Here is a 106,222-nt window from a genome sequence, read left to right as displayed (position 1 = left end):
GGTGGTGGTGGCTGATGGGGTGGGGGTGGGGGTCGTTTATTTGGGGGAAGCATCCACCGGGGGTTCGGGGGGGGCCTTTGGCCCGGCGGGGCGCCCGTCTGTGAAGCTGGGGGAATGTACGCACACGGGGGACGCCGCAAGGTCCAACAGGACGCGGCGACGGTGGAGATCGGCTACGCGCTGGTGAGCGCCGCCTTCGCGGCGGCGGTGCTGTTCGGGGCCGTGGCCGGGCCGGCACTGCTCTTCGAGCTGCCGCCGCTGCTGTCCAAGGTCCTGCTGCGGCTCGGCATGACGGTCGCACCGGTCGTGTTCGCGGCCCGGGTGGTGAGCGTGCTGGTGCGCTTCCGGCAGGCGGCTCAGCCCAGCCAGCCGGGCCGTACCAATCCCGACTCGTAGGCCAGGACCACGAGTTGGGCGCGGTCTCGCGCGCCCAGCTTCACCATCGTGCGGCTCACATGGGTCTTGGCGGTGAGCGGACTGACCACCAGCCGGCGGGCGATCTCCTCGTTGGACAGGCCGATGCCGACCAGCGCCATCACCTCCCGCTCGCGCTCGGTGAGCCGGCCGAGGGCGTCCGCCGCCGCGGGTTCCTTGGAGCGGGCCGCGAACTCCGCGATCAGCCGGCGAGTGACGCCCGGCGACAGCAGCGCGTCGCCCTGGACCACCGCCCGTACCGCGCGCAGGAGTTCTTCCGGTTCGGTGTCCTTGACCAGGAAACCGGAGGCGCCGGAGCGGATCGCCTCGAAGACGTACTCGTCCAGCTCGAAGGTGGTGAGCATGACCACCTTCACGTCCTTCAGCTCCGCGTCGCCGGTGATGCGCCGGGTCGCGGCGAGACCGTCCATCAGGGGCATGCGGACGTCCATCAGGACGACGTCCGGCCGCAGTTCGCGCACCTGGCGCAGCGCCTCCTCGCCGTCGGACGCCTCCCCGGCCACCTCGATGTCCGGCTGGGCGTCCAGCAACGCCCTGAAACCGGCCCGCACGAGCGACTGGTCGTCGGCGAGCAGTACCCGGATCACTGGTCCTCCCTGGGGTGCGACGGCAGTACGGCGAGCACCCGGAAGCCGCCGTCGGGGCGCGGGCCCGCCTCGATGGTGCCACCCAGCGCGGCCGCCCGTTCCCGCATGCCGGCCAGCCCCTTCCCGCTGCCCCCGGCGTCGTCGCCGGTGGCCGGACCGTCGTCGTCGATGCGCAGCCGCAGCGCGTCGCCGTCGTGGGCGAACCGCACGCGCGCGTGCCGCGATCCGGAGTGCCGTACGACGTTGGTCAGCGCCTCCTGGACGATACGGAAGGCGGCGAGGTCGGCACCGGGCGGCAGCTGCGGCGACTCGCCCTCGATCTCCACGGTCAGCCCGGCCGCGGCCGCCTGCTCCACCAGCTCCGGCAACCGGCCCAGGCCGGGAGCGGGGGCGCGCGGCGCGGCGCCGGGGGCGCGCAGGGTGTCGAGCACCTGGCGCACTTCGCCGAGGGCCTCCTTGCTGGCGGCCTTGATGGTGGTGAGCGCGGTCCGCGCCTGCTCGGGGTCGCTGTCGAGCAGCGCGAGCCCCATGCCGGCCTGGACGTTGATGACGGAGATGCTGTGCGCGAGGACGTCGTGCAACTCGCGGGCGATCCGCAGCCGTTCCTCATCCGCGCGGCGCCGCGCCGCCTGAGCCCGGTCGGCGCGCTCCCGCGCCCACTGCTCGCGCCGCACCCGGACCAGTTCCGCCAGGGCTATGACGGCCAGTACCCAGGCGCCGATGCCGATCTCCTGGTAGACACTCGCCCCCTTGTCGCCCGAGGGCGGGAGCCAGCGGTAGAGCCAGAGGGCGACCAGGGCGTGCCCCACCCACAGCAGGCCGACGGCCCCCCAGGCCGCCCGCCGGTGCCCGGCGACGACCGCGCTGAAGCAGCCGACGGCGACGGTCAGGAAGACCGGTCCGTAGGGGTAGCCCGCGGCGAGGTAGACGAGGGTCGCGGCCGCAGTGCCGTAGGCCACGGCCACCGGGTGCCGGTGCCGCCACAGCAGCAGGACCGGGGCGACGAGCAGCAGCACGCGCGCGTAGCCGTCCAGGGGCAGGCGGTGGGGCTGGCTGTGGGCCGCGAAGTGGCTGCCGATCAGGACGAACGCGGTGAGCAGCACGGTGCTGCGCCAGGGCCGGTGGGCCCGGGGCGGCTCCGTCTCGTCGGGCGCTCCCCGCCACGGCGGCCCGTGCCGCCACCACTGACCTGGGGCGCGCTGCTCTTCCATGCAGGCCACGGTAGACGCCGCCGGGCGGCACGGACGTCAGCCGGACGAGGTGATCACGCGTACTCCCGGCGAAGTACGGCCGCCCGTCCGCTCACTCTCCGTCCGCCAGGGCATTCACCTCGGCGGTGAAGAGCATCTCCGGGTCGAAGCCCATGCCCGTGAAGTGGCCGGCGAGTTCCAGGGAGAGGACCCCGTGCAGGCGGGTCCAGAACGCCAGGGCCCGGCGCAGCACGGGCGGCGGGGCGGGGTGGTCGCCCGCCCAGCCGTGATGGTCCGCGAGGTGACTCTCGAGCGCGTCGGGCGACGCGGCCCGGGGCTCTTCGGCCGCGCAGGCGTCCAGCAGGACGGCCATGATCTCCCGGGCGGTCCCGGTGGTGTCGTCCGGCGCCCGGTAGCCGGGGACCGGTGTGCCGTAGACGAGGAAATAGCGCTGGGGATCCTCCTGCGCCCAGCGGCGCATCGCCCGGGCCAGACCGGACAGCCCCGAGCCTGCGTCGGCCGCGGCGCGGAACGTGTCCGCGAGGCTGCGGTAGGCGTCTCGGACCAGCTCGGTGATCAGGTCGTCCCGGCCGCCGAAGTACCGGTAGAGCGCAGGGCCGCTCATGCCCAGCTCCTTGGCAATGGCGTTGAGGGACAGCCCCGACGCGCCCGAGGTGGCGATCTGATCCCAGGCCTTCGACTTGATCTCCGCCCGCACCTGGCTCCGGTACCGCTCCCGGGGACTCGCCGCGCCTGCCGCCATCGCCTTCGCCCTCCTCGCCGTTTGTTTCAGGCTATCACTGCAGGAAGAGGTCGTAACGGATTCCACGGCGAAGCATTGACACCAGGGCTAGGAGAAGTCATTTTGGTTATAGCTTCTAACTCAAGCGAAGCAATCTAGCGATGGGTGGTGCACCAGCCACCCCTCTCCGACCCGGAGGTCGTCATGGAAAGCAAGAAACTCGTCGAGGTCGTCCTGCCGGGCACGGTCGAGCCGGAGGAGTTGCTGCTCCGACACCGGGACGTTCCGCTGCCCGGGGCCGGGCGGATCGTGGTGCAGGTGGAGGCCACCGGGGTGTCCTTCGCCGAGCAGCAGATGCGCCGGGGCCGCTACTACGACCAGCCGCCGTTCCCGTTCGTGCCCGGCTACGACCTGGTCGGCACGGTTCTCACGACCGGTACCGGCGTCACACCGGGCCTCGTCGGCAAGCGGGTGGCGGCGCTGGTCAAGGTCGGCGGCTGGGCGAGCCATGCGGTGCTCGACGCGGCCGACGCCGTCGAGGTGCCCGCCGGGATCGGGGCGGCGGAGGCGGAGACACTGGTCGTCAACGGGATCACCGCGTGGCAGATGCTGCATCGCAAGGCCCGGGTGCGCAGCGGCGGAACGGTCCTGGTGCACGGCGCCAACGGCGGAGTCGGCACAGTCCTGGTCCAGCTCGCCCGTGCGGCCGGCCTGAAGGTGATCGGCACGGCGTCCGCGCGCCACCACGCGGCCCTGCGCGAACTGGGCGTCACCCCCGTCGACTACCGCACCGAGAACGTCCCGGCCCGGGTCCGGGAACTCGCCCCCGACGGGGTCGACGCCGTCTTCGACCACCTCGGCGGGCGCAGCGTCACCGACTCCTGGCGGCTGCTCGCCCCCGGCGGAACCCTCGTCGCCTACGGCAGCGCCACCACCCGGGACGACTCGGGCTCCAAGCAGTGGCCCGTTTTGAAGATCCTCGGCCGGGTGTGGTGGTGGAACACGCTGCCCAACGGCCGCCGCGCTCACTTCTTCAACGTCTGGGCGGGTCGCGCCCTGGCCAAGGACCGCTTCCGGAGTCGGCTGCGCGCCGACCTCACCCAGGTGTTCCACGCCCTGGAACGCGGCGAGGTCACCGCACGGATCGCCGCCCGGCTGCCGCTCACCGAGGTCGCGGAGGCGATGCGGTTGGCGGAGTCCGGCACGGTGACCGGGAAGGTCGTCCTGATTCCCGGTGCATAGGCAGGAGCCGGGCCCGGCCTCCGGGCGTCACGGGCCGACCAGCCCCACGCCCCGGGCGAGCCGTGCCGCCGCATGCCGGAAGAAGGCGTCCCGGTCCTCCACCACTCGGTGGAACTGCCCGAACAGCTCGAATCCGACCAGCCCGAACAGCTGGGACCAGGCCGCGACCAGCGCCACGGCCGCCTCGGGGGGCAGGTCGGGCGCGAGGTCCGCCGTCATACGCTCGGCCTCGGGACGCAGCTCGGCGGGAAGCGGGAGGTCGGCGAGGCCGGGCCCCTGGAGGGCGTCGCGCACGATGCCGATGAGGAGCAGGCCGACGCGCGAGGCCGCCGGGACGGTGGCCTCGGGGGCGGAATAGCCGGGTACCGGCGATCCGTAGATCAGGGCGTACTCGTGCGGATGGGCGAGGGCCCACGCCCGCACCGCCTCGCACACGGCCGTCCAGCGCCGCACATGATCCGCACCCGCGGCCGCTGCATGGGCCGCCTCGGCCGCCTCGCCGAGGGAGTCGTAGGCATCGATGATCAGGACGGTGAGCAGCTCGTCACGGCTGGGGAAGTAGCGGTAGAGCGCCGAGGAGACCATGCCCAGTTCGCGGGCGACGGCCCGCAGCGAGAGCTTGGCCGCCCCTTCCTTCCCGAGTTGTCTGCGCGCCTCTTCCTTGATGGCTGCCGTGACTTCCGTCCTGGCCCGCGCCCGGGCGCCCTGTGCGGTGCTCATACCAGCAGTGTGCCATGAACAGAGAGCGGCGCACACAAAAGAGAGCACTGCTCTTGCCCTGGAGCGCCTGTTTCCCCCACACTGAAGTCGAGCGAGAGCACCGCTCTCCCAAACCGTGGGGGTCACCATGTCGACACACGTCAAGAAGCCGGGCTGGTTCACCGTCAACGTCTTCAACCGGACAGTCAGCTGGCTCACCCGGCGCGGGGTCAGTGTCTGGGGTTCCCGGGTCCTCGCGGTGCGCGGACGCAAGAGCGGACAGTGGCGCACCACTCCGGTGAACCTGCTGACGGTGGACGGACAGCAGTACCTGCTCGCCCCCCGGGGGCATGTCCAGTGGACCCACAACATGCGGGCGGCCGGCGGCGGCGAACTGCGGCTCGGCAGGAACGTGGACGTCTTCAGCGCCACCGAGATCGCCGACGACGACAAGGTCCCGCTGCTGCGGGCCTACCTCAGGCGCTGGAAGGCGGAGGTCGGTGTCTTCTTCGACGGCGTCGGCCCCGACTCCCCGGACGAGGACCTGCGCCGCATCGCCCCCGACCACCCCGTCTTCCACATCACGGTCATGAACTGACCGGATCCTCCGCCGGGCTGCGGCCCCCGGCCCCGGACCACGCCGTCCCCCACCGGCGCGGTCCGCGCAGCCCCGTCCAGGCCGGGCCGGTCAGGAACCGGCCGGCTCCTCGACCGGGACCGCCTGCTCCCGGTCCAGCGCGGTCAGGGCGCGCTGGGCGATCGGGTGGGCGCGGACGATCTCGCCCAGGGAGGTCGAGCCCTGGGTGATGTCCCGGAAGGCCCTCCATGCGGGACGGAAGCCGGTGAGGGCCGCGTGGAAGAGCCCGGGACGCTTCTCGAACACGGCCAGCATCCGCTTGCCGACGCTCATCTCGACGCCGAGCCCGGCCTTGATCGCGAACGCGTAGTTCAGGGCCTGGCGGCGGGTGTCCACCGCGTCGTGCGCCTCCGCGATGCGCACGGCCCACTCCCCCGCGAGCCGGCCCGAGCGGAGCGCGAAGGAGATGCCCTCGCGGGTCCACGGCTCCAGCAGCCCGGCCGCGTCACCGCAGACCAGCACCCGGCCCCGGGACAGCGGCGAGTCGTCGGCGCGGCAGCGGGTCAGGTGCCCGGAGGAGATGGCCGGCTCGAAGCCGGACAGGCCGAGACGGGCGACGAAGTCCTCCAAGTACCGCTTGGTGGCGGCGCCTTCACCGCGCGCGGAGATCACACCGACCGTCAGGGTGTCGCCCTTGGGGAACACCCAGCCGTAACTGCCCGGCATCGGGCCCCAGTCGATGAGCACCCGTCCCTTCCAGTCCTCGGCGACCGACTCCGGGACCGGGATCTCCGCCTCCAGGCCGAGGTCCACCTGGTCCAGCTTCACCCCGACGTGCGCCCCTATGCGGCTGGCGCTGCCGTCGGCGCCGACGACCGCGCGGGCCAGCACCGTCTCGCCGCCCTGCAGGACGACGGCGACCGTGCGCCGGTCGGGGACCGCCGAGCCGTGCTGTTCGACCCGCTGCACCGTGACGCCCGTACGCAGCTCGGCGCCCGCCTTCTGGGCGTGCTCCACCAGCTGCTGATCGAACTCGGGCCGGTTGATCAGCCCGAACAGCGTCTGCTTGGAGCGGCGGGTGCGGGTGAAGCGGCCGTTGTTCGAGAAGGTGACCGCGTGCACCCGGTCGCGAAGGGGCAGCTCGAAGCCGGGCGGCAGCGCGTCGCGCGAGGGGCCGATGATGCCGCCGCCGCAGGTTTTGTACCGCGGCAGTTCGGCTTTCTCCAGCAAGAGCACGCGGCGTCCCGCGACCGCCGCCGCGTAGGCGGCCGAGGCCCCCGCGGGTCCCGCGCCCACCACGACGACGTCCCACACCCGCTCCACGCCGTCCGCCGAAGAGTTCTCGCCGCTCACGTTGGTCTACCGCTCCGATCAAGCCGCTGCCGTAGTGTCCCTCGCATCCTACGGCGGCCGTCGTCGCAGGCCACTGTGGGAGTATCGGGGCACATACCCTGTTCAACCCGTTCAACGTCGCACCCACGAGGAGCGTGCCCATGTCGTCGAATCCGGTCGCCGAGACCGTCGCCTCGCTCATGCCCCGGGCCAAGGCGGAGCTGGCCGAACTGGTCGCCTTCAAGTCGGTGGCGGACTTCACGCAGTTCCCGAAGAGCGAGAGCGAGGCCGCCGCGAACTGGGTCGCCGACGCGCTGCGTGCCGAGGGATTCGTCGACGTGGCCCTGCTCGACACCCCGGACGGCACGCAGTCGGTCTACGGCTACCTGCCGGGCCCGGAGGGCGCTAAAACGGTTCTTCTCTACGCGCACTACGACGTGCAGCCGCCGCTGGACGAGGCGGGCTGGACCACCCCGCCGTTCGAGCTGACCGAGCGCGACGGCCGCTGGTACGGCCGCGGGGCCGCCGACTGCAAGGGCGGCGTGATCATGCACCTGCTCGCGCTGCGCGCCCTGAAGGCGAACGGCGGCGTCCCGGTGAACATCAAGGTGATCGCCGAGGGCTCGGAGGAGCAGGGCACGGGCGGCCTGGAGCGCTACGCCGAGGAGCACCCGGAGCTGCTGGAGGCCGACACCATCGTGATCGGCGACGCGGGCAACTTCCGCGTCGGCCTGCCGACGGTGACCACCACGCTGCGCGGTATGACCCTGGTCCGGGTGCGGATCGACACCCTCGCGGGCAACCTGCACTCCGGCCAGTTCGGCGGCGCCGCCCCGGACGCGCTCGCCGCGATGATCCGCGTGCTGGACTCGCTGCGCGCCGAGGACGGCTCCACGACGGTCGACAGTCTCGACGCCACCGGGACGTGGGACGGCCTGGAGTACACCGAGGGGCAGTTCCGCGCGGACGCCAAGGTGCTCGACGGGGTCGAACTGATCGGCAACGGCTCGGTCGCCGACCGCCTCTGGGCCCGTCCGGCCGTCACCGTCCTCGGCATCGACTGCCCGCCGGTCGTCGGCGCCACCCCGTCCGTGCACTCCAGCGCCCGCGCGCTGATCAGCCTGCGGGTGCCGCCGGGCGTGGACGCCACGGAGGCGACCAAGCTGCTCCAGGCGCACATCCAGGCACACACCCCCTGGGGCGCCCGGGTCACCACGGAGCAGGTCGGCCAGGGCCAGGCCTTCCGCGCCGACGCCTCCAGCCCGGCGTACCAGGCGATGGCCGACGCGATGGCGGTCGCCTACCCGGGCGAGACCATGCAGTACGCCGGCGAGGGCGGCTCCATCCCGCTGTGCAACACCCTGGCCAACCTCTACCCGCAGGCGGAGATCCTGCTCATCGGGCTCAGCGAGCCGGAGGCGCAGATCCACGCGGTCAACGAGAGCGTGCACCCGCAGGAGCTGGAGCGGCTGTCGGTCGCCGAGGCGCTCTTCCTGCGCAACTACGCGGCGGGCTGAGCCCTTCTGCCTCCGGCAGAGCGCCCTCGCCCACGGGCGGGGGCGCCGCCTACCGTCGGCGCATGGACGTCATCGAACTGCTCCCCCGGCTGCACCTCCTGCGTTTCCCGGTCGGTCAGGCCTATCTCTGGCGCGACGACGATGAGTTGACGTTGATCGACGCGGGCACGATCGGCGCCGGCCGTGCGATCGCCGAGGCGGTCGAGGATCTCGGGCACGCACCCGAGAACGTACGGCGGATCGTGCTGACCCACTTCCACGAGGACCACGCGGGCGGGGCGGGCGAGTTCGCCGCACTCAGCGGGGCCGAGGTGCTGGCGCACCCCCTGGACGCCCCCTTCATCCGGGGCGAACTCCCCGGTCCGCCCCCGCGGTTCGAGGAGTGGGAGCTGCCGATCCACGCGGCGGCCACCGAGCTCCTCCCCGGCGGTACGCCGGTGCCGCCCGCCGCGGTCACCGGCGTGTCGGACGGCGATGTGCTGGACTTCGGCGGGGGCGCCCGGGTGATCCACGTGCCGGGGCACACCGACGGCAGCATCGCGCTGTTCCTGCCCGAGGAGGGCGTGCTGTTCACCGGGGACACGGTGGCGGCCTCGCCGGTCGACGGATCGGTGATGCCGGGGGTGTTGAACCTCGACCGGCGCCAACTCCTGGCGTCCCTGTGCCGGTTGGCCGAGCTGGAGGCGGAGGTGGCGTGCTTCGGGCACGGGGACGCGGTGCTGGCGGGCGCCGCGACGGCCCTGCGCGAGATGGTGGCCGCCGCCTGATCACCGGGCACACCCGCTGCCGCCCGGCGCCGGTCGCGAGGCGACGTGGTGGGCCCGGCCCCGGCGCGAGAGGGCGGCCGGCCATCGCACGACGCCCGTCCGTCGGGGGGGCCCGCGGCGGACCCGGCCCTCGGCGACCGGCTCAGCCGACCGGCACACCGGCCTCCAGATACAGCGCGGTCCCGCGCTCGCGGGCCCGCAGCGCCCAGCGCAGCCGCTCGTAGCGGACCGGCGGCAGCATCCCGGCGGCTTCCTGCTCGCTGGCGAAGCGCCAGCCGCGCAGCTCAGGGCCCGGCAGCAGCACCCGGGTCGCCTCACCGGACTCCAGCCGGCCGCCGTCGAACAGCAGCCGCAGCCCGCCGAAGCCGGGCGGCACCGGCCGTTCCCAGTCCACGACGAGCAGCCGGGGCACCTCTCGCAGTCGTATCCCGGTCTCCTCGGCGACCTCGCGCATCCCGGCGCGGGCCGGTGCCTCGCCGCGTTCCACCACGCCGCCGGGGAACTCCCAGCCGGGCTTGTAGGTGGGGTCCACGAGCAGCACCCGGTCGCGCTCGTCGAAGAGCAGCACCCCGGCGGCGAGGGTCTCGGCGGTCGGCTCGGGGGTCTGCACGATGTCGCAGGGCGGTACGGCACCGCTGCCGACGGCGTCGGCGATGCGGACTGCGGTCGCGCACGGCGTGAGGGCGCTGGTGTCCACGAGGTGGGCGTCGGCGGTGAGCCAGGAGGCGAGGGCGGCGCGATAGGGCTCGATGTGGTCGTAGGCCCACTGTTGCTGCCGTATCTCGCCGTCGGGCAGGTCCGGCGGGATCTCCCGCCCGGCTATTCGCTGTCGCAGGATCGTTTCAGCCGGGGCTAGCAGCAGATGGTGCACGGCGATCCTGCGGGCGGCGAGGCCGCCGAAGATCTCGTCGCGGTGCTCCTGGCGGAGCAGGGTCATCGGCACCACGAGGGTCCCACCGAGCTCGGCGAGCATCGCGGCCGCCGTGTCGACCACGAGCCGGCGCCAGATCGGCAGGTCCTGGAAGTCACCGACCTCGGCGAGGCGCTTGGCCGGCAGGAGGTGCGTGAGCCCCGCGCCGATGACCTCGGGGTCGAAGAGCGTGCTGTTCGGGATCAGCTCGATCAGCTCCCGTGCGGTGGTGGTCTTCCCCGCACCGAACGCGCCGTTGATCCAGACGACGGTCACGGACTCCCCCCTCTTGTGTTGGCCCCCTGAGGCTTGCCCGCTCCACCCTGCCACGGAAACCCCGTCCCGGTTAGGGCGCCGGAACGGGAATGCCGGTGCCCCCTTCGGCGGGGACACCGGCACGCGCGCCGTGAACCGTCGGGCCTACCGCTGCCCGTGGGGCTGGTCGTCGATGGAGAGGCTGTCCAGGGTGATCGGGTGACCGGCCGAGCTGAGCGTGTCCGGGACGTTGAGGGCGTTGAGACCGTTGAGGCCGTTGAGGGAGCCCTTGTCCGCCGCGTGGGAGGGGGTGACGGCGGCCACGACGAATCCGGTGGCCAGGGAGGCGATGGCGAGCATGCTGCGCTTCTTCATGCGCTGATCAACTGCGGACCGGGCCAGGAGTCACGCGGATACCCGCGAGCGGACGACTGGGGATACCGTCCCGGCGGGCAGGGGCGGGATACCGTCCCGGCGGGCAGGGGCGGGATACCGTCCCGGCGGGCAGGGCGGGTTACCGGCCCAGCGGGCAGGGCGGGTTACCGGCCTGATGGGAACGGCGGGTTGCCTTCCGGGCGGGAGGGCCGGGCTACCGTCCCGACGCGAGGGCCGGGCTGCCTTCCGCATCGGGAAGGCTGGGCTACCGTCCCGGTGCACGGGCCGGGCTACCGTCCAGAAACGAGGGCCGGGCTGCCTTCCGGGTGGGAGGCGTATGGAGGAGTCCGACGGGCACATCCACGTCGAGGCGCTGGGCGACGCCGCGGCGGTGTGCAATATGCCGGCCGCCACGTTCGGCCTGGTCGGCACGCTCCCGGCCGAAGCCACCACCGGCCGTGACCTGCGGGTGCTCCGCGAATTCGTGTCCCGGCACCCCGAGTTCGTCACCTGCCTGCCGCGCCGCGAACACGCCCGCGATCGGCACCAGAGGCTCGTGGACCGGCTCGACCACCCGGCCGGCCGGCCCGGAACGACCGCCGACGGGAACCGGGTCGAGCGGGCAGCCGCTCATCACCGCGATCCGGCACGGCGGTTCGCGGCGCCGTGAGAGGCCGGCCCGGCCGAAATCCGCTGGTCCGCCGATGGGCGAGGCCGGTATCGTCCGACGTCCCGACCTGCCCTCCGGCGCGGCAGGCCCCGACCGGAGACACGCCTTCATGACCAGCCCGCCCCTGACGACGACCCTCTGGCGCCCCACGGGCCCCAAGGAGCTGGACCTGGTGCGCGCGCTCGACTGGCGGGCCTGGCCGCCCCGGCTCCCGGAGCAGCCGATCTTCTACCCCGTCCTCAACGAGGACTACGCGATCCGCATCGCACGGGACTGGAACGTCAAGCACGACGGCGCCGGTTTCGTGACCCGGTTCGAGGTCGAAACGGAGTTCCTCGCCCGCTATCCGGTCCGGCAGGCCGGCGGCGCGACGATCCTGGAACTGTGGGTTCCGGCCGAGGAGTTGGACGAGTTCAACGCCCATGTCGTCGGACGGATCGAGCTCGTGCGGGAGTTCCGGTGAACGGGCTCCCGGCCTTCCGCGCCGCAGCCGGCCGCGTCGCGGACGTCGTCCGCTCGGGCGACCGGCTCGTACGGGCCGCGGCCGGCCTGTCCGACACGGGACTGCGCGCCCCGGCGGGGCTGCCGGGGTGGACGCGGGGCCATGTGCTCGCGCACGTCGCCCACAGCGTCGACGCCTATGTCTGGCTGCTGCGGCTCGCGCACACCGGGCGCCCACCGGGCCCCCGCACGGACGCGGCGACCCTGGCCGCGGGGGTCGAGCGGGACGCGGCGCTGTCCGCCGAGCGGCTGGCGACCCGACTGCGCGAGAGCCTCGACCGATTCGCGGCACAGGCGCACGCGCTGCCCGCCCCCGCCTGGGACCGCCTGGTCCCCGCGCTGGCCGGCTGGCGGCATCCGGCCTGGTACCTCCTGCTGCGCTGCCTGCGGGAGCTGGAGACACATCACTTCGACCTGGGCGTGGGCCACGGCACGGGGCAGTGGCCCGACGGCTATGTCTCCTGGTCGCTGGACGACACCCTCACCACGCTGCGCGCCCAGGGCTTTCCGGTCGCCTCGGTGGAGGCCGTGGATCTCGGCAGGCGCTGGTCCGTGGCGTCGGAGGGACCCTCGGTCGCCGGGGCCGGGCACGAGGTGCTCGGCTGGCTCAGCGGACGAACTCCGGCCGCCGTGCTGACGACCGACGGTCCCGTCCCTCTCCTGCCGGCACCGCCCGCCTGGCCGCAGCCTCCGCTGCCCGGCTGGGGCCACGTCGGCGACGAGGCGTAAGCCTCGGAAAGCGAACACATCCGAACGCCCGACAGCTGCCACCGAGTCAAACACTCCTGCTGTCAACCCGTCTGACGGCATATCGAACCGTCAGGGTCGCACCTCTTCCAACACAGTCCGACACGTCCTACCGTAAACGCGCACAGCTGACACATACATGACGCCCAGGCGCCGCCCTGTCGTCAGCCACCTTTCGCGAGTCGGAGGAACGTCAACGATGCGTAACCCTCACACCCGCACGACCCGCCCCACCCGCACAACCCTGCGAAGAGCCGTCGGAGCAGTCACCGCAGGCCTGCTGTGCGCGGCGGGCCTCGCCGCCCCCGCTCTGGCCGCCGCCCCCGCCCAGGAGCCCGCTGCTCCCGCCCTGGCCGACGGTCTGGCCCTCACCCCGCCCATGGGCTTCAACAACTGGAACTCCACGCACTGCCGCGCGGAGTTCAACGAGAGCATGGTCAAGGGCATCGCCGACCTCTTCGTGGCGAAGGGCCTGAAGGACGCCGGCTACCAGTACGTCAACCTGGACGACTGCTGGGCGCTGCCGCAGCGCGACGCCGACGGCAAGCTGGTGCCCGACCCGGCCCGCTTCCCGAACGGCATCAAGGCCGTCGCCGACTACGTCCACTCCAAGGGGCTCAAACTCGGCATCTACACCAGCGCCGGCACCAAGACCTGCAACAGCGCGGGTTTCCCGGGCGCGCTCGGCCACGAGTACAGCGACGCCCAGCAGTTCGCCGACTGGGGCGTGGACTACCTGAAGTACGACAACTGCAACAACCAGGGCGTCGACGCCAAGCAGCGCTACACGACCATGCGCGACGCGCTCAAGGCGACCGGGCGGCCCATCGTCTACAGCATCTGCGAATGGGGCCAGAACAAGCCCTGGGAATGGGCGGCGGGCGTCGGTCATCTGTGGCGCACCACAGGTGACATCAGTGACAACTGGGGCTCGATGCTGTCGATCCTGCAGCAGAACCTGCCGCTCGCGCCGTACGCGGGACCCGGCCACTGGAACGACCCGGACATGCTGGAGGTCGGCAACGGCGGCATGACGGACACCGAGTACCGCTCGCACTTCTCCCTCTGGTCGGTCATGGCCGCGCCGCTGCTGATCGGCACCGACCTGCGCAAGGCCTCCCAGGCGACCTTCGACATCCTGGACAACAAGGAGGTCATCGCCGTCGACCAGGACCCGCTGGGCAAGCAGGGCACGGTCGTCTCGTCGGCGGGCGGACGCCGGGTGATCGCCAAGGAGATGAAGGACGGCAGCCGCGCCGTGGCCCTGTTCAACGAGTCCGGTACCGCGCAGCGTATCGCCACCTCCGCGTCCGCCGTCGGCCTGCCCGACGCCACCGCGTACACCCAGCGGGACCTGTGGCAGCACAAGAGCTACAACACCGCCGGCACCATCGCCGCCACCGTGCCCGCCCACGGCACGGTCCTGCTGCGCGTCTCGGCCGACCCGCGCTGGGCCGCGCACCCGCCCGCCGCCGAACTGGGCGTGGACGGCAGCCCGTTGCTGGAGGCGGCTGAGCCGGCCACACTGACCAGCACCGTGACCGACCTCGGCCGCACCCCCGCACGCCAGGTGTCCGTGGCACTGACCGGCCCCGACGGGTGGACCGTACGGCCCTCGTCCCCGACCACGGCCACCGCCCTCACCACCGGCGGGACCCTGCGCACCGGCTGGACCGTCACCGCGCCGGCCGGAACACCCACGGGTTCCTACGGCCTCACGCTCCAGACGCGTTACCTCTCACCGACCGGGCAACGCGTCACCAGCGCACTCCCGCTGACCGCGTCCGTCGTCGTGCGGCCACCCGCCGGGACGTCGTACCTCAGCGACCTGCCCTGGCTGTCGGCGACCAGCGGCTGGGGGCCGGTGGAACGCGACACCAGCAACGGCGAGAGCGCCGCGGGCGACGGCCACCCGATCACCATCGGCGGCGCCGTGTACAGCAAGGGCCTCGGAGTCCACGCCCCGAGCGACGTCTCCTTCTACACCGGCAAGGCCTGCAGCAAGGTAACCGCGGACGTCGGCGTCGACGACGAGAAGGGCACGAAGGGCACCGTCACGTTCGAGATCTGGGCCGACGGCACGAAGGTCGCCTCGACCGGCATGCTGACCAACGCCATGCCCGCCCGGCCCCTCACCGCCGACATCACCGGCGCCCAGGTGGTCCACCTGGTCGTCACCGACGCGGGAGACGGCAACGACTCGGACCATGCGGACTGGGCGGATGCGCAAGTGAGTTGCTGACAGTGCCCACTCGTCGGGGCGGTTGAGACCGTACGCGGCTGCGGGTGAGTCCGGGCCTCGGCGCGCCCACGCGGCGGAGCCGCATGTCGATACGGCCCCGCGCCCCTTCAGACCCCCGCCGTCGCGTCCGGCCGCCGAGCCAGCGCGGCGGCCGCCGCGCCGACCAGCCCCGCGTCCGTGCCCATCTGCGCGGGCACGACCCGCAGACGCTGGACGAAGGACAGCGTGGCGTAGTCGGTGAGTGCCTTGCGCAGGGGGGTGAAGAGGATGTCGCCCGCCTTGCCCACGCCGCCGCCGATCACGGCGATGTCGATCTCGACGAGGGTCGCGGTGGCCGCGATGCCGGCGGCCAGAGCCTGTGCCGCGCGCTCGAAGGAAGCCACGGCGACCGGGTCGCCCTCGCGGGCGGCGGCGGCCACGGCGGCGGCGGAGGCGTCGCCGTCGGGGCCGGGCCGCCAGCCCCGGTCCAGGGCGCGGCGGGCGATGTTCGGTCCGCTCGCGATCCGCTCCACACAGCCGCGCGAGCCGCACGGACAAGGGTCGCCGTCGAGGTCGACGCTGATGTGACCGATGTGCCCGGCGTTGCCGGTCGGCCCGGGGTGCAGCCGGCCGTTCAGGACCAGGCCGCCCCCGACTCCGGTCGACACGACCATGCACAGCGCGTTGTCGTGGCCCCGCGCGGCCCCCTGCCAGTGCTCGGCCGCCGTGATCGCGACGCCGTCGCCGATCAGCTCGACCGGGAGTCCGCCGGTGGTCGCCCGCACCCGCTCGACCAGCGGGAAGTCCCGCCAGCCCGGCACGTTCACCGGACTGACCGTGCCCGCCGAGGCGTCCACCGGGCCGGCGCTGCCGATACCGACGGCACCGGCGCGTTCCCACAGCGGCGATCCGGCGAGGTCGTCGAGCACCTCCGCGACGGCCCGCATGACCGTTTCGCCGTCCTGCTGGGCGGGCGTGCCGCGCTGGGCCCGCGCCAGGATCCGTCCGTCGCCGTCCACCAGCGCGCCGGCGATCTTGGTGCCGCCGATGTCCAGGGCCGCCACGAGGTCGGTGTGCATCAGAGTCAGATCTCCCCGTTGAAGCTTGAGAACCAAAGACACGCAGGCCGGTCAGACGGTGGGGCGCAGGCCGACAGACAGCGGTGGACAGTGTCTCGCGCATCTGACAACGTTGTCCAGGCTCTATGCTCGACGCCACATCCTCATACAAGCTACTGATCGGCGCATCACCGGGGTGCACCACCTCCTGCGACCCGGCGCACCACCCCGCACGCACCGGTTCCGTGGCCGAGAGGGACGACAAGACGGACGACAGGACAGGACACCGCATCGTGCCCGAGACCACCCGCCGCACAGACAGCCTTTCCGGCACCCGTTACGGCAACCGCCCGACCATGAAGGACGTGGCGTCGCGGGCCGGGGTCGGCCTGAAGACGGTCTCCCGGGTGGTCAACGGCGAGCCCGGTGTCACCCCGGACACCGAGCGCCGGGTGCAGGAGGCGATCGACGCGCTGGGCTTCCGCCGCAACGACAGCGCCCGGGTGCTGCGCAAGGGCCGTACGGCGAGCATCGGGCTGGTCCTGGAGGACCTCGCCGACCCCTTCTACGGCCCGCTCAGCCGCGCCGTCGAGGAGGTGGCCCGGGCCCACGGCGCCCTGTTGATCAACGGCTCCAGCGCCGAGGACCCGGAACGCGAGCAGGAGCTGGCGCTGGCCCTGTGCGCACGACGGGTGGACGGTCTGGTGATCATCCCGGCCGGGGACGACCACCGCTATCTCGAACCGGAGATCAGGGCGGGCGTGGCGACCGTGTTCGTGGACCGTCCGGCCGGGCGCATCGACGCCGACGTGGTCCTCTCCGACAACTACGGCGGTGCCCGGGACGGCGTCGACCATCTCATCGCGCACGGGCACCGCCGGATCGGCTTCATCGGCGACATGCCGCGCATCCACACCGCCGCCGAGCGGCTGCGCGGCTACCGGGCGGCCATGGAGGACGCGGGGATACCGGTCGCGGACGCCTGGATGTCCCTCGGGCAGACGAACCCGGAGCGGGTGCGCCGGGCGGCCGAGGAGATGCTCTCCGGTCCCGAGCCGGTCACCGCGATCTTCGCGGGCAACAACCGGGTGACGGTCACCGTGATCCGGGTGCTGGCCGAGCAGTCCCGCCGGGTCGCCCTCGTCGGTTTCGACGACATCGAGCTGGCCGATCTGCTCCAGCCGGGCGTCACGGTCGTCGCCCAGGACTCGGCCGCCCTCGGCCGTACCGCCGCCGAGCGCCTGTTCCGTCAGCTGGACGGCGCGCTCGTCGCACCGGAGCGCATCGAGTTGCCCACCCGGCTGATCACGCGCGGCTCGGGCGAGCTGCCGCCGGCCGACTGAGCCGCCCGTGACCGGCCTCACCCTGGCGGAGCTCGGCCTCGCCGACGCTCCCCGCGACCATCCGCTGACCTATCCCGGCGCCTGGCCCGCCGACTCCGGACTGCTGCACGGCGACCGGATGTTCCCGGTGGAGCGCCTGGTGTACGACGACCGGGTGCCGGTGCTCGCCGTCGGCTCCAATGCCTGTCCGGGTCAACTGCGGCACAAGATGGCCGAGTTCGGGATCGACTCGCCCGTGCCGATGGTGCGGTCGCGGGTGTCCGGGCTCGACGTGGGCATCTCGGCGCACGTCAGCCGCCTGGGCTATGTCTCCGCATCTCCGGTCAAGTCACCGCGGGCGTTACGGGAGTTGTTCGTCATCTGGCTGGACCGGCACCAGCTGGAAGTGATCGACGCCAGCGAGCCCCACTTCCGGCGGGGCTGGCTGCCCGCGCCCCAGGTGCGGATCGAGCTGCCGGACGGTTGCGCGCTCACCGGGGCGTACGCCTACGTCAACCGGCACGGCGTGCTGCACGACGGCACCGGCGCACCACGCCACCATCCCGGCGACCAGCGCGCCCTGCTCGGCGAACTCCTCCTCGGATCGGCTCCGTTGCGCGCGCTGTTCGGGGTCACGCCGGAGGAGTTCTGCGCGCGGGCACGCCGTGACCCCGAACTCTGCGCGCGGGGCACTCGGCTGTTCGCCGAGCAGAAGTGGGTGACGGAGTCGGGTTTCGAGCCGTACGCCGACGGTCAGCAGACCGGGAGCCCGGGCACCGGCTCGTCGTTGTTCCCGCCCTTGAGGTAGACGTCGCTGACGTAGACGCCGGTGTTGCCGCTGTCGTCGTCGGTCTTCGCCCACCACACGTTCGTCCACCGGCCGTAGGTCTCCCGGCGGTCGAGCTTCGCCTGGCAGTAGAAGTAGTCGGTGCCCGCGTTCAGGGTCCCGGCCTCGGTGCCGGAGGCCGTGTAGGACTTGGCGGTGCGCCAGACCTGGCAGTCGTACGTGCCGCCGCCGACGGCCCGGCAGGCAGCCGCCGGAGTGGAGGCGGGCCCCGAACTCCCCGTCGGAGCGGGGCTGTCGGACTGTCCGTCCGGTGCCGAGGCGGAGGCACGCGCGGACGGCTCGGCGTGGCCCGCGCCGCTCGTCGTCCCGCCGGGTCCGGCGCTCTCGCCGCCGTGCCCATGCGACTTCTTCGGCTGTGTGGACCACCCGGTGCCGGCTCGTTTCGTGGTCGCGGCATCGGAACGGGAAGCGGCCGGTGCGGTCTTCGGCGCTCCCTGGTCGGGTACCAGGGCCGCGGTGACCCCCGCCGCGGCGAGGACGACGGCGACGGCACCGGCGGCGAGGAGAGCGCGGCCCCTGCGGCGGGGCGAGCCGGTCGCCGTGCTCATGGGTCCGGTGGGGGCACCAGGGGCGGGGGCGGGGGGCGGTCCGGTGGGCGCGCCGGTACGGGGAGCGGTGCCCTCGGCGTGGGAGGGCGCCATCGGCACGCCCGGCGCGGTGCGCTGCGTCGGTTCGGGGGCCCGGGGCGGCGTCCGGCGCAGGGTGGCCGTCGGCATGTCGCGGGTCCGCGCCTCAGCCACCTGGCGCAGCGCCTCGCGGGCCTCCTCGGCGTCCGGACGGGCGTCCGGGCGCTTGTCCATCAGACGCCGCAGGACCGGCGCGAGCGGCCCAGCCCGGTGGGGCTCGGGCAGGGGCTCGGAGACGATCGCGGTGAGCGTCGAGTAGGTGGACGTACGGCGGAAGGGCGCGGCGCCCTCGACGGCAGCGTAGAGGGTGGCGCCCACGGCCCAGACGTCGGCGGGCGGGCCCGGCGCGGCGCCCTGGGCGCGCTCGGGGGCCAGATAGTCGAGGGAGCCGACGAGTTCGCCGCTGCGGGTGAGACGGGTGGCCGAGCCGTCGCCGGGGTCGTCCATGGTGGCGATGCCGAAGTCGGTCAGGACGACTCGGCCGGAGGGGTCGAGGAGGATGTTGCCGGGTTTGACGTCGCGGTGCAGGACGCCGGCGCGATGGGCGGCGGCCAGGGCGTCCGTCACCGCCGCGCCGATGCGCGCGGCCTCGTACGGGTCGAGGGTGCCGCGCTCGCGCAGGACGCCGTCGAGGGAGGGCCCGTCGATCAGTTCCATGACGATCAGCGGGCGCCCGTCGACCTCGGTGACGTCGTGCACGGCGACGACGCCGGGGTGGCGGACCCGGGCGGCGGCCCGGGCCTCGCGCTGCATGCGCAGGCGCAGCTCGGAGAGTTCCGGTCCGGCCGCGTCGGTGTAGGTGCGCAGCTCCTTGACGGCGACCTCGCGGCCGAGGACCTCGTCCACGGCCCGCCAGACCACGCCCATGCCGCCGCGCCCGAGCCGCGCGGTGACGCGGTAGCGCCCCGCCAGCAGCCGGCCGGCCCCGTCGTCCGTGTGCCCGTACTCCTCCGGCCCCTGCTCCCCCGAAGCCACCGCCGCCCCGTTCCTCTGTCGTCCTTGGTCGCGTCCGCCCGGTCGATGCGTGGCGTCCAGCGTACGGGGCGGGGGTGCCGGGCCACTTCCCCGGCCGGGGGCTGTGACCGGGCCGCGCCCTCTACTTCGCGGAGGCCGTCAGGTCGCCGCGCCGGGGAGCGGCGAAGCCCTCCAGGTCGGCGCGGGTCAGGCCGGTGAGGCGGGCGACCTCGGCGATGTCGAGGGCGCCGCAGTCCACGCCGCGCAGCAGATAGCCGCTGAGGGCCTTGGCGGTGGCGGGCTCGTCCATGACGTCGCCGCCGGCGCGGTTGGCGTAGCGGGCGAGGCGGGCCGCGGCCTGCTCGAAGCCCTCGCGGTAGAAGGCGAAGACGGCGGCGTAGCGGGTCGGGATGTGGCCGGGGTGCATGTCCCAGCCCTGGTAGTAGGCGCGGGCCAGGGCTCGGCGGGTGAGGCCGTAGTGCAGGCGCCAGGCGTCGTGGACCTTCTCGGTGGGGCCGACGGGCAGGACGTTGGTGGAGCCGTCGCAGACGCGCACCCCGGTGCCCGCGGCCGCGACCTGCATGACCGCCTTGGCGTGGTCGGCGGCCGGGTGGTCGCTGGCCTGGTAGGCGGCGGAGACGCCGAGGCAGGCGCTGTAGTCGAAGGTGCCGTAGTGCAGCCCGGTGGCGCGCCCCTCGGCGGCCTGGATCATCCGGGCGACGGCGGCGGTGCCGTCGGTGGCGAGGATGGACTGGCTGGTCTCGATCTGGATCTCGAAGCCGAGCCGGCCGGCGTCCAGACCGTGCACCTTCTCGAAGACCTCCAGCAGGCGCACGAACGCGGTGACCTGCTCGGGGTAGGTCACCTTGGGCAGGGTGAGCACCAGGCCCTCGGGCAGGCCGCCGGACTCGGTGAGGCCGGTGAGGAAGACGTCGAGGGTGCGGATGCCCCGGTCGCGCACGGGGGCCTCCATGCACTTCATGCGGATGCCCATGTACGGCGCCGCCGTGCCGTTCGCGTACGCCTCCGCGATCAGTCGGGCCGCGCGGGCCGCCGCCCGGTCCTCCTCTGCGTCGGGGCGGGGGCCGTAGCCGTCCTCGAAGTCGACGCGCAGGTCTTCGATCGGCTCGCGTTCCAGTTTGGCGCGGACGCGGGAGTAGACGGGCTCGGCGAGCTCGTCGGACAGGCCGAGTACGGCGGCGAAGGAGGCCGCGTCGGGGGCGTGTTCGTCGAGGGCGGCGAGGGCCTGCTCGCCCCAGGAGCGGATGGTGTCGGCGGCGAAGACGTCACCGGGGACGTAGACGGTGTGGACGGGCTGCCGGGTGCCGGGGTCCCCGGGGTAGCGGCGCTCCAGCTCCGCGTCGACCGGCGCGAGGGAGGCGCTGATCTCCTCGCTGACGGCGCCCGCGAGGCTCGTCGCCACCTTCTCCTGCTGACCCATCCCACACCCTCCAATTTTCCGCTGTACGGAATCAACAATCCGTAGAATGAAGTTATCCGGGAGGTTCTCGCTGGTCAACACCCCGTCCGGAGCGTGGTCGGCGCCCGGCGGATCGTCACCAGGATGCACCGAGGCCCCGGTGACCGCGTGGGTCGCCGGGGCCTCGGGTGTGCCGGGTGAGGCTCAGCCCTTGCGGGTCTTGATCTCCTCGGTCAGCTGCGGGACGACGTCGAAGAGGTCGCCGACCACGCCGTAGTCGACCAGCTCGAAGATCGGGGCCTCGGCGTCCTTGTTGACGGCCACGATCGTCTTCGAGGTCTGCATACCGGCACGGTGCTGGATAGCGCCGGAGATGCCGTTGGCGATGTACAGCTGCGGCGAGACCGACTTGCCGGTCTGGCCGACCTGGTTGGTGTGCGGGTACCAGCCGGCGTCGACGGCGGCACGGGAGGCACCGACGGCCGCGCCGAGGGAGTCGGCCAGCGCCTCGATGATCGAGAAGTTCTCGGCACCGTTGACGCCACGGCCACCGGAGACCACGATCGCGGCCTCGGTCAGCTCCGGACGCCCCGTCGACTCACGCGGGGTGCGGGCGGTGACCTTGGTGCCGGTCGCCTTGTCCGAGAAGGACACGGACAGGGCCTCGACCGCACCGGCGGCCGGGGCGGCCTCCACGGCGGCCGAGTTCGGCTTGACCGTGATGACCGGGGTGCCCTTGATGACACGGGACTTGGTGGTGAAGGACGCGGCGAACACCGACTGGGTGGCCACCGGACCCTCGTCGCCGGCCTCGAGGTCGACGGCGTCGGTGATGATGCCGGAGCCGATGCGCAGCGCCAGGCGGGCGGCGATCTCCTTGCCCTCGGCGGAGGAGGGGACCAGCACGGCGGCCGGGGAGACGGCCTCGTAGGCGGCCTGCAGGGCGTCCACCTTCGGCACCACCAGGTACTCGCCGTACTCGGAGGCGTCGTGGGTGAGGACCTTGACCGCGCCGTGCTCGGCGAGCGTGGCGGCGGTGTCGGCGGCGCCGTTGCCCAGCGCGACGGCGACGGGCTCGCCGATGCGGCGGGCCAGGGTCAGCAGCTCCAGGGTGGGCTTGCGGACGGCACCGTCCACGTGGTCGACGTAGACGAGGACTTCAGCCATGGGATTGCTCTCCTGCGTAACGAAGTTGAGGGGCGGTCAGCGGGGGCGAGCCCTTAGATGAACTTCTGGCTCGCGAGGAACTCAGCGAGCTGCTTGCCGCCCTCGCCCTCGTCCTTGACGATGGTGCCGGCCGTACGGGCCGGGCGCTCGTTCGCGGCCTCGACCTTGGTGAACGCGCCGTCCAGGCCGACCTCCTCGGCCTCGATGTCCAGGTCGGACAGGTCCCAGGACTCCACCGGCTTCTTCTTGGCCGCCATGATGCCCTTGAAGGACGGGTAGCGCGCCTCGCCCGACTGGTCGGTCACGGAGATGACGGCCGGGAGCGAGGCCTCCAGTTGCTCGGACGCGGCGTCGCCGTCGCGACGGCCCTTGACCGTGCCGTCCTCGACGGAGACCTCGGAGAGCAGGGTGACCTGCGGGACGCCCAGGCGCTCGGCGACCAGCGCGGGGACGACGCCCATGGTGCCGTCGGTGGAGGCCATGCCGGAGACGACCAGGTCGAAGCCGGCCTTCTCGATCGCTTTGGCCAGGACCAGGGAGGTGCCGATGGCGTCGGTGCCGTGCAGGTCGTCGTCCTCGACGTGGATGGCCTTGTCGGCACCCATGGACAGGGCCTTGCGGAGCGCGTCCTTGGCGTCCTCGGGGCCGATGGTCAGGACGGTGACCTCGGCGTCGTCCGCGTTCTCCGCGATCTGAAGAGCCTGCTCGACCGCGTACTCGTCCAGCTCGGAGAGCAGACCGTCGACGTCGTCGCGGTCGACGGTCAGGTCATCGGCGAAGTGCCGGTCGCCAGTGGCGTCGGGCACGTACTTCACAGTGACAACGATCCTCAAGCTCACGCCGGCTCTCCTACTGCATCGTCATTTCCGGGCTGCCTCTTGCAGGCAGCATAGGCGCCTCAAGCGGCCGATCCCGGTCGGGGCGTCCGCGCGCTCCGACCGAAATATTACTCGTCAGTACACCCAGTTCCTGCCCGCTAAGCAAGCGCTTTGAACTGTGACCTTCGCAACGCAGCGTAACCGGAACTCGACGACTTCGCAGGAGAGGCCTGCGTGATCAATCCCGCAGGCCGTTGAAGCGGCCCTGGTGGTAGAGAAGGGGGCGGCCGGCGCCCGTGGGGTCGCCCAGGACGACCTCGGCGAGCACGATCCGGTGATCACCGGCCGCGACGCGGCCGACGATCCGGCAGACCAGCCAGGCGAGCACGTCGTCGAGCACCGGTACGCCTTCCGGGCCCTCGCGCCAGGCCGTCGGCGCGCCGAAGCGGTCGGCGCCGCTGCGCGCGAAGGTGGCGGCCAGCTCGCTCTGGTGCTCGCCGAGTATGTGGACGCCGACGTGGTCCGTCTCGGCTATCGCCGGCCAGCTGGAGGCGCCCGTGCCGATGCCGAAGGAGACGAGCGGGGGCTCGGCGGAGACCGAGGTGAGCGAGGTGGCGGTGAAGCCGACCGGGCCGGAGGCGCCGCGCGCGGTGATCACCGCCACACCGGCGGCGTGCCGGCGGAAGGCGGAGCGCAACAGGTCGGGAGAGGCGAGCTGAACAGTGCCGAGGTCGGGCGAGGCCGTCATGGAGTTGTCCTTCTGCTGGAGGTCGCGAGCTGGGCCGTCGGGTCTCAACAGCCCGGACAGATGGCGCTCGCGGTGTGGGAGAGGTCGACGTGGACCCGCCCGTGGAGAAGGAGTTCGGTCGGCATACGGTCAGGCTGACGATAGTTGGTGCGCCCAGTCAAGCACGGTCCGGGATGCGGAAGACACCGCCCCGTCTCCTGAGGCCCCCTCACACGGCCTCGCCCAGTGCCGCGATGACGTCGGCCTTGCGGGGCTGCCCCGTGGCACGCCGTACGACACGCCCTTCGGCGTCGAGCACCAGCACGGTGGGCGTCTTGAGAATCCCGAGTCGGCGTACGAGGTCCAGGCGGGCCTCGGCGTCGATCTCGACGTGGGCCACGCCGGGGACCATTGCGGCGACCTCGCCGAGGACCCGGCGGGTGGCCCGGCAGGGCGCGCAGAAGGCGCTGGAGAACTGGACCAGCGTGGCGCGCTCGCCGAGGTCGCCGCCCAGCTCTGCGGCTCCCAGCCGCTTGCCCTCGTCCCGCCCGCGCACCCGTACTCCCCCGCTCCGCCGCTTGTGCAGCACTCCGGCGGCGCTCGCCACGACGAGCACCGCGACGCACACCATCAGTCCGGTCATCATCCGCCCAAGCATTCACGAGACTGCAAAGATTCCCGCCTCCCGCGCGAGTTTCCGTTGCGGAATGCTGGATTCATGGACATCGACGTGAGGGGGCCGCGCTTCGGGGCGGCCGTGACGACGGCCGTTCTGGCGGCGGGACTCAGCCTGGAGAACGCCTGGGTACTGGGCTGGCAGACGCTGGCGTTCGCGCTGGGAGCGGCCGCGGGTGCGCAGCGCTCACCGTACGGCTGGGCGTTCCGCACGGCCGTACGGCCCCGGCTCGGGCCGCCGAAGGAGTTCGAGGCGCCGGAACCGCCGCGGTTCGCACAGGCCGTGGGCCTGGTGTTCGCGGGGCTCGGTCTCGTCGGGTTCACCGTGGGGCCGCAGTGGCTCGGCCTCGCCGCGACCGGCGCGGCCCTCGCCGCCGCGTTCCTGAACGCGGCGTTCGGCTACTGCCTGGGCTGCGAGATGTTCCTGCTCCTGAAGAGGGCCATCGTACGGGCGGAGTAAAGGGATTTTAAAGATCCGAGGTGGGATGTAGGCCGACGTGACGAGAATCTCGCCGCCACCGGGCACCAGGGCTGGCTACCCGTCCGTTCTTCGGGCACGATCTGCGAGACGCCGTAAACCTACGGCTGCGTAACTTTCCCGCCGGGAGCCCCCTTTCCCGAGCAGAGCAGAAAGGGTCTGTCCCGCCCATGGCAGAACTGGTCTACCGTCCCGTCGTCGGATTCGCCAAGACGATGTTCAAGGTCTGGGACCTGAAGATCGACTGCCAGGGGTCGGAGAACATCCCGCGCTCGGGCGGCGCCGTGCTGGTGAGCAATCACATCAGCTACCTGGACTTCATCTTCAACGGTCTGGCGGCCCTGCCGCAGAAGCGTCTGGTGCGCTTCATGGCGAAGGAGTCCGTCTTCCGTCACCGGATCTCCGGTCCGCTGATGCGCGGCATGAAGCACATCCCGGTGGACCGCAACCAGGGCGAGGCGGCCTACGCGCACGCGCTGGACTCGCTGCGCTCGGGTGAGGTCGTGGGGGTCTTCCCGGAGGCCACCATCTCCCAGTCGTTCACGCTGAAGAGCTTCAAGTCCGGTGCGGCCCGGCTCGCCCAGGACGCCGGCGTTCCGCTGGTCCCGATGGCGGTGTGGGGCACCCAGCGGCTGTGGACGAAGGGCCACCCCCGCAACTTCAAGCGCAGCCACCTGCCCGTCACCATCCGGGTCGGCGAGGCGGTCGAGGCTCCCCGCGACCAGTACGCCGGCGCCATAACCCGCCGGCTGCGCGAGCGCGTCCAGGAACTGCTGGACGCCGCCCAGCGCGCCTACCCGGGCCGCCCCAAGGGCGCCGAGGACTCCTGGTGGCTGCCCGCGCACCTGGGTGGTACGGCACCGACGGTGGAGCAGTTGCGGGCGGCCGACGCGCGGTGACCTGCGGTGCGATGACCCGCGGTACCTTGCCCGGGTGGGGCTTGGGGGGAGTCAGGGGGATCGTTCGGCTGCGCACCGGTGGAGGCTGGGCGCGTCCGCGCTGCGGAGCCGCATAACCGGCACACCCCCGCGCCCCTGGGGAACTGCAGAGCCGTCGTTCGTACGGGTACCCGGCAGTCAGCGGTGGCGGCGCTTGTCGACAGGGTTCGCGATCGTGACGGCGGAGCCGGGAGGCTCTCGTGTGCCGACCGCTGTACGGGGGCTCGACGATGCGGCGTTGGGGGAAGGTCACGTTCGCGGCTGCGGCCGTGCTGGCTCTGGCCGGCTGGATCTGCGCGCCCTGCGCGAAGGACTGGTGACTGGTGCGCACCGCCTGCGACGGCGCGCTCCCCTCCGGACCGCTGCGCCAACCCGCGGCCGGTGGCGGCCACTTCACCAAGGCCGACGCGTCGGCGCGTCCCCGGCTGGGCGACTACGGGTGCAGCCTGAGCTTCGAGGGACACGGCGACTCCACGCCGGTGGTGCGGATGACCGCCCACACCGGGCGGGACGACCAGGACGGCCAGTTCTTCTTCGACTTCCCGGAGCAGGGCTTCTCGCCCATGCGCCCCATGCCGCAGGATCTGCCCGGTCACGTCGACAAGTTCGGCGACCTCCAGTTCCTGCTGCGCTGTCCGGGTCTCGGCGAGGACGCGGCGGCCAGACCGCGCAGGATGCTGGTGAGCGCCGACATCGGCTACGCCACCGCCCGCACGAGCCACGCCGTGTACGAGACGGTCGTACCCCTCGTCAACTCCGCCTCATGGCACCTGGGTTGCGGCGCCAAGCCGCTGGCGGTGCCGAAGGGCGACGCGGCGCCGCAGGATCCCGACAAGGGGCAGGAGCCGGTCCCGGTCACCGAGGCGGCGGGCACCGGCTGCGCGTAGCGGGACATGTCGTCCCGGGGGTCGAGGGCGTGGGGCGCCGCCGCCGGGTCCTTCGCCAACGCGCGTGTGGCGGCGGGCAGCTCCTTGCACGAGTCGTCCCACGCACCGAGCGCGAGCGGCACCGCGACGGCGCCCGCGACGAGGGCCGCCGCCACGGCCGAGGCGAGCACCTTGTGCTTGCGCCGCCGAGCGAACCGGCCACCGGCGCCGGCGCCGCCCTGCCCGTCCGCCGAACCGTGCTCCGTGCCGTTGATGTCGCCTTGTGCTGCTCCCCCGTTGCTCATGGCGGGGGGATCAGCGGTGCGATCGCGACGGCGTCGGGGGCCCCTGCCCTCAGAGTGCGTCGGGCAGCGTCTTCCGCAGGTACGGCCGGTCCGGGGCCGCCTTCAGGGCGTCGAGGACGACCGGGTGCGGTTCGGCGTATAGGACCGGATGGTCCAGCTCACCGGCCGCGGGGTCGGGGATCCAGGCCAGCCGCTCTCCGTCCAGGGAGAATTGGGCGTCCACGCCGGGTTTGTTGCCGCGCGGGTCCTGCCGGTGCCAGGCGCCGTGGAAGCGGACGGCGACCAGTCCGTGCACGGCGTGGCCGCCCTGGTCGTCGGTCAGCCGCTGATAGCAGAGGGCCGTCGGGATGTCCTCGGCGCGCAGCAGGGCGGCCAGGGCGTGGGCTTTGGCGTAGCAGATGCCGGTGCCCAGAGCGAGCACGTCCGAGGCGCGCCAGGTGACGCGCGGGTCGCCGGAGTCCTGGGAGTGCGGGATGGTGTCCCGGACGAATTCATAGGCGGCCCGCGCATAGGCATACGAGTCGGCGGCCCCGGCGGCCAGCCTTGCGGCCGTCTCCCGGACCACGGGATGGTGATGGTCGACGACCTCGTCCGCAGCCAAGTAAGCGGACAGATCAGGCGTGTTCTGGATCAGCTCCATGCTCGCAGAGCATAGGAATGCGATCACTCGTCAGTCAATGACTTTTCGAGCGACCGCATACCTATGCATAGGCACAGACGGCTAGCGTGCCATCTCCTCCTTGAGCGCGGCCACGAAGGTGTCCACGTCCTCCTCGGTGGTGTCGAAGGAGCACATCCAGCGCACCACTCCGGCGGCCTCGTCCCAGAAGTAGAAGCGGAAGCGCTTCTGCAGACGCTCGGACACGTCGTTCGGGAGCTTGGCGAAGACGCCGTTGGCCTGCACCGGGTAGAGGATCTCCACGCCGTGCACCGCGCGCACGCCCTCGGCGAGCCGCTGGGCCATCTCGTTGGCGTGCCGGGCGTTGCGCAGCCACAGGTCCTTCGCCAGCAGCGCCTCCAGCTGCACCGACACGAAGCGCATCTTGGAGGCCAGCTGCATCGACAGCTTCCGCAGGTGCTTCATCTTCCGCACCGCGTCCTGGTTGAGGACCACGACCGCCTCGCCGAAGACGGCGCCGTTCTTGGTCCCGCCCAGCGAGAGGATGTCGACGCCGACCGCGTTGGTGAACGTCCGCAGGGGCACGTTCAGCGAGGCGGCCGCGTTGGCTATCCGGGAGCCGTCCAGGTGCACCTTCATGCCGTGCGCATGGGCGTGCTCGCAGATCGCGCGGATCTCGTCCGGCGTGTAGAGGGTGCCGAGCTCCGTGCTCTGGGTGATCGAGACGACCTGCGGCATCGCGCGGTGCTCGTCCTCCCAGCCCCAGGCCTGCCGGTCGATCAGCTCGGGCGTGAGCTTGCCGTCCGGCGTGGGCACGGTGAGCAGCTTCAGGCCGCCCATCCGCTCGGGCGCGCCGCCCTCGTCCACGTTGATGTGGGCGCTCTCGGCGCAGATCACCGCGCCCCAGCGGTCGGTGACCGCCTGGAGCGCGACCACGTTCGCGCCGGTGCCGTTGAAGACCGGGAAGGCCTCCGCGGTGGCCCCGAAGTGGCTGCGGATGATCCGCTGGAGGTTCTCGGTGTACTCATCCTCGCCGTACGCCACCTGGTGGCCGCCGTTGGCGAGGGCCAGGGCGGCCAGCACCTCCGGATGGGCCCCGGCGTAGTTGTCACTGGCGAAACCGCGGACCGCGGGGTCGTGATGGCGACGCGCGTCGGTCTTGGGAGGGTTCACGGCTTCTCGGTCAGCCACAGACGGTTTCCGTTCACTTCCGCGGCGGGCTTGCCCCAGACGCCCTCGATGGCCTCGGCGAGGTCCTTGACGTCCGTGAAGCCCGCGAACTTCGCGTTGGGGCGTTCGGCGCGCATCGCGTCGTGCACCAGCGCCTTCACCACCAGGATCGTAGCCGCCGCGCGCGGTCCGGCCTCGCCCCCGGCCTTGCGGAAGCCGTCGGCCATGGCCAGGGTCCACGCCTCGGCCGCGGCCTTGGACGCGGAGTACGCCGCGTTGCCCGCGGTGGGCTTCGACGCGCCGGCGGCGCTGATCAGCAGGTAGCGGCCGCGGTCGCTGCGCTGCAGGCCGTCGTAGAAGGCCAGGGAGGTGTGCTGCACGGTGCGGATCAGCAACTTCTCCAGCAGGTCCCAGTCCGCGAGGCTCGTCTCCTCGAAGGTCGCGCTGCCGCGCCAGCCGCCGACCAGGTGGACCAGACCGTCGATCCGGCCGTGCTCCTTCTCGATGCGGTCGGCCCAGGCCCGGGTCGAGGCCAGGTCGAGCAGGTCGACCGTCTCGCCGGTGACCGTGGCGCCGCCGCGCGCGTAGCGGGCCGCGTCCACGGACTCCGCCAGGCGCTCGGGATTGTTGTCGGCTCCGACGACGACCGCGCCGGCCTCGGCGAGCCGGACCAGCGCCGCGTGCCCGGCGGGTCCGCCCGCACCGGCCACCGCGATCACCGCACCGCTGAGAGACCCGTTGTTCGCCACGTTCTTCCCCTCTGAAGCAGTGTTCTCGTTGACGCGGTCGCTCACGCGGCGATCCGCTCGGCGCCGTCCGCCGTGATGCCCTTGGTGGAGGCGATCACATTCTTCAGCTTCTTGGACAGGGCCTCAAAGAACATGCTCAGCGGAAACTCGTCCGGAAGCACGTCGTCCACGAGCTTGCGCGGCGGCTGGGTCAGGTCCAGCGCCTCCGGGCCCTGGGCCCACTTGGAGCCGGGGTGCGGGGCGAGGTAGGTGGCGACCAGCTCGTATCCGGCGAACCAGTGCACCAGCTTCGGGCGGTCGATGCCGTCCTTGTACAGCTTCTCGATCTCGGCGCACAGCTGGTTGGTGACCTGCGGGGCGCGCTCCCAGTCGATGGAGAGCTTGTTGTCGGTCCAGCGGAGGACGTCGTGCTTGTGCAGGTAGGCGAAGAGCAGCTGGCCGCCGAGGCCGTCGTAGTTGCGGTTGCGGTCGCCGGTGACCGGGAAGCGGAACATGCGGTCGAAGAGCACCGCGTACTGCACGTCACGGGCCTGCGGGACGCCGTCCGCCTGGAGCTTCACGGCCTCCTTGAAGGCGGTGAGGTCGCAGCGCAGCTCCTCAAGGCCGTACATCCAGAACGGCTGGCGCTGCTTGATCATGAACGGGTCGAACGGCAGGTCGCCGTGGCTGTGGGTGCGGTCGTGGACCATGTCCCACAGCACGAAGGCCTCTTCGCAGCGCTTCTGGTCGTGGACCATCGCGGCGGTGTCCTCGGGCAGCTGAAGACCCAGGATGTCGACGGCGGCCTCGGTGACCCGGCGGAAACGCGCGGCCTCGCGGTCGCAGAAGATGCCACCCCAAGAGAAACGTTCCGGCGCCTCGCGGACGGCGATGGTCTCCGGGAAGAGGACGGCCGAGTTCGTGTCGTAGCCGGACGTGAAGTCCTCGAACGTGATGCCACAGAAGAGCGGGTTGTCGTAGCGGGTGCGCTCCAGCTCGGCCAGCCAGTCCGGCCAGACCATGCGCAGCACGACCGCCTCCAGGTTGCGGTCCGGGTTGCCGTTCTGCGTGTACATCGGGAAGACGACCAGGTGCTGCAGGTCGTCCGCGCGCTGTGCGGCGGGCTGGAATGCGAGCAGGGAGTCCAGGAAGTCCGGCACTTCGAAGCCGCCCTCGGCCCAGCGGTGCAAATCCTTCACCAGGGCCTGGTGGTAGGCCTCGTCGTGCGGGAGCAGCGGGGACAGCGCTTCGACCGCGTCCACGACACGCCGTACGGCGGCCTCGGCGTCCGCCCTGCCCGGGGCACCCTCGGCCTCGAAGTCGATCGATCCGTCCTTGGACTGCCATGGCCGGATCTGCTCCACGGCATCCTTGAGCACGGGCCAGGCCGGGTGCTCAACCACCCTGGTCAGCGAAGAAACCTGTCCCTCCGCACCCGCCTGCACAAGAATTTCCGTCATGTCCCATCCTCCACGGGAGAAGCTCACCTAGGGACACCGTATGCATACCCCGTTTCAGCCATCAAGAGGCAGCTCGGGAAATTTTTCTGCCCATCGGCTTGGTCACCGACATTTTTCCTGCCGTAAACCGTGACGGCGCTCACTTCCGCCGAGGGCATCGGGCATCCGCGGTGTGCCGCAGAGTCGTCAACGGCACGGGGACTCGCCCACGAGAGGGTGACGCCGGGTCGGATACCGGCCAGTCGGCGACCCGCCGCGCACCCGGATGCCTCACGCACGTGCGGGTTCATCGCGCGGCCTGGCCGTTAGGCTGCGACTCTGCCCGCGCGGACGACGGCGTCCGCCCGTTCCGCGCGCGCCGAGCCGCCGTCGACGGAACGGAGTCGAACCTTGAACTTCCTTACCATCGGTCACCGCGGGGTCATGGGTGTCGAGCCCGAGAACACCCTTCGTTCCTTCGTCGCCGCGCAGGACGCCGGCCTCGATCTGATCGAACTCGATCTGCACCTGAGCAAGGACGGCGCCCTGGTCGTCATGCACGACGCCGAGGTGGACCGCACGACCGACGGCACCGGGCCGATCGCCGACAAGACCCTCGCCGAGCTGCGCTCCCTGGACGCGGGCCGCGGGGAGCGGGTGCCGGTGTTCGAGGAGGTCCTGGACGCGGTGCGCACGCCGCTCCAGGCCGAGATCAAGGATGTGGCGGCCGCCCGGGCCCTGGCAGCGGTGATGCACGAGCGCGACCTGGTCGGGCGGGTGGAGGTGTCCTCGTTCCACGACGACGCGGTCGCCGAGATCGCGCGGCTGGTGCCGGGCGTGCGCACGGCGCTGATCGGGGGCAACTACGGCACGGACATCGTGGAGCGCGCGGTCGCCGTGGGCGCGGCGACCGTCTGCCTCGACATCCGCCGGCTCACCCTGGAGATCGTCGAGCACGCGCGCAAGTCCGGGCTGCGGATCATCGGCTGGGTCGTCAACACCCAGGATCATCTGCGGCTGGTCCGCGCACTGGAACTGGACGGCGCGACGACCGACTTCCCGCAGATCAAGCGCACGGGGCGCTTCACGGCCTGACGGTCACCCGAGCTTCTTCACCAGCAGCTCGAACTGCAGGTCGTCGCGCTGCGGGATGCCGAAGCGCTCGTCGCCGTACGGGAAGGGCGACATCTTTCCCGTACGGCGGTAGCCCCGGCGCTCGTACCAGGCGATCAGGTCGTCTCGTACGGCGATCACCGTCATGTGCATCTCGGTGACTCCCCAGGCCTCGCGCACCTGGCGCTCGGCCTCCGCCATGACCATCTTGCCGAGGCCCGCGCCCTGCAGGGTGGGGCTGACCGCGAACATGCCGAAGTAGGCGTGGTCACCACGGTGTTCCAGCTGGCAGCAGGCGATGATCCGGCCGCCCTGTTCCACGGCCAGCAGCCTGCTCTCGGGCGACTTGATCACCTCCAGCACTCCCTCGGGATCCGTCCGCCGTCCCTCCAGGATGTCCGCCTCCGTGGTCCACCCGGCCCGGCTGGAGTCCCCGCGGTAGGCCGACTCGATCAGCGCGACCAGCGCGTCGACGTCGGCGTCGGCGGCGTCGCGGAAGGTGAGGCCGGCGGCGGGGTTTTCCATGGAACGGTCTCCGATCTCGGGCGTGGCTGAGCCAGGGTCGAGGGTAACCCTGCCACTAGGCTCCGCCTGCATGGTGCACGTACTCAGCAGCCGGACCCTGCTCACCCCCACGGACCCCGAGCGCTCCCGGACCTTCTACGGCGAGCGGCTGGGGCTGGCCGTCTACCGCGAGTTCGGTACGGGGCCCGAGCGTGGCACGGTCTACTTCCTCGGCGGCGGCTTCCTGGAGGTCTCGGGGAGGTCCGCGGCACCGCCGTCGCCCGCGGTGCGGCTGTGGTTGCAGGTCGCGGACGTGACGGCCGCGCAAGAGGAGCTGACGGCCAAGGGCGTCGACATCGTCCGGCCGCCCGTGAAGGAGCCGTGGGGCCTGATCGAGATGTGGGTCGCCGACCCGGACGGCATCCGCATCGCCCTGGTGGAGGTCCCGGAGGACCACCCGATGCGCTACCGGCCGGGCATCTAGCGTCCGCACGTGCGCTCGGGGCGGGTGCCGGCGGTGAGCACATGAGTGCTGATGCCCGGCAGTGAGGGCACGGACTCGGTCCGCCGCGTCGCCGCCAGGACGAGCACCCGGCGCTCCGGATCCTCGAACCGGGCGGCGACGTCGCCCATCAGCCAGGCGGCGCCCCCGAGGCCGTACTGGGCGTGCGGGGTCAGGCCGGCGTCCGCCAACTCGGCGGGCACGTCGGCGGGCTCGTGGACGTAGGCCGTGGTGAACAGGGCTTCGGTCCACCCCTCGACCGCATCCGGCCGTCGCCGACGGCGGCCTGGATCTGCGGCCGGTGCTCGGCGTCGAAGCAGAGCCCGGTGCTCAGGACGTCGTGCAGCGGTGCGTACCGGTTGATCGTGGCCGCGGCCACGAGACCTCCCGGCCGCACCACCCGGCACGCCTCGACGAGCGCCCGCAGCCGGTCCGGGCGCTCGGGCGGGTGGTGGAGCGGGCCGAGGAGCGGCGCGACGTCCACGAAGGCGTCCGGCGCGTCCAGGGCACGGGCGTCGCCGTGGCGTGCCCGGGCGCCGGCTTGCCGGGCCGCCCGCTCGGCATGCAGGGGTACCGGGTCGACGAGCTCCGCGTCGTGGCCGTCTGCGGCGGGCCACTCCGCGTGGATGCCGCTGCCGCCGCCCACGTCGAGGATGCGCGCGGGAGCAGGCGGCAGGAGCCTGCGCAGGACGTCCTGCGTGCGCCAGAACTCCAGCCGTCCGGCGCCGGTGCGCAGCCGGGCGTCCTCCTCGTCGCGTCCGTGGTACGCGGCGATCTCCTCTGTCGTCGACGGCGATTCCCACGCCCTCGGGGACCGTCCCGGATGGCCGGGTCGGAAAGCCCGGGTTAGCGTGCCGGAGGAGCGCCCTGTGCGGCGCGGCAGGCCCGACCCGGCCGGAAGGAATCCTCATGAAGTTCGACAAGCCGGTGACCGGCGGACCGTGCTGGACCGAGCTCGGGACCAGCGATCTGGAGGGGGCCAAGCGGTTCTACACCGAGTTGTTCGGCTGGCGGCCGGAGACCGACCCGCGGCAGGAGGCGGGCGGGTACACGGTGGCGCACCTGGGGGACGCGGCGGTCGCTGCGCTCACCCCGCTGTACCAGGACTCCCAGCCGGTGGCGTGGAGCGTCTCCTTCTTGGTGACCGACGCGGACGAGGCGGTACGGCGCGTGGCGGAGGCCGGCGGGACCGTGGTCCTCGGCCCGATGGACGTGTTCGACGTGGGCCGGTTCGCGGTGGCCCTCGACCCGACCGGCGCGGCGTTCCAGCTGTGGCAGGCACGGGCCTTCCCCGGCGCCGGGCTGTTCAACGCGCCCGGCACCCTCGGCTGGGTGGAGCTGGCGACCCGGGACACCGAGCGGGCCCGGGACTTCTACACCACGGTGTTCGGCTGGAGTGTCAACGCCTCGGAGCGGTACACGCAGTGGGGCATCGACGGCGACGACTTCGGCGGCATGGCCGACATGGGGGACCGGTTCCCGCCCAAGGTGCCGCCGCACTGGCTGCCGTACTTCGCGGTGGCCGACGTGGACGCGACGGCCGAGGTCGCACAGCGGGCGGGCGGGGTCGTCCTCCTGGCACCCGTGTCGGTCCCCGACGGCCCGCGCATCGCGGTGCTGGGGGATCCGCAGGGCGCGGTGTTCGGAGTGCACCGTGCCGGCGAGGAGGGCTGAGGCGCTGCGCCGGCGTGCACTTGACTTCGCGTACGGTTCAACTCCTGGCGTCCGGCCCTGGAACCTACGCCCGTACCGCCCCCGTCCGGCCCTCCAGGCGGCCGAGCAACTCGGCCAGCAGACCGGCGAGTTCACCCTGCCCCTCGGGGGCCATCACACTCAACACGGAGTTCTCGTAGGCGAGTTGCTCCGGAAGGATGCCGTCGACCAGGTCGCGTCCCGCATCGGTGAGGCGGACGTGGGCGACGCGGCGGTCACGGGCGTCGCCCCGCCGCTCGACCAGTCCGCGTTCGGTCAGCTGCTTGAGCCGCTTGGTCACGGCGGCCCCGGAGGAGAAGGTCTCGCGAACCAGTTCCCCAGGGGTCAGCTCGTGGCCGGTGCGGCGCAGCGCGCCCAGCAGGTCGAACTCGGGACGGCTGAGCCCGGCCCGGCGCAGCGGCGCGTCCTCGGCCTGCTGGAGCAGCGCGGCACACCGGTTGATCCGGCCGATGACCTCCATGGGCCCGGTGTCCAACTCGGGATGAACGGCCCGCCACTGCCGCACGACGACGGCGACGGTGTCACGGTCGGCGGCGGGGGCAAGGTCGGGAGCGGTCCCGGTCCTGGTCCCGCTCGCCGGTCTGCCGGTGTGGCCGGCCCGGTGGTCGTCGGCGTGGCCCGTGCCGGCGGTGTCGTCCGCCGGCTTGTGTCCGCCGTTCGTCGCCGTCATGGCCGTATGTCCTCCGTCGTTCTGCCCGGGGTCCGGTCCTGGTCCTGCTGCCGGTGCCGGACCGGATCCTGGTCCTGGTCCTGGTCCTGGTTCCGCGGTACCAACCCCGGGCGTCGTACCGTCGCTGCGAGCGTACGGTGTCCGGACTGCTCGGCGCGCACGACCCGCTCCTCGGGAAGGGCGCGCTGCCACCACTCGCCGGACGCGGCGTCGGCCGTGGCGCGCAGGTCGGCGAGGGCGGCGGCGAGGCTGCGGCGGGCCGATTCCAGGGCGTGGGGTGCCGGGTGCGGCTCGGCCAGCAGCCGGACGGCGTTCTCGCGGGCGCGTTCCGCCGTGGTCAGGGCGTGTTCGAGACGGTCGCCCGCACGCCGGTTGGTGACGACGACGGCCGCGGCGAAGCCCACCAGCGCGCCGACGAGGGTGTCCGCGACCCGCTCGGTGATCAGCTCGGCCGGGTTCTGGGCCCGGGCGAACTCGGTGATGAGCAGGGCCATCGGGGTGACGCAGACGGTGCCGAGCCAGTAGTTGCGGGCGATCAGCGCCTCGGCGCCGAAGTTGAAGGCGAGGCAGCACAGCACCAGTGCGACCGGGTGGAGATGAGCGAGCGGGGCGACGAGGGCGAACACGAGGACGCCGAGCACGTTGCCGACGACCCGCTGGACGCCCCGGCTCCAGGTGAGGGTGACGTTCGCCTGGTAGAGGGAGGCCGCGGTGACCAGCGCCCAGTAGGGACGGCCCACCCCGAGTGCGAGGGAGGCGTAACCGGCGAGGGCGCAGCCGATCGCGGTGCGCGCGGCGATCGGGGCGAGAGGGGCCAGGCGTTTCCGCAACGGCCGGCGGGGCAGGGCGAGTTCGGTTTCGATGCCGAGCAGTTCGTCGGCGGACTCGCGCGGGGACTCGACGCGCGGTACCGGTCCGGTGCCGCGCAGCTCGCGGGCCCAGGCGCGCAGCCGTGCGGGGTCGGTGTCGGCGGGGGCGGCGAGGGCGACCTCGGCGCGGACGAGGAGCCGTTCGAGGGCGCGCCGGGTGCGGTCGGGGCGGGGGCCGGCGGCGAGCAGCGACTGCCAGGCGGCCTGGATCGCGGCGGCGCTCGCGGCACGGCCCCGGGTGTGCCCGTCGGCGGTGCCGCGGGTGTGGGCGTAGGCGGCGGCCGCGTTCAGGGCCTGGGCGGTGGCGCGGCGCTCGGGGCCGTGCGGGCGGAGCAGCCCGGGGGCCATGCCGACCAGCCAGGCCCAGGCGCCGGCCGCCAGCGCCAGCCCGACGTGTCCGGGCACCTGGCCGAGGGTCTGCGGCGCGAACAGCGAGGCGGAGCCGATGAAGGTCAGGACCACGTTCCCGGGCGGCCCGAGCCGGGTGGCGTCGCTCACGGCCTTCTGGACGGCCGCCATCACGGCGCCGACGGTGACGAGGACGACGGCGTCGCTCGTGAGCGACGCGGCGAGCAGGGAGACCGCGAGGCCGCCGACCATGCCGAGCACCACCCAGGCCAGCACGCGGGCACGGGCGGCGTAGGGCCGGTTGTGGCCGTAGAGCGCGCACAGCGATCCGGCCATCGTGTACATCGCGAGGTCGAGGCGGCCGAGCGCCAGCAGGACCAGGTTGGACGGTGCGACCGCGGCGACCACGCTCAGCGCGGGCTTGAACCAGATGTCGGAGGGCCGCCCGAGGCGGAGCGCTCCTGCGAGGGGAAGTCGGTGGAGGGTCGCACTGCTCATGGCATCAATTTAACATGTGTTTTACTCATAAAATTCCCTTGGATGCGGCGGTCCCCGAGGGCGCGGTCACCTGTCGTGCTCCGTCGAATGCTCCCCGTGTACACCCTTGCGCTCGCGTGCGCTCCGCGTCGCGTGGGCATCGCATCCCTCGACCGACCGTCGAACGGGGAGGTGCGCGTGCACGGACCGGTACCGGCAGCGTGGCTGCTGGTCGCCCTGTGCGCGGCGACCGGGGCCTACTGCCTGCTGCGGATGCGCAGCCGGGTCGAGGAACAGCGCCGGGCCGCGGGCGGCGAGGCGCTGATGGGCTTCGGCATGGCCGTGATGGCCGTACCGGCGGCGGCGTTCTCGCCGCCGAGGTGGGCATGGCCGGTGTACGCGGCCGTGTTCGGCACGGCGGCACTGCGCGCGCTGTGGTCCGCGCGCACCGCACCGCATCACCTGCACCACCTGGTGGGCACCTCCGCGATGGTCTACATGGCGGCGGCCATGGCCGCGGCCCCACCCGGCGCCCACCACGCCCACGGCGGCTCGGGGGTGCCGCTGCTGACCAGCCTGCTGCTCCTGTACTTCGCGGGATACGTGCTGCTCGCCGGCGTCCGTCTGGTGCCGGCCGCCGTCGCGGTGGCCGAGGCGGGGGCCGGGGCCGGCGGCGGCCCGGTCCGCTGGGGCGACCGGCTGGAGCTGGCGCGGGCCTGCCGGCTGTCGATGGGGATCGGCATGGTGGCGATGCTGCTGGCCATGTGAGCGGGGTCTGTCGGGTGCGTTGTCCGCGGCACTTCGGTGGCGCGGACCGTACCCGTGAGCGGTCTCGCGCTCATTGGGTGCTGACCATGATGGTCCCGTGCCCCTGCTGCTGCTCGGCGCCCTGACCGCCGTCGCCCCGCGGCTGATCGCCCGGGCCGACTGGCCGGACCGCGAACCGGTCGTCGCCCGCTGGGTGTGGCTGGGGGTACCCCCTCTGGGGGAGCGTCGTGGGTGCCGTCCTGCTGTGCTGCGTGCTGTCGATGGCGCTCAGCGCGTCGGCCGCCTGGCAGGAGGTGCGCGGGCAGTTGTTCGCCCGGGCTCCGCGCGCGGTCGTGGACGCCTACCCTCGGCACGGCCGGTCCGTGGGCGGCACCCACCGCCGTACTGCTCGTCGCGGGCGGCCTGTGGAGCCTGGCGATGCTGGTGCGCGAGGTCGTACGGGCCCGGGTCCTGCGGCGTACCGGGCGGGCCGAACTCCTCGTGCGCGCCACGTTGTTGCCGGGCTAGGAAGCGGCGAGCGGCCGGCCGGTGGTGCTGGAGGGCGAGCGCCCCGACGCCTGGTGCGGCGGCCAGCTCGGCCAGCCGGTGCATCTCGTCGCGGAACGCGGCGAACGGTCCACGACCACGCTCCCGCTCACGCCTTCCGGGTGCTGGCCGAGTGGGTCTGGGACCCGCCGACGATGCGTCTGGTGTGCGCGGCCGCCGCGGTGGGGCCGGCGTGGCGGCACGCCGCCTGGTGGACGGCGCTGTGGCCGGCGGTCACCGTGGACTGCGGCCTGCTGCTGTGGCTGCTGCACCGCTTCGGCGCCGGCCGCGTCCGGTGGCGTACGGCCGTGGCGGCGGCCGTGGCCTCGGTGGTGGGCGGGGAGCGTGACCCTGGTGTGACAGGGCGTCCACTGGCCCTCGTACGTGCTGGGCGGCCGGCTGTTCGGGGCGTTGCTGATGGCCCCTGACCGTGATCGTGTACGAGTGGCCGCGGCCCGGTCACGCCGACACCGCCGAACACCGGCCCGGATAGGGTCCGGTGTATGAGTGCCGTGTTGTTCGACTTCTCCGGAACGCTCTTCCGCGTCGAGTCCACCGAGTCCTGGCTGCGGGCGGTGCTTGCCGAGACCGGGCACACCCTGTCCCCACCCGAATTGCAGGCGGCCTCGCGGGCCTTGGAGGCGGCCGGTGCGCTGCCGGGCGGCGCGAATCCGGTGGAGCTGCCGGCGGACCTGGCCGGAATCTGGGCGGTGCGGGACGAGAGCGCGGAGCTGCACCGGGCCGCCTACACGGGCCTGTCCCGGCGGGTGCCGTTGCCCGACCCCGCCCTGCACGACGCACTGTACGAACGGCACAAGACCCCGGCCGCCTGGGCTCCCTACCCGGACGCCCCCGAGGTGCTGCGCACGCTGCACGAGCGCGGGATCGGCGTGGGCGTGGTCAGCAACATCGGCTGGGATCTGCGCCCGGTGTTCCGCGAACACGGGCTCGACCGGTATGTGGACGCGTACGTCCTGTCGTACGAGCACGGCGTGCAGAAGCCGGACCCACGGCTGTTCTCGGTCGCCTGTGCGGCGCTGGGCGCCGATCCGCGCGAGGGGGTGATGGTGGGCGACAGCAAGGAGGCCGACGGCGGCGCGGCCGCGCTCGGCTGCCGGGTGCACTTCGTCGACCACCTGCCGGTGACGGACCGGCCCGACGCACTGCTGCCCGTACTGGACCTGGTGCCCTGAGGCCCAGCCCGCTGCCGGCCTGCTGAACCCGGGCCCTGCGCGGTCCGTCGGGTGAGGCCCAGAGCTCTCCGGCCGTGCGGCGGTCAGCCCTGGTAGCCCTCGACCTGGTCGGCGGGGCGCACGCGCGCCTCGTCCGGATCCTCACCGTACTCGGCCTTGGCGCGGCGCTGCCGCAACAGGTCCCAGCACCGGTCGAGTTCGCTCTCCAGCTGTCCCAGCCCCCGTTCCTCGACGGAGCTGTCGATCTGGCCCGAGGCCAGCGCCTCGCGGAGTCCGCGCTCGCCCTCGACCATCTCCGTGATCCTGCCCAGGGTCCGCTGGTCCTGTTCCACGGCGACCCGCCGCCTCGCCTCGGCACCGCTGACCACTCCGGGGAGGGAGCGGCCGGCCTGCGACACCAACGGGAGGTACGGGTCGGGCACGGCCGAGCAGGGCGCGGGAAAGGGCTCGCCGCCGCGCCGTCCGCCTGAGACGATCCCCCGCGTCGCCCCAGACGGACGGCAGCCCTGGACAGGGCCCGCGCTGGCGGTGCCCACTGCGGTGAGTATAGTTGGCTGGCAGCCAGTCAACGCAGGAGTTTCAGGATGTCCCCGCGCAGCGCCTCGGTCAATGAAGAGTTGCGGCGGCGTTCCCGGGAGCGGCTGTTGCAGGCCGCCGTGGAACTGGTGGACGAGCACGGCTTCGAGGCCACCACGCTGGGTGACATCGCGGACCGCGCAGGTTCGGCGCGCGGCCTGGTGTCGTACTACTTCCCCGGGAAGCGCCAGCTGGTGCAGTCCGCCGTGCACCGGCTGATGCACCGCACGCTGGAGGAGGCACTGGAGCGGGAACCGCACACCGAGGACGGCCGGGAGCGCCTCGCCCGGGCCATCGACGCGATTCTGGGTCTGGCCCGCGACCGGCCGGTGCTGATGCGGCAGCACATGGCGGGGCTGCTGCAGGCGGAGGGCTTCGTGCAGTGCCCGGAGCAGCGCCGGCTGTCGGAACTGCTCGGCGACACCGTCTCACGGTGCGGCTCCCAGGACGTCGCCGCCGACTACCCGATGCTCCGGGCCCTGTTGATGGGCGCGGTGTACGCGGCGCTGGTGCCGGGGGTGCCGATGCCCGTTCCCGCGCTGCGGGCCGAGCTGTTCCAGCGGTACGGGCTGGACTGGGAGTCCGGGGTGCCGCCGGAGAGTGAGAAGGGCAGGGAGGCGCGGGAGCAGGACCTGTCCCGGTTCTTCGCGACGGAGGAGCGTCCGAGCAGTCCCTGAGGGACGCGTGAGCCGCTCGACGGCAGCTCGCCTCAGTCGCGGCGCGCGTGACGAGGGGGCAGGAACCCGGCGTCGCGTGCCTGGGCGATCAGTTTGAGGGAGCGGCGGCGGCTGTGTCCGGTCGCGCTCATCACGGCGAGCACCGGGTCACTTCCCTGCTCCTGTGCGGCACGGTACTCCCGCGCGACCCGCCGACGGCCCTCGATGCCGCGCGGCCAGACCGGCCGGGCGCGCCGCGGACCCGCACAGGGCGCGCCTTCCTCACCGCCGGCCTCAGTCCCGCCGGCCCTCTCTTCGCCGGCCGCCTTCCCGTCGGCCTTCTCCTCGCCGGCCGCCTCCCGGCCCGTCTCCTCCTCGCGAGCCACCTTCCCGCCGGCCTTCCCGTCGCCGGCCGCCGTCCCGCCGGCCTCCTCCTCGCAGGCCTTCTCCTCGCGGGTCTTCCCCTCGCCGGTCTCCCCGTCACCGGCACCCTCGCCGGCTTCCGGCTCGTACCGCTCCTCCAGGGGCTCGTCGCCGTCGACCTCGTTCGGCCGCTCCACCCCGCACGACTCGAACAGCGGCCCCTCGATCCAGCTGGCGAGCACCGTCAGATCGGTGAGGGACAGGGCCGGCTGGGCGCTGACGTCCTCGATGGACACGCAACCCGAGCGCACGACGGCCAGGGCGTCGACTCGCGCGCCGTCCGGGAAGGCCAGCCGCACATGGAACCAGGAGGTGGTGTCGCAGTGCTCCCGCACCTCCCACGCGGGCCACACGGACACCGCGCCGTCCTCCGCGTTCCGGTCGGAGAGGTGGAGAAAAGATGCTTCTGGCACACACGCAACGTAGCCTCATGATCACATTCAATACGAACGGACACGCTTCGTAGTCACCCCGCCGGCCCCTGCCGTCACGGGTCCGTCGGTGCCATGCTGGAGCCGTCCGCACACCACCTCCTTCGGCCGAGGAGCATCGCTGTGCTGCGTGTCGCCGTCGTCGGTTCGGGACCGAGCGGGTGTTACACCGCCCAGAACCTGGTTCAGCTGGATCCCGAGGTGTGCGTGGACGTCCTGGACCGGCTGCCGTGCCCGTACGGCCTGGTCCGCTACGGCGTCGCCCCGGACCACGAGAAGATCAAGTCCCTGCAGGGCAGCCTGCGGACGGTGCTGGAGCACGAGCGGGTGCGGTTCCTCGGCGGGGTCCGGGTGGGCGGCCCCGGCGGGCTGTCCGTCGAGCGGCTGCGGGAGCTGTACCACGCGGTGGTGTACTGCGTGGGCGCCGCCACGGACCGCCGGCTCGCGATCCCGGGCGAGGAGTTGCCGGGCAGCTGGTCGGCGACCGACTTCGTGGCCTGGTACAGCGCGCATCCGGACGCGGCCGACGCGGGCTTTCTGCGCGGAGTGCGGTCGGCCGTGGTCATCGGCGTGGGCAATGTGGCGGTGGACGTCACGCGGATGCTGGTCCGGGGGGACGCGGAGCTGCGCCCGACGGACATTCCGCAGGCGGCGCTGGACACGCTGACGGCGAGCGGGATCACCGAGGTGCACATGGTGGGCCGGCGCGGCCCCTCGCAGGCGCGTTTCACCACCAAGGAGCTGCGCGAGCTGGGTGCGCTGCCCGGCACCGAAGTGACCGTCGACCCGGCCGACCTGGCGCTGGATCCGGCCGACTCCGCCGCCCTGCCCGCCGTACAGCGCCGCAATCTGGAGGTGCTGCGCGGCTGGGCCGCCCGGTCCTCGGCCGCTGCCGCCCGGCGTATCGGCCTGCGGTTCTTCCTGCGCCCCGTGGAGCTGCTCGCGGAGGCCGGCCGGGTGGGTGCCGTGCGCTTCGAGCGGACGGCGCCGGACGGACGGGACGGGGTGACGGGCACGGGCCGGTTCGTGGACGTGCCGGCCCAGTTGGTGCTGCGCTCGGTGGGCTATCGCGGGGTGCCGCTGGACGGGCTGCCGTTCGACGCGCCGAGCGGCACGGTGCCGAACGTGGCAGGGCGTGTCGTACGCGAGGGTGCCCCCTCCCCCGGCGAGTACGTCGCCGGGTGGATCAAGCGCGGCCCGACGGGCGTCATCGGCACCAATCGGCCCTGTGCCAAGGAGACGGCGACCTCCTTGCTCGCGGACGCTGCGGCGCTGCTGGGCCGGCAGGTGCCCGAGGATCCGGTGCCCGCGCTGCGGGCGGCCGGGATCGAACCCGTGCCGTGGGCGGGGTGGCTGGCGATCGAGCGGGCCGAGGCCGAGCTGGGCGCGCGGCTCGGGCGGGGTGTGGTCAAGCTGGCGGAGTGGGACGCCCTGCTCACGGCGGCCCGGTCGGCATAGGCCCGGTGGCCGGGGATCCCGGTGGCCAGGGATCCCGCCCGGTGGCCAGGGATTCCGCATCGGCCGGGCGGGCATGACACACAGCGGCAACAGACCGGAAATCAACAAACTGTTCAAGAAGCTTACGGTCTCGTCCTGTTCGGATGTCACTCCCGCTCGCGCACTGTTGGAGTCCCCATGGCCACCACCGCAGCCGCCCATCCCGTCGACGAGATACCACCGGCACGGCAGTTGGCGGCCTTCGGGCTGCAGCATGTGCTCGCGATGTACGCGGGTGCCGTCGCCGTGCCGCTGATCGTGGGCGGCGCAATGAAGCTGTCGCCCGCCGACCTGGCGTATCTGATCACCGCCGACCTGCTGGTGTGCGGGATCGCCACGCTGATCCAGTGCGTCGGCTTCTGGCGGTTCGGCGTCCGGCTGCCGATCATGCAGGGCTGTACGTTCGCGGCGGTGTCGCCGATGGTGCTCATCGGGACGACGGGCGGCGGACTGCCCGCGATCTACGGCTCGGTGATCGTGGCGGGTCTGGCGATCATGCTGCTCGCGCCGGTCTTCGGCAGGCTGTTGCGCTTCTTCCCGCCACTGGTGACCGGCACGGTGATCCTGATCATCGGGGTCTCACTGCTGCCGGTCGCGGGCAACTGGGCGGCGGGCGGTGCCGGCGCGAAGGACTTCGGGGAGCCGAAGAACCTGGCGCTGGCGGCCTTCGTGCTGGCGGTGGTGCTGGCCGTGCAGCGGTTCGCGCCCGCCGCCCTCGGCCGGATCGCCGTACTGATCGGGATCGCGGTGGGTCTGGCGGTCGCGGTGCCGTTCGGGTTCACCGACTTCGGCGGGGTCTCCGGCGCCGACTGGGTGGGTATCAGCACGCCGTTCCACTTCGGGGCGCCGCAGTTCAAGGCCTCCGCGATCCTGTCCATGCTGGTAGTCGCTCTCGTGACCATGACCGAGACGACGGGTGACCTGATCGCCGTGGGCGAGCTGACCGGGCGGCGGGTCGAGCCGCGCTCCCTCGCCGACGGGCTCCGTGCGGACGGCCTGTCGACGGTGCTGGGCGGGGTGTTCAACACCTTCCCGTACACGGCGTACGCGCAGAACGTGGGCCTGGTCGGGATGACCCGGGTGCGCAGCCGCTGGGTGGTCGCGACGGCCGGCGGGATCCTGGTGCTGCTCGGCCTGCTGCCCAAGCTGGGCGCGGTGGTCGCGGCGATCCCGGCGCCGGTGCTGGGCGGCGCCGGGCTGGTCATGTTCGGGACGGTCGCGGCGAGCGGGCTGCGGACGCTGGCCGGGGTGGACTTCAAGGGCAACCACAATCTGACCGTGGTGGCCGTGTCGGTGGCGATCGGCATGCTGCCGGTGGGTGTGCCGACGGTCTACGAGAAGTTCCCGGACTGGTTCCAGACCGTGATGAACAGCGGGATCAGCGCGGGCTGCCTGTCCGCGATCGTACTCAACCTGCTCTTCAACCACCTTCCGGGGAAGGCGGGTTCAGGCGCCGTCGCCGAGGCGGACGGACTGCCGGTCCGCGGCGGCGAGGAGACTGTCCAGCAGTCCCGGGAAGAGGCTGTCTAGGTCGTCCCGGCGCAGCCCGTTCATCTTCGCCGTGCCCCGGTAGACCTGCCGGACGACCCCGCTCTCGCGCAGCACCCGGAAGTGGTGCGTGGTGGTGGACTTGGTCACCGGCAGTTCGAACTGCGAGCAGGTCAACTCCACCTCCCGCGCGGCGAGTTCGCGCACGATCTGCAGCCGCATCGGGTCGGAGAGCGCGTGCAGCACGGCCTCCAGGCGGATCTCCTCCCGCTCCGGGTGCGGCAGCGCACGGCCGGCGGTGGCGGTCTCGGTCACGGCGGCTGCCCTTCGTCACGGAAGTCCTCGACTGAAACCATTGTACGAGGGACGTCGTAGTTTGACACATCTCGTAGTACGAGGATTATCGTATGAGCCGTTCCATGGTCCCGTGACGAACGGAGTCTGACGTGAGCGCGCTCTTCGAGAGCATCACCCTGCGTGGAGTGACCATCCCGAACCGGGTGTGGATGCCGCCGATGTGCCAGTACTCGGCCGAGCCCGAGGGCCCGCTCGCGGGCGCCCCGCACGACTGGCACTTCGCGCACTACGCGGCCCGCGCCACGGGCGGCACCGGCCTGATCATCGTGGAGGCCACCGCGGTCTCGCCGGAGGGCCGGATCTCCCCCTACGACCTCGGCCTGTGGAACGACACGCAGGTGGAGGCCTTCCGCCGCATCACCCGCTTCCTCGCCGCCCAGGGCGCGGTGCCGGGCATCCAGCTCGCGCACGGCGGCCGCAAGGCGTCCACCGACCGGCCCTGGAAGGGCGGCGCTCCGCTCGGACCGGAGGCGCACGGCTGGCAGCCGGTCGCCCCGAGCGCGGTGCCCTTCGACGAGCAGCACCCCGTGCCGACCGAGCTGACGGTGGAACAGATACAGGAGATCGTCAGCCAGTTCGCCGCGGCGGCCCGCCGGGCGCTCGCCGCCGGCTTCGAGATCGCCGAGATCCACGGCGCCCACGGCTACCTGATCAACGAGTTCCTGTCCCCGCACTCCAACCGCCGCAGCGACGCCTACGGCGGCTCCTACGAGAACCGCACCCGGTTCGCCCTCGAGGTCGTGGACGCCGTACGGGAGGTGTGGCCCGAGGACAAGCCGGTGTTCTTCCGCATCTCGGCCACCGACTGGCTCCCCGACGGCGGCTGGACCACCGAGGACACCGTCCGCTTCGCCCGCGACCTGCACGCCCACGGCGTCGACCTGCTCGACGTCTCCACCGGCGGCAACGCTTCCGGCGTGACCATTGCGACCGGGCCCGGCTACCAGGTGCCGTTCGCCGCCCGGGTGAAGGCCGAGACCCCGCTGCCCGTCGCCGCCGTGGGCCTGATCACCGAGGCCGAGCAGGCCGAGAAGATCGTCACGAACGGCGAGGCCGACGCCGTCCTGCTGGGCCGCGAGCTGCTGCGCAACCCGTCCTGGGCCCGACACGCGGCCCGCGAACTGGGCGCCGAGATCCGGGTACCGGCCCCGTACCACCGGTCGGCCTGACCACGACCGCCGGCGACCACCGGCCGGTCGGAACGCGGCCGCCGGCGACCACCGGCCGGTGGTAGCGCGAGCGCCGGCGACCACCAGCCGGTCCGCCCGCGGGCGCCCGCGACCACCAGCCGGTCCGCCCGCGGGCGCCCGCGACCACCGGCCGATCCAACGCGGCCACTCGTTTCCGCCGGCCGGTCCGACCGCGGCCACCCGCCACCACCGGTCGGTCCGACCACGGCCACCCGCCACCACCGGCCGATCCAACGACAGCCACCCGCCACCACCGGCCGATCCGACCACGGCCACCCGCCACCACCGGCCGATCCAACGACAGCCACCCGCCACCACGGGCCGATCCGACCACGGGCGCCCCACGGCCGGCCGGTCCGAGCGCGGGCGTCCGGGGTCAGGTCGGCAGCAGGCGGCCGATCGTCTCCTCCAGGCGGGGCAGTACCCGCTGGCCCGCCAGGGCCAGGGTGATCGCCGTCAGGACGCCGGCCCAGGCAACCGGGCCGAGCGGGGTGCACCCGACGGCGTGGCTGACGCCCGGGATCTGTACCGCCGCGACCAGCGCCGCGGCGGAACCCAGGCAGGTGATCTGCACCAGGCGGCTCTCGCGCCGGTCCAGCCACGTCTGCACGAGCTGTGTGCCGACCACCCCGCACAGCGCCATCGTGCTGCAGCGGCGCGCGGTCCCCGGTGTGAAGCGGCCGATCATCCACGCCGCCACGGCGCCCACGGTGGTGGTCAGTGCCCGGTGCCGGATCTGCTGCAGCAGGGGCGCGCCCAGGACGGCGGAGGCGTCCTCCGGCGAGCCGCCGCGGGCCACCGCCGGCGCGTTCTCCCGCTCGGTCACCGCCACCGCCATCGACGGGAACAGATCGGTGAAGAGGTTCACCATGAGCATCTGCCGGGTGGACAGCGGCGCCCGGCCGGACAGCAGCGTGCCGAGGATGCCGAAACCGACCTCGCCCGCGTTGCCGCCGATCAGGATGGCGATGGCGTCGGCCACGCTGTGCCACAGGGCCCGGCCCTCGCCGACCGCGTCGATCAGGACCGTGAGATCGTCGTCGGTGAGGACGATGTCGGCGGCGTTGCGCGCGGCGGCCGAACCGCGCGCGCTGATCCCGACGCCGATGTCGGCGGCGCGGATGGCCGCGGCGTCGTTGGCGCCGTCGCCGACCATGCCGACGACCCGGCCCGCGTCCCGCAGCGCCTCCACGACCTGGAGCTTCTGCTCGGGTGCCACCCGCGCCACCACGCCCGCGTCCCGCAGCATCCGGGCTCTGGCCGCCCGGTCCGCCGCCGCCAGCTCGTCGCCGGTGACCACGACGGTGTCCTCGGGCCAGCCCAGCTCGTCCGCGATGGCCCGCGCGGTCTGCGGATGGTCCCCGGTGAGCATGACCGGTCGTACGCCCGCCTCGAGCAGCCCCGCCACCAGCGCCGTGGAGGTCTCGCGCGGTACGTCGGACAGGGCGAGCAGCCCGGTGAACTCCAGGTCCCGCAGCGGCTGTTCGACGACATCGGCCTCCTGCTCGTCCGCGCCCAGCCGCCGTTCGGCCACCGCCAGCACCCTGAGGCCGTCCCCCGCCAGCGCCTGGGCCGCCTCGGAGGCGTGCGCCGGCAGCCCGGCGCAGGCGGGCAGCACGGTCTCCGGGGCCCCCTTGACCACGAGCACCACCGGGCCGTCCCCACTCCGGCCGACGGCGGCGGCGTATCCGCGGGCCGCCTCGAAGGGCAGGTCCGCCAGCTGTGTCCACTCCGGGTCGGGACCGGCCGCCGCCAGCACGGCCTCGTCGGTCGCGTGCACCGGCTGCTCGGCATCGCCGTCGACGCGCGGGCAGGCGCGTACGGCGGCCCGGACGGTGTCCGCGGACCCGGCGTCGTCGACCGGGCGCACCGTGCCGTCGGCGTCGGAGGTGCGCACCAGGCGCAGCCGGTTCTCGGTGAGCGTGCCGGTCTTGTCGAAGCAGAAGGTGTCCATGCGGCCCAGCGCCTCCAGGGTGCGCGGGGTGCGGACGAGGACACCGTCGCGGCTCAGCCGCCTGGCTGCCGCCAGCTGCGCGACGGTGGCCACCAGCGGCAGCCCCTCCGGTACGGCCGCCACGGCCACGGCCACCCCACCGCTGACCGCCTCCCGGATGGCGGTGCCGCGCACCAGCGCCAGACCCGTGACCGCGGCGCCGCCCGCCAGGGTCAACGGCAGTGCCTTGCGGGTGAGTTCCTGCAGCCGGGCCTGTACGCCGCCGGCCGGAGGCGTACGCGCGGCCAGGTGGACGGCGCGGGCGGCCTCCGTGTTCTCACCGATGTCGACCACCACGGCACGGGCCTGGCCCGCCACCACGGTCGTACCCTCGAACACCATGCAGCGCCGGTCGGCGACCGGGGCGTGCGGGGTCGGATCCGTCTGTTTCTCCACCGGCAGGGACTCGCCGGTCAGGGCCGACTCGTCGACCTCCAGACCGTCCTGCCACAGCAGCCGGGCGTCGGCGGGCACCACGTCGTCGCCCTTCAGCTGGATCACATCGCCCGGATGCAGCTTGCCCGCCTCGACGGTGCGCGTACCGCCGGCCGGTGCCTCGGTCTCCGGCGGGACGAGCCGCGCCTTCTGCTGCTGCTCCGCGAGCAGTCCGGACAGCGCCCGTTCGGCGCGCAGCCGCTGGAAGCCGCCGACCAGGGCGTTCAGGTCCAGGGCGCCGACGACGAGCAGGGCGTCCACGACCGAGCCGAGGATCGCCGACGCCGCCGAGCCGACCGCGAGGACGGGGGTGAGCGGGTCGTGGAGTTCGCCGCGTACGGCCCGCCCGAGCCGGTAGGACCAGCGCACGGGCGCGGCGACCGGGTGCCCGGTGACAGCGGCGGCGGCCTTTCGCGCGCGGGCGGCCAGCGGCTCGAACGCGCGGCCCTCGGCGGCCGGCTCCTGCTCCAGCCGCTCCTGGGCCTGCTCGGGATCCAGCTCGTGCCAGTGCACGCGTGCGTGCGGGTGCGGGGGCCGGGCCGCCGCCACGCCGAGTGCGGCCCGGCCCCCGGAGAGCAGGGCCGACACGGCGGCTGCGTCGACGGGGGCGTGCCGCAGCCCCGGCAGCGCGGCGAGGCGTCCGCGCCCGCCGCCCGACTCGCCGACGGCCACGAGCAGCCCGGACAGCGCGGCGCCGGAACGGGCCAGGGTCTGGGCATGCCCGCCGACCGTGCGGGCGGCCGGGATCGCGGTCAGCACCCGCCATACGTCGGGCAGCCCGTGCAGGGCGAGAAGGTCCGCGCCCCAGACCACGGCGCCGTCGTGGTCGGTGAGGGCGAGGGCGATGTCGGCGCAGCGCAGCCCCGCCAGCACGTCGCGCTCGTCGGCCGTGCGCACCCGGGCGACGGCGAGCACCGCCCCGGCGTCGCCGCGCGCCTGGTACACCACGTCGTCCAGCGGCCGGCGCGCGTCGATGACCTGGTCGGCGAGGCCGGTGAAGTCCTCCAGGGCGGGGTCGTCCACGAGCACCACGCGCAGGCGGGCCCGGCGGGCCGCGTCCAGCACCGGTTCGGCCCACGGGTCGGCCTCGCCCTCGTCGGTGCACAGCGCGCTGGAGTGCAGGACGACCGTGCCGGCCATCTCCAGCCGGCGCAGCCGGTCGGGGTCGCGGACCAGGACCCCCGTGCGGGCGAGCGCGGTGCTCAGCAGGGCGTGGAAGGCGGCGGGGCCGTACCGCGCGGCCTTCGGCGAGCCGGCGAGGACCGCCTCCGCCGCCTCGGCGCCGTCCTGCTTGACCAGCAGGGTGGCCGCGGCCCCCAGCACGCTGCCCGCGGAGGCGTGCTCGGCGTACTCCTGGGCCGGGGACTCCCGCAGCGGCGGGCGGGGAGCGCCGTCCGCCGGGAGGCTGACCCGCCCGGGCGCGCACAACTCGTCGTGCACCGCGTCGAAGGCGGCGGCGCGGGCCACCGTCTCGGCCACCTGGCAGGCCCGTAGGGCGCCGTCGAGGACGAGGGAGGTGGGGGTCTGTCCGGCACCGTGGACCGCGGCGTTCGCACAGGCCAGCAGGAGGTCCATGCCGGTGTCCCCGAGCCGGGCGCGCAGTCGGGCGCGAAAGCGCGGGTTCTCCCGCAGCAGCGTCACCACCGCGGTCGCCAGGCGCGGCGAGGGCGGCAGCCGGAGCGCGTACGCGGTGACCGCGCCGGCGATGCCCACCGTGTCGGCGGCGAGCGTGGCCACGGCCGCGCGCACCCCGGCCGGGTCGGCCGGATGCGTGGTCTCCTCCACGTCCCCGGCGGCCAGGAGCAGTCCGTGTCCCTCGGCCAGTTCGGCGGCGTGGTCCATGATCTGGTCGGTGGCCTCCTCCTCGGTCGCGGTCACCACCAGACGCGCGAGCCCCTGGTCCCAGTACGCGAAGAGCACGTCGGGCCGCTCGGCCAGAGCCTCGGCCACCCGGCGCGCCACATGTGCCGTGCCGCCCGTGCGCCGCACCTGCTCGGGCTCCACCGGCCGCAGGGCGAGGTGGGCACGGGCGCCGGCCCGCCAGTGGTCGCCGGTGCCGGGCAGCGCGTTGCGCGCGACCCGCGCCACCCGTACGGCGGCGTCCGCGCCGCGCACTCCGGCGCGCGCCGTCCCCGCGGCGGCACCGGCGGCCGCTCCGACCGCCGGCGCCAGCAGCCGTGGTGCGGCGGGCAGCAGCCGTACGGCCGCCGAGGGCAACGTCAGCAGTCGCAGCGCCATGGCCCTCCTCAGAGCGTGGTGCGGTCGGGCCGCGCCGTGGGACCGAGCGGCCCGGTGGACGGCTTGCCCACCGCGCCTTCGTCACTGCGGGTGGCCCGGGTGCTTCCGGACGTCCGCGTGGTTCCCGATGTCCCGGCGCCACCGGACGACCCTGTGGTGCCGGACGCACGGCCGGTCCGGGATGCGGTGGCACTTCTGTGCGTCTCTGCGCTGCGGGCCGTCCGGCTGCTTCCGGGCGTCCAGGTGCCGCCGGTCGTCCGGCTGCTTCCGTGTGCCCCGGTGCTGCCGGCTGTCCGGCTCTCTCCGGAAGCCTCAGCCGCCCCGGCAGCCTCGACCCCGGCCTCGGCGGCCCCGGCGTCCCAGGCCCCGCCGGAGGTTCCGGCATCCGCCCCACCCTTGCCGCCGGCGCCCCGGGACCGCCCGCCGTGGCCGGACCGGAGGGCCGCGGTGTCGAGGTCATGGGCGGGCCCGGGGCCCTGCCCGGCCCCGTTCCCGCCGTCCGCCGGATGCTCGGGCCGGGGCTGGGTGAGCCAGGCCACGGCAGCGCCGGTGAGGGCCACGGGCCACTCCACCACGCCCGCGGCGCCGAGCACTCCGGCCCCCGCGTACACCGCGATGCGCCGCCCGCGGGGCGAGACCGCGCCGACCTTGTCCAGGGTCCCCTCGGCGGCCCTGCCCACCATCCCGGCACCGGGCACCCTGCGCAGAACCGAGGCGGCGCCGCGCAGGGGCGCCGTGAAGGCCGACGACGACTTCTGCTCAGCCATGACACTCCTCGGGTGAGATCGTCCTGCGTGCCCCACCGAGTGCCCGAAACCGTGCTGGTCATCCCCGCTTCTCCCCCGGGGATGCCCACTTCCCAGGGAACGCCTCGCACCGCGCCCGCGCCACCCGCACCGCGCGAGCGCCCCGCCACGTACGCCTCAGCGGCCACCGTGGAACAGCCGTTCGGGAACGCGCGAGGGCAGGACCCGGCAGTCCTCGGGGTTCAGGTGCAGCCAGTCCGCGGCCTGGAGGCCGGGCAGCGGCCGGTCGGGTGCCGAGGAGGCGCCTACGGATCGCCCCGCGCTCCCCCGCCGGGTCGTCGTCCAGCGTGTTGCCGCCGAACGGCGTGCGGATCGCCGCAGACCCGGATGCCCTGGGCGTGGGCGCGGACCGCGAAGTGCCGGTACCCGGCGATCAGGCCTCCGGACGGAAAGCGCCCCCGCATCCGGCCCCATCCAGGATGGAAGGCACCCCCCGCCAGGCCCCCTCCGCGACGGAAGGCGCCCGCCGTCGAGCCTCCCCCGGATGGAAGGATGAGGCGTGAGGGGAGGGCGGATGGGGCGTAGGGAGCGGGAGGCGGTCGCGCGGGCGGCTCGGCTGTACGAGGCCGCACAGGCGCTGGCCGACGACCACGGCAGGGCCGTCGAGGCGGTCCGCGCGGCGCTGCAGCCGATCCAGGACGCGGCGGTGGAGCAGGCGCTCGACGGCATCCCGGTGGCGCGGCTGCAGGACGCCACGGACGGGCGGCTGCGGCTGCGGCTGCGGCTGCGGCTGCGGCTGCGGCTGCGGCTGCGGCTGCGGCTGGGCAGTGTCGACAGGAGCGGACTGCGCACGGTCCGGCAGGTGCTCGAAGCCGGTCCCTACCGTTTGCGGCAGATCCCCGGAGTCGGTCAGCGCACCGCGGACCAGATCGTCGCGGCCGCACGGCAGCTGTCCGACGCCGTCCACGACACCGTCGCCGTACACATCGACGTCGACCGGCCGGAACCGCGGACCACGGCGCTGGTCATGGCCCTGCACGTCCTGGTGGAGGCGGGGCCCGACGCGCGCCGCGCGGTCGGCACCGCCGCCGAGCTGACGAAGCGGCTCGGCCCCCCGCTGGCCGACGCCCGCCCCGCCGCCGGGCGGCTGAGCATGCTGCTGGCCGGGCGGGCCGGGAAGGCCCGCGCGCTGGAGGCGGTCGAGGAACTGCGCACGCTGGTGGCGGAGGCGGTCGAGGCCGGTACCCCCGAGGCGCTCGCACAGGCGTCGGTCGACCTGTTGCGGGGTGCGTCGAGCGACCTCGCGGCCTGGGTCGACTTCGAACTGCGCTCCGCCGAGTACTACGGCCTGCTCGCCGAGATCTCCGGGCGCGCTCCGGACACGGCCGCCGCCGAGGGGTTCCTGCCCGACGGCACCGCCGAGCGGGTGCGGGGCCAGCAGCTCGACGACTCCGGGCTGCGCGTGTCGCTGCGCGGCTACCAGGCGTTCGGCGCCCGGTTCGCCCTGGCGCAGCGCAAGGTGATCCTCGGCGACGAGATGGGGCTCGGCAAGACCGTCCAGGCCATGGCCGCGCTGACGCATCTGGCCGCCGAAGGACAGAGCCACTTCATGGTCGTGTGCCCGGCGAGCGTCCTGGTGAACTGGACGCGCGAGATCGAGGCACGCACCTCGCTCCACGTCACGCCCCTGCACGGGACGGACCGGCACGAGGCGTTCGCCCACTGGAAGGGGCGGGGCGGCGTCGCCGTGACGACCTTCGACGCCCTGCGCGGTTTCCCGGCCCCCGGCGGGGGCGAGATCGGGATGCTGGTGGTGGACGAGGCGCACTGTGTGAAGAACCCCAAGGCCCTGCGCTCCCAGGCCGTGGCCCAGTGGGCCGGGCACTGCGAACGGGTCCTGTTCATGACGGGCACACCGATGGAGAACCGGGTCGCCGAGTTCCGCAACCTGGTCCGGATGCTCGAGGAGACCGTGGCCGAGCGCATCGGCGACGGCGCCGGACTCCCCGGCTCCGTGGCCTTCCGGAAGGCGGTCGCCCCGGTCTACCTGCGCCGCAACCAGGTGGACGTCCTCGCCGAACTGCCCGCCCTCCAGCAGACGGACGAGTGGGAGGAACCGAGCGCCTCGGACGAGGAGGCGTACCGTGAGGCGGTGCGTTCCGGCAACTTCATGGCGATGCGCAGGGCCGCGTACGCCCGCCCGGAGAGCTCCGCCAAACTGGTCCGGCTCCGCGAGATCGTGCAGGAGGCGGGCGAGAACGGGCTCAAGGTGGTGGTGTTCTCCAACTTCCGGGACGTCCTGGGCGTGGTGAAGGACGCGCTCCACGCCGCGTCGCGGGCCGGCTCTCCCGTCATAGGACCGCTCACCGGGAGTGTGCCGCCCGAGCGGCGCCAGTTGCTCGTCGACGAGTTCACGGCGGTGTCCGGTCCGGCGGTGCTGCTGGCGCAGATCCAGGCGGCGGGCGTCGGACTCAACCTCCAGGCCGCCTCCGTCGTGATCATCTGCGAGCCCCAGATCAAGCCCACCGTCGAACAGCAGGCGGTGGCACGGGCCCACCGCATGGGCCAGGTACGGCCGGTCCGGGTGCACCGGCTGCTGGCTCCGGGCGGCGTGGACGAGCGGCTGGTGGAGATGCTGCGCAGGAAGGTCCGCCTGTTCGACGCCTATGCCCGGCGCAGCGCGGTGGCGGAGTCGACGCCGGACGCCGTCGACGTGTCGGACACCGAGATGGCGCGCCGCATCGTCGCGGAGGAACAGCTCCGCCTGGGCTTCCCGACCGGCCCGGCGGTCGGCGAATCCGGTGACCTACCGCGGGCAGTCGGGGCATCCGGGGCACCAGGAGTCGAGGTCGCTCGAACGGCGGACTAAGGGCGCCAGGAGTCGTCGTATCCGGGATGTCCGGCGTACGGCACGGCGAGCAGGCGCAGCGTGGTGCAGGGCGAACGGGGAGGCTGGCCCTGCTGGCAGGTGCGGCACGTGCCGTCGTCCATCATGCGGTGCTCGTCCAACTGAGCCTGCTTCGCCTCGAGTTCGCACAGCACCCGGGCCGGATCGTGCCGGGCCACATGGGTGAGCAGCTGCACGGGATCGTCGCCGCCGAACTGCACCATGGGCGTGTGTGTGGTCCTGCCGTCCCAGGACGTGAGCACCTGCTCGATCTCGTCGGCCATGACGCCCCAGACCGCGCCTGGTGCACCGGCGATCGCGTCCCGGGCCACCCGCTCCTCCTCCTGGAACCGGGCGCGCAGGAAACGCACGAGAGTCACGGCGGTCATGCGGCACGCTCCCTTCGTCCCACCGACGCGGCCAACTCGCGCTGATAGCCGGCATAGGCCGCGCGCAGGGCCTCCCCGGGCCAGTCGGCGGGGACGAGCCGGGATGGCAGGACGGGGTCGGTGAGCAGGTGGCGTACGGCAGCGGCGTACCCGGTGAGCCGGTCCGCCGGGGTCCGGGCGGCCGCGGTGCGGGCGAGCAGGGTCCGCGCGGTGGCCGCCCAGGCGTCCAGCGGCCAGAGCCGGGCGACCAGCTCGTGCGCGGGCTCCTCGGGTAGCGCGGTGTACGTCTGAGCGACGGAGCTCAGCATCTCCGGCAGAGCACGCTCGAGGTTGGCCGGGCGCAGCCATACGCCCTCGCGGAGTTCCGCCAGGCGCGACGCGGCCAACCGGGCGCGCAGATCGGCGCGTTCGGCGGGGCCGCGGCCGGTCGCCGTGATCACCACCATCTCCCAGTCGCCGTCCCACGCGCGCGTGCCCGGCCGAAGCCCCTCGTCCTGGTGCTGCTGGCGCGCCAGCAGCCGGTCGCTGAGCCGGTACACGGCGTCGGTGCGGCGCAGGTCCCCCGCGGTCACCATCCGGCTCAGCGCCGCCCGCAGCGTGGAGCCGCCGACACCGAAGGGCTCCACCAGCCGGACCAGGTCCTTCACCGGCATCTCCGCCGGGTGCGCGCCGAGGAGCAGGCTCAGCACGACCGACCGCGCGGACAGCGGCCGCAGGCCTGCCTCCTCCGGCTCGGGCGAGACGTTCATGGGCATGGACACGTACTGTACGTGCACCTACTTGTTGCAGTATTGCTACGGTCGCAGCGAGAGTGCAACATGCTCCCTATGGTCTCGATTCCCGCGCAGTCGCCTGCGCAGCCGCAGCCCCAGTACGCCACGCACGAGGTCACCAACCAGGCCCCGCCCCTGGCCCCGTACGACGCTTCCGACGATCCGGCCCTGCTGGAGGGGCTGCGCCGGGAGGGCGCCGGGTGGGCCGAGGACGGCATCCGGCGCCTGGGGGTGCGCGCGGGCAGCGCCGAGGCACAGGAGTGGGGTGAGCTGGCGAACCGGCACGAGCCGGTCCTGCGCACCCACGACCGCTACGGCCACCGGGTCGACGAGGTGGAGTTCCATCCCAGCTGGCACCACCTCATGCGCACGGCGGTCGCCGAGGGCCTGGCCGGCGCCCCGTGGGCGGACGAGCGGCCCGGCGCCCACGTGGCCCGCAGCGCGGGCGGGCTGGTGTGGGGCCACACGGAGGCCGGGCACGGCTGCCCGACGTCGATGACGTACGCCGCCGTGCCCGCGCTGCGCGCACAGCCGGATCTGGCCAAGGTCTACGAGCCGCTGCTCACCAGCCGGGAGTACGACCCGGAGCTGCGGGTGCCGAGCGGGAAACCGGGTCTGCTGGCGGGGATGGGCATGACCGAGAAGCAGGGCGGGTCGGACGTCCGGACGAACACCACCGTGGCCACGCCCACCGGGGAGCCCGGTGTGTACACGCTGCGCGGGCACAAGTGGTTCACGTCGGCGCCGATGTGCGACGTGTTCCTCGTGCTCGCGCAGGCCCCGGGCGGTCTGTCGTGCTTCCTTGTGCCGCGGGTACTTCCGGACGGCAGCCGCAACACCTTCCGCATCCAGCGCCTGAAGGACAAACTCGGCAACCGCTCCAACGCCTCGTCCGAGCCGGAGTTCGACCGGACGGTGGCCTGGCTGGTCGGGCCGGAGGGCCGGGGTGTGAAGACCATCATCGAGATGGTCAACTGCACCCGGCTGGACTGTGTGATGTCCTCGGCGACCCTGATGCGCAAGACGCTGGTCGAGGCGGGGCATCACACCCGGCACCGCAGCGCGTTCGGCGCCCGGCTGATCGAGCAGCCGCTGATGCGCAACGTCCTGGCCGACCTGGCGCTGGAGTCGGAGGCGGCGACGACGCTCACGCTGCGGCTGGCCGGCGCGGCCGACCGCGCGGTGCGCGGGGACGCCGGAGAGCGGGCCTTCCGGCGGATCGCCACCGCCGTCGGCAAGTACTGGGTCACCAAGCGGGGCCCGGCGTTCACCGCCGAGGCCCTGGAGTGCCTGGGCGGCAACGGCTATGTCGAGGACTCCGGCATGCCCCGGCACTACCGGGAGGCTCCGCTGCTGTCGATCTGGGAGGGCTCGGGCAACGTCAACGCCCTCGACGTGCTGCGTGCCCTCGGCCGTGAACCGGACAGCGCCGAGGCCCTGTTCGCCGAACTCGCCCTCGCCCGCGGGGCCGACGCCCGCCTGGACACGACGGTGGCCGCGCTCAAGGACCAGTTGGCCGAAACGGACCAGGTGGGCGCCCGTCGGCTGGTCGAGCGGATGGCGCTCGCGCTGCAGGCCTCCCTGCTGGTCCGGCACGCCCCGCACCCGGTCGCGGACGCCTTCTGCGCGAGCCGGCTGGGCGGCGACTGGGGGCACGCGTTCGGCACGCTGCCCTCCGGGACCGACCTCGGCACGATCCTCGAGCGGGCCCTGCCCGACCTGAACTGACCCCCTTCCACCAGGCGGCGGTGTTCCTCTCGGCGGGCGACTGCGGGCGGTTTGCGCCCTGGCCGGTGACAGCCGACGAATCGCACACAGTCAGCGCGCAACTCCGGTCCGCTGTCAGTGCCGTGGTGCACACTCGCGATCAGGTGGCACTCGCCTGGGGAGGACAACGTGTTCACGGGGATCGACGAGGTCGACTGGGCCTCGCTGCGGCACGCGTACGGCAGCGCGGAGGACGTGCCCGACTGGTTACGGGCGCTGGCGTCCGCGGACACCGCCGAGCGGGCGACCGCGCTCGACGGGATGTACGCCGCGCTGCACCACCAGGGGTGCGTGTACGACTCGACGCTCGCCTGCGTCCCGTTCCTGCTCTCGCTCGTGGCCCGCGAGGAGGTGCCGGACCGGGGCGGCATCGTGGAACTGCTGGTCGGCATCGGCGCGGAGAGCGTGGACGGGGACCCGCGCGCACGGGAGGCCGTGTGCGCGGGGGCCGAGGTCTTCGTCCGGCTCACAGGGGACCGGGACCCGGCGGTGCGCCGGGCGGCCGCCCAGGCCCTCGTGCACTTCCTGGCCGTGCCCACGAGGGTCCTGGACCTGTTACGGCAGCGGCTGCGGGCCGAGCGGGACGACGGGGTCCTGCTCGCCCTCCCGGAGGCCCTCGCCCTGTTCGTCCGCCGGCACCCCGCGCACGCCGACGCCGCGGTGGACCTGCTGGCCGAGCAGAGCGCGCCGCCGTACGCGCCGGGGCTGCGGCTCGCCGCGCTCGGCCAGTTGGCGCTCGTCGCACCCGCCCGGCTGCCCGCCGACCTGGTGCCGACGGCGGTCCGGCTGCTGTGGGAGCGCTCCGCGCACCGCGCCCGCGTCCCCGAGCCCTGCGCCGCCGACTCCCTCGTCGGGCGCATACGGCGGCTGCGCCCGTCCGACGAGGAGGGCTCCCGGCTGCTGCGCACCCTGCACACCGCGCTCGGCGACCGCGTGGTCGACCGGATCGCGCTCCTCGGCGGGCAGTTGACCGGCGCGGACCCGGTGGACCGGTGCCATGGCGTGTGGATGGCGGCGGCGCTGCTGCGCGGCTGGCGCGGCGACCACGGCGGCACGGTCCGGCTGCTCGGCGCTCAACTGGCGTCGGAGCAGGACTGGTTGCGGGACGCGGCGGTCGCCGTGCTGGCGGAGCTGTTCGTGCTGGCGGCGCCCGCCGCGGACGACCTGCACACCCTGGTGTGCGCGCGGCCCGACCTGTGGACGCACCGCGTGGAGCGCGACTCCCGCACGCTCGGCGGTCCGCTCAAGGCGCTGGCCAGGAGCGGCGATCCGCGGGCGGTCCCGGCCCTGGCCCATCTGCTGGCCGGCCCTGCCGCACCGGTGGACCTGGGGTTCGCACTGGCCCACCTGGGCGCCGCCGCGGCCCCGCTCGCCCCCGCGGTGCGGCACCGGCTCGGCCGGATTCCCCCGGCCTCTCCCTCCGCCGCCCGGCTCGCCGCCCCGCTGCTGGCGGCGGTCGGCGCCGTCGGGGACGAGGACGCCGTTCCGGAGATGCTGCGGCTGCTGTCGGGCTGCCCCGGCGGACCGGGGGCGCGGGACGACGCGGTCGCGGGCCAGGTCATCGCAACGCTGGAGGTGCTGGGCGCCACCGCGCGGGCGGTACCGGCCCTCCGCGTGCTCCTGGGCACCCGGCATGCCTCCGCGGCCGCCGGTGCGCTCTGGTCGGCGCAACAGGACGCCTCCGCCGTACTCCCGGTGCTGCTGCGGGAGTTGACCCAGGGTGATCCGGCGGGCCGGCGCCTGGCCGCCGTTCAGCTCGGCCGTCTGGGGCCCGCCGCGCGCGCCGCGCTGCCCGCGCTGCGCCGCATGGCCCGGTCGCGGTCCGTGCGGGAGCGGGTGCCGGCCGCGTGCGCGCTGTGGCGCATCGACGCGGATCCCGAGCCGGTCCTGCCGGTGTTCCGGGAGGCCTGGGCCGAGGACCCGCACAGCCGCCGCCCGATCGCCCGGTGCCTGACCGCGATGGGTCCGGCCGCCGCGCCGCTTCGGCGCCTGGCAGAAGCGGAACTATCCGCTCCGCGCCGCCACCTGGCCCCTGTGGCCGGAAGCGGCGGACAGGGCATACCGGAGGACGAGGCACTGCTGAGCGCGTGCCGGGAGGTGCTGGCGGGGTGCTAGTGGATTGGGGGCAGACACTCTCCCGATCGCGCGAGTGCGTGGATCGGAGCCGTCCGACTCGAAGGCGACGATGCCCCAACGCGGCGAATTCCACGGCGAGTTGTGGTGGAACTCGTCCGTGACGGCCTTGTCGGCGGCACGGGCGACGCCGGTCCCCGCCGTGTCGCTGCTCGGCAGGCCTCGGCGACCAGGCCTCCCTGGTCCGTGCCTCGATTCGGGAAAGACACCCGATCCTGACAACGCGTCGGCCGGGCAACGAGACTGACAGTCCTCCGGGCGCCCCCGGTCCCCAGCCGGACCAGGGGCCCGAGGCCGCCGGCCGTGGTCAGACCATCCGTCCCCACTGGGGTCCGAGCCGCGCCCACTCCGTGTCCCAGGCGTGCATGCGGCGGCGTTCCAGACGGCCGCGCAGGGCGAGGCCGCCGACGAAGGGGACGGCCGCCGCGCTCACGCCCACGAGGCAGCCGATCAGGGTGCCCCGGAAGGCGGCCTCTGCGGCGGAGGCGGGACGGTCGACGAGCCGGCCCTGGGGGTCGGTCCAGACCGTGACCGGCGCGCCCGACCTGCTGCCGGGCTGCACCCGGACCTGACCGGTGTGGGCGGAGCCGTCGGCCGTGGTCCAGCCCACCTTGGCCCAGACGCGTTCACCGGCGGAGGCGTGACGGTGCGTGGGGGAGGTTCCGGGGGCCCGTCCCATCACATGGGCGACGACGGGACGCCAGGCCGCCCGCTCTCGCGCGAGTCCGTCCTCCACCGTCCCGGCCGCCACGAGGCCTGCCGAGACCCCCGCCAGAACGGTCAGCAGCCAGGCGCCGAGCAGCACCCAGGCCTCCACCACGTCGGCCCGGCGTTTGAGCGGGTTGCGCCGCCAGCGCCACAGCCACACCTTCGGACCACGGAACGCCTTCAAAGGCATCCTCCTCACGAGCGCACCGACCGGCCGGACCGCCCTCCCATACGCGGGAGATCGCTCCGTTGCTCACGACGAGCCGTCTCCCCGACGGTCGCACGAGACGCCCCTCTCGCGCAGTCGCATACCGCAACGGGCCCTGGCCGATCTTCGTCACAGGCCGACGACACCGCAGTGACCTGCGGAAACGTGCACACCTGGGGAGACTGTCAGTGGTGGGGTGCACACTGGCCGATAACTGACGACTACCTGTCTCACGACTACCTGGACGAAGGCGTCCCGGAGGTGATCGGCATGACCGAAGTACTGCTGGCGGTGGGCACCCGCAAAGGCCTGTTCATCGGGCGGCGCAGGGGCGGCACCTGGGAGTTCGACGACAGTCCGTATTTCAACGCGCAGGCGGTCTACTCGGTCGCCATCGACACCCGGGAGGACCGGCCGCGGCTGCTGGCGGGCGGCGACAGCGCGCACTGGGGCCCGTCGGTCTTCCACTCCGACGACCTCGGCCGCACCTGGACCGAACCGCCGCAGCCGGCAGTCAAGTTCCCCCAGGACACCGGCGCCTCCCTGGAGCGCGTCTGGCAGCTGCACCCGGCCGCCGCGGAGCCCGGCGTGGTGTACGCGGGCACGGAACCGGCGGCACTGTACCGCTCGGAGGACCGCGGCGAGAGCTTCGAACTGGTCCGGCCGCTGTGGGAGCATCCGACGCGCTCACGGTGGGTCCCGGGCGGCGGCGGTGAGGGCCTGCACACCGTGGTCACCGACGCCCGCGATCCCCGTGCGGTGACCGTGGCCGTCTCCACGGCCGGGGTGTTCCGCTCCGCCGACGGCGGTGCGAGCTGGGCGCCGTCCAACTCCGGCGTGTCCGCGGTCTTCCTGCCGGACCCGAACCCGGAGTTCGGCCAGTGCGTGCACAAGATCGCCAAGGACGCGGGCGACCCGGACCGGCTGTATCTGCAGAACCACTGGGGGGTGTACAGAAGCGACGACGCGGGCGCGCACTGGACCGACATCGGCACGGATCTGCCGTCCACGTTCGGCTTCGCGGTGGCCACCCATCCGCGCCGGGCCGACACGGCGTACGTGTTCCCGATCAACGCCGACGCGGACCGGGTGCCCGCCGAGCACCGCTGCCGGGTCTTCCGCACCGCGGACGCGGGCCGGACCTGGGAGCCGCTGTCCAAGGGTCTGCCCGAGGAGGACCACTACGGCACGGTGCTGCGGGACGCCCTGTGCACCGACGACGCCGACCCGGCGGGTGTCTACTTCGGCAACCGCAACGGCGAGGTGTTCGCCTCGGCCGACGACGGCGACAGCTGGCAGCAGCTGGCGTCGCATCTGCCGGACGTGCTGTGCGTGCGGGCGGCGGTGATCGGCTGACACGGGCGGGGTGGGCCGCAGGGGCATCGCCGCCGGGCATCGGCCATCGGTTGATCACCGGGCCGTGTGCGGCAGTGGGGTGACGTCCGCGGCACCACGACCCTTGCATGAAATCGTCGAACCGGGCTGGGCGAAGGTCCTCGAACCCGTCGCGGAACGGATCGCCGGGATGGGTGACTTCCTGCGCGCGGAGATCGTCGCGGGACGCACCTACCTGCCCGCCGGGCCCAACGTCCTGCGGGCCTTCCAGCAGCCGTTCGACGACGTACAGGTCCTGATCGTCGGTCAGGACCCGTATCCGACCCCCGGGCACGCGAAAGTCGGATGTCGGGTACGAGCCGGGGCTCCTCTTCGGGACAAGTCGTAGGGCCTTGTAGGCGGTCTTCCGCGAAGTCCAGTTGGGCGGCGACAAGGCACTTTCGCTTTCCCGATAAAGGCTTGGGCACCACCGCAAGTGAATCGCGCAGGCTGCAGAACCCCACATGTAGGCAGGAGGGCTATCCGGTAGGGCGCCCGGTGTTCCACCACACCCAGTTGTGGCGGTCCGGCGTCAACGACGACTGGATGTCGGCAGCGTGGAGTCGCCCGTGGTAGTTCCGGCGGCGCCTACCGGAGTCGCTGAGCGAGTTGCGCGACCCGAGTGTGATGGACACAGGGCGTGATCAGTTGGCGCGCGCGATGGGCTGTTCGGACCAGATGGTCTTGTGGTTCTGGCCATGGCGGCAGCCCCAGCGCTCGGCGAGTTGGGCGACGAGGAACAGGCCGCGTCCGCCCTCGTCGGTGGTGCGAGCGCGGCGCAGACGGGGTTGGGCGGTGTTGGCGTCGGTGACCTCACAGACCAGTGCATCGTGGCGGATCAGTCGCAGATCCGCCGGCGGACGGCCGTAGCGGATCGCGTTGGTGACCAGTTCACTGACGATGAGTTCGGTGGGGAAGATGAGGTCGTCCAACCCCCACGCGGTGAGTTGGCGGGTCGCCCATGCCCGGGCATCCGAGACAGCAGCCGGATCGGCCGGTATCTGCCAGTGAGCGGTGTCCTCGGCCGGCACGGCGCGGGTACGTGCCAGCAGCAGGGTCGCGTCGTCACGTGGTGCTTCGTCCACCAGGGCGTCGAGGAGGGCCATGCCGGTCTCGTCCAGGGCACGGTCCGGGCGGCAGGAGGTGGCGAGGGCATCGGTCAGCCGCCGGAGCCCGTCGTCGCCGTCGTGCGCGCCGCGGTGGACCAGGCCGTCGGTGTAGAGCGCGAGGACGCTGCCCGGCTCGAGGTCGATCGTGGTTGTCTCGTACGGCATGCCGCAGACGGCGAGGGGCGGCCCTGGGGAAACGTCGACGGCTTGAGTCGACCCGTCGGGCCGTACGAGCACGGGCGACGGGTGCCCTGCACTGGCCATGGCACAGCGTCGGGTCACCGGGTCGTAGACCGCGTACAAGCAGGTGGCGCCCATGACGTCGTGGTCGCCGGGTGGAGCTTCCGCCGCGAGGCGCTGGACCAGGTCGGCGATCCGGGTGAGCAACTCGTCCGGCTCCAGTTCGAGGTCGGCGAGGGTCTGGATGGCGGCGCGCAGACGGCCCATGGTGGCGCTTGCGGGTATGCCGTGGCCGATCACGTCTCCGGCGACGAGGGCCAGCCGGAGAGAGGGCAGGGGGATGGCGTCGTACCAGTCGCCGCTCGTGCCCGCCCCACGGCCTGTGGGCAGGTAGACGCCGGCGGTCTCGGCTGCCGGAGTGTCGGTCGTGGGCGGGGGAAGGAGTCTTTGCTGTAGGGCCATGGCCGCTCTGTGCTCGCGTGTGTAGCGGCGGGCGTTGTCGATGGCGAGTGCTCCCCGTGAGGCGATCTGCCTCATGAGATCCACCTCGTCCTCGGTGAACGGATCGGATGGGCCGGTGCGCCGGACGACGATCGCGCCGAGGGTGAGGCCGTGGGCGTGCAGCGGTGCCACCATTACCGCGTGGGTGTCCTGCGGGAGGAACTCCTCGACCCACTGTGAGCCGCCGATCAGGGCGATGTAGTCGTCCCGGCCGTAGACGACCGTCTCGCCGTGCTGGAAGCGGAGCAGGAGGGGGTGGCCGGACAGGGGTGGGACGAGGTTGCCGCGCTGGATGCCGGGCGGCCAGGCCGCGGTGGTCGGCGCCAGGGCCGCGATGCGCAGATGCAGATCTCCTCCGCCCAGGCGCTCAACGGGTTCGTCACCGTCGAAGACGGCGTGCGCAAGGTCGACTGCGGCGAGATCACCGAAGGTGGGTACAAGGACGTCCGCGAGATCCTGCGCGGTCCGCACGACGTCCAGGGACCCTCCCACGCGCTCGGCAACCTCTTGGGCGAGATCCAGTTGTCGGCGGGCACGCAGTTGGTCGGTGTCGTCTATGTACAGGGCTGCGACCCCGGCGGGGCGTCCTCGCGCGTCCTCCAGGCGGAAGGCGGACAGCGACAGCGCGTGCCGCCGCGCCTGATGATGCCGCCAGCTCACTCGCTGGTTCCTGTGGATCACCGGGACGCCCGTCTCGAGCACCTGCCGCAGTACCGCCTCGATACTCTCGGCGTCCTCGGCGCACAGCACGTCGCCCAGTCGGGCGCCGGGCTGTATGGGACGGCCGTCGGGAGTGTCCGGCATGGCGTTTGTCTGCACGGTGGTGAGATCCGTGTCGTGCAGGGCGATCGTGATCCGGTTCTGCGCGGACAGTGCGCGCAGGAGCGCTGCGCCGTGCTGGCGGTCGGTTACGTGAGGGGTGGGCGCCGCGAGCACGAGGAAGTCCGCCGAGCCCTTGACCCGTGTGGTCCGGAATGTGACGTCGATCGTGCTGCCGCACTGGTGTCGCAGTCGTACCCGGCCGGTGGCCGGCCATTGCGTGACCCTGCGTGGGTCGTGCGGGAGGTCGGCCACCAGTTCCTGCACGGGGCGGCCGTGGACCTCGTCGGCGCAGAACCCGGTCAGGTCCTGTGCCGTGCCGGTCCACCCCACCACCGTGCCACGATCGTCCAGCACGGCTGCGGCCAGACCGTCGAAGGCGGGCAGCCTGCCGCCGGGGCCGGCGCCGACGATGCTCGTCGCGCCTTGGGAGGCGTCGGCCGGGTCGGCGTTTGCAACATTCGATGTGTCCATGTCTCTGGCTTCCATTACGAGGGTCCGCGGCTACGGGAGAAGGGGATCCTGTGACGGCTGTCGGCGCTCAGACGGCGCCGGCTGTGGAGGGCAGGTCTTGTTCGGCCCAGACGACCTTGCCGTCTGCTGCTGAGCGGGAACCCCACCTGCGCGACAGTCGCGCGACCAGGTACAGGCCGCGGCCGTGCTCGTCGAGAGTGCGGGGATGACGGGGGCGTGGTTGGCCGGTGTTGGTGTCGGAGACCTCACACGTCAGGACCCGGTGCTGGATGAGCCGCAGGCGGCTCGGGCCGCCGCCGTGCCGGATCGCGTTGGTGACCAGTTCACTGACGATCGACTCCACGGGCGTCACCAGCGGCTCCAGACCCCATTGCCTGAGCTGACGGGCGGCCAGGTGCCGGGCTGTCGGGACGGTGACGAGTTCGTTCGGCAGGTCCCACGAGGCGACCTGGGAGGGCTTCAGTGCGCGGGTCCGCGCGAGGAGCAAGGTGACGTCGTCGGCTGATGCCCGAGTCGGCAAGGTCTTCATCGCCCGAGAGCACAGGTCCTCCAGGGAGGCACCGGGCTGTGCCAGGGCGGCGCCGAGGCGCTGCAGGCCGACGTCGATGTCCTCGACGCGGGACTCGATCATGCCGTCGGAGTAGAAGGCGAGGACACTTCCTTCGGGCAGGTCCAGTTCCACGGACTCGAAAGGCACCAGGCCGAGACCCAGGCCCAACGGGGCCCCGGCGGGCAGGTCGGGGACCGTGACCCTGCCCTGCGCGTCGACGACCAGGGGCGGTGGATGCCCGGCCCGCGCCAGCGCGCACCGTCGGGTGACCGGGTCGTAGACGGCGTACAGGCAGGTGGCACCCACCACCGTTTGGACCGGGTCGGAGACGTCGCCGTCTTCGTCGTTCAACCGCCGGACCGTGTCGTCGAGGTGCGCCAGCAGTTCGTCCGGCGGCAGGTCGAGGTCCGCGAGCGTGCGTACGGCGGTGCGGAGCCTGCCCATGGTCGCCGCGGCGTTGATGCCGTGTCCGACCACATCGCCGACGACCAGGGCCACCCGCGCGCCGGACAGCTCGATCACGTCGAACCAGTCACCTCCCACGCCGTGATCCGTGTCGGCCGGCACGTAGCGCGAGGCCACCTCGACGGCGGCACCGCCCCGCACATGGTGGGGAAGCAGGTCGCGTTGCAGGGTGAGGGCCGCGGTGCGCTCGCGCGCGTACTGGAGGGCATTGTCCAGGCAGAGCGCGGCCCGGGTGACGAGTTCTTCCGCGAGGAGCAGGTCGTCCTCCTGGAACGGCGTCTGTTCCTCGGAGCGGCCGAACAGCGCCAGTCCCAGCACGCTGCGCCGCGCACGGATGGGTACGACCATCAAGGAGTGGACGCCGCTGTCGCGGACCTTCTGCGCCCGCTCCGGTTCGCGGTCGGCCCATGGGCCGGTGGGGTCCAGCACCGGTTCCAGATGGGACCTGCCCGTGCGCAGGGCACTGGCGAACGCCGAGTCCGGGTGGGCGTGGATCACCTCTTCCCGCACCCACGGCAACTCCAGGATCCCCAGATCGATGGTGGCCACACCGGCACGTCGCAGCAGAGGGGGACGGCCGCTCGTCGTGCCCATCGGCACCGAGGGCTCCACGCCGAACGGTACCGACTCCACCAGGTCGACGAGGGCGTGGTCGGCCAGCAGGGGCACGGCGAGCTCGGCCAGTTCCTGCCCGGTCTGCATGACGTCGAGGGTGCTGCCGATGCGCGTACTCGCCTCGCTGAGGATGGCCAGGCGCTCGCGCGCCCGCCGGTTCCCGGTGGCGTCCACGGTCATGGAGCACACTCCCATTGCCGCGCCGTCCGCGTCCTGGAGGCAGAAGAACGAGGCCGAGAACGCATGCTCACGGCGCCCGTCAGACGGCGGCCACGCCCGGAACTCGTGGACCATCGTGGTACCGCTCTGCAGCACCTGCCGCATCACCACCTCGAGCGCTTCGGCCTCCACGGCGGGCAGCGAGTCCTTAAGACGGCGTCCGAACCGCCGGTCACGGGGAATGCCGTCGTGATGCTCCATGGCGTCGTTCACCCAGGTACAGCGCAACTGCGGGTCGTACACGACGATGCCGATCGGTGCATGGGCAAGGAGCGACTCCCGCACCGGTCCGTCGGCAGGCCCCGAGGACAGGGCGCCTACGTCGGTCACGGACACCAGCCACCGGGTGCCGGCGTTCTGTCCCCACAACAGCGAGACCCGCAGCGACATTTTGAGCGTGTGGCCGTCGCGGTGGCGGACCGCGGCGGTGCCGGACCAGCCACTTTGGGCACGGCACTGCTCGGCGCACAGCGAAGCCCTTCGGGTCTCCTCTGGGGGCGGCAGCACGTGCGCGGCGGATCGGCCCACCACTTCCGCGGCCGAGTACCCGACAAGTTGTTCAGCTGCCTGCGTCCACGCCGCCACCGTCCCGTCCGCATCGATCACCGCTATCGCCGCGTCCGGTATCTCGCCCGGGCTCACCGGCTTGGCGAGTGGCGTGTGGTCGGTATTCGTCATCGTGGTCGATCCCCTTCAGTGCGGAGGTGAGGGAGTGCCGGCATGTGGGCTCGGCCGCCCGGTCTGTAGCCGTGGTGGACGGTGATGGGCAGGAGGCGGAGACCCCGGGTGGTACCGGGAGCCGGAGTTTGCGGTGCGGCGCGCGACCTCGCCGCTGCCCTGTGACCCGCCTCCCGGCATCCGCCAACCTTGTACCGTTTTGTCCACTTCTGATGAAATAATCAGATACGACCGCTTCATCGTCAAGGCCACCGAAACTGATCGTTCAATCAAATGCGGTCGCGCGGTGCGACGAGGGGGGACGAGGTGGACCCAACGCCGTCGGGCCGAGACCCGGCAGGCACTTGTCCGCGCCACGCGGAAGCTCCTGGCCGATTCGGGCGATACGAGCGCCGGCATCCGGACCATCGCGGAGCTCGCCGACGTGGGCTTCGGCTCGTTCTACAACCACTTCACGTGCAAGCCGGACCTGTTCGAAGCGGCCGTGGCCGATGCCCTGGAGGAGTTCGCGCGAGCCGTCGACCGACATCTGTGCGGCGTCGACGACCTCGCCGAGCGCCTCGCCGGCGGCATGCGGCTCAGCGCACACATGGCCGGTTCATACCCGGAGATCATGCGGATTCTCTGCCACAGCGAGCTCGGCCGCATATGCGCCGGCCGAGGACTGGCTCCGCGCGCGAGGCACGACGTGGAGCAGGGCATGGCTTCCGGCCGCTTCACCGTGGTCGACCCGATGATCGCCCTGACCGCGCTGAACGGCAGCCTGCTGGCGCTCCTGCAGCTGTGGTTCGATCAGCCCGAGGCCAACAGGGACCATGCAGCCGGAGGAATGGCCGAGATGCTCCTGCACATGCTCGGCCTCTCCGCGGACGAGGCCCGTGACCTCGCCCCGCGGCCCCTTCCAGCTGCGGCTTGAAGACGATGTGCTGTCTGCGGACGACGCGGCTTCACATTTGGATGGGCAGGTGGCGGGGTCCGCGGAGCATGGCGTTCTGCCGGTACGGAGGCGGGTCCTCGACCAGGCGGGCGCCGCCGAGGTGGGGAAGCAGCGCACTGAGCGCGATGTATGCCTCGATCCGGGCCAGGGGGCCGCCGTAGCAGAGGTGGACGCCGCTGCCGAAGCCGAGGTGCTGGTTGTCCCGGCGGGTGGGGTCGAACCGGTCGGGCTCGTGGAACCGCATGGGATCGCGGTTGCCCGAGGCCAGCGCCAGGATGACCGACGCGTGTCGCGGGATCTTGGTGCCGGCGACGTCGATGTCGGCGTGCGGGATGCGCTCGCGCATGTGGACCGGGGGCTCGTAGCGCAGCAGTTCCTCCACTGCTCGCGGCAGCAGGTCGGGTTCGCGGCGCAGGTGATCCAGCTGCTCGGGGTGACGCAACAGTGTGAGGGAGCCGTTGGTGATCAGGTTGACCGTCGTCTCGTGCCCGGCGATGAGCAGCAGCACGGCGGTTTCGGCGAGTTCCTCCTGAGTGAGCCGCAGGGCCGGGTCCGGTTCGTTGACGAAGGCGGAGAGCATGTCGTCGCTCGGCTTGCCGCGGCGCTGTTCGGCGAGGTTCACCAGGTACCCGCCCATCTCCATTCGTGCCTGGTCGCCGGCTTTGTCATTCTCAGTGGAGTCGTCTTCGGGCCGGACGTCGGCGGAGGCAACGATCGCATCGGACCAGGCCCGGAACAGCGGTTCGTCCTCGCGCGGCACGCCGAGCAACCGGCAGATCACCGTGACGGGCAGCGGATAGGCGAAGTCGTCGACGATGTCGATCTGCCGGCCCGCCTCGAAAGGCTCCAGCAGTTCCTGGGTGATCCGGTCGATCTCGCCGCGCATGGAGTCGACCCGGTCGGGGCTGTGCGGGGGTCCGAAGGGCCGCATGGCCAGGGTACGCAGTCTGTGGTGCTCGGGGTCGTCGAGCCGGAGGAAGGGTGGCTTGTGGGCTACTTCCCCCCGGGTGCGGGGGTCGGCGCTCATCCGTGGGTCGTGGAGCAGAGCGGCGATCTCGTGGTAGGTGCCGATCAGGTAACTGCCGTCTGCCTGCTGCACCACGGGACCGGCCTCGCGGAGTTCCGCGTACAAGGGGTAGGGGTTGGGGCGGCTGGCGTAGTCGGTGATCCGTGCCAGCAAGGTCTCGGATTCCATGGCGGATCCTCGTGGTCGGCGGGACGTGGGCTACACCACCGTCAGCCGGCGGTCGGGAAGATGGCCGGTGAGGGCGACGGTCGGGCCGTGGGAGAGCACCGACGGATCCGGCACGAGAGAGGGGATCGGGATGTCGGCCGCGATCGCCCGGTCCGCCGCGCCGGGCGGCGGCGGGAAGGGAGCGGCTGTCTCGATCAGGTGCTTGTAGTAGTCGAGGGCCTTGGCCATGTCGACGGTGACGGCGGCGGTGACCCGGCCCTGGTAGCCGTAGACCATGGCCAGACGACGTGCCTCCAGGGAGCCCTGGGCGATGACGACGTGGTCGGAGTAGGTGGGGACGCCCACGGACTTGATGTTGAGGCCGAACTGGGTCGACCAGAACACCGGGACGGACAGGTGCGGGCGCTGCAGCGGTCCGGGGTTGACCATGTTGTGGGCCGCCACCTCGGCCTGCTCGACCGCGTTGCCCCAGTGCTCCAGGGACAGCATCTGGTAGCCGAACAGCGGGTGGGGGAAGCGGGAGACGTCGCCGGCCACGAAGACGTCGTCGGTGACGATCCCGTACATGTTGAAGGCGCGGCATCCGGCGTCGCAGGCGATCCCGCGCGGGCCCGCCGCCAGCCCGGAGTCCGCCAGCCATTCGACGTTGCGGATCGCACCCAGCGCGACGACGCACACGTCTGCGTCCACGCGGCTGCCGTCGGACAGCTCCGCGCCGGTGAAGGCGCCGTTGCCGTTGAGGGCGGTGACCGTGACACCGGTGCGCAGGTCCACGCCGTGGTTGCGCTGCATGACCGCCGCGAGCTTCGACAGGGTGCCGCCGAGAGCGCCGACCAGCGGTGCGGAGCCGCGTTCGGCGACCGTGACCTCGAGCCCCAGTTCCCGGCAGGCCGAGGCGATCTCCGAGCCGGTGAAGCCACCACCGATCACCAGCACCCGCTCCGGCCGCGCGTCCAAACGTTCGGCCAGCCCCGCGGCGTCCTCCCGGGTGCGCAGGGTGAACACGCCGTCCAGGGCGCCTTCCTCCGGGTTCGGCCAGGGACGCGCCCGGGTGCCGGTGGCGATCAGCAGCCGGTCGTACGGCAGCGACTCCCCGTCTTCCAGCAACACTCGTTTCGCCAGCAGATCCACACCGGTGGCGCGCACGCCGAGGCGCCACTCGGCGTCCGGGTCCCGGCGCATCGGCAGCTCGGTGGTGTCCGCCGTCGCCTGGCCGAGCAGCACCTGCTTGGACAGCGGCGGCCGGTCGTACGGCGCGTGGGGCTCGTCGCCGACGACGGTCAGCGGGCCGGTGAATCCCTCCTCGCGCAGTGCCTCGGCGGCCCTGAGCCCCGCCAGCGACGCGCCGACGATGACGATCCGGCCCTCCTTCAGGTCACCGGGCACCACTGCTCACCTCTTCCCCGAGGAGGATGGCCTGCACCGGGCAGGCCGCGGCGGCTTGGCGTACGCGTTCTTCCTGATCGTCGGGTACGGCCGTGGCATAGAGCAGTCCCTCCTCGCCGTGCAGCTCGAACACCTCCGGCGCGAGGAACACGCACTGCGCATAGCCCTGGCAGCGCGTGAGGTCGACAACGGTCCGCATCGTCACCACTTCCTCCGTTGTCTGCCCCTGGTCTCCAGCATGGGCCTGAAATCCCGCGACCGCATGTCGCGGGGGTCGGGACGGAACCACCGACGCGCCGAGGGCACGGCAACGGTCAACTCGCCTGTACTGACCGGCAGTCGATCAATGCTGCAGGAGCCGTCCGCGACAGTCGCCTGCGTCACATCGACGTTTCCATACATCGTATGGTTATACTCGAAGGGTGATTCCATACAACGTATGGAACTGCTCGCACGACCGCGCCAGGCGCCCCACATCGCCTGACCGAACAGCCGTCGGCGCAGACCGCGCCGACCGGGAAGGAAAGATCATGAAGAAGCTCACGAAGCGCGTCGCCCTCACCGTTTCCTCCCTGGCGGTCGCAGGGGTTTCCGTCCTCGGCGCCGGGGGCACCGCTTCGGCCGCGCCTCTGGAGTCCACGCACGTCCAGTGGCCGGCCGCCCAGGTCGAGACCGCCGACTACGGCTGGGACAACGGAGTCGGGTACCTGCTCGAGCGGGGCTACTCCTGCGACGAGGTCCATGGCTGGCACCGCGTCACCGACGCGACCCGGCACGACTGCGACGGCCGCTTCTACCGCGCGGGTCACTTCTACCGCGACGGTCACTCCTGCCGCTGGCAGGACGAGCGGCACGGCTGGACGTCCGACAGGTCGTACCAGCACGACGAATACCGCTTCGAGCACGACGGCCGGGGCTGGAACCACCACGACCCGGGCCACGGCGACCGGTGAGACGGGTACCGTTCGAACCCTGGGGTCGGCGGTCGGCGATCGACGTCTCCGACCGCCGGCTGAGCGGGGCCGTCCCACTGATCGTGCGATGCGCCGGTGCCGTCCGGCGCCCGCGCCCCGCCGTACCGCCTCCGCCCGCGCCGCCGCTGTGCCGCCGGCCCGACGCGAGGCGCCGCCGAGGCACGCCCAGGAGCGGAAGCCGATGAAGAAGTCCTTGAAGTCTGTGGAGCGGCGGGTGGCCGTGCAGCTGGTCGTCTCGCGGGACTACTCACTGCCCCTGTGCCTGCGTCTTCGGTACGAGCCCACTGATCCCTATGTCGTCCGCGCCGTCTTCTTCGCCGACTGCGACGAGCCGGTCGAATGGGTCCTGGGGCGGGATCTTCTGGCCGACGGCCTGAAGGGCCCCGCGGGCTGCGCGGACGTCCGGGTCTGGTCGGCCGTGGGACATGGCGACACGTCGATGTACATCGCCCTCGGATCGTCCGCGGACACCGCCCTGCTCGAGGTTTCCGCGCAGGACATCAGGTCCTTCCTGGAGCAAACCGAGGCTCAGGTGCCTCGCGGCACGGAGTCCGGACGCATCGACTGGGACGCCGAACTGGCGCACCTGCGCTCGCAAGGCTGACCGCCGACCATCCACATCCTGAAGAAGAGGAACGAGTGTCCATGTCCCAGTACCAGCTTCGCGCTTACACCCTGCGCAGCCCCGACGCGCTCTGCGCCTACGAGAAGATCTGGGCCCAGCACATTCCCGGTATGGCCAAGCACCGGATCACCACCCACGGCGTCTGGACGGTGCCCGCGGCGCCCGGAAGCGAGACTCCCCGGCTCTACGCCCTCGTTTCCTACAGGGACGCCGACAACGTGCAGGAGCGGCTGGAGGCGTACCTGTCGAGTCCTGAATTCCGCGCGGACATGCAGGGCTTCGACATCAGCCAGATCGCCGGCCTCGACGAGACCCTGCTGACGCCCACCGTGGACTCACCCTTGCGCTGACGGCCGTCCGGCGACGAGTGACGCCGCCAGACGGGCCGGCATCCGGCGGCTCTCCTGCTCGGCGATGGCTGATGCGCTCTTCGGGAAGGGCGCATCGCCCCCGTTCGCCGGAGGCCGCCTCGGCGGCTTGGCTCAACTCGGCCAAGGCGCTCGCCAGACGGCAACGGGCGTGCGCGATATCGGCGAGCTCGGGGCTGGACGTCGGGTCCGTCAACCGTGCCGCGGCCGCCCGGGAGGCGTTCACCGCCGCCAGGGCCGTCTCGATACGGTCCGCCGCTCGGCAGTCGGTGATCAGGACGGCGACGAGCAGCCCCAGCACGCAGCCGGTAAGCCCGTAAGCCCGTAAGCCCGTAAGCCCGTAAGCCGGTAAGGGTGTGGAGGGTCCGGTCCCTCAGCAACTCACCGACGGGCTGCTCGTGCGCGAACTGGGGCACGAGCAGCGACATCTGGACGATGCAGACCTGGCCGAGCCAGTAACCGCAGCTGATCGTAGCCTCGGTGGCGGCCTGGAAGAACAGGACGGCCAGGACGAGGGCGAGTGATCCTCCGGTACGAATGATCGGCAGCAGGGCGGCGAACAACAATGCGAGGCCGACGAAGTTGCCGAAGACCCGGTTGAGGGCGCGTGTCCAGGTGAGGGCCGGGTTGGACTGGAAGACCGACGCGACGGCGACCACGGCCCAGTACGGGAGACCGACGCCCAGCGCCTGTGAGGACCATCCGGCCAGGGCGCAGCCGACCGCGACCCGAGCGCTGAGGAGCAGCAGGCGGGAGCCGGGGCGGGAGCCGGGGCGGGAGCCGGGGCGGGAGCCGGGGCGGGAGCCGGGGCGGGGAACGCTCCCCAGACGAATCTGACGCGGATCTGGCCGGCCTACGGGGCCCGATCCGCCCCAGGCGGCGCCGATGGCCTGTTCACCTCCCGTGACCGGCGGCCCCAGAACCGGCAGCGGGGCGGTCGTACTCAGGAGTTGCGCCCAGCGGACGAGCTCCTGGTGGCCGAAACCGCCGGACGTGGACCAGCAGCAGTGTCAGGGCCGCGTGCTCCGGCGAGCGGACGGGTATCAGCGACAGCGTGCGCCAGGCTTCGGCTGCTGCCGTGTCGACGGCCCGGCAGGCCGAGGCTCGGGCAGGGCCGTCGTCCGGGGTGCGGGCGAGCCGCACGGCGGCGTCCAGCGCCCTGGCCACCGCCAGACGCTGCGGCTCCCGGGGTCGTCCCAGACCCGGGGCCATGCACACCGCCCAGGCGGACACGCCGACGGCAAGGGTGAGCCCGAGATGGCGGGGAATGTCGGGGAAATACTGCGGGGAGAACGCGCAGCCCGCGGCGACGAACGTGACGACGACGTTGCCCGGAGAGTCGATCCGGGTGGCCTCGCACACGAGCTTGTGCGCAGCGGCGAGGACTGCCGCCACAGCGACCCGGACCACCGTGCTGTCCGTAGCGGCGGCGGTCGCCAGACCCACCCCGCTGCCCGCGGCCATAGCGAGCACGACAGCGGCCAGTGCTCGAGCGCGGGCAGCGCAGGGCAGGCTGTGTCCGTAGAGCGCGCACGTGGATCCGCCGAGGGTGTACACCACCAGGTCGGCTCGGCCGGCGGCCAGCAGGATCAGACTCGGCACGGCCGTCGCCACGATGACACTGAGCGCCGTCTTGGGCCACAGGTCGGTCGCCTGACCCAGCCGCAACGCATCGCGCGCCCGCAGGGGCCGCATCGGGACGGTCTTTCCGGAGGGGATGGGGTGCCCCTCGTGCGTCACGGCGCATTGCGGCCTGGACTCGCCCGCCGATGGACGCGCCCAGGCCGCAACGCCTTGGAACCACCGACTCAGCGGCCGGCGCCCTGGCCGTTACGACCGGCGGCGAGCCGGCCCTCCAGACCCGTGATGAGCGTGTCGATCACCAGCCGGAACATGTGGTCCTGGTCAGGGCCTGCACGGTCTGCGTCCGTGACCTCGTCCGCGCCGACAGCTGCACCGGGGGGCTTGAGGCTCGCCCACAGCTGGAGGGAGCCGTTGAGTTCGGCGTTGAGGACGCCGATGACGACGGTGGCCACGAGAGCGGCGATCTCCGGGACCTCTGACTGCGGCACTCCGGCAGCGCCCAGGATCGCGGTGAGCGCGGTCCAGAACGGGTCGTCGGGCTGGATGAAGTCCGGCTGGTGGCTGAACGAGTAGGCCATCAGCTCGGGGTGACGGTGCGCCAGGGTCCGGAAGTCGGTGGCGAGCAGGCGGATGCGCTCCTGCCAGGGAATGTCCTGAAGCGTCACGGTGCGGAACTGGGCTCCGACCATTCTCGCCACGCCGCGCAGCACGGCTTCCTTGTTCGGCACGTGGTGGTACAGCGACATCGGGTTCGCATCGAGCACGGTGGCGAGTTTGCGCATGGTGAGCGCCTCGACCCCGTCCTCGTCGATGAGCCGCAGGGCGGCGGCATGGATCCCGGCCTCGGTCAGAGGCACGTCTCTCTTTCTCGTTCCCCGCGGGGGACGCCTCACCTTTTTTTCCATACCACGTACGGTACCAGTTTCATACGCCGTACGGAAATTGTCTGAATCACAGCGCCCACCAGGGCGGCCGGGCTTGCTTCACGTTTCCATACGTCGTACGGTATCAATTCCATACGGCGTATGTTTCCGTACGGCGCCACGACACCAACCTGCGCAGCGCGCCCTTGCCCATCCCCCTCCACGCAGAGGAGCAAGCCATGACCACGCACTCCGCGAACGACCTTCGTCCCATCCGGTCCCCGCGCGGGATCCCCCTGCTCGGCCACACGCCGCAGATCCCCGACACCAATCCGGTGGAGTACTTCAACGAGCTGTCCAAGCAGTTCCCCGAAGGCATCTACGGCATGGACATCGCCGGCATCGAGCAGGTCTTCGTCTACGACCCCGACCTGGTGGCCGAGGTCTGCGACGAGACGCGGTTCTTCAAGCAGATCGAGAAGACGCCGCTGAGTCATGTGCGGGACTACACGGGGGCGGGCCTGTTCACGGCCCACCAGCACGAAGAGGAGTGGGCCATGGCCCACCGGATCCTGCTGCCGGCCTTCAGCCAGCGGGCCATGAAGACCTACTACGGGCAGATGCTGGAGATCGCCCAGAACCTGGTCGGCAAGTGGGAGAGCCGGGAGGGCCGGCCGGTCGCCGTCACCGACGACTACACCCGGCTCACCCTGGACACCATCGCCCTGTCCGGGTTCGGCTACCGCTTCCAGTCTTTCGACGAAGAGGAGCTGCACCCCTTCCTCAACGCGCTGCTGGAGGCGCTCATCGAGTCGATGCGGCGCTCCCAGGAGCTGCCGATGATGACCAAGCTGCGCAAGGCGGACGACAGGAAGTACCGCGAGAACATCCAGCTGATGCGCGACCTGGTCGAGAGCGTGATCAAGGAGCGCCGTGAGGGCAAGGGCACCGGCGAGGAGGACCTGCTGGGACTCATGCTGGAGGCCACCGACCCGGATACCGGCAAGCTGCTGGCGGACGACAACGTCCGCGACCAGGTGGTGACCTTCCTCATCGCCGGTCATGAGACCACCAGTGGCCTCCTGTCGTTCGCCACGTACTCGCTGATGCGCAACCCGCACGTCCTGGCGCAGGCGTACGCCGAGGTCGACCGCCTGCTGCCCGGTGACACGGTCCCGGACTACGACACGATCATGCAGCTGGACGTGATCCCGCGGATCCTGGAGGAGACCCTGCGCCTGTGGGCTCCCATCCCGCTGATCGCCAAGGCGCCCCTCGACGACACCGTCATCGGCGACCGGTACGAGCTGAAGAAGGGGACCAGGGCCAACATCCTCATGGGCGCGCTGCACTCCCACACCAAGGCGTGGGACCGGCCGGACGAGTTCGACATCGACCGGTGGCTGCCGGAGAACCGTGTGGAACAGCACCCGCACGCCTACAAGCCGTTCGGCAACGGTGTGCGTGCGTGCATCGGCAGGCAGTTCGCGCTTACCGAGGCCCGTCTGGCGCTGGCGCTGGTGCTGCAGAAGTTCAGGTTCTCCGACACCACCGACTACAAGATGGACGTCCGCGAGGCGCTGACGCGCAAGCCCGGCGACTTCCAGCTGGTCGTCCGCAAGCGCCAGGAGCACCAGCGGACCGTCTTCGGCGCCGCGGACCTGCAGACCGGCGACACGCAGGCGCAGACAGCGGTCAGCGGCGTCGGCGTCAACCTCACTGTCGCCTACGGCTCCAGCCTCGGCTCCTGCGAGGACCTGGCGCGCACCATCGCCGACCGCAGCGAGCGCTCCGGCTTCGGCACCACCCTGGTGAGTCTGGACGAGCTGGGCGACAACCTGCCCACCGAGGGCCTCCTCGCCGTCGTCGCCGCCAGCTACAACGGCAAGGCCCCCGACAACGCCCAGCGCTTCGACGACCTCCTCGCCACCGGCCTGCCGGAGGGCGCGCTGGCTAACGTGCGGTTCGCGCTGCTCGGCGCCGGCAACACCCAGTGGGTGGCCACCTACCAGGCATTCCCCAAACGGATCGAGGAAGGTCTGCTGGCCGCCGGCGCCACCCCGGTCGTCGAGCGCGGTATCGCGGACGCCGCCGGTGACTTCGACGGCATGGCAACTCGGTGGCTGGACAACCTGTGGGCCACCCTGGCCGAGGAGTACGCCGCCGACACCTCCGAGGCGAGCGGCCCGCGCTACCAGGTCCAGCTGCTCACCGAGTCCGACGTGCGCCCCGCCATCGTCTCCGAGCAGGCGTACCCGCTCACGGTGGTGGCCGACGAGGAGCTCGTGGCCGACGCGACCGGCCTGTGGGACTTCAGCATCGAGCCGCCGCGCCCGTCCGCGAAGTCCATCACCTTCGAGCTGCCCGACGGTGTCACCTACGACACCGGCAACCACCTGGCCGTCTTCGCCAAGAACGAACTCGTTCTGGTGGAACGCGCACTCAGGCGGCTCGGTGTCGACTACGACCAGGTGCTCAGGCTCGACCAGCCGGCCGGTGGCCGCACCCACCTGCCGGTAGGCACCCCGGTCACCGCCGGCATCCTGCTCACCGAGTTCCTCGAGCTGCAGGACGTGGCCACCCGCTCCCAGATCCAGACCCTGGCCGAGTACACCCAGTGCCCGTGGACCCGGCCGCAGCTCCAGGCGTACACCGCCGACACGGAGGAGGCCGAGGAGCGCTACAGCAAGGAGATCCTGGGCAAGCGGGTCTCGGTGCTGGGCCTGCTGGAGCGCTTCGAGGCGGTCGAGCTGCCGCTGGCGGTCTTCCTGGAGATGATGGGCCCGATCCGTCCCCGCTTCTACTCCATCTCCTCCGCCCCGTCGGCCAACCCCCGCCATGTGCGCCTGACCGTCGGCCTGCTGGAGGGCCCGGCCCTGTCCGGCGACGGCCAGTACCGCGGCACCTGCTCCTCCTACATCGCGGGCCTGGAGCCCGGGGACGTCGTGTACGGCTACGTCCGCGTGCCCTCCCCGACGTTCGCCCCGCCGGCCGACCCCGCCACGCCGCTGATCCTCATCGGCCCCGGCACCGGCATCGCACCGCTGCGCGGCTTCCTGGAGGAGCGGGCCTGGCAGCACGCGGGCGGCACCGAGGTCGGCCTGTCGCAGGTCTTCGTCGGCTGCCGCCACCCGGAGCACGACTACTTCTACCGCCAGCAGATGCAGGACTGGGAGCAGGCCGGGATCGCGCAGATCCACACCGCCTTCTCCGCGGTGACCGGCCACCCGGCCCGGTTCGTGCAGAACGCCATCGCCAATGCCGCCGACACGGTGTGGCAGGCCATCGAGGACGGCGCGTACATCTACGTCTGCGGTGACGGCCGCCGTATGGCCCCGGCCGTCCGTGAGGCACTCGCCGCCATCTACCGCCAGAAGACCGGCTGCGACGACGAGACCGCCCAGCAGTGGCTCGCCCAGCTCGAGGCCGACGAACGCTACCAGCAGGACGTCTTCGCCTGACCGCCGCCGCACGCCGTCAAGGCGTGCGCCCCCCAGCCGCCGGGAGGCGTGCGGCATCCCCCGCTGCCGGCCGTACGCCTCCCGGCCACCACAAGCCATTCGGACACCACATGGCACCCATGTCCCGAACCGCCGGACGGTGCCGCTCAAAGAAAGCAGATCTTCATGGACACCATGCTCGCCGGACGCTTCCACCTGGACACCAAGAAGTTCGCCGTGGAGGAGGTCCCCATCCCCGTCCCCGGCCCGGGCGAGGTCCTCATCGAGGTGAAGGCCGCGGGCGTCTGCCTCTCGGACGTCCACCTGATCGACGGTTCCCTCGTCCCGCTGTTCGCGACCTCCGACACGGTCACCGTCGGCCACGAGGTCTCCGGTGTGGTCCACACCCTCGGCCCCGACCTCAAGCGCGGCCTGCCAGTCGGCACCCGCGTCACCCTGGAGGCCGGCAAGACCTGCGGTAAGTGCTCCGGATGCGTGCGCCGCCGCCCCTGCACCCAGATGCTCACCGCAGGCATCGACTACGACGGCGGCTGGGCCGAGTACGTGATCGCCCGCGAGGACACCCTCATCCCCATCCCCGAAAACCTCCCCTTCGACCAGGCCGCGATCATCCCCGACGCGGTCTCCACCCCCTACGCCGCCGTCGTCACCACCGCAGGTGTCCGTCCCGCCCAGTCCGTCGGCATCTGGGGCGTGGGCGGAGTCGGCGCCCACAACGTACGCCTCGCCCGCCTGGTCGGCGCCGCCCCGATCATCGCCGTCGACCCGCTGCCCGGCGCCCGCGAGCGCGCCCTGGCCTTCGGCGCCGACTACGCCCTGGACCCGGCCGCACCCGACTTCGCCGACCAGGTACGCGCGGCCACCGAAGGACGGGGCCTGGACTTCGCCTTCGACTGCGCCGGCGTACCCGCCGTCCGCGAGCAGGCCGCCTCCGTGCTCGGCATGGGCGGCTCCCTGATCCTGGTGGGCATTACCCCCAGGCCGCTCACCATCACCGAGGGGCTGACCTTCAACTACATGTGCAAGCAGGTCCGCGGTCACTACGGCGGCAGCCCCGAGTCGGTTTCCGAGCTGGTGCGTCTGACCGCGGCGGGTCGCCTCGACCTGGCCCCCTCCATCACGGACCACATCTCGCTGGTGGACGCGGCAAACGCGGTCAGCCGTCTGGAGAACAAGATCGGCGACCCGATCCGCCTCATCCTCGTCCCCTGACGCCTGTCAGCAGGACATCAAGCCACCCTGGGCAGGGGTGAGTGGGCGCCGGTGCGTGAGGGAGCACCGGCGCCCACGGCTTTCCGGCAACCGCGGAGAGGTAGAAACATGGAGAGCAGAAACATGCAGACGACCGACACTCTGGGCCGGACTCCGCAGCGCGGAAATGCCCACTCCAACCGCAGACGCATCCTCGCGGCCGCCCGGCAGAAACTGCGGGAGGACCCCGCCGCGAGTCTCGACGGCATCGCTGAGGCGGCCGGCGTCGCCCGGCGCACCTTCTACGGACACTTCCCCAGCCGACATGCGCTGATCGCCGACCTGACTCAGGAAGCAGGCGATGAACTCCGGCAGGCGTTCGCCGCAGCCCGTACCACGGATGCCGACCCGATCGAGGCGATGACGCGGATGGTGCTGGCGGCATGGGCGGTGGGCGGTCAATACCGCATGCTCATTGCCTTGGGTCGGCGTCATCCGGGCGAGGCCGCGTTCCGCGCCACCCTGACACCGGCCCGCGAAGAGGCCGTCGCGACGCTACGACGTGGTCAGCGCGAAGGCGTCTTCGCGGACCATCTTCCAGCACCTGTACTCGCTCAGGCGCTGGAGGCACTGGTACTGGCCCTCGCCGAGGAGAACGCCGCGTGCCCGTGGGTGGACCCCACTGGTGAGGCCGCGGCGACTGCGTTCCTCGTAGCCGCCGGCGTAGCACCACAGTCGGCCGCGCTTCAGGTGCAGGACGTTGTCAGGCGAGATCGGGCAGCGGGCGCCGGGTGACCTCATGGGCGTCATCCGCAGCGAGGCCGAGCATGCGCAGGACCATCTCGGCCAGGTCGGAGGCGGTCTCGTCGCCGTCGAGGTCCGGGCGGTCCAGTCTGAGAGCCACGAGGGACAGCAGGGTGCCGCCCAGGGCGGACAGGGCGGTGGTCGCGTTGCCGCAGGTGAAGCGGCCCGAGGCGATACCGACCTCCAGGTCGCGCAGGGCGCGCGGGGAGAGGCCTGTGTCGGAGTGGATGTGGGACAGGCCGCGGTCGCGCAGGATCCGCATGAGTTCCGGGTGGGAGTCGGCCATCCGGGCGGTGAGCCGGAAGCCGGCCGCGACCAGCTCGGCCGGGTCGTCGATGCCTTCCACGCGCGTGTCGATGGCCTGCCCGAACTCCTCCAGGGCGTCCGTCACCGCGGCGTCGAACAGCTCCGTCTTGGACTCGAAGTGGTTGTAGAAGGACCCGAAGCCGACATCGGCGCGCTCGGCGATGGCCTGGATGCTGGCGCTGGTGTCCCCGGTCTCCGCGAGGATCTGCCGGGCCGCACGGACGAGCGCCTGGCGGGTCTCGGCGCGGCGTCGCTCGAAGCGGTTCTGGGGTGGGGCTGACGTCGGCATACGGCCCAGTGTAACCGCCGCGACGATGACTCTGCCATTACTGATGGGATCCTCAATTATTTGGCCTGCACCTATTGACGACGAGAAACAGCAGAGTTGATGATTTCCTCATTACGGCAGTGTTGCTTGGAGGACACCATGTCCCACATCCCCGTTGACAAGGGCGGTCCTCAGACGCCCCACCAAGACCTCCACAGTGAGCAGGGCGCCCTGCGCGGCGAGCACCCCGGGCGAGCCCGGAACCCCGTGATCAAGGTGGCGGACCTGGCCTGGCTGGAGTTCGAGAAGCCGGATCTGGACCGGGCCGAGGTGTTCGCACGTGACTTCGGCTTCGCGATCGCCGCACGCACCCAGCACGAACTCTGGCTGCGCGGCACGTTCGCGGGCTCTCCCTGCATGGTCATCCGGCGCGGCCGCGCCTCCCGCTTCCTCGGGCCGGCGTTCCGCGCGGCCGAGCGGGCCGATGTGGACCGGCTGGCCGCGGCCGTCGGACACACCGTCCGGGACATCGACGTCCCCGGCGGCGGTCGGTCGGTCGCCCTGTTCGATCCGTCGGGACTCCCGGTCCGGGTGGTGCACTGCGGCGAACCGCTGCCCGCGCTGCCCGAGCAGCCGCCGCTGACCCTCAACACCGGCACAGAACGCCGCCGTACGAACGCCACCCAGCGCCCGCCCCGCGAGCCGTCCCGCATCCAGCGCCTGGGCCACGTGGTGCTGGAGACACGGACGTTCGCCCGCACCCTGGACTGGTACCTGGACACCCTCGGGATGATCGTGTCCGACTTCCTGTTCCTGGACGGGCAGCGCGGGCGCGGGCCGACCATGGCGTTCATCCGCTGCGACCAGGGCAGCCTGCCCGTGGACCACCACACCCTCGCCCTGCACCTCGGTCCCGGTACCGGCTACGTCCACTCCGCCTACCAGGTCACCGACCTCGACGCGATCGCCGCCGGCGGGGAGTACCTGGCCGAGCGCGGCTACCAGCGCAGCTGGGGGATCGGCCGGCACATCCAGGGCAGCCAGCTCTTCGACTACTGGCGCGACCCCGACCGCTTCATGCTGGAGCACTTCGCCGACGGCGACCTGTTCTCCTGCGACCTCGAACCCGGATGGGCACCGATGTCGGCGAGCGGCCTGGCCCAGTGGGGCCCGCCCGTCACCCGCGACTTCCTGGGGACCAACCCCTCTCCCGCAAAGCTCCGCGAGGTCATGACGGCCCTGCGCGACGACAACGAACTCGACCCCGCACGCCTGCTGGGCCTGATGAAAGCGATGAGCTCATGAGCACCAACGTTCTGCGCACCCCCGACGGCTGGTGGGTCGTCCGGGACGAGCGCGCCGTCCGCATCGAGACCAAGGCGGTCACCACCGCCGAACTGCTCGCCGACCGGGCCGCGGTGCGGGAGGCCGCCGCCTCCGGCGAGAGGGGCACGCCCGTCGCCGACCTGGTGGCACTGCCCCCGGTCACCACGCCCTGCCGGGTGGTGGCCCAGATGGTCAACTACCGCAGCCACGCCAAGGATTCAGGCTTCACCGGTGACATACCGCCCACCTTCTTCCGCAAGGCGTCCGGCTCGGTCAGCGGCCCGCACGAGACGATCGTCCGCCCCGCGCACGTGAACTTCCTCGACTACGAGGTGGAACTCGGCCTCGTCATGGGCGCGCCGCTGCCCGTGGGCACTGTTGTGGAGGAGCGGGACCTGCCTTCGTATGTCGCCGGGCTCGTCCTCACCAACGACGTCAGTGCCCGCGACGTCCAGCTGACCAAGACCCAGTTCTACGAGAGCAAGTCCTACCCGACATTCACACCGACGGGGCCGTACCTGGCCCTGCTGGAGCCCGAGGACTTCGCCCGTCTGATCGACCTGCGGCTGCGGCTGAACGTCAACGGCGTACCACGCCAGGACCGCACCCTCGCCGACATGATCGTGCGACCGGCGCAGGCGCTCACCCTGCTCGCCCGCTTCCAGACCCTCGACCCGGGCGACCTGCTGCTCACCGGCACACCTGGCGGCACCGCCCTGAAGGCCCCGCCCAAACCGGTCGAGAAGATCGCCGCCCTGCTGCCGCCCGCACTGAAGTGGAAGGCGTTCTTCAACGGCCAGGCCAAGAACCCCCGATACCTGCGCGACGGCGACCTCGTCACCGCCACCATCGCCACCCCCGACGGGCACATCGACCTGGGCGAGCAGCGGACCGCTGTGGCGGACGCGAGGTGAGCGCCGCAGACCGGAGACCGGTGGTCATCATCGGCGCGGGGCCCGTGGGAGTCACGGCCGCGCTCCTGCTCGCCCGGCACGGAGTGCCCAGCCTGCTCCTCGAACGCCACCGGGACGTCTACCCGCTGCCGCGCGCCGTCGTTGTGGACGACGAGGTTCGCCGGATCCTGCAGAGTGTCGGCATCCACGAGGAGTTCGCAGCCCTCGCCCGGCCGGCGCGAGGGCTGCGGCTGCTGGACGCCCGGCACCGCGTGATCGCCGAATTCGCGCGATCCAGGCACGGCCATCACGGCTTCCCCCAGACCAGCATGTTCGACCAGCCGGACCTCGAGCGTCTGCTGCGCGCCGCTCTGGCGCGCCGCCCGGAGTGTGAGCTGCGGGGCGGGGTGGAGGTCGTGTCCGTCACGCAGGACACCGACGGGACGGCTCCGGTCCGGGTCACCTTCCGCCGCGACGGCAGCGACGAGGACGAGCATGTGTGGGCCGATGCCGTCCTTGGCTGCGACGGCGCCGGCAGCCTCACCCGCGACGCCATCGGCGCCGTATGGGAGGACCTGCACTTCGAGGAGAGCTGGCGGGTCATCGACGTGCGCACCAGCCGTCCGGTGCGGACCTGGGAGGGCGTCGACCAGATCTGCTGCCCCACCCAGCCCGCCACCTTCATGCGCCTTGGCGAGGACCGCTACCGCTGGGAGTTCCGGCTGCCCGCCGACGTACACCTGGACGGCCCGGACGGCCGGGAACGCCTGCGCGAGCTGGTCGCCCCCTGGGTGCACGTGCCGTCCGGCGCCGCGGGGGCCGACGACTTCGAGGTGATCCGGCAGGCGCAGTACACCTTCAGGGCCCGCCTCGCCGACCGGTGGCGCCAGGGACGCGTCTTCCTGCTGGGCGACGCGGCTCACCTCACGCCTCCCTTCATCGGCCAGGGCCTGTGCGCGGGTCTGCGCGACGCCCGAAACCTCACCTGGAAGCTTGCCCGCGTTCTCCGGCAGGGCGCGGACGAAGGGCTTTTGGACACCTACGAGCGCGAGCGCAAACCGCACGCCCGCTATGTGATCCGGCTCGCGGTGGCCATCGGCTGGGCCATGACGGGGGGACAGGACCGCGGCGCGGCACTGCGCCGGGCCGTCGTCGGCGCGGCATGCCGCCTCCCCGGCGTGACCGCGGCGGTGAGCCGCGACCTCAGCCCCGCGCTGACCGCCGGCCCACTGGTACGGCGCCGTCCCGGGCTCATCGGACGCGGGCTGACCGGCACCTTCTGCCCGCAGCCCTGGGTGATCGTCGACGGCAGGCGAATACGCCTGGACGACGTCCTCGCAGACTCCTTCGCCCTCCTGACCGCTGTGCCGCCCACCCCGCAGATGACGGCCGTGGCCACGGCACTTGACGCAGCCACGATCCACGTCGACGACCTGGACGACGACGGCACGCTGGCCGCCTGGCTGGCACGCGGCCGGGCGGACGCCGCCCTGCTACGCCCCGACCGCGTCGTGATGGACACCGTCCCCGCCGGGACCGGCCACTTCCCGGACGCCACCGCCTGGGCCTCCCTGCTCCACACGGCCCGCCGTACCACCGATGCCCGGCCCGGACCCCTGCCGAGGAGCACCGCACCGTGACCACCCCGCATCCCACGCCGCATCCGAAACCGTTCCTGCCGCCCGACCCGAAGACGGCCGCCGGCAGCCGCATCGCCGATTTCGCCGACTGGGCTGCCCGGCACCAGGGCGCCGAAGGGATCCAGGACCCCAGCGACTACGAGGCCCTGCACCACTGGTCCGTCACCGACCTGGAGGGGTTCTGGGCGGCGGTGTGGGAGTACTTCGGCATCGACGCACCCACTCCGTACGAGCGGGTGCTGGCCGAGGAGACCATGCCCGGCGCCCGCTGGTTCCCCTGCGCCACCCTCAACTACGCCCACCACGCGCTGCGCAACCTGGACCCGGACGCACCCGCGATCACCGCACTGGACGAGACCGGAGCCGGCTACGAGATCACGGGCCGACAGCTGCGCGCCCAGGTCGCTTCCGTTGCAGCCACCCTGCGTGACCTGGGCGTCGGCCAGGGCGACCGGGTAGTGGGCTACCTGCCCAACACCCCCCACGCCGTCATCGCCTTCCTCGCCACCGCCAGCCTGGGCGCGGTGTGGTCGGTGTGCGGCCAGGACTACGCCCCGAAGGCCGCAGCCGACCGCTTCGCCCAGCTCGAACCCACGGTGCTCGTCACCGCGGACGGCTACCTCTTCAACGACACCCGCCACGACCGCCGCGCAGCCTCGCTCGACCTCGCCGGGGCCCTTCCCACTCTGAAGGCCACGGTGCTCGTGGACCACCTGGGCCTCACCTGGCCCGAGACCCAGCACACCGGCCTGACGGTGCCCTGGGAAGACGCCGCCACCCGCACCGAATACCTCACCATCACGCCGGTGCCGTTCGACCACCCGCTGTGGATCGTCTTCTCCTCCGGCACCACCGGCCTGCCCAAGGGCATCGTCCACGGCCACGGCGGCGTCCTGCTCGAACACCTCAAGATCCTCGCCCTGCACTGCGACCTGGGCGTGGGAGACCGCCTGCTGTGGTACACCACCACCCACTGGATGATGTGGAACCTGGTCGTCTCCACCCTGCTGACCGGCGCCACCACCTGCACCTACGACGGCAGCCCCGCCCCAGTGGCACGCCCGGACGTCCTGTGGCAGCTGGCGGCCCGCCACAAGGTCACCGTCTTCGGCACCAGCCCCCAGTACCTGCTGGCCATGGCCAAGCTGGGCATCGAACCCTCGGAGCACAACCTGTCGGCCATCCGGGCCATCGGCAGCACCGGCTCCGCCCTGCCCGCCTCCGCCTATCCCTGGGTCCGCGACCACGTGGGCGCCGGTATCCAACTGGCCTCCACCAGCGGCGGCACCGACGTCGTCTCGGCCTTCGCCGGCAGCGCCCCCACGACCCCCGTCTGGGCGGGCGAGGTGTCCGCCCCCAACCTCGGCGTGGCGCTCGCGGCGTACGACGGCGCTGGACGGCCGGTCGTCGACCAGGTCGGCGAACTGGTCGTCACCCGCCCCATGCCGTCCATGCCGCTGTACTTCTGGAACGACCCCGACGGCAGCCGCTACCGCGACGCCTACTTCGGCGCGTACCCGGGCATATGGCGGCACGGCGACTGGATCACCCACACCTCCCACGGCTCGGTGATCGTCCACGGCCGCTCCGACGCCACCCTCAACCGCAACGGGGTACGCCTGGGCAGTGCCGACATCCACGACATCGTCGAGCGACTCCCCGAGATCACCGAGGCCCTCGTCATCGGTGCGGAGGAACCCGACGGCGGCTACTGGATGCCCCTGTTCGTCGTCCCCGCGCCTGGTGTCACGCTGGACGACGCCTTGCGCGAGAAGATCCGTGACGCCGTCCGTACCGGCGCCTCGCCCCGCCACGTCCCGGACGAGATCCTCGCCGTGCCGGCCATTCCGCACACCAGGACAGGCAAGAAACTCGAGGTCCCGGTCAAGCGCCTCCTCCAGGGCGCGCCCGCCGAGCAGGTCCTCAATCCCTCGGCGGTCGACAACCCGGACCTGGTCGCCTACTTCGCCGACCTGGGAGCTCAACGCCGCCACGCCCGTCACCCGCATACCGTCAAGGACGCTTCATGAGCCTTTCCGCCGCCCTTGCCTGTCTCATCGTGCTGATCTTCGCCCTGCTGGGCGTGGCCAAGATCATGGCGCTCGGTCCGATGCCCGAGCTGGCCGACCATGCCGGCTTCACCACCGCCTCCTACCGGGTGATCGGTGCACTGGAGCTGGCGGGCGCCATCGGCGTGGCCATCGGCCCAGTCCTGCCGCTGTTCGGAGAGCTGGCCGGCCTCGGCCTGCTGATGCTGCTCGCCGGTGCTGTGACCACGCACGTGCGCAAGGGAGACGGGATGCCCAAACTCGTCCCCGCGGTGATGTGCGCCGCACTGGTCGCCTGGTATCTCGTGCTCCTTGCCGGTTCCAGCTCGTGACGTTGGCTGGGCGTCGTAGCTGCCACCTGCGACGGGCAGGACCGTTGTGCCCGTCGGCCGCTGCGCGCAGGCGGCAGAGGACCCTGAGTCCTGTTAGCGAGCCCACGCCGGTGCTGGCACACTGAATCTGTGGTTCCGTTGATGACCGCGACCGATCAGGCCGCGTCCTCATCGCTCACAGGCGCTGGCGTGGTGTCGGTCTGCGCATTGCTCTTCACCGTGGCGTCGTTCTGGTGGCTCAACGCCAGACAAGGGCGGCTGAAGACCTGGGAGCCGCACGCCTTCGCAGCGATCGTCCACTCTTCCACGGCCCGCCTGCGGCTCCCGCTCGTCCTTCACAACACCGGCCCCAAGCCGATAGTCGTACAGGACCTCATCCTGACCTTCCCTGACGAGCCCGCTTCTCACCTGCCGCTGCTGTGGGTGTCCTCACCGTCTCGCCTCCAGCCGGGGCCGGACGAGGATGCGAAGCTGCCGGCCGGATTCGTTGTGCCCGGCAGAGAAGCGCAACAACTCTTCATCGAGTTCGAGGCACCGTTTTCCGGGTTCATGCCGGAACCTCGTGACTACAAGGTCCAGCTGCAGGCGAGAGTCGGCCACCGCAAGGGGTGGCGCCGCCTGCTGACGTTCACCCTGCGGGCCGCCAACATCATCGATCCGGATCGCTACACCGTCTACAACAACGCACCGGTCGAGCTGACGAAGGAAGATCAGAAAAGGGCGGATGCCGCACTCCTTCAACTGCTGGGAGAGCAAGGGGACGACTCCTCTCCGGGCAGCGGGAGGCAGCGGAGCTCTCCGCATGACGATGACGACGCCGGCACGAGCGGCTGACGCAGCACCTGCGAGCGGAATGCGGTGGCCGCCGGCACATCGACAGCGCGGAGCCGCTCGAACAGCCTCTGTTCCCGCTCCGAACGGTCTTCCTGACAAAGCGGACGGTGTGAAGACCGGTCCTCGAACGTGCGCCCGACCGCCTGAGCGGGAAACCCGAGCGACCGCAGGCCCTCCACGTGAAAGACCCTGCGGACATCCTGGCCGTACGGCAGCAGCGACTAGTCGGTAGCACCCGGTCGAGGGCGTCGTAGCGCCGGAGCACCGGGGGCTCAGCCCCGGCGAGCCGGCCCACCTCGCCGATCATCGAACCGCAGCCTCCGCAGCCTTCGCCACGGTCCCCATCTCGGCAGCGCACCGATGGCGTAGTCGGGGTCGTGCTCCGGGCAGACGAGGCGAGGGTACTCTGGCGAACCAGGTAGCGCGCCGTTTCCCCAACCGCCTCCGCGAGATGGTGGAAGCACCTCCCACCCGCGTCCCGCTACTCGAAACCGCAGGTGAGACACACTGCCCCTGCGAAACGCTTCACGCGGTGGACTTCGGGAAACAGGTGCAGCGCACTTGGATGCGGCAACGGAATGTGAAGAAGACGCGGGTCAGAGCCCCTTTGCGGCAGGCTCCAAAACAGCCACGCACTCCACGTGCGAGGTCATCGAGGACATGTCGACGGCCCTCTGAGGCACGGTCGGTGAAGACTCTCGCCCATCCAGAGCTCATCCAGCGAGAGTCCAGCACCCCTGGCGGGAGGCCGCCGCCCTCCAAGCCATCACGCGCAACTTGCCCTACGGCAATCGCCAGTCCACCGGCTGCGCACCCTGCCGCAGCAGCAAATCGTTGGCCCGGCTGAACGGAAGACCCGCCGCGGCGAGTTGGGCTTCGCCCTGCCGATGGGACACGTGCACCGCCCCCCGAGGATGCAGTGCTGGACCCGGACAAGCAGGTCCGCTGCGCGGGGCGGCTGGTGAGCGGCCACAGTATGCACCAATTCCGCACTTACCTCCCGTGAAGCATGGCCGGGCGGGTAACGTGTCCAGTCCTGGTCGGGCAGGGCGCGCTGAGGGCGGTGGGGGCATGGATCCGGTGTCGGCGGCGTTGCTCGCGGAACTGGCAGGAGGCGCCGGCGGTGCGCTGGGCCACCAGGCGTGGGTGGCGCTCACCTCGCTGGTACGCCGCCCGTTCGGGCATGGCCACGACGCATCCGCGCCGGCTGCGGCTGTCAGCACCGGAGAGGCGGAGCTGATGCGGCTTCAGGAGGAGCCCGGGGATACGGCGCGCGCACGGGCGTTGTGCACCGCACTGGCGACGCGCGCCGCGGTGGATCCGGAGTTCTCCGCCGACCTGTGGCAGTGGCTTGAACAGGCGAAATTTGCGCGAACCGGCGACGGCGACGTCCACAACACGGTCAGCGGCGGCACCCAGTACGGGCATGTGGTGCAAGGGCGGGACTTCTCCGGTTTGACCTTCAACACACCCGCTCCGCCTCCACCGCCACCCGCCCCTGGAGCGGAGACGCCGTCGACCCAAGGCTGAGCCGATTGGATACTGCGGAGGTGGACGCCATGTACGCAACGTCGCAACACCTGCGGAGCTTCGTGGACCAGCACAGGGTACTTCACCACCCGTTCCTCGCGTTGGTGGCCTCCGACAGGGCCGATGCCGAGCATCTCGTCGCCTGGGGGCTTCAGGAACGCCACGTGTCGTACGCCTTTCCCCGGTCCATCGGTTTGTTGATCTCGAGCGCCGATGACTTCCGCATGAGGACGGTGCTCGCCGAGAACCTGTGGGAGGAGTTCGGTGAGGGAAACCCCGACCAGGCCCACGCCGTGCTGCTCGACAACCTGCTCGAGTCGATGGGAGTCGACAGGGAGCGACTCGACTGCCCTCCGACCGACGGGACGCTTGCGTTCCTCAAGACGCAGCGCGAACTCACGACGTCGAGCGCGTGGCGAGGCGTGGGAGCCTTCTGTTACGCGAACGAGTACCTGTCGCTCGCCGAATTCCGCCCGCTGGAAGCCGCCGTCCGGTCCCGTTTCCCGGCGGCCGACCTCTCGTACTTCACCGAGAACATGAAAGCCGACACACGGCACACCGAACTCCTCGAGTCGCTGATCGACGCTGCCGCGGAAGTCCCCTCGAACAGGGCGGACATCGAGTACGGCGTCAGCGCGGCGCTCGACGCGCGCTGCCGGTTCTACGACTCCCTGGTGCCGCGGGGAGCCGAGTGACGGGCCATGGGTACCGGGCGTTCCGTACACATATCGTGCGGCAATTGGCACGACGAACTCGACGACCTGCCCGTGGACTTGCCCGCGATGCCGCGTCACGGCGTCGCCGCGTTCGTCCGCGCCGCAGCCAAGATGGCCGCCAAGCTGCCAGGCCCGCTTCTGGAACACTTGGAGGCGCTGAGATCGGGACAGGACGGCCATGGCTATCTTCACGTGACGGATCTTCCCTGCGCACACGGCGCGCTGCCGAGTACGCCTGACAGCAGTCCCGCCCCGGTCGAGCGCCCGCTGCTTGCCATGGAAGGCTGGCTCTTGGCGGTGTGCACGGCAATGGGCGTGCCCACCGCTTACCGCGAGCTGCACTCGGGCAGCCTGCTTCAGGACATCTATCCGTCGCCGAATGCCCATCCACTGTCGGCACAGAGCTCGACCACTCCTCTGGCCCTGCACTCGGAAATGCTTTACCACCGGTGGCGGCCGGACTTCCTACTGCTCGCGTGTTCACGCGCGGACCATGACGGCGCCGCCGGGACAACCGTGGCGTCCGCCCGGGCCGCACTGCCGCTGCTCGGGGCCGCCGAGCTGGAGATCCTGCGAGAGCGCCGTATGGCATGCGGCACGGACTTGGCCTTCCGCCACACGGACGGATCGAGCCCGCAGGCTCACGTGCTGGTCGTCGACGGTGTTCCCGCTGAGCCCCGGCTCGCCTTCGACCGCGATCTGCTGGAGCCCGGCGACCCATCGGCCCGTCGAGCCCTGCAGGCGCTGTCCGAGGCGCTGGACGAGGTCACCGACACGGTGCGGATGCGCCCCGGTGACCTGCTGATCCTGGACAACGCGCGCGTCGTCCACGGTCGCACGGCGTTCACACCGCGCTGGGACGGCCACGACCGGTGGCTGCACAGGACGTACGCCAGGTCTCTGCCGCGGGGTCCCGCAAGCGCGGAGGCCGCCCTCCCCTACCAGACCAAGCCGTTCGCGCCCTGCTGAGCCCGGCAGCTCCGCCCGCCTCGGCCCCCGGCATTACTCGCTGCCGCGCTGCACGGCTGCCCGCCGTTCGCGGAAGTCGGGGTTGGTGACATCGGGGGAGCAGGTCCCTGACAGCACGTCGCACACTGCGCGGGCGGCGCGCCGACCGGCGCGCAGCCCCGCGTCCTTGGTGCGGAAGCCCATCTGAGGGACAGACAGGAAGCGTTCCGGGCCAAGTGCCCTGAGCGCGGCCCAGGCGTCGCCAGGTCCGAGGCCGTCCACTGCGGCCCGGAGGTTCCTGCGCTCGATGGCCCAGGCGAGCGCCACAGGATCGACGAGGTCGTGATGGCCCGTGTTCACCAGCAAGGCGCCGTCCTTGCAGATCGCCAGCTCCCGTCTGCCGAGCATCGGCGGTTCGTCCGCAGCCGGCCCCGGGCGGTGCAGGCTGATCACGTCGGACCGGGAGAGGAGGCCCTCGAGATCGGTGTACGCGATGCCCATGGCGGCCTCGAGCGCCTGGTTGCGCCGCGGGGACGTGTACAGCACGCTCATGCCGAGTCCCTGGGCGATCGTGGCGACGCGTGCCCCGATCCGTCCTGCTCCGACCACTCCCAGGGTCCGACCGCCCAGCTCGCGGCCCTCGGGAGGCGACCCCGTGGCAATCGGGTCGGCCGGGGAATGCGGGGTTCTCACAATGGCGTCGGTGAACGGACGGGCCAGGGTGAGCGCGAGCAGGACGGTGAACTCCGCGACCGAGGCCGCGTTCTCGCCCGGTGTGTTCGCGAAAGCTATCCCCAAGTCGTACGCCGTGCGCCAGCCGGGCACGTAGCTCCAAAAGTCGGTGCCGACGAACGCGACGGCTTCCAGGGCCGCGGCTCGTTCGAAATGGGCAGGCTCCGGCTCCTCGTATCCGCCGATCAGGTACCCGGAGACGCCATCGAGCGCCGCATGCAGGTCCTCCCCGCCCAAGTGGTCGTCGGTGACCTCCCGAAGTGCGAACCCACGGTCGGCGATCAGGCGACGAGCCTCTGACGGCACCGCGGCCGTTCCGGTCACCAGGACGATTGGCTGCTCATTCATGTGCCCTCCTGTGGCATGCGGCCCCTGACCGCCGTCATCGCCTCGGCCGGGCATAGGCGAACCGCTGACCGGCGAAGCGTCATCGCATCCTCACCGCAGATCGAAGACGACGAGGGACAGTGGCCCACGCCAGGTGAACTGTCCGCAGACGATGACCCGTGCATCGTGCACCCGTCCTGGCAGCGCCGCGGCGGCCAGTTCCAGGGCCTCCCCCGTCGCGTCGTGTCCGTCGTCGTCAGGCTCGTGCTCGATGACCACCGTCGCGCGCCGCATCATCGCGGCCGCCTGACGCAGCATGGCCACGGTGGTTCCGGCGAAGCCCGAATCCTTCGGGGCCGCCTCGCGCCCGTGGTCGGCCCCGGCGGCGGCGAGAACGTCGCGAGCCGACGCGGTCAGCCGCGCCGGGGCGTCCAGCAGCGGCGACCGCCGTCCGAACTGCGGCGAGGTGTACAGAACGGCGCCCTCCTCCGGGACTGGCAGGTCGCGCCAGCCGGCCGGGGCTGTCGCGTCGGCGCACACCAGCCGGCTGGTGGCAGCGGGGGGCCGCTGGCGCGCGAGATCGCCGGTGACCTCCTCGTACCCGAGTGAAGTACCTCGCGAAGCCCGTAGCGCCAGCACGACGGCCAGGCAGGACGCGACGGCCACCTCGTCGGCGCTGCCGCACGTGGGGAGCATCGCCAGCACCGACAGCAAGCTCTCGAGGTCGCGGATGGGCGGTAGTCGCCGGAGCATCCGGGCATGGCGGACGGTGGCCCGGCTCTTCGCCAGGCTGACGCAGGCGAGGACAGGGTCGATCTCGATCCCGAAGAACGGCAGGTTCATCAGCCGGGCCGCCGTCGCTGAACTGCCTCCGCCGGCGAAGGGATCGACGACGGCGCGACACGACGGGCCCACGAGGTCGGCGACGACCTCCATCGTCGTGCGGACGTTGGAGGCACTCGCCGTCTGGAACCAGCGGTCCACGGGTTCTCGCGGGTCCGGGTGGTAGCGCTCGGCGTCCAGCGGCAGGGACAGGGACACGGCATTCCTCTCCTCAATCGATCAGGGACTGAACCTGCCGCGCGCAACCCCACGACAGTGTGACGCCCGAGCCTCCGTGACCATAGTTGTGCACCACGAGAGCGCCATGGTGGCTGCCGCGTTCCAGCCGTACGCGCGGCCGCACCGGCCGTAGACCGACCCGGAGTTCCCTGACCTCGGCGTGGCCGAGTGCGGGCAGGACGGTGGCGCAGCGCGCCACGATCCGCTCGGCGGCCTCCGGGTCCGGCCGCAGGTCGCTTCTGCCGTGTCTGACCATCCCGCCCAGGACGACGTGGTCGGGGTGGGCGATCCAGTAGGTGGGGTCCTCGCTCTCGGGGAAGTCCGAGAAGAATCCCTCGATCCCCGGATTCTCCGTGATCACCAACTGGCCCCAGCTCGGCGCCACTTCCTGGTCGCCCACCAGATCCCTGGCCCCCAGTCCGGCACAGTTGACCACCACCGGAGCGATGTCCAGCACCTGGCCCAGGTCGCGCAGTGGACTGTCCAACAATCGAAGGTTGGCCCCGGACGCGACAAGACGGCCCATCAGGTAGTCGAGGTAGACGGGCATGTCGAAGACCGGGGCTCGGTAGGTCCACCCCCATCCGAAGCCGGACGGTAGTTCGGACGGGCCGCACGTGGCGAATCCGCTCACGGAACGCAGCCAGGCGGGTGACTCCGCCGGCTTGCGCGAGGCCTCGATCCCCTGGGTGATGCGGACGCCGGACCGCGGATCGGCAGCGATCGCCGTCAGGTCCGGCAGGCTGTGCAGGCTCCAGTCCAGCACCCTGGGATCATCGAAGACGTACGGCCCCCACAGGGCCCCGGCGACCGCGGACGTCGTACGCTGGGGTTCGCGGTCGGAGACGACGGTCACCGCTCGCCCCGCCTCCGACAGCACCAGTGCGGTCGTCAGCCCCGCCACCCCGCACCCGACAACAATGACCTCAGGATCTGCTGAGACCGCCACCGCTCCAGATTAGGGAATCGCTCGGATCGCATCCAGATCGACGGTCCGTCAAATACTGTGCATACTAAAGCGGATGGCCGGAACAGCTGGTTGACTGGGAGGACCGTGTGAGCGGTGGTCAGCTGCCTGCGAGCGAGAGGCCGTGCCGATGGGGGGCACCGAAGAGCGGAGCGATCGCGGTCCCGACCGGTCCGGGGCGACTCGCTCCGAGTTGTCCGGGCACGCCTGGGACGTGGTCCAGGCGCGCGACGTCACTGGTGGGATCCACTTCCACCACGCGGACCGTGCCCTTGGGCCGAGTCCGCGGCAACTTCCCGCAGACGTGAGGGGATTCGTCGGAAGAGAGGCGGCTCTCGACAGCCTCGACGGCATCCTGGCCCGCGGCGCCGAGGGCTCGCAGACCGTTGTGATCTCGACGATCGCCGGCACCGCCGGCGTCGGCAAGACCTCCCTCGCGACGCACTGGGCGCATCGGGTCAAGGACCGCTTCCCCGACGGCCAGCTGCACGTCAATCTCCGAGGCTACGACGCGGGACCGCCCGTCACCGCTGATCAGGCGCTCGAGCGGTTCCTGCGCGCGCTGGGGGTCGCTCCGGGAGCGATCCCCGACGACCCCGAGGACAAGGCCGCGCTCTACCGGTCCCTGCTGGCCGGGCGGCGCATGCTCATCGTGCTGGACAATGCCGCGGCCGTACGCCAAGTGCGGCTCCTGCTACCCGGGACCGCCTCCTGCATGGTGCTGGTGACCAGTCGTGACCGGTTGTCCGGACTGGTGGCCCGGGACGGCGCGCACCGGCTGGACCTGGATGTTCTCGCTGAGGACGAGGCCGTGCGGTTGTTACGGGGCAGCACCCGGGGGCACCGCGGCCCGGACTCGGAGTCCGAACTGATCCAGCTCGCCCGTCTGTGTGCCCGCCTTCCCCTGGCGCTGCGCATCGCGGCCGAGCGGGCGGCAGCCAGGCCGCACATGCCGCTCAGCGAGCTGATCAGTGATCTGCAGGACGAGTCCTCCCTCTGGATAGCTCTGTCGGCTGACGAGGAGGACGACAGCGATGCGGTGCACACCGTGTTCGCCTGGTCCTACCGTGCCTTGGGCAGCGAGGCAGCCCGCATGTTCCGGCTGCTGGGCCTGCACCCCGGGCCGGACTTCTCGGTCCACGCCGCAGCGGCCCTGGCAGGCGTCTCCACCGTCACCGGACGGCGGCTGCTCGACTCCTTGGCTGCCGCACATCTGATTTCCGCGTCCGCCTACGACCGCTTTCAGTTCCACGACCTGCTCAGGGCCTTCGCCTTCGAGCAGGCGGTGAACGACGAGACACCGGAAGGCCGCGAATCCGCGTTGCGGCGGCTGTGCGAGTGGTACCTGGAGGCGATGGCGGCGGCTGCCGCGGTGCACGACGCGCAGTACGCCGACGATTGGCATGTACATCATGCGCGGGCTGACCTGCCCGGGCTTCCGGACGTGTCGGACTACGAGCGGGCCATGGCCTGGTTCACCGCCGAGACCGACAACCTGATAGCGGTCAGCAGGACCGCGGCCGAGGCCGGCCTCCACGAAGTGGCGTGGAAACTGCCCGCCCTGTTGCGTACGCCTTTCCTGGACCGGCATCCCGTACAGGGCTGGCTGCCGATGGCCGAACAGGCGTTGCTGGCGGCTCGGCGATCCGAGGATCTGCTCGGCCAGGCCGTGACTCTCCTCGGCATGAGCATCGCGCACCGGCAGGCGCACCGTGTCGCGGAGGCCGTCGACCACAGCCGTGCCGCGCTGGCCGCTGCCCGTCAGGTCGACGACGCGTGGCAGACGATTGCCGCCCTGGTCATGCTGGGGCATGCGCTTCGCTTGGGTCGTCGGCTCGACGAAGCCCTGGTGTCTTACCAGGAGGCACTGGATATCGCCCGAGGGCTGCGGCTGCGTCTGTGGATCGTGTGGGGGCTCATCGGGCGTGCCGAGGCGCTGCTCGACTCCGGTTCCCACAGTGAAGCCCGCGAGTGCGTGGCGGCGACGCTGCGGGAACTGCACGACGGCGAGAGCCCCGGAGCCCGCTCGGAATGCCTGTGGGTGGAGGCGACGATCGACCGGGAGACCGGCCTCCTGGCCGACGCGGACCGGCACATCGGCCAGGCCCTGCACATGGCGTACGAGACCCGCAACGTCATCTACCAAGGCCAATGCGAGCTCGAATTCGGGCGGATCTGCCTCGCGGCAAGCCGAGCCGAAGACGCACTGGCCGCGCTCCAGCGAGCCGCGTCGATCGGCAGACTCTTGGGTGACCAGGCGATGGAGGGGACGGCGCTCGACATGACCGGGCTGGCCTACCAGGCGCTGGACCGTCCGCAGGAAGCCATGCACTTCCACCGCCTCGCCGTCGCGGAGTTCCGGGAGCTCGGCGACGACTGGCGGGTTGCCGGTGCGCTGGAGAGCCTGGCCGCGGCCATGGACCGGACCGGCGATCCGTCCGCTGCGGCATCGCACCGGCGGGAGGCCGTCGGCATCCTGCAGGGCTATACCGACGCCCGGGCGAGGGCATTGTGCTCGGCTGTGACGGCCCGGCTGCCTGCCGGATGACCACTGGTGGGCTAAGGGGACCGGAGGGGCGCCGCACGGACCATCACCAGGCGGTCCTGACCCGGCCCAAGGTAGTCGCGGCGCCGCTCGGCGAGGCGGAAGCCCGACGCCTGGTACAACCGCAGAGCGGGGTGGTTGTCCGGGGCCACGCTCAGCCAGACCGCGCCGAGTCCCCTGTCGTCCGCGAGGCTCAGCACAGCGTCGAGCAGGCGGCGCCCGTGACCCTGCTGCCGGTGCGTGCGATCGACCGCGAGCGACAGGAGCCACGACCGACCGTTGCCGTCGCCGTCGCCGTCGCCGTCGCCGTCGCCGGCCAGGAGCGTGTAGCCGTACAGCCCTCCGGCGCCGGCGGTGACGAGCATGTGGTGACCATGAACGTCGAACAGCTGGCGCAGTGCGAAGTACGGATAGCTGAGGCCGGGAAACGCGCGCGCCTCCAGGGCCGCGATAGCCGCCAGGTCGCCCTCGACCGCATGTCGCACCTGTACGTGCTGCATGTCACCAAGTGTGCACTGGGAGTGGCGCCGGGTTCCCGTCATCCATGGCCAAGCAGGGTCGCACAGCGTCCAGACCGGGCAGCGCTACCGGCCGGCCTCCCAGAGCGTCCTGAATTGCTGGACCCGATGGATGACCCGGTAGGAGCGCACGTCGATGAGCGTGCTGGCGGTGACTCCGCGCAGGTCAGAGACGATCTCGTAGGAGAGCGACTCGTCGAAGACCACGAAGTCGTCGATCTCGGTCATCCGGGCGATGGGCGGCAGTCCCGAGAGCGACAGCACCCGCACCTCTATGCCGAGGCTTTGCTGGTCGTCGCAAAGTCGGCTCAGTTCGGGGGTGTTCTCATCGGCCTCCTCGACGATGAACAGCCGCCGGATCCGCACACCTCGACGGATCGCGTCGCGCTGCGCCACCAGGTACCGAGCCCCGAGCTCGCTCGCCCAGAAGTCCCGGTCGGCCCAGCTGCTGGTGGCGTCGATGGTCAGGGCGGCGCATCCAGTGAGGGCCGTGATCCAGTCGTGGTCCTCGCCCTCCCGGTGGACAACCTCCAGGTTGAGGTTCTCCATCAGTGCGGTAAGCCGCAGGACCTCCGCACGGACAAAGTTCGCCATGATCGCCGGGGCGACCGCCCCGACCATGGTCGCACTGCGGACCAACCGGGTCACCTCGTCACGCGTCAACGCCGAACGATCGACCAGCCCGAAGAGCTCGGTGACCTCGTTGACGCGGGCAAAGCCGTCGGCGACCAGCTCCTTCATCTCGAAGTTGTGCGTGGCGAGCGTCCATTCGACCGAGGCGAGCCGGCTCGCCAAGCCGGTCATGAACTGGATGATCAGCAGCGCGCCGCCCGCGAGGGCCGAGACGGTCAGCTTCCAGACCGCAGGCTGCCCGGAGAGGCCGGTGAGCAGATAGCAGGCTCCCCCGACCAGCACGGCGACCAGTGTCCTGAGCAGAATCGGCGGGTGGTGCGGAGCGGAAGGCGCCGCGGCGTCCGGCGTGTTCGACGATCCGGCCATGTGTCGTGGCCCTCCTCTGGAGGGATCGTGCGCGTCCGCACCCATGGGAAAGCGGTCAGGGCTGCAGATGCGCGGCGGTCTGCAAGGCCAATTGATCCCTGATTCGTTGGACCAGGAGCAGCCACTGCCTGGTGAATCCGGGTTCCCGCTCCAGCGCCTCCCACAGCGGGCGGAGGACCCGGTCCGCGCGCGCTGCCGGCATCCACAGATGCATCAGATGGTCGACGGCGGGACGCAGCGCCGCCAGCGCGTCCCGCCCGTCGATCGAGCCGAGCAGGCTGCGCTCGACCATCCTGAGGAGCGTCGTGAGCAGCCAGTCGTGCAGGGTGAGGTCATGGCAGAGCCCCGCGGCGGCGTCTGCGGCGATTCCCGCCGGCAGCCGAAGCTCCGCGGTTCGCAGTCCGTTCCCGGCCAGGGTGAAGCTCGCCAGGGACGGACCCTCGCCGTCCGGGACCTGTAACCCGACCCAACGCAGCCGAGTGACCTGGGACTTGAAGGGCGGCTGCTTGTCGAGTGCCCGGTCTCGCAGTACCCGGCCGAGCGTACGGCCGGCGATCGCTCCCAGGTCGAGGTCACCGGGACGGCGTGTGTCGTTGAGGCAGCCGTCGGCGACATCCCGCCCGGGGAGCGTGCCGAACGTCTCGACGACGCCGGGGCGGGCCAGGTAGTGGCCCCAGCGGCGGCGGTGGGGGCCGTCGGCCGTGACCGCGCAGAGGGCGCCCGCCTGGAGCAGCCGGCCCTCGGTGAGGGTGGCGCGGGTGGTGACGGTGCCGACGGCGCGGACCTTGGCGCCGGAGGCGGTGGGCAGGTGGCAGTCCACGCCGGTCATCCCGTCGGGCGACCGGACGTACAGGTTGGGCCGCTCGGAGAGCCGGACGTGCTCGTCCGCCCCCAATCGCAACAGGTCGGCGGCGACGCGCCCGGTAAGTGCCTGGGAGTGCGGCAGCAGGCAGGTGTGCACCTCGCCGAAGACCAGGACCGGCTCCGGACTCTGCTCGGTCAGCTCACCGGTGTTCGCGTCCCTGGCCATCTCAGGGCCCCTCGTGGAAGACGTAGGAGATGCGGTCGGGGATCTCCTCGGGTACCGGAAGGCCCTCGAGGGAGGCGCGCTCGGCGACTTGGCGGAGAGCTTGCGGCTCGACGTTCACCTGATCGAGGACGACCCGTACCGCATGCTCGACCGGCAGGAGGCGGGACGGCAGGACGGAACAGGTGCGGTAGGCGGAGAAGGGCGCAGCGGAGGGGTTGAGCTGGATCAGCGGCGGCAGCGCGTCCCAGTCGCCCGGGAAGTCCTCGCCGGCCGTCCACGGCACGGGCTGGAGGACGGGTTCGCCGAAGTGCCGCAGCAGTCCGAGGCGGGCCAGCTGCCAGACGGCGGCCAGGAATGCGCACGACCAGACGCGCCGGCCGCTGGGCTCGTCCCAGAGCTCGGCGTCGAGGAAGATCGAGTGCCGCCGGGCGGTGGTCTCGGCGGGCGGCTGCCAGACGGTGGCGTCGGCCATCGCCTCCGCGGTCCGCACGCCGGGGGTTCGGCGGCCGTTGGCGAGCCAGCCGGTCTGGTCGACCGGCGGCCGGGAACCGTCGCTGCCAGGCGGCGGCGACTCGACGACACGGGCCTTGACCCCCTCGGCTACGGGGACGCCGTCCGCGACGGCGCAGCCGGACTCGCGGGCCAGGTAGTCGATGACGAGCCCGGCGTGTTCGGCCTCGGCGAGCACGACGGGAAGGAGTGCGGCGGGAGTGGAGAAGCGGGTGCAGTATTCGTCCACGAGGAAGCAGGTGCTGACCCGGGGCCTGCGTCCGCCGGCGGCGACCGTACGCGCCGTGTCGGCCCACGGCCGGACCCGGGCGAAGTGCGCGCGCAGCCGTTCCGGACCCGCCTCGAAGTCCTCCGTATAGAGGTGGCCGAGTTCCAGTGACACGTGGGCGAGGGGCACCGCCTGGGTGCGCGACTCGGCGGTCGTCTCCCGAAAGACGGCGCCGGTTCCGGCTTCGGTCACGACATCCCCCAGACGTCATCGTCGGTGAGCTTCTCAGCCAGGTCCTGGAATGCCTTCAGCGTCTCCAGGCCGGCGACCCGGCTCGAGAGCACGTCCTCGTCGGTGATCAGCTGTTCGCGCCACTGCAGCACGGGGTCGAGCGGTACGGAGCCGAGGATCGCGGTGTAGCCGACGTCACGGTCGGCAGCGAGCCGGCGGAGGTCCTGGTCGCACGTGCTCATCCACGCGTACTGGGCGACCGGCGCCAAGGACCACGGCGGCGTCTCGAGGTCGGGCACGGCAGCGCGCACGAAGCGCATGCTGCCCCGCAGTTGCTCGAAGTCGTGACCGCGATCGACGCCGCCGCTGAGGATGCCGCGGGGGCCGAAAGCGAAACCAGAGGCGGCGATCACATGCTGCCGGGTCCAGCGGTGGTGGATGAGCCACCGGGCGCCGACGCCTTGCACTTCGGGCCGAGCGGTGACCTCGAGCGCCAGGTCGACCGCATAGCTGCGGCCGGCGCTGAGGTCGACCACCACCACGTCGAATTCGCTGTGGAGCCGCAGGAAGAGGTCGACGCAGCGGATCACGGAGTCGTTGCCGACGACGAACTCGCCGCCGCTGCGGTCGCCGGGGAACAGGACCAGGTTGCCGGAGCCGACGGGCCGGTGGCGGAGTGCCCGGTGCTCGGTGTGCGCCCAGACGTCGAGCCGGACCGGCTCGTGTGCCTGCCCCTGGAGGTAGGAGTGGAGGCCGCCCTGGTCGATGCCGCCCATGGCGCTCGGTACGTCGAAGACCGCTGCGGCAGTGGGCGAGCCGAAGTCGAAGTCCAGGTAGCAGACGTCGTCACCGGTCAGTGCACGGCGGAAGGCGATGTTGGCGCTGGTGACCGAGCGGCCGGTGCCGCCCTTGTCCGAAGCGGCGAAGACGAGCACCGTTCACTCTCCCCAGGAGGCGGCGCGCCTGCCCCGCGCCAGGCTGTCGAGCTCGGCCAAAACTCCCAGGGTGAGTGCGATCGAGGTGCCGGGCTGCCGGTCGAGGACTTCGCGTGCCCGGGCAAGTCCGGCCTCGGCGGACGTCAGCGCGAGGCTGCGGGAGGTGTCCTGACCCGAGGTGGGTTCGAGCAGTTCCTTGCCGAGCAGGTGGGTCGCCTCGCTGAGCAGTGCGGAGGCATCGCTGATCAGTTCCGTGCTGTGGATCGGCGGCTCGCCGTAGAGCCGGTGGCCGGCCACCAAGCACTCGACGACTCGTTCGGTGAAACTCCAGGACGGCGGCCGCTGTGCGGCCGGCACTCTCTGGTAGACGGCCCGGATGTCGTCCCACAGGCCGGCTCCCTTGCCGTCGCGGATCCGCCGCTCCCACACGTGGGCGAAGATGCGCTCGACGAGTCTCAGCAGCCGGTCGTGCGAGGACACGTTCCGTGACAGCGCGCAGAGTTGGATGCTCCGCTTGAGCAACTGGGCGGAGAAATCAGCCATCGTCCACTGCATAGGAGGGCCGGTGTCGCCGCTGCCCGGGAGCGGCAGCCGCACGCCCGGGGCATGCAGGGTGATCGCTGTGTCCTCTTCGGTCATCCGGCTGCTGATCCGGCCGCGCTCGGCGAGCCGCTCCATCACCGCGACCGTACGGGTGAGGTCCTCGTCGGTGGCGCGGCGGCGTACCAGGTCGTGGACCAGGACGGAGGCGACGGACAGGGTGAAGTACTCGGACTCCAGATGCTGCCCGGTCGTGCGCCAGGGAATGTCCTCCAGCGGCCAGACGTCGCCGAACCGAGCGATGCCGGACCAGTACTGGTGGGTGATCTCCCACCGCAGGCGTAACGCCTCGGCGAGTCGCTGCTGCTCGGGGGTCAGCAGGCCAAGGGTAAGGGTGCGTTCGGAGAACAGGTCCTGCAGGCCGTCGAGGGCGACGACGGTGAAGTAGAGGTTCGGGACCGGCCAGGCGACGCCGGCGGGCTGCCGGCCGATAGACTCCGTGGTATCGACCGTCGGGGAGTCCTTCACCAGACTCCAGGCCCACCCGCACTCGAAGAGCTGGTTCTCGTCGGTGAGGCGGTCGGCGATGTCGACGCCCAGCACGAGGCTCTCGTAGATGGTGGCGCGCAGTGCTCCGAAGCGTCGCTGGAACCGTTCCACCACGACGCGTCGGGAGACCTGACCCTGACCCAGGACATCGCACAGGGTGCGGCCCTGCGCATCGTCGGGGTCGAAGACGTTGACGGTGAAGGAGCGCAGCAGGCTCACCATGGCGGAGCTGAGCCGGGTCTCGGTGGCGGCCCTGAGCTTGTCGATGAGGGTGTGCACCTCCGCGCGCCGGGTCCTGCCCGTGTAGACCTTGAGAAAGCCGAGGGTGGCCAGGCACAGAGTGATCGACATCGAGAACGAGTCGACGACGCCCAGCCGGCGCTGTTCCTCGGTGAGTTCCTCGCCGGGGTCGCACGCGTCGAAGTAATGACCGCCCGCGAAGCTGGGCCCCTCGTTCTCGGCGGTATAGGTTTCCATGAACTCAGCGAGGATGCGCACCAGCTTCACCGGAATCTCCGCCCGGCCGCCGACGTCCTTGAGCGCGGTCTGCACGTCGCGTTCTGTGGTGTCAGGGTCGTCCAGCCGGAATGCGGCAATCTCCGTGGCCGGATACATCAGGCACAACAGCCGCTCGGCGTCGGCGACACTGCTGAGGCCTCCCCCGTCACCCCAGTACCAATCACCGCTCTCGAACAAATGGCGTGACACCGCCTGCCATATATCAAGCAGTTGTTGGCGTGGCTTGATCTGCATCCCCCACCCCTCGCTGGGTGTCCGCGCTTCGGCCCAGAGCATATCCGCTCTCGCACTTCCAACGGGCCACGGAACAGTTACCGCCTGTCCAAACATTCACACCGGCGGATTCTCCGTCGCATTCCCGAATCAGGTGGCGCCGCCTCGTCCGCAGGCGGGCAGCATTTCCCTGCGGCCTCGGGGTGTCTCAACCAGGCGCTCTGACACGATCATGGCCGGTGCTTCTTGATGCGTCTCCGGCAGAGGGGCGGCAGGCAAGGGGAGAGGGGGAGAAGAAGGCGTCGCGCAGTTCGGTTCTGCGTTCCCAGCGGATGGCGAGGCGTTTGAACTGGTGGAACAGAGCGGAGGTCTGCTCGACGACGTACCGGAGTTTTCCCAGATCCTTGGGCCGAGCAGGCCACCGCGAGGACGAAGTCGATGCCGACTTCCTCCAAAGCCGCGCGCAATGTCGGCTTGCCGCCGTAGACCTCATCCCTGGTGACCCAGCCCACGTGGTGTCCGGCGTCCAGGAACCGTTCGATCATCGTGCGGGCGAGTTCCGGCTTGGTCACGAAGACGGTGTCCTCGCCCAGCCCTGCTGCCTGGCAGCGGTCCGGGTCGCGCGTCCAGGAGTGCGGGATGTACAGCTCCCGGTCCACCGCCCCGTGTCCTCGCTCGCCCGCGTAGACGAGGTAGTCCGCGACCTGCGCGTCTTCGGTCCTGCCGACGGCGCCGGTGTACTGGCGCTGGACGGCGACGGTGTGGGTGCCCTTCTTCACGTCGCCGGTCTCGTCGACGACCAGCACCGCGGCCTCGTCGTGGAGGTGCTCGACGATGTGTGCGCGCACGTCGTCGCGGACGGCGTCGGCGTCCCGCGGACGGCGTCGGCGTCGGCGTCCCAGACGGCCCGGGACAGCAGTTGCAGGCCGTACCGGCTGGCCTCCCCGGCCCACTCCGCGATCGTCCATCTTGCGCGGCAGGTCCGACATTAGGCCCAGCGCCAACCGCCTGGCTCGCAAGCGGGGTTCGTACCGGGCGAACCGGCTCGCGACCCGGCCCGTGGCCACCTCGAATCCCTCCTGCCATCGGGCGGGACCTGTGCCGGGACCTGCGGCCACCGTCTCATCGTTGGTCCACACAACTCGGGATGATCGATGGTGGCCGCACCCGTCGCCGTGGCGGCCCACTGTCCTGCGTCAGCCAACCTCAGGCGCGTGCCCATCGAAGGTTGGCCGCCCCGAAGGACGGCCCTCTCGGAGCGCGCGAAGATCAGGCGTTCCACCACTCATCGGTGGCACAGCCGACTTCGTAGTGCCACCATCCATCCCGTTGTCCTTGGGTCAGGAGGGCCTTGGTCCCGTGGAAGTCGCCACCGGCTGGCGCGTTGAAGGCCACCACCGGGAAGTCTGCACTGACGACCTCGCCACCGAGCCCGACTCTGGAAAGATGGTGATGAACTGGCTGGGGGCTGCATCCCAGCGGGCCGGAAGGAACAGGCACAACGCGAATCGTGCAGTTGCCGGAGGCGCTGACCCGCCCCACGGCCCAGTGAAGCCCTTCCGAGTCGGTCTGGAACCGCACAACGCCACCTTCAGCCGCTGCGAAGAACCGGTGCGTTCTGGACGAATACGAGGTCCGACGCTACGTGGGCTGGTATCGCCACATCACCCTGGTCGTGCTCGCCCACGCCTTCCTCGCTGTCCTCGCAGCCCGGGCCCTGGACACCGCACAGAGGGCAGCAACAACGACACCACCAGCCTCATCCCCCCTCACCGTGGCAGAGATCCGGCGCCTGCTGGACACTCTCCTGCCCCACCCCAGACCCCACCAGGACCGACGACAGCACACACTGAACTGGTCCCACTGGCGCAGACACCACCAAGCCATCGCCCGCTGCTGCCACTACCGAAGAAGAACCAGCGCAGAACACGATTTCTGACTGGTGTATTAGGCAGAGTCGGCGAAAGCGCTCACTCAACCAGAAGCGTGCCCCACGCCCGACGAGACCCCTGCACCTCGGCACCTCGGGCAAGTGGCCGCCGTCCCCCGAGCCATCACACGCACCAGGGCTTACGGCAGTCGCCAGTTGCGATCTCTGCTTCTCCGCCGCTTCTGTGCCCGCGCTCGGCACTGACAGCGGGACCAATGTCGCGATCACCCGTCCGAAAATCGCTGGCTGCTGCCCACCCGGTGTGCACCGTCGTTGAGTTGGCCGCCCTGGATTGTCAGTGCCGGCCGCCACCGTCGAATGCTCAGCCGAGGAACACCCGGCCCACGCCTGCGGGGTACTGCCCCTTTCACCGCCGAGGACCGCCCGTGACCTACGTACGCCCCCACTACCGCCGCGACGGCACCTACGTCAAAGGCCACAACCGCCGCAGCCGGCCCCGCGCCACCCAGCCCCATACGGCACCCCGACATGCCACCCCGCGTCCCACTCCTGTGCCACGGCCCCGCCCGGTCCCCACCGGACCGACGACCTATGTCCGTCCCTACTACCGATCGGACGGCACCCGCGTACGCGGGCACAACCGGTCCATCACCCCTCGCGCCCTCGCCGTGGCGGCAGGCACCGGAGGATGCGACCCGGACGGCAGCAGGCCCCGTCAGATCTGACGGGGCC

95 protein-coding genes and 5 pseudogenes are annotated in these 106,222 nt (G+C 71.9%); 48 read left to right on the top strand and 52 right to left on the bottom strand.

The window, feature by feature from the left end:
* Nucleotides 1-114 precede the first annotated feature (114 nt).
* Entirely contained in the window at nucleotides 115-396 is a 282-nt protein-coding gene (locus tag ACWGJ5_RS20880; protein ID WP_453311151.1) for a DUF6332 family protein, read from the top strand.
* Here ACWGJ5_RS20880 and ACWGJ5_RS20875 read toward each other — a convergent pair.
* The 3 genes from ACWGJ5_RS20875 to ACWGJ5_RS20865 form a co-directional block, all read right to left on the bottom strand.
* Nucleotides 357-1,022: a response regulator gene (locus ACWGJ5_RS20875; protein ID WP_453311150.1), complete on the bottom strand. Its 666-nt coding sequence runs from the start codon at nucleotides 1,020-1,022 to the stop codon at nucleotides 357-359. The two genes, ACWGJ5_RS20880 and ACWGJ5_RS20875, sit on opposite strands and share 40 nt — an antisense overlap.
* The gene (locus tag ACWGJ5_RS20870) at nucleotides 1,019-2,242 is read right to left on the bottom strand and encodes a sensor histidine kinase (protein ID WP_453311149.1); all 1,224 of its coding nucleotides are present in this window, start codon (nucleotides 2,240-2,242) and stop codon (nucleotides 1,019-1,021) included. The genes ACWGJ5_RS20875 and ACWGJ5_RS20870 overlap by 4 nt, the downstream gene beginning before the upstream one ends.
* 82 nt (nucleotides 2,243-2,324) lie before the next feature.
* Nucleotides 2,325-2,975: a TetR/AcrR family transcriptional regulator gene (locus ACWGJ5_RS20865; protein WP_453311148.1), complete on the bottom strand. Its 651-nt coding sequence runs from the start codon at nucleotides 2,973-2,975 to the stop codon at nucleotides 2,325-2,327.
* A gap of 183 nt (nucleotides 2,976-3,158) precedes the next feature.
* Between ACWGJ5_RS20865 and ACWGJ5_RS20860 the strand changes: the two genes are divergently transcribed.
* Nucleotides 3,159-4,196, top strand: a complete 1,038-nt coding sequence (locus ACWGJ5_RS20860) for a medium chain dehydrogenase/reductase family protein (protein ID WP_453311147.1) — start codon at nucleotides 3,159-3,161, stop codon at nucleotides 4,194-4,196.
* 27 nt (nucleotides 4,197-4,223) lie between these two features.
* On the opposite strand, the gene ACWGJ5_RS20855 is transcribed toward ACWGJ5_RS20860, so the two are convergent.
* Nucleotides 4,224-4,916 carry a TetR/AcrR family transcriptional regulator gene (locus tag ACWGJ5_RS20855; RefSeq protein WP_453311146.1) on the bottom strand — a complete coding sequence of 231 codons (693 nt, stop codon included), beginning with the start codon at nucleotides 4,914-4,916 and terminating at the stop codon, nucleotides 4,224-4,226.
* A 127-nt stretch (nucleotides 4,917-5,043) separates the two neighbouring features.
* Between ACWGJ5_RS20855 and ACWGJ5_RS20850 the strand changes: the two genes are divergently transcribed.
* Nucleotides 5,044-5,493: a nitroreductase family deazaflavin-dependent oxidoreductase gene (locus ACWGJ5_RS20850; protein ID WP_453311145.1), complete on the top strand. Its 450-nt coding sequence runs from the start codon at nucleotides 5,044-5,046 to the stop codon at nucleotides 5,491-5,493.
* A 90-nt stretch (nucleotides 5,494-5,583) separates the two neighbouring features.
* On the opposite strand, the gene ACWGJ5_RS20845 is transcribed toward ACWGJ5_RS20850, so the two are convergent.
* A complete protein-coding gene (locus ACWGJ5_RS20845) occupies nucleotides 5,584-6,825 on the bottom strand; it encodes a geranylgeranyl reductase family protein (protein WP_453311144.1) in 1,242 nt (413 codons plus the stop codon).
* 140 nt (nucleotides 6,826-6,965) lie between these two features.
* On the opposite strand from ACWGJ5_RS20845, the gene ACWGJ5_RS20840 reads away from it, so the two are divergent.
* Together ACWGJ5_RS20840 and ACWGJ5_RS20835 are read left to right on the top strand one after the other, a co-directional pair.
* Complete coding sequence (locus ACWGJ5_RS20840; RefSeq protein WP_453311143.1) at nucleotides 6,966-8,321, top strand: M20/M25/M40 family metallo-hydrolase; 1,356 nt, start codon at nucleotides 6,966-6,968, stop codon at nucleotides 8,319-8,321.
* Nucleotides 8,322-8,383: 62 nt separating this feature from the next.
* Nucleotides 8,384-9,088, top strand: a complete 705-nt coding sequence (locus ACWGJ5_RS20835) for an MBL fold metallo-hydrolase (RefSeq protein WP_453311142.1) — start codon at nucleotides 8,384-8,386, stop codon at nucleotides 9,086-9,088.
* 142 nt (nucleotides 9,089-9,230) lie between these two features.
* Here the strand turns inward: ACWGJ5_RS20835 and ACWGJ5_RS20830 are convergent, their stop codons facing one another.
* Nucleotides 9,231-10,274 (bottom strand): NUDIX hydrolase, encoded by a 1,044-nt coding sequence (locus ACWGJ5_RS20830; RefSeq protein ID WP_453311141.1) that lies wholly within the window; start codon nucleotides 10,272-10,274, stop codon nucleotides 9,231-9,233.
* Between the two features lie 144 nt (nucleotides 10,275-10,418).
* The gene (locus tag ACWGJ5_RS20825; protein WP_453311140.1) at nucleotides 10,419-10,628 is read right to left on the bottom strand and encodes a hypothetical protein; all 210 of its coding nucleotides are present in this window, start codon (nucleotides 10,626-10,628) and stop codon (nucleotides 10,419-10,421) included.
* Nucleotides 10,629-10,965: 337 nt separating this feature from the next.
* Here ACWGJ5_RS20825 and ACWGJ5_RS20820 point away from each other — a divergent pair, with 337 nt between their 5' ends.
* The 4 genes from ACWGJ5_RS20820 to ACWGJ5_RS20805 all read left to right on the top strand — a co-directional run bounded on the left by ACWGJ5_RS20820 (nucleotide 10,966) and on the right by ACWGJ5_RS20805 (nucleotide 14,788).
* Nucleotides 10,966-11,298, top strand: a complete 333-nt coding sequence (locus ACWGJ5_RS20820) for a hypothetical protein (RefSeq protein ID WP_453311139.1) — start codon at nucleotides 10,966-10,968, stop codon at nucleotides 11,296-11,298.
* Between the two features lie 109 nt (nucleotides 11,299-11,407).
* Nucleotides 11,408-11,761 (top strand): hypothetical protein, encoded by a 354-nt coding sequence (locus tag ACWGJ5_RS20815; RefSeq protein ID WP_453311138.1) that lies wholly within the window; start codon nucleotides 11,408-11,410, stop codon nucleotides 11,759-11,761.
* Nucleotides 11,758-12,528, top strand: a complete 771-nt coding sequence (locus ACWGJ5_RS20810; protein WP_453311137.1) for a maleylpyruvate isomerase family mycothiol-dependent enzyme — start codon at nucleotides 11,758-11,760, stop codon at nucleotides 12,526-12,528. The genes ACWGJ5_RS20815 and ACWGJ5_RS20810 overlap by 4 nt, the downstream gene beginning before the upstream one ends.
* Before the next feature lie 217 nt (nucleotides 12,529-12,745).
* Nucleotides 12,746-14,788: an NPCBM/NEW2 domain-containing protein gene (locus ACWGJ5_RS20805; RefSeq protein ID WP_453311136.1), complete on the top strand. Its 2,043-nt coding sequence runs from the start codon at nucleotides 12,746-12,748 to the stop codon at nucleotides 14,786-14,788.
* 107 nt (nucleotides 14,789-14,895) lie between these two features.
* Here ACWGJ5_RS20805 and ACWGJ5_RS20800 read toward each other — a convergent pair whose 3' ends face one another.
* Nucleotides 14,896-15,846, bottom strand: a complete 951-nt coding sequence (locus ACWGJ5_RS20800) for an ROK family protein (RefSeq protein WP_453311135.1) — start codon at nucleotides 15,844-15,846, stop codon at nucleotides 14,896-14,898.
* A gap of 272 nt (nucleotides 15,847-16,118) precedes the next feature.
* Here ACWGJ5_RS20800 and ACWGJ5_RS20795 point away from each other — a divergent pair, with 272 nt between their 5' ends.
* Together ACWGJ5_RS20795 and ACWGJ5_RS20790 are read left to right on the top strand one after the other, a co-directional pair.
* The gene (locus tag ACWGJ5_RS20795) at nucleotides 16,119-17,168 is read left to right on the top strand and encodes a LacI family DNA-binding transcriptional regulator (RefSeq protein ID WP_453311298.1); all 1,050 of its coding nucleotides are present in this window, start codon (nucleotides 16,119-16,121) and stop codon (nucleotides 17,166-17,168) included.
* Between the two features lie 7 nt (nucleotides 17,169-17,175).
* On the top strand, nucleotides 17,176-17,955 hold the full coding sequence (locus ACWGJ5_RS20790) for a hypothetical protein (RefSeq protein WP_453311134.1): 780 nt from the start codon (nucleotides 17,176-17,178) through the stop codon (nucleotides 17,953-17,955).
* On the opposite strand, the gene ACWGJ5_RS20785 is transcribed toward ACWGJ5_RS20790, so the two are convergent.
* The 6 genes from ACWGJ5_RS20785 to ACWGJ5_RS20760 form a co-directional block, all read right to left on the bottom strand.
* Nucleotides 17,901-19,595: a protein kinase domain-containing protein gene (locus ACWGJ5_RS20785; RefSeq protein ID WP_453311133.1), complete on the bottom strand. Its 1,695-nt coding sequence runs from the start codon at nucleotides 19,593-19,595 to the stop codon at nucleotides 17,901-17,903. The genes ACWGJ5_RS20790 and ACWGJ5_RS20785 overlap by 55 nt on opposite strands.
* Nucleotides 19,596-19,716: 121 nt before the next feature.
* The gene (locus ACWGJ5_RS20780; RefSeq protein WP_453311132.1) at nucleotides 19,717-21,015 is read right to left on the bottom strand and encodes a DUF6986 family protein; all 1,299 of its coding nucleotides are present in this window, start codon (nucleotides 21,013-21,015) and stop codon (nucleotides 19,717-19,719) included.
* Nucleotides 21,016-21,198: 183 nt separating this feature from the next.
* Nucleotides 21,199-22,161 (bottom strand): electron transfer flavoprotein subunit alpha/FixB family protein, encoded by a 963-nt coding sequence (locus ACWGJ5_RS20775; protein WP_453311131.1) that lies wholly within the window; start codon nucleotides 22,159-22,161, stop codon nucleotides 21,199-21,201.
* A 53-nt stretch (nucleotides 22,162-22,214) separates the two neighbouring features.
* Nucleotides 22,215-23,000 carry an electron transfer flavoprotein subunit beta/FixA family protein gene (locus ACWGJ5_RS20770; RefSeq protein WP_453311130.1) on the bottom strand — a complete coding sequence of 262 codons (786 nt, stop codon included), beginning with the start codon at nucleotides 22,998-23,000 and terminating at the stop codon, nucleotides 22,215-22,217.
* Between the two features lie 217 nt (nucleotides 23,001-23,217).
* Nucleotides 23,218-23,727, bottom strand: a complete 510-nt coding sequence (locus ACWGJ5_RS20765) for a flavin reductase family protein (RefSeq protein WP_453311129.1) — start codon at nucleotides 23,725-23,727, stop codon at nucleotides 23,218-23,220.
* A gap of 208 nt (nucleotides 23,728-23,935) precedes the next feature.
* A complete protein-coding gene (locus ACWGJ5_RS20760) occupies nucleotides 23,936-24,349 on the bottom strand; it encodes a TlpA family protein disulfide reductase (protein ID WP_453311297.1) in 414 nt (137 codons plus the stop codon).
* Nucleotides 24,350-24,424: 75 nt separating this feature from the next.
* Here ACWGJ5_RS20760 and ACWGJ5_RS20755 point away from each other — a divergent pair, with 75 nt between their 5' ends.
* The 3 genes from ACWGJ5_RS20755 to ACWGJ5_RS20745 all read left to right on the top strand — a co-directional run bounded on the left by ACWGJ5_RS20755 (nucleotide 24,425) and on the right by ACWGJ5_RS20745 (nucleotide 26,684).
* On the top strand, nucleotides 24,425-24,841 hold the full coding sequence (locus ACWGJ5_RS20755) for a DUF4395 domain-containing protein (RefSeq protein ID WP_453311128.1): 417 nt from the start codon (nucleotides 24,425-24,427) through the stop codon (nucleotides 24,839-24,841).
* A gap of 188 nt (nucleotides 24,842-25,029) precedes the next feature.
* A complete protein-coding gene (locus ACWGJ5_RS20750) occupies nucleotides 25,030-25,758 on the top strand; it encodes a lysophospholipid acyltransferase family protein (RefSeq protein ID WP_453311127.1) in 729 nt (242 codons plus the stop codon).
* 362 nt (nucleotides 25,759-26,120) lie between these two features.
* Entirely contained in the window at nucleotides 26,121-26,684 is a 564-nt protein-coding gene (locus ACWGJ5_RS20745) for a hypothetical protein (RefSeq protein ID WP_453311126.1), read from the top strand.
* A 333-nt stretch (nucleotides 26,685-27,017) separates the two neighbouring features.
* Here the strand turns inward: ACWGJ5_RS20745 and ACWGJ5_RS20740 are convergent, their stop codons facing one another.
* From ACWGJ5_RS20740 to ACWGJ5_RS20725, 4 genes are all read right to left on the bottom strand, one after another.
* On the bottom strand, nucleotides 27,018-27,608 hold the full coding sequence (locus ACWGJ5_RS20740; RefSeq protein WP_453311125.1) for a transglutaminase domain-containing protein: 591 nt from the start codon (nucleotides 27,606-27,608) through the stop codon (nucleotides 27,018-27,020).
* A gap of 81 nt (nucleotides 27,609-27,689) precedes the next feature.
* Nucleotides 27,690-28,760, bottom strand: a complete 1,071-nt coding sequence (locus ACWGJ5_RS20735) for a threonine aldolase family protein (RefSeq protein ID WP_228617362.1) — start codon at nucleotides 28,758-28,760, stop codon at nucleotides 27,690-27,692.
* On the bottom strand, nucleotides 28,757-29,551 hold the full coding sequence (locus ACWGJ5_RS20730; RefSeq protein ID WP_453311124.1) for an SDR family NAD(P)-dependent oxidoreductase: 795 nt from the start codon (nucleotides 29,549-29,551) through the stop codon (nucleotides 28,757-28,759). Before ACWGJ5_RS20730 ends, ACWGJ5_RS20735 begins: the two co-directional genes overlap by 4 nt.
* Entirely contained in the window at nucleotides 29,548-30,945 is a 1,398-nt protein-coding gene (locus tag ACWGJ5_RS20725; protein WP_453311123.1) for a DUF6421 family protein, read from the bottom strand. Before ACWGJ5_RS20725 ends, ACWGJ5_RS20730 begins: the two co-directional genes overlap by 4 nt.
* A 390-nt stretch (nucleotides 30,946-31,335) precedes the next feature.
* On the opposite strand from ACWGJ5_RS20725, the gene ACWGJ5_RS20720 reads away from it, so the two are divergent.
* Nucleotides 31,336-32,019, top strand: coding sequence for a glycerophosphodiester phosphodiesterase (locus ACWGJ5_RS20720; protein ID WP_453311122.1), 684 nt, complete (start codon nucleotides 31,336-31,338; stop codon nucleotides 32,017-32,019).
* A 3-nt stretch (nucleotides 32,020-32,022) separates the two neighbouring features.
* Here ACWGJ5_RS20720 and ACWGJ5_RS20715 read toward each other — a convergent pair whose 3' ends face one another.
* On the bottom strand, nucleotides 32,023-32,562 hold the full coding sequence (locus tag ACWGJ5_RS20715; RefSeq protein ID WP_453311121.1) for a GNAT family N-acetyltransferase: 540 nt from the start codon (nucleotides 32,560-32,562) through the stop codon (nucleotides 32,023-32,025).
* A gap of 70 nt (nucleotides 32,563-32,632) precedes the next feature.
* Here ACWGJ5_RS20715 and ACWGJ5_RS20710 point away from each other — a divergent pair, with 70 nt between their 5' ends.
* Nucleotides 32,633-33,025 carry a VOC family protein gene (locus tag ACWGJ5_RS20710; RefSeq protein ID WP_453311120.1) on the top strand — a complete coding sequence of 131 codons (393 nt, stop codon included), beginning with the start codon at nucleotides 32,633-32,635 and terminating at the stop codon, nucleotides 33,023-33,025.
* Here the strand turns inward: ACWGJ5_RS20710 and ACWGJ5_RS20705 are convergent.
* Together ACWGJ5_RS20705 and ACWGJ5_RS20700 are read right to left on the bottom strand one after the other, a co-directional pair.
* A complete protein-coding gene (locus ACWGJ5_RS20705; RefSeq protein ID WP_453311119.1) occupies nucleotides 33,022-33,246 on the bottom strand; it encodes a hypothetical protein in 225 nt (74 codons plus the stop codon). The genes ACWGJ5_RS20710 and ACWGJ5_RS20705 overlap by 4 nt on opposite strands.
* Nucleotides 33,216-33,689 carry a class I SAM-dependent methyltransferase gene (locus ACWGJ5_RS20700; protein ID WP_453311118.1) on the bottom strand — a complete coding sequence of 158 codons (474 nt, stop codon included), beginning with the start codon at nucleotides 33,687-33,689 and terminating at the stop codon, nucleotides 33,216-33,218. Before ACWGJ5_RS20700 ends, ACWGJ5_RS20705 begins: the two co-directional genes overlap by 31 nt.
* A gap of 263 nt (nucleotides 33,690-33,952) precedes the next feature.
* On the opposite strand from ACWGJ5_RS20700, the gene ACWGJ5_RS20695 reads away from it, so the two are divergent.
* On the top strand, nucleotides 33,953-34,717 hold the full coding sequence (locus ACWGJ5_RS20695; RefSeq protein WP_453311117.1) for a VOC family protein: 765 nt from the start codon (nucleotides 33,953-33,955) through the stop codon (nucleotides 34,715-34,717).
* Between the two features lie 64 nt (nucleotides 34,718-34,781).
* On the opposite strand, the gene ACWGJ5_RS20690 is transcribed toward ACWGJ5_RS20695, so the two are convergent.
* Both ACWGJ5_RS20690 and ACWGJ5_RS20685 read right to left on the bottom strand, forming a co-directional pair.
* Nucleotides 34,782-35,426, bottom strand: coding sequence for a MarR family winged helix-turn-helix transcriptional regulator (locus ACWGJ5_RS20690; RefSeq protein ID WP_453311116.1), 645 nt, complete (start codon nucleotides 35,424-35,426; stop codon nucleotides 34,782-34,784).
* On the bottom strand, nucleotides 35,423-37,141 hold the full coding sequence (locus tag ACWGJ5_RS20685) for an FUSC family protein (RefSeq protein WP_453311115.1): 1,719 nt from the start codon (nucleotides 37,139-37,141) through the stop codon (nucleotides 35,423-35,425). Before ACWGJ5_RS20685 ends, ACWGJ5_RS20690 begins: the two co-directional genes overlap by 4 nt.
* A gap of 177 nt (nucleotides 37,142-37,318) precedes the next feature.
* On the opposite strand from ACWGJ5_RS20685, the gene ACWGJ5_RS20680 reads away from it, so the two are divergent.
* The 4 genes and pseudogenes from ACWGJ5_RS20680 to ACWGJ5_RS20665 all read left to right on the top strand — a co-directional run bounded on the left by ACWGJ5_RS20680 (nucleotide 37,319) and on the right by ACWGJ5_RS20665 (nucleotide 39,606).
* Nucleotides 37,319-37,888 carry a DUF5134 domain-containing protein gene (locus ACWGJ5_RS20680; RefSeq protein ID WP_453311114.1) on the top strand — a complete coding sequence of 190 codons (570 nt, stop codon included), beginning with the start codon at nucleotides 37,319-37,321 and terminating at the stop codon, nucleotides 37,886-37,888.
* Between the two features lie 73 nt (nucleotides 37,889-37,961).
* A pseudogene (locus tag ACWGJ5_RS20675) lies at nucleotides 37,962-38,392 on the top strand (M56 family peptidase); the annotation flags it as partial.
* A gap of 143 nt (nucleotides 38,393-38,535) precedes the next feature.
* Nucleotides 38,536-38,841, top strand: a complete 306-nt coding sequence (locus ACWGJ5_RS20670; RefSeq protein WP_453311113.1) for a hypothetical protein — start codon at nucleotides 38,536-38,538, stop codon at nucleotides 38,839-38,841.
* Nucleotides 38,842-38,916: 75 nt separating this feature from the next.
* Entirely contained in the window at nucleotides 38,917-39,606 is a 690-nt protein-coding gene (locus ACWGJ5_RS20665; protein WP_453311112.1) for an HAD family hydrolase, read from the top strand.
* A gap of 83 nt (nucleotides 39,607-39,689) precedes the next feature.
* Here ACWGJ5_RS20665 and ACWGJ5_RS20660 read toward each other — a convergent pair whose 3' ends face one another.
* A complete protein-coding gene (locus ACWGJ5_RS20660; RefSeq protein ID WP_453311296.1) occupies nucleotides 39,690-39,938 on the bottom strand; it encodes a DUF2630 family protein in 249 nt (82 codons plus the stop codon).
* Nucleotides 39,939-40,190: 252 nt separating this feature from the next.
* On the opposite strand from ACWGJ5_RS20660, the gene ACWGJ5_RS20655 reads away from it, so the two are divergent.
* Nucleotides 40,191-40,859: a TetR/AcrR family transcriptional regulator gene (locus tag ACWGJ5_RS20655; protein ID WP_453311111.1), complete on the top strand. Its 669-nt coding sequence runs from the start codon at nucleotides 40,191-40,193 to the stop codon at nucleotides 40,857-40,859.
* Nucleotides 40,860-40,891: 32 nt separating this feature from the next.
* Here ACWGJ5_RS20655 and ACWGJ5_RS20650 read toward each other — a convergent pair whose 3' ends face one another.
* Nucleotides 40,892-41,560, bottom strand: coding sequence for a DUF6214 family protein (locus ACWGJ5_RS20650; protein ID WP_453311295.1), 669 nt, complete (start codon nucleotides 41,558-41,560; stop codon nucleotides 40,892-40,894).
* Nucleotides 41,561-41,815: 255 nt separating this feature from the next.
* Between ACWGJ5_RS20650 and ACWGJ5_RS20645 the strand changes: the two genes are divergently transcribed.
* Nucleotides 41,816-43,150 carry an FAD-dependent oxidoreductase gene (locus ACWGJ5_RS20645; RefSeq protein ID WP_453311110.1) on the top strand — a complete coding sequence of 445 codons (1,335 nt, stop codon included), beginning with the start codon at nucleotides 41,816-41,818 and terminating at the stop codon, nucleotides 43,148-43,150.
* Between the two features lie 177 nt (nucleotides 43,151-43,327).
* Complete coding sequence (locus ACWGJ5_RS20640; protein WP_453311109.1) at nucleotides 43,328-44,719, top strand: nucleobase:cation symporter-2 family protein; 1,392 nt, start codon at nucleotides 43,328-43,330, stop codon at nucleotides 44,717-44,719.
* Here the strand turns inward: ACWGJ5_RS20640 and ACWGJ5_RS20635 are convergent.
* Nucleotides 44,636-44,992 carry an ArsR/SmtB family transcription factor gene (locus tag ACWGJ5_RS20635; RefSeq protein ID WP_453311108.1) on the bottom strand — a complete coding sequence of 119 codons (357 nt, stop codon included), beginning with the start codon at nucleotides 44,990-44,992 and terminating at the stop codon, nucleotides 44,636-44,638. The two genes, ACWGJ5_RS20640 and ACWGJ5_RS20635, sit on opposite strands and share 84 nt — an antisense overlap.
* Before the next feature lie 131 nt (nucleotides 44,993-45,123).
* On the opposite strand from ACWGJ5_RS20635, the gene ACWGJ5_RS20630 reads away from it, so the two are divergent.
* On the top strand, nucleotides 45,124-46,203 hold the full coding sequence (locus ACWGJ5_RS20630) for an NADH:flavin oxidoreductase/NADH oxidase (protein ID WP_453311107.1): 1,080 nt from the start codon (nucleotides 45,124-45,126) through the stop codon (nucleotides 46,201-46,203).
* Between the two features lie 397 nt (nucleotides 46,204-46,600).
* On the opposite strand, the gene ACWGJ5_RS20625 is transcribed toward ACWGJ5_RS20630, so the two are convergent.
* Both ACWGJ5_RS20625 and ACWGJ5_RS20620 read right to left on the bottom strand, forming a co-directional pair.
* Nucleotides 46,601-50,890, bottom strand: coding sequence for an HAD-IC family P-type ATPase (locus ACWGJ5_RS20625; RefSeq protein WP_453311106.1), 4,290 nt, complete (start codon nucleotides 50,888-50,890; stop codon nucleotides 46,601-46,603).
* An 8-nt stretch (nucleotides 50,891-50,898) separates the two neighbouring features.
* The gene (locus ACWGJ5_RS20620; protein ID WP_453311105.1) at nucleotides 50,899-51,657 is read right to left on the bottom strand and encodes a hypothetical protein; all 759 of its coding nucleotides are present in this window, start codon (nucleotides 51,655-51,657) and stop codon (nucleotides 50,899-50,901) included.
* A gap of 553 nt (nucleotides 51,658-52,210) precedes the next feature.
* On the opposite strand from ACWGJ5_RS20620, the gene ACWGJ5_RS20615 reads away from it, so the two are divergent.
* Entirely contained in the window at nucleotides 52,211-54,505 is a 2,295-nt protein-coding gene (locus tag ACWGJ5_RS20615; protein ID WP_453311104.1) for a DEAD/DEAH box helicase, read from the top strand.
* Here ACWGJ5_RS20615 and ACWGJ5_RS20610 read toward each other — a convergent pair.
* Both ACWGJ5_RS20610 and ACWGJ5_RS20605 read right to left on the bottom strand, forming a co-directional pair.
* Complete coding sequence (locus ACWGJ5_RS20610; RefSeq protein WP_453311103.1) at nucleotides 54,502-54,912, bottom strand: DUF6221 family protein; 411 nt, start codon at nucleotides 54,910-54,912, stop codon at nucleotides 54,502-54,504. The two genes, ACWGJ5_RS20615 and ACWGJ5_RS20610, sit on opposite strands and share 4 nt — an antisense overlap.
* Nucleotides 54,909-55,667: a PaaX family transcriptional regulator C-terminal domain-containing protein gene (locus ACWGJ5_RS20605; protein WP_453311102.1), complete on the bottom strand. Its 759-nt coding sequence runs from the start codon at nucleotides 55,665-55,667 to the stop codon at nucleotides 54,909-54,911. The genes ACWGJ5_RS20610 and ACWGJ5_RS20605 overlap by 4 nt, the downstream gene beginning before the upstream one ends.
* A gap of 63 nt (nucleotides 55,668-55,730) precedes the next feature.
* Between ACWGJ5_RS20605 and ACWGJ5_RS20600 the strand changes: the two genes are divergently transcribed.
* Nucleotides 55,731-57,413: a DNA alkylation response protein gene (locus tag ACWGJ5_RS20600; protein WP_453311101.1), complete on the top strand. Its 1,683-nt coding sequence runs from the start codon at nucleotides 55,731-55,733 to the stop codon at nucleotides 57,411-57,413.
* Nucleotides 57,414-57,581: 168 nt separating this feature from the next.
* On the top strand, nucleotides 57,582-59,567 hold the full coding sequence (locus ACWGJ5_RS20595; RefSeq protein ID WP_453311100.1) for a HEAT repeat domain-containing protein: 1,986 nt from the start codon (nucleotides 57,582-57,584) through the stop codon (nucleotides 59,565-59,567).
* Between the two features lie 325 nt (nucleotides 59,568-59,892).
* On the opposite strand, the gene ACWGJ5_RS20590 is transcribed toward ACWGJ5_RS20595, so the two are convergent.
* A complete protein-coding gene (locus ACWGJ5_RS20590; protein ID WP_453311099.1) occupies nucleotides 59,893-60,483 on the bottom strand; it encodes an Rv1733c family protein in 591 nt (196 codons plus the stop codon).
* Between the two features lie 288 nt (nucleotides 60,484-60,771).
* Between ACWGJ5_RS20590 and ACWGJ5_RS20585 the strand changes: the two genes are divergently transcribed.
* Nucleotides 60,772-61,857: a WD40/YVTN/BNR-like repeat-containing protein gene (locus ACWGJ5_RS20585; RefSeq protein WP_453311098.1), complete on the top strand. Its 1,086-nt coding sequence runs from the start codon at nucleotides 60,772-60,774 to the stop codon at nucleotides 61,855-61,857.
* Between the two features lie 79 nt (nucleotides 61,858-61,936).
* A pseudogene (locus ACWGJ5_RS20580) lies at nucleotides 61,937-62,173 on the top strand (uracil-DNA glycosylase); the annotation flags it as partial.
* A gap of 346 nt (nucleotides 62,174-62,519) precedes the next feature.
* Here the strand turns inward: ACWGJ5_RS20580 and ACWGJ5_RS20575 are convergent.
* The gene (locus ACWGJ5_RS20575) at nucleotides 62,520-64,958 is read right to left on the bottom strand and encodes a SpoIIE family protein phosphatase (RefSeq protein WP_453311097.1); all 2,439 of its coding nucleotides are present in this window, start codon (nucleotides 64,956-64,958) and stop codon (nucleotides 62,520-62,522) included.
* Nucleotides 64,959-65,025: 67 nt separating this feature from the next.
* Nucleotides 65,026-67,485 carry a SpoIIE family protein phosphatase gene (locus ACWGJ5_RS20570; protein WP_453311096.1) on the bottom strand — a complete coding sequence of 820 codons (2,460 nt, stop codon included), beginning with the start codon at nucleotides 67,483-67,485 and terminating at the stop codon, nucleotides 65,026-65,028.
* A gap of 286 nt (nucleotides 67,486-67,771) precedes the next feature.
* Here ACWGJ5_RS20570 and ACWGJ5_RS20565 point away from each other — a divergent pair, with 286 nt between their 5' ends.
* A complete protein-coding gene (locus ACWGJ5_RS20565; protein WP_453311294.1) occupies nucleotides 67,772-68,401 on the top strand; it encodes a TetR/AcrR family transcriptional regulator in 630 nt (209 codons plus the stop codon).
* A 31-nt stretch (nucleotides 68,402-68,432) separates the two neighbouring features.
* Here ACWGJ5_RS20565 and ACWGJ5_RS20560 read toward each other — a convergent pair whose 3' ends face one another.
* Genes ACWGJ5_RS20560 through ACWGJ5_RS20550 form a run of 3 tightly spaced genes read right to left on the bottom strand, consistent with a single transcriptional unit; the run spans nucleotide 68,433 to nucleotide 71,202 of the window.
* Nucleotides 68,433-69,617, bottom strand: a complete 1,185-nt coding sequence (locus ACWGJ5_RS20560; protein ID WP_453311095.1) for a cytochrome P450 — start codon at nucleotides 69,615-69,617, stop codon at nucleotides 68,433-68,435.
* Nucleotides 69,618-69,647: 30 nt separating this feature from the next.
* Nucleotides 69,648-71,003, bottom strand: a complete 1,356-nt coding sequence (locus tag ACWGJ5_RS20555; RefSeq protein WP_453311094.1) for an NAD(P)/FAD-dependent oxidoreductase — start codon at nucleotides 71,001-71,003, stop codon at nucleotides 69,648-69,650.
* A complete protein-coding gene (locus tag ACWGJ5_RS20550; protein ID WP_453311093.1) occupies nucleotides 70,993-71,202 on the bottom strand; it encodes a ferredoxin in 210 nt (69 codons plus the stop codon). The genes ACWGJ5_RS20555 and ACWGJ5_RS20550 overlap by 11 nt, the downstream gene beginning before the upstream one ends.
* Nucleotides 71,203-71,533: 331 nt before the next feature.
* Here ACWGJ5_RS20550 and ACWGJ5_RS20545 point away from each other — a divergent pair, with 331 nt between their 5' ends.
* The 3 genes from ACWGJ5_RS20545 to ACWGJ5_RS20535 all read left to right on the top strand — a co-directional run bounded on the left by ACWGJ5_RS20545 (nucleotide 71,534) and on the right by ACWGJ5_RS20535 (nucleotide 72,952).
* On the top strand, nucleotides 71,534-71,956 hold the full coding sequence (locus ACWGJ5_RS20545; protein WP_453311092.1) for a hypothetical protein: 423 nt from the start codon (nucleotides 71,534-71,536) through the stop codon (nucleotides 71,954-71,956).
* Between the two features lie 202 nt (nucleotides 71,957-72,158).
* Nucleotides 72,159-72,581 (top strand): SsgA family sporulation/cell division regulator, encoded by a 423-nt coding sequence (locus tag ACWGJ5_RS20540; RefSeq protein WP_453311091.1) that lies wholly within the window; start codon nucleotides 72,159-72,161, stop codon nucleotides 72,579-72,581.
* 41 nt (nucleotides 72,582-72,622) lie between these two features.
* Nucleotides 72,623-72,952: an NIPSNAP family protein gene (locus ACWGJ5_RS20535; RefSeq protein WP_453311090.1), complete on the top strand. Its 330-nt coding sequence runs from the start codon at nucleotides 72,623-72,625 to the stop codon at nucleotides 72,950-72,952.
* A gap of 371 nt (nucleotides 72,953-73,323) precedes the next feature.
* On the opposite strand, the pseudogene ACWGJ5_RS20530 reads toward ACWGJ5_RS20535, so the two are convergent.
* The 3 genes and pseudogenes from ACWGJ5_RS20530 to ACWGJ5_RS20520 all read right to left on the bottom strand — a co-directional run.
* Nucleotides 73,324-73,680: pseudogene (locus tag ACWGJ5_RS20530) on the bottom strand (FUSC family protein); the annotation flags it as partial.
* 184 nt (nucleotides 73,681-73,864) lie between these two features.
* Nucleotides 73,865-74,710 (bottom strand): hypothetical protein, encoded by an 846-nt coding sequence (locus tag ACWGJ5_RS20525; RefSeq protein ID WP_453311089.1) that lies wholly within the window; start codon nucleotides 74,708-74,710, stop codon nucleotides 73,865-73,867.
* A gap of 68 nt (nucleotides 74,711-74,778) precedes the next feature.
* Nucleotides 74,779-75,411: a TetR/AcrR family transcriptional regulator gene (locus tag ACWGJ5_RS20520; RefSeq protein WP_453311088.1), complete on the bottom strand. Its 633-nt coding sequence runs from the start codon at nucleotides 75,409-75,411 to the stop codon at nucleotides 74,779-74,781.
* Nucleotides 75,412-75,656: 245 nt separating this feature from the next.
* Between ACWGJ5_RS20520 and ACWGJ5_RS20515 the strand changes: the two genes are divergently transcribed.
* The 3 genes from ACWGJ5_RS20515 to ACWGJ5_RS20505 all read left to right on the top strand — a co-directional run bounded on the left by ACWGJ5_RS20515 (nucleotide 75,657) and on the right by ACWGJ5_RS20505 (nucleotide 80,864).
* Nucleotides 75,657-78,878 carry a bifunctional cytochrome P450/NADPH--P450 reductase gene (locus tag ACWGJ5_RS20515; RefSeq protein ID WP_453311087.1) on the top strand — a complete coding sequence of 1,074 codons (3,222 nt, stop codon included), beginning with the start codon at nucleotides 75,657-75,659 and terminating at the stop codon, nucleotides 78,876-78,878.
* Between the two features lie 165 nt (nucleotides 78,879-79,043).
* Nucleotides 79,044-80,090 carry a zinc-binding dehydrogenase gene (locus tag ACWGJ5_RS20510; protein WP_453311086.1) on the top strand — a complete coding sequence of 349 codons (1,047 nt, stop codon included), beginning with the start codon at nucleotides 79,044-79,046 and terminating at the stop codon, nucleotides 80,088-80,090.
* 123 nt (nucleotides 80,091-80,213) lie between these two features.
* A complete protein-coding gene (locus ACWGJ5_RS20505) occupies nucleotides 80,214-80,864 on the top strand; it encodes a TetR/AcrR family transcriptional regulator (RefSeq protein ID WP_453311085.1) in 651 nt (216 codons plus the stop codon).
* Here the strand turns inward: ACWGJ5_RS20505 and ACWGJ5_RS20500 are convergent.
* Nucleotides 80,833-81,468 (bottom strand): TetR/AcrR family transcriptional regulator, encoded by a 636-nt coding sequence (locus ACWGJ5_RS20500; protein ID WP_453311084.1) that lies wholly within the window; start codon nucleotides 81,466-81,468, stop codon nucleotides 80,833-80,835. The two genes, ACWGJ5_RS20505 and ACWGJ5_RS20500, sit on opposite strands and share 32 nt — an antisense overlap.
* Nucleotides 81,469-81,606: 138 nt before the next feature.
* Between ACWGJ5_RS20500 and ACWGJ5_RS20495 the strand changes: the two genes are divergently transcribed.
* From ACWGJ5_RS20495 to ACWGJ5_RS20470, 6 genes are all read left to right on the top strand, one after another.
* Nucleotides 81,607-82,752 carry a VOC family protein gene (locus ACWGJ5_RS20495; protein ID WP_453311083.1) on the top strand — a complete coding sequence of 382 codons (1,146 nt, stop codon included), beginning with the start codon at nucleotides 81,607-81,609 and terminating at the stop codon, nucleotides 82,750-82,752.
* Nucleotides 82,749-83,687 carry a fumarylacetoacetate hydrolase family protein gene (locus ACWGJ5_RS20490; RefSeq protein ID WP_453311082.1) on the top strand — a complete coding sequence of 313 codons (939 nt, stop codon included), beginning with the start codon at nucleotides 82,749-82,751 and terminating at the stop codon, nucleotides 83,685-83,687. Before ACWGJ5_RS20495 ends, ACWGJ5_RS20490 begins: the two co-directional genes overlap by 4 nt.
* Complete coding sequence (gene mhpA, locus ACWGJ5_RS20485; protein WP_453311081.1) at nucleotides 83,684-85,306, top strand: bifunctional 3-(3-hydroxy-phenyl)propionate/3-hydroxycinnamic acid hydroxylase MhpA; 1,623 nt, start codon at nucleotides 83,684-83,686, stop codon at nucleotides 85,304-85,306. The genes ACWGJ5_RS20490 and mhpA overlap by 4 nt, the downstream gene beginning before the upstream one ends.
* Nucleotides 85,303-87,336 carry an acetoacetate--CoA ligase gene (locus ACWGJ5_RS20480; protein WP_453311080.1) on the top strand — a complete coding sequence of 678 codons (2,034 nt, stop codon included), beginning with the start codon at nucleotides 85,303-85,305 and terminating at the stop codon, nucleotides 87,334-87,336. The genes mhpA and ACWGJ5_RS20480 overlap by 4 nt, the downstream gene beginning before the upstream one ends.
* Nucleotides 87,333-87,686 (top strand): DoxX family protein, encoded by a 354-nt coding sequence (locus ACWGJ5_RS20475; protein WP_453311079.1) that lies wholly within the window; start codon nucleotides 87,333-87,335, stop codon nucleotides 87,684-87,686. Before ACWGJ5_RS20480 ends, ACWGJ5_RS20475 begins: the two co-directional genes overlap by 4 nt.
* 141 nt (nucleotides 87,687-87,827) lie before the next feature.
* Nucleotides 87,828-88,520 carry a hypothetical protein gene (locus ACWGJ5_RS20470; protein ID WP_453311078.1) on the top strand — a complete coding sequence of 231 codons (693 nt, stop codon included), beginning with the start codon at nucleotides 87,828-87,830 and terminating at the stop codon, nucleotides 88,518-88,520.
* Nucleotides 88,521-89,302: 782 nt separating this feature from the next.
* Here the strand turns inward: ACWGJ5_RS20470 and ACWGJ5_RS20465 are convergent.
* Nucleotides 89,303-89,371: pseudogene (locus ACWGJ5_RS20465) on the bottom strand (uracil-DNA glycosylase); the annotation flags it as partial.
* Nucleotides 89,372-89,591: 220 nt separating this feature from the next.
* On the opposite strand from ACWGJ5_RS20465, the gene ACWGJ5_RS20460 reads away from it, so the two are divergent.
* The 3 genes from ACWGJ5_RS20460 to ACWGJ5_RS20450 are packed head-to-tail and all read left to right on the top strand — an operon-like array spanning nucleotide 89,592 to nucleotide 91,735.
* On the top strand, nucleotides 89,592-90,050 hold the full coding sequence (locus tag ACWGJ5_RS20460) for a hypothetical protein (protein ID WP_453311077.1): 459 nt from the start codon (nucleotides 89,592-89,594) through the stop codon (nucleotides 90,048-90,050).
* A gap of 29 nt (nucleotides 90,051-90,079) precedes the next feature.
* Complete coding sequence (locus ACWGJ5_RS20455; RefSeq protein ID WP_453311293.1) at nucleotides 90,080-90,745, top strand: TenA family transcriptional regulator; 666 nt, start codon at nucleotides 90,080-90,082, stop codon at nucleotides 90,743-90,745.
* A gap of 6 nt (nucleotides 90,746-90,751) precedes the next feature.
* Entirely contained in the window at nucleotides 90,752-91,735 is a 984-nt protein-coding gene (locus ACWGJ5_RS20450; protein WP_453311076.1) for a TauD/TfdA family dioxygenase, read from the top strand.
* 33 nt (nucleotides 91,736-91,768) lie between these two features.
* Here the strand turns inward: ACWGJ5_RS20450 and ACWGJ5_RS20445 are convergent, their stop codons facing one another.
* The 3 genes from ACWGJ5_RS20445 to ACWGJ5_RS20435 form a co-directional block, all read right to left on the bottom strand.
* Nucleotides 91,769-92,794 (bottom strand): 2-hydroxyacid dehydrogenase, encoded by a 1,026-nt coding sequence (locus ACWGJ5_RS20445; protein WP_453311075.1) that lies wholly within the window; start codon nucleotides 92,792-92,794, stop codon nucleotides 91,769-91,771.
* A 90-nt stretch (nucleotides 92,795-92,884) separates the two neighbouring features.
* Entirely contained in the window at nucleotides 92,885-93,814 is a 930-nt protein-coding gene (locus tag ACWGJ5_RS20440; RefSeq protein WP_453311074.1) for a hypothetical protein, read from the bottom strand.
* A 13-nt stretch (nucleotides 93,815-93,827) separates the two neighbouring features.
* Nucleotides 93,828-94,784 carry an FAD-dependent oxidoreductase gene (locus ACWGJ5_RS20435; RefSeq protein WP_453311073.1) on the bottom strand — a complete coding sequence of 319 codons (957 nt, stop codon included), beginning with the start codon at nucleotides 94,782-94,784 and terminating at the stop codon, nucleotides 93,828-93,830.
* A gap of 322 nt (nucleotides 94,785-95,106) precedes the next feature.
* Here ACWGJ5_RS20435 and ACWGJ5_RS20430 point away from each other — a divergent pair, with 322 nt between their 5' ends.
* A complete protein-coding gene (locus ACWGJ5_RS20430) occupies nucleotides 95,107-97,350 on the top strand; it encodes an ATP-binding protein (RefSeq protein WP_453311072.1) in 2,244 nt (747 codons plus the stop codon).
* Between the two features lie 11 nt (nucleotides 97,351-97,361).
* Here the strand turns inward: ACWGJ5_RS20430 and ACWGJ5_RS20425 are convergent, their stop codons facing one another.
* The 8 genes and pseudogenes from ACWGJ5_RS20425 to ACWGJ5_RS20390 form a co-directional block, all read right to left on the bottom strand.
* A complete protein-coding gene (locus ACWGJ5_RS20425) occupies nucleotides 97,362-97,847 on the bottom strand; it encodes a GNAT family N-acetyltransferase (RefSeq protein WP_453311071.1) in 486 nt (161 codons plus the stop codon).
* 84 nt (nucleotides 97,848-97,931) lie between these two features.
* Entirely contained in the window at nucleotides 97,932-98,864 is a 933-nt protein-coding gene (locus ACWGJ5_RS20420) for a hypothetical protein (protein ID WP_453311070.1), read from the bottom strand.
* 55 nt (nucleotides 98,865-98,919) lie between these two features.
* On the bottom strand, nucleotides 98,920-99,894 hold the full coding sequence (locus ACWGJ5_RS20415) for an SCO2521 family protein (RefSeq protein ID WP_453311069.1): 975 nt from the start codon (nucleotides 99,892-99,894) through the stop codon (nucleotides 98,920-98,922).
* A 1-nt stretch (nucleotide 99,895) separates the two neighbouring features.
* Nucleotides 99,896-100,864 (bottom strand): SCO2522 family protein, encoded by a 969-nt coding sequence (locus ACWGJ5_RS20410; RefSeq protein ID WP_453311068.1) that lies wholly within the window; start codon nucleotides 100,862-100,864, stop codon nucleotides 99,896-99,898.
* A complete protein-coding gene (locus ACWGJ5_RS20405) occupies nucleotides 100,861-101,778 on the bottom strand; it encodes an SCO2523 family variant P-loop protein (protein WP_453311067.1) in 918 nt (305 codons plus the stop codon). The genes ACWGJ5_RS20410 and ACWGJ5_RS20405 overlap by 4 nt, the downstream gene beginning before the upstream one ends.
* 3 nt (nucleotides 101,779-101,781) lie before the next feature.
* Nucleotides 101,782-103,620 carry an SCO2524 family protein gene (locus tag ACWGJ5_RS20400; RefSeq protein ID WP_453311066.1) on the bottom strand — a complete coding sequence of 613 codons (1,839 nt, stop codon included), beginning with the start codon at nucleotides 103,618-103,620 and terminating at the stop codon, nucleotides 101,782-101,784.
* 209 nt (nucleotides 103,621-103,829) lie between these two features.
* Nucleotides 103,830-104,666, bottom strand: a complete 837-nt coding sequence (locus ACWGJ5_RS20395) for an IS701 family transposase (RefSeq protein WP_453311292.1) — start codon at nucleotides 104,664-104,666, stop codon at nucleotides 103,830-103,832.
* A 202-nt stretch (nucleotides 104,667-104,868) separates the two neighbouring features.
* Nucleotides 104,869-105,195, bottom strand: a pseudogene (locus ACWGJ5_RS20390) (DUF4265 domain-containing protein); the annotation flags it as partial.
* 720 nt (nucleotides 105,196-105,915) lie between these two features.
* On the opposite strand from ACWGJ5_RS20390, the gene ACWGJ5_RS20385 reads away from it, so the two are divergent.
* Nucleotides 105,916-106,215, top strand: coding sequence for a hypothetical protein (locus ACWGJ5_RS20385; RefSeq protein WP_453311065.1), 300 nt, complete (start codon nucleotides 105,916-105,918; stop codon nucleotides 106,213-106,215).
* Nucleotides 106,216-106,222: the final 7 nt, after the last annotated feature.

The sequence above is a fragment of the Streptomyces sp. NPDC054783 genome (assembly GCF_053611725.1).
The sequence above is the reverse complement of the archived record's forward strand: the minus strand, read 5'-3'. Positions and strand labels throughout refer to the sequence as shown.

What these genes read in the sequence shown, in the direction of transcription:
- ACWGJ5_RS20880 (WP_453311151.1), top strand. Translation starts at nt 115, where the DNA reads ATGTACGCACACGGGGGACGCCGCAAGGTCCAACAGGACGCGGCGACG.
- ACWGJ5_RS20865 (WP_453311148.1), bottom strand. Translation starts at nt 2,975, where the DNA reads ATGGCGGCAGGCGCGGCGAGTCCCCGGGAGCGGTACCGGAGCCAGGTG.
- ACWGJ5_RS20860 (WP_453311147.1), top strand. Translation starts at nt 3,159, where the DNA reads ATGGAAAGCAAGAAACTCGTCGAGGTCGTCCTGCCGGGCACGGTCGAG.
- ACWGJ5_RS20855 (WP_453311146.1), bottom strand. Translation starts at nt 4,916, where the DNA reads ATGAGCACCGCACAGGGCGCCCGGGCGCGGGCCAGGACGGAAGTCACG.
- ACWGJ5_RS20850 (WP_453311145.1), top strand. Translation starts at nt 5,044, where the DNA reads ATGTCGACACACGTCAAGAAGCCGGGCTGGTTCACCGTCAACGTCTTC.
- ACWGJ5_RS20840 (WP_453311143.1), top strand. Translation starts at nt 6,966, where the DNA reads ATGTCGTCGAATCCGGTCGCCGAGACCGTCGCCTCGCTCATGCCCCGG.
- ACWGJ5_RS20835 (WP_453311142.1), top strand. Translation starts at nt 8,384, where the DNA reads ATGGACGTCATCGAACTGCTCCCCCGGCTGCACCTCCTGCGTTTCCCG.
- ACWGJ5_RS20825 (WP_453311140.1), bottom strand. Translation starts at nt 10,628, where the DNA reads ATGAAGAAGCGCAGCATGCTCGCCATCGCCTCCCTGGCCACCGGATTC.
- ACWGJ5_RS20820 (WP_453311139.1), top strand. Translation starts at nt 10,966, where the DNA reads ATGGAGGAGTCCGACGGGCACATCCACGTCGAGGCGCTGGGCGACGCC.
- ACWGJ5_RS20815 (WP_453311138.1), top strand. Translation starts at nt 11,408, where the DNA reads ATGACCAGCCCGCCCCTGACGACGACCCTCTGGCGCCCCACGGGCCCC.
- ACWGJ5_RS20805 (WP_453311136.1), top strand. Translation starts at nt 12,746, where the DNA reads ATGCGTAACCCTCACACCCGCACGACCCGCCCCACCCGCACAACCCTG.
- ACWGJ5_RS20800 (WP_453311135.1), bottom strand. Translation starts at nt 15,846, where the DNA reads ATGCACACCGACCTCGTGGCGGCCCTGGACATCGGCGGCACCAAGATC.
- ACWGJ5_RS20780 (WP_453311132.1), bottom strand. Translation starts at nt 21,015, where the DNA reads ATGGGTCAGCAGGAGAAGGTGGCGACGAGCCTCGCGGGCGCCGTCAGC.
- ACWGJ5_RS20775 (WP_453311131.1), bottom strand. Translation starts at nt 22,161, where the DNA reads ATGGCTGAAGTCCTCGTCTACGTCGACCACGTGGACGGTGCCGTCCGC.
- ACWGJ5_RS20765 (WP_453311129.1), bottom strand. Translation starts at nt 23,727, where the DNA reads ATGACGGCCTCGCCCGACCTCGGCACTGTTCAGCTCGCCTCTCCCGAC.
- ACWGJ5_RS20760 (WP_453311297.1), bottom strand. Translation starts at nt 24,349, where the DNA reads ATGACCGGACTGATGGTGTGCGTCGCGGTGCTCGTCGTGGCGAGCGCC.
- ACWGJ5_RS20755 (WP_453311128.1), top strand. Translation starts at nt 24,425, where the DNA reads ATGGACATCGACGTGAGGGGGCCGCGCTTCGGGGCGGCCGTGACGACG.
- ACWGJ5_RS20750 (WP_453311127.1), top strand. Translation starts at nt 25,030, where the DNA reads ATGGCAGAACTGGTCTACCGTCCCGTCGTCGGATTCGCCAAGACGATG.
- ACWGJ5_RS20740 (WP_453311125.1), bottom strand. Translation starts at nt 27,608, where the DNA reads ATGGAGCTGATCCAGAACACGCCTGATCTGTCCGCTTACTTGGCTGCG.
- ACWGJ5_RS20725 (WP_453311123.1), bottom strand. Translation starts at nt 30,945, where the DNA reads ATGACGGAAATTCTTGTGCAGGCGGGTGCGGAGGGACAGGTTTCTTCG.
- ACWGJ5_RS20715 (WP_453311121.1), bottom strand. Translation starts at nt 32,562, where the DNA reads ATGGAAAACCCCGCCGCCGGCCTCACCTTCCGCGACGCCGCCGACGCC.
- ACWGJ5_RS20710 (WP_453311120.1), top strand. Translation starts at nt 32,633, where the DNA reads ATGGTGCACGTACTCAGCAGCCGGACCCTGCTCACCCCCACGGACCCC.
- ACWGJ5_RS20695 (WP_453311117.1), top strand. Translation starts at nt 33,953, where the DNA reads ATGAAGTTCGACAAGCCGGTGACCGGCGGACCGTGCTGGACCGAGCTC.
- ACWGJ5_RS20690 (WP_453311116.1), bottom strand. Translation starts at nt 35,426, where the DNA reads ATGACGGCGACGAACGGCGGACACAAGCCGGCGGACGACACCGCCGGC.
- ACWGJ5_RS20685 (WP_453311115.1), bottom strand. Translation starts at nt 37,141, where the DNA reads ATGAGCAGTGCGACCCTCCACCGACTTCCCCTCGCAGGAGCGCTCCGC.
- ACWGJ5_RS20665 (WP_453311112.1), top strand. Translation starts at nt 38,917, where the DNA reads ATGAGTGCCGTGTTGTTCGACTTCTCCGGAACGCTCTTCCGCGTCGAG.
- ACWGJ5_RS20655 (WP_453311111.1), top strand. Translation starts at nt 40,191, where the DNA reads ATGTCCCCGCGCAGCGCCTCGGTCAATGAAGAGTTGCGGCGGCGTTCC.
- ACWGJ5_RS20640 (WP_453311109.1), top strand. Translation starts at nt 43,328, where the DNA reads ATGGCCACCACCGCAGCCGCCCATCCCGTCGACGAGATACCACCGGCA.
- ACWGJ5_RS20625 (WP_453311106.1), bottom strand. Translation starts at nt 50,890, where the DNA reads ATGGCGCTGCGACTGCTGACGTTGCCCTCGGCGGCCGTACGGCTGCTG.
- ACWGJ5_RS20620 (WP_453311105.1), bottom strand. Translation starts at nt 51,657, where the DNA reads ATGGCTGAGCAGAAGTCGTCGTCGGCCTTCACGGCGCCCCTGCGCGGC.
- ACWGJ5_RS20615 (WP_453311104.1), top strand. Translation starts at nt 52,211, where the DNA reads ATGGGGCGTAGGGAGCGGGAGGCGGTCGCGCGGGCGGCTCGGCTGTAC.
- ACWGJ5_RS20610 (WP_453311103.1), bottom strand. Translation starts at nt 54,912, where the DNA reads ATGACCGCCGTGACTCTCGTGCGTTTCCTGCGCGCCCGGTTCCAGGAG.
- ACWGJ5_RS20605 (WP_453311102.1), bottom strand. Translation starts at nt 55,667, where the DNA reads ATGCCCATGAACGTCTCGCCCGAGCCGGAGGAGGCAGGCCTGCGGCCG.
- ACWGJ5_RS20600 (WP_453311101.1), top strand. Translation starts at nt 55,731, where the DNA reads ATGCTCCCTATGGTCTCGATTCCCGCGCAGTCGCCTGCGCAGCCGCAG.
- ACWGJ5_RS20590 (WP_453311099.1), bottom strand. Translation starts at nt 60,483, where the DNA reads ATGCCTTTGAAGGCGTTCCGTGGTCCGAAGGTGTGGCTGTGGCGCTGG.
- ACWGJ5_RS20585 (WP_453311098.1), top strand. Translation starts at nt 60,772, where the DNA reads ATGACCGAAGTACTGCTGGCGGTGGGCACCCGCAAAGGCCTGTTCATC.
- ACWGJ5_RS20575 (WP_453311097.1), bottom strand. Translation starts at nt 64,958, where the DNA reads ATGGACACATCGAATGTTGCAAACGCCGACCCGGCCGACGCCTCCCAA.
- ACWGJ5_RS20570 (WP_453311096.1), bottom strand. Translation starts at nt 67,485, where the DNA reads ATGACGAATACCGACCACACGCCACTCGCCAAGCCGGTGAGCCCGGGC.
- ACWGJ5_RS20560 (WP_453311095.1), bottom strand. Translation starts at nt 69,617, where the DNA reads ATGGAATCCGAGACCTTGCTGGCACGGATCACCGACTACGCCAGCCGC.
- ACWGJ5_RS20550 (WP_453311093.1), bottom strand. Translation starts at nt 71,202, where the DNA reads ATGCGGACCGTTGTCGACCTCACGCGCTGCCAGGGCTATGCGCAGTGC.
- ACWGJ5_RS20545 (WP_453311092.1), top strand. Translation starts at nt 71,534, where the DNA reads ATGAAGAAGCTCACGAAGCGCGTCGCCCTCACCGTTTCCTCCCTGGCG.
- ACWGJ5_RS20540 (WP_453311091.1), top strand. Translation starts at nt 72,159, where the DNA reads ATGAAGAAGTCCTTGAAGTCTGTGGAGCGGCGGGTGGCCGTGCAGCTG.
- ACWGJ5_RS20535 (WP_453311090.1), top strand. Translation starts at nt 72,623, where the DNA reads ATGTCCCAGTACCAGCTTCGCGCTTACACCCTGCGCAGCCCCGACGCG.
- ACWGJ5_RS20515 (WP_453311087.1), top strand. Translation starts at nt 75,657, where the DNA reads ATGACCACGCACTCCGCGAACGACCTTCGTCCCATCCGGTCCCCGCGC.
- ACWGJ5_RS20510 (WP_453311086.1), top strand. Translation starts at nt 79,044, where the DNA reads ATGGACACCATGCTCGCCGGACGCTTCCACCTGGACACCAAGAAGTTC.
- ACWGJ5_RS20505 (WP_453311085.1), top strand. Translation starts at nt 80,214, where the DNA reads ATGCAGACGACCGACACTCTGGGCCGGACTCCGCAGCGCGGAAATGCC.
- ACWGJ5_RS20500 (WP_453311084.1), bottom strand. Translation starts at nt 81,468, where the DNA reads ATGCCGACGTCAGCCCCACCCCAGAACCGCTTCGAGCGACGCCGCGCC.
- ACWGJ5_RS20495 (WP_453311083.1), top strand. Translation starts at nt 81,607, where the DNA reads ATGTCCCACATCCCCGTTGACAAGGGCGGTCCTCAGACGCCCCACCAA.
- ACWGJ5_RS20490 (WP_453311082.1), top strand. Translation starts at nt 82,749, where the DNA reads ATGAGCACCAACGTTCTGCGCACCCCCGACGGCTGGTGGGTCGTCCGG.
- ACWGJ5_RS20475 (WP_453311079.1), top strand. Translation starts at nt 87,333, where the DNA reads ATGAGCCTTTCCGCCGCCCTTGCCTGTCTCATCGTGCTGATCTTCGCC.
- ACWGJ5_RS20470 (WP_453311078.1), top strand. Translation starts at nt 87,828, where the DNA reads ATGACCGCGACCGATCAGGCCGCGTCCTCATCGCTCACAGGCGCTGGC.
- ACWGJ5_RS20460 (WP_453311077.1), top strand. Translation starts at nt 89,592, where the DNA reads ATGGATCCGGTGTCGGCGGCGTTGCTCGCGGAACTGGCAGGAGGCGCC.
- ACWGJ5_RS20455 (WP_453311293.1), top strand. Translation starts at nt 90,080, where the DNA reads ATGTACGCAACGTCGCAACACCTGCGGAGCTTCGTGGACCAGCACAGG.
- ACWGJ5_RS20450 (WP_453311076.1), top strand. Translation starts at nt 90,752, where the DNA reads ATGGGTACCGGGCGTTCCGTACACATATCGTGCGGCAATTGGCACGAC.
- ACWGJ5_RS20445 (WP_453311075.1), bottom strand. Translation starts at nt 92,794, where the DNA reads ATGAATGAGCAGCCAATCGTCCTGGTGACCGGAACGGCCGCGGTGCCG.
- ACWGJ5_RS20425 (WP_453311071.1), bottom strand. Translation starts at nt 97,847, where the DNA reads ATGCAGCACGTACAGGTGCGACATGCGGTCGAGGGCGACCTGGCGGCT.
- ACWGJ5_RS20420 (WP_453311070.1), bottom strand. Translation starts at nt 98,864, where the DNA reads ATGGCCGGATCGTCGAACACGCCGGACGCCGCGGCGCCTTCCGCTCCG.
- ACWGJ5_RS20415 (WP_453311069.1), bottom strand. Translation starts at nt 99,894, where the DNA reads ATGGCCAGGGACGCGAACACCGGTGAGCTGACCGAGCAGAGTCCGGAG.
- ACWGJ5_RS20400 (WP_453311066.1), bottom strand. Translation starts at nt 103,620, where the DNA reads ATGCAGATCAAGCCACGCCAACAACTGCTTGATATATGGCAGGCGGTG.